General features: G+C 73.0%; 99 protein-coding genes and 1 pseudogene (2 of these 100 only partly in view). 40 read left to right on the forward strand and 60 right to left on the reverse strand.

What is annotated here, in order from left to right; translation table 11 throughout:
• A protein-coding gene (locus tag ACFVDM_RS06200; protein WP_383633931.1) for a germacradienol/geosmin synthase crosses the window boundary here: on the forward strand, nucleotides 1–1706 show its 3' portion. The gene continues 511 nt to the left of window position 1, outside the view; 1706 of the gene's 2217 nt are visible here — the last part of the coding sequence; the start codon falls outside the window, past its left edge; it ends in the stop codon at nucleotides 1704–1706.
• Nucleotides 1707–1764: 58 nt separating this feature from the next.
• Here the strand turns inward: ACFVDM_RS06200 and ACFVDM_RS06205 are convergent, their stop codons facing one another.
• From ACFVDM_RS06205 to ACFVDM_RS06230, 6 genes are all read right to left on the reverse strand, one after another.
• A complete protein-coding gene (locus ACFVDM_RS06205; protein ID WP_018550733.1) occupies nucleotides 1765–2265 on the reverse strand; it encodes a hypothetical protein in 501 nt (166 codons plus the stop codon).
• 51 nt (nucleotides 2266–2316) lie between these two features.
• On the reverse strand, nucleotides 2317–2724 hold the full coding sequence (locus ACFVDM_RS06210) for an ACT domain-containing protein (RefSeq protein WP_383633933.1): 408 nt from the start codon (nucleotides 2722–2724) through the stop codon (nucleotides 2317–2319).
• A gap of 83 nt (nucleotides 2725–2807) precedes the next feature.
• Nucleotides 2808–3974: a thiolase domain-containing protein gene (locus tag ACFVDM_RS06215; RefSeq protein ID WP_383633935.1), complete on the reverse strand. Its 1167-nt coding sequence runs from the start codon at nucleotides 3972–3974 to the stop codon at nucleotides 2808–2810.
• On the reverse strand, nucleotides 3967–5019 hold the full coding sequence (locus ACFVDM_RS06220; RefSeq protein ID WP_383633937.1) for a thiolase domain-containing protein: 1053 nt from the start codon (nucleotides 5017–5019) through the stop codon (nucleotides 3967–3969). The genes ACFVDM_RS06215 and ACFVDM_RS06220 overlap by 8 nt, the downstream gene beginning before the upstream one ends.
• Nucleotides 5020–5964 carry a Zn-ribbon domain-containing OB-fold protein gene (locus ACFVDM_RS06225; RefSeq protein ID WP_383633939.1) on the reverse strand — a complete coding sequence of 315 codons (945 nt, stop codon included), beginning with the start codon at nucleotides 5962–5964 and terminating at the stop codon, nucleotides 5020–5022.
• A 51-nt stretch (nucleotides 5965–6015) separates the two neighbouring features.
• On the reverse strand, nucleotides 6016–6816 hold the full coding sequence (locus tag ACFVDM_RS06230) for a crotonase/enoyl-CoA hydratase family protein (RefSeq protein WP_383633941.1): 801 nt from the start codon (nucleotides 6814–6816) through the stop codon (nucleotides 6016–6018).
• Between the two features lie 167 nt (nucleotides 6817–6983).
• Here ACFVDM_RS06230 and ACFVDM_RS06235 point away from each other — a divergent pair, with 167 nt between their 5' ends.
• The 3 genes from ACFVDM_RS06235 to ACFVDM_RS06245 all read left to right on the forward strand — a co-directional run bounded on the left by ACFVDM_RS06235 (nucleotide 6984) and on the right by ACFVDM_RS06245 (nucleotide 10939).
• Entirely contained in the window at nucleotides 6984–8603 is a 1620-nt protein-coding gene (locus ACFVDM_RS06235; protein ID WP_383633943.1) for an acyl-CoA synthetase, read from the forward strand.
• A 151-nt stretch (nucleotides 8604–8754) separates the two neighbouring features.
• A complete protein-coding gene (locus ACFVDM_RS06240; protein ID WP_383633945.1) occupies nucleotides 8755–9828 on the forward strand; it encodes a nitrous oxide reductase family maturation protein NosD in 1074 nt (357 codons plus the stop codon).
• 52 nt (nucleotides 9829–9880) lie between these two features.
• A complete protein-coding gene (locus ACFVDM_RS06245; protein ID WP_383633947.1) occupies nucleotides 9881–10939 on the forward strand; it encodes a methyltransferase in 1059 nt (352 codons plus the stop codon).
• A gap of 78 nt (nucleotides 10940–11017) precedes the next feature.
• Here ACFVDM_RS06245 and ACFVDM_RS06250 read toward each other — a convergent pair whose 3' ends face one another.
• The 7 genes from ACFVDM_RS06250 to ACFVDM_RS06280 all read right to left on the reverse strand — a co-directional run bounded on the left by ACFVDM_RS06250 (nucleotide 11018) and on the right by ACFVDM_RS06280 (nucleotide 16327).
• A complete protein-coding gene (locus ACFVDM_RS06250; RefSeq protein WP_383633949.1) occupies nucleotides 11018–11341 on the reverse strand; it encodes a TcmI family type II polyketide cyclase in 324 nt (107 codons plus the stop codon).
• Between the two features lie 73 nt (nucleotides 11342–11414).
• Nucleotides 11415–11894 carry an SRPBCC family protein gene (locus tag ACFVDM_RS06255; protein WP_383633951.1) on the reverse strand — a complete coding sequence of 160 codons (480 nt, stop codon included), beginning with the start codon at nucleotides 11892–11894 and terminating at the stop codon, nucleotides 11415–11417.
• A gap of 2 nt (nucleotides 11895–11896) precedes the next feature.
• Nucleotides 11897–12154 carry an acyl carrier protein gene (locus ACFVDM_RS06260; RefSeq protein ID WP_383633953.1) on the reverse strand — a complete coding sequence of 86 codons (258 nt, stop codon included), beginning with the start codon at nucleotides 12152–12154 and terminating at the stop codon, nucleotides 11897–11899.
• A gap of 39 nt (nucleotides 12155–12193) precedes the next feature.
• Entirely contained in the window at nucleotides 12194–13432 is a 1239-nt protein-coding gene (locus ACFVDM_RS06265) for a beta-ketoacyl synthase N-terminal-like domain-containing protein (RefSeq protein WP_383633955.1), read from the reverse strand.
• On the reverse strand, nucleotides 13429–14697 hold the full coding sequence (locus ACFVDM_RS06270) for a beta-ketoacyl-[acyl-carrier-protein] synthase family protein (RefSeq protein ID WP_383633957.1): 1269 nt from the start codon (nucleotides 14695–14697) through the stop codon (nucleotides 13429–13431). Before ACFVDM_RS06270 ends, ACFVDM_RS06265 begins: the two co-directional genes overlap by 4 nt.
• Nucleotides 14694–15128: a cupin domain-containing protein gene (locus ACFVDM_RS06275; RefSeq protein WP_383633959.1), complete on the reverse strand. Its 435-nt coding sequence runs from the start codon at nucleotides 15126–15128 to the stop codon at nucleotides 14694–14696. Before ACFVDM_RS06275 ends, ACFVDM_RS06270 begins: the two co-directional genes overlap by 4 nt.
• A 77-nt stretch (nucleotides 15129–15205) precedes the next feature.
• Nucleotides 15206–16327 carry a SchA/CurD-like domain-containing protein gene (locus tag ACFVDM_RS06280; protein WP_383633961.1) on the reverse strand — a complete coding sequence of 374 codons (1122 nt, stop codon included), beginning with the start codon at nucleotides 16325–16327 and terminating at the stop codon, nucleotides 15206–15208.
• A gap of 255 nt (nucleotides 16328–16582) precedes the next feature.
• Between ACFVDM_RS06280 and ACFVDM_RS06285 the strand changes: the two genes are divergently transcribed.
• Nucleotides 16583–18217 (forward strand): FAD-dependent oxidoreductase, encoded by a 1635-nt coding sequence (locus ACFVDM_RS06285; protein ID WP_383633963.1) that lies wholly within the window; start codon nucleotides 16583–16585, stop codon nucleotides 18215–18217.
• 18 nt (nucleotides 18218–18235) lie between these two features.
• Here ACFVDM_RS06285 and ACFVDM_RS06290 read toward each other — a convergent pair whose 3' ends face one another.
• On the reverse strand, nucleotides 18236–19759 hold the full coding sequence (locus ACFVDM_RS06290) for an alpha/beta fold hydrolase (protein WP_383633965.1): 1524 nt from the start codon (nucleotides 19757–19759) through the stop codon (nucleotides 18236–18238).
• Nucleotides 19760–19953: 194 nt separating this feature from the next.
• On the opposite strand from ACFVDM_RS06290, the gene paaK reads away from it, so the two are divergent.
• Nucleotides 19954–21249, forward strand: coding sequence for a phenylacetate--CoA ligase PaaK (gene paaK, locus ACFVDM_RS06295; RefSeq protein WP_383633966.1), 1296 nt, complete (start codon nucleotides 19954–19956; stop codon nucleotides 21247–21249).
• A 47-nt stretch (nucleotides 21250–21296) separates the two neighbouring features.
• Here the strand turns inward: paaK and ACFVDM_RS06300 are convergent, their stop codons facing one another.
• Nucleotides 21297–22796 (reverse strand): acyl-CoA synthetase, encoded by a 1500-nt coding sequence (locus ACFVDM_RS06300; protein WP_383633968.1) that lies wholly within the window; start codon nucleotides 22794–22796, stop codon nucleotides 21297–21299.
• A 150-nt stretch (nucleotides 22797–22946) separates the two neighbouring features.
• Between ACFVDM_RS06300 and ACFVDM_RS06305 the strand changes: the two genes are divergently transcribed.
• Nucleotides 22947–25367: a penicillin acylase family protein gene (locus ACFVDM_RS06305; protein ID WP_383633970.1), complete on the forward strand. Its 2421-nt coding sequence runs from the start codon at nucleotides 22947–22949 to the stop codon at nucleotides 25365–25367.
• 36 nt (nucleotides 25368–25403) lie between these two features.
• On the opposite strand, the gene ACFVDM_RS06310 is transcribed toward ACFVDM_RS06305, so the two are convergent.
• The 3 genes from ACFVDM_RS06310 to ACFVDM_RS06320 are packed head-to-tail and all read right to left on the reverse strand — an operon-like array spanning nucleotide 25404 to nucleotide 29209.
• Entirely contained in the window at nucleotides 25404–26510 is a 1107-nt protein-coding gene (locus tag ACFVDM_RS06310; protein ID WP_383633972.1) for a calcium:proton antiporter, read from the reverse strand.
• A gap of 51 nt (nucleotides 26511–26561) precedes the next feature.
• Nucleotides 26562–28103 carry an acyl-CoA synthetase gene (locus tag ACFVDM_RS06315; RefSeq protein ID WP_383633974.1) on the reverse strand — a complete coding sequence of 514 codons (1542 nt, stop codon included), beginning with the start codon at nucleotides 28101–28103 and terminating at the stop codon, nucleotides 26562–26564.
• Entirely contained in the window at nucleotides 28100–29209 is a 1110-nt protein-coding gene (locus ACFVDM_RS06320; protein ID WP_383633976.1) for an NAD(P)H-dependent flavin oxidoreductase, read from the reverse strand. The genes ACFVDM_RS06315 and ACFVDM_RS06320 overlap by 4 nt, the downstream gene beginning before the upstream one ends.
• A gap of 182 nt (nucleotides 29210–29391) precedes the next feature.
• Between ACFVDM_RS06320 and ACFVDM_RS06325 the strand changes: the two genes are divergently transcribed.
• A complete protein-coding gene (locus ACFVDM_RS06325; RefSeq protein ID WP_383633978.1) occupies nucleotides 29392–31215 on the forward strand; it encodes a serine hydrolase in 1824 nt (607 codons plus the stop codon).
• Nucleotides 31216–31273: 58 nt separating this feature from the next.
• On the opposite strand, the gene ACFVDM_RS06330 is transcribed toward ACFVDM_RS06325, so the two are convergent.
• Both ACFVDM_RS06330 and ACFVDM_RS06335 read right to left on the reverse strand, forming a co-directional pair.
• Nucleotides 31274–33625, reverse strand: a complete 2352-nt coding sequence (locus tag ACFVDM_RS06330; RefSeq protein WP_383633980.1) for an FtsX-like permease family protein — start codon at nucleotides 33623–33625, stop codon at nucleotides 31274–31276.
• On the reverse strand, nucleotides 33622–34350 hold the full coding sequence (locus ACFVDM_RS06335) for an ABC transporter ATP-binding protein (protein WP_383633982.1): 729 nt from the start codon (nucleotides 34348–34350) through the stop codon (nucleotides 33622–33624). The genes ACFVDM_RS06330 and ACFVDM_RS06335 overlap by 4 nt, the downstream gene beginning before the upstream one ends.
• A gap of 214 nt (nucleotides 34351–34564) precedes the next feature.
• On the opposite strand from ACFVDM_RS06335, the gene ACFVDM_RS06340 reads away from it, so the two are divergent.
• The 4 genes from ACFVDM_RS06340 to ACFVDM_RS06355 all read left to right on the forward strand — a co-directional run bounded on the left by ACFVDM_RS06340 (nucleotide 34565) and on the right by ACFVDM_RS06355 (nucleotide 39597).
• On the forward strand, nucleotides 34565–35878 hold the full coding sequence (locus ACFVDM_RS06340; protein WP_383633984.1) for a sensor histidine kinase: 1314 nt from the start codon (nucleotides 34565–34567) through the stop codon (nucleotides 35876–35878).
• Nucleotides 35875–36573, forward strand: coding sequence for a response regulator (locus ACFVDM_RS06345; protein ID WP_383633986.1), 699 nt, complete (start codon nucleotides 35875–35877; stop codon nucleotides 36571–36573). The genes ACFVDM_RS06340 and ACFVDM_RS06345 overlap by 4 nt, the downstream gene beginning before the upstream one ends.
• Before the next feature lie 414 nt (nucleotides 36574–36987).
• Nucleotides 36988–37713, forward strand: coding sequence for a hypothetical protein (locus tag ACFVDM_RS06350; RefSeq protein WP_383633988.1), 726 nt, complete (start codon nucleotides 36988–36990; stop codon nucleotides 37711–37713).
• A 561-nt stretch (nucleotides 37714–38274) separates the two neighbouring features.
• Nucleotides 38275–39597 carry an endo-1,4-beta-xylanase gene (locus ACFVDM_RS06355; RefSeq protein ID WP_383633991.1) on the forward strand — a complete coding sequence of 441 codons (1323 nt, stop codon included), beginning with the start codon at nucleotides 38275–38277 and terminating at the stop codon, nucleotides 39595–39597.
• Between the two features lie 88 nt (nucleotides 39598–39685).
• Here ACFVDM_RS06355 and ACFVDM_RS06360 read toward each other — a convergent pair whose 3' ends face one another.
• The gene (locus ACFVDM_RS06360; protein WP_383633992.1) at nucleotides 39686–40744 is read right to left on the reverse strand and encodes a LacI family DNA-binding transcriptional regulator; all 1059 of its coding nucleotides are present in this window, start codon (nucleotides 40742–40744) and stop codon (nucleotides 39686–39688) included.
• Between the two features lie 226 nt (nucleotides 40745–40970).
• On the opposite strand from ACFVDM_RS06360, the gene ACFVDM_RS06365 reads away from it, so the two are divergent.
• From ACFVDM_RS06365 to ACFVDM_RS06415, 11 genes are all read left to right on the forward strand, one after another.
• On the forward strand, nucleotides 40971–42242 hold the full coding sequence (locus ACFVDM_RS06365; protein WP_383633994.1) for an ABC transporter substrate-binding protein: 1272 nt from the start codon (nucleotides 40971–40973) through the stop codon (nucleotides 42240–42242).
• A 138-nt stretch (nucleotides 42243–42380) separates the two neighbouring features.
• Nucleotides 42381–43223, forward strand: a complete 843-nt coding sequence (locus ACFVDM_RS06370) for a carbohydrate ABC transporter permease (RefSeq protein ID WP_383633996.1) — start codon at nucleotides 42381–42383, stop codon at nucleotides 43221–43223.
• Nucleotides 43210–44133 (forward strand): carbohydrate ABC transporter permease, encoded by a 924-nt coding sequence (locus ACFVDM_RS06375; RefSeq protein ID WP_383633998.1) that lies wholly within the window; start codon nucleotides 43210–43212, stop codon nucleotides 44131–44133. Before ACFVDM_RS06370 ends, ACFVDM_RS06375 begins: the two co-directional genes overlap by 14 nt.
• A gap of 48 nt (nucleotides 44134–44181) precedes the next feature.
• On the forward strand, nucleotides 44182–44946 hold the full coding sequence (locus ACFVDM_RS06380; RefSeq protein WP_383634000.1) for an SDR family NAD(P)-dependent oxidoreductase: 765 nt from the start codon (nucleotides 44182–44184) through the stop codon (nucleotides 44944–44946).
• Nucleotides 44934–46721 carry a heparinase II/III family protein gene (locus ACFVDM_RS06385; protein ID WP_383634002.1) on the forward strand — a complete coding sequence of 596 codons (1788 nt, stop codon included), beginning with the start codon at nucleotides 44934–44936 and terminating at the stop codon, nucleotides 46719–46721. Before ACFVDM_RS06380 ends, ACFVDM_RS06385 begins: the two co-directional genes overlap by 13 nt.
• A gap of 3 nt (nucleotides 46722–46724) precedes the next feature.
• Nucleotides 46725–48701, forward strand: a complete 1977-nt coding sequence (locus ACFVDM_RS06390; RefSeq protein ID WP_383634004.1) for a hypothetical protein — start codon at nucleotides 46725–46727, stop codon at nucleotides 48699–48701.
• A gap of 3 nt (nucleotides 48702–48704) precedes the next feature.
• Nucleotides 48705–49310, forward strand: coding sequence for a DUF624 domain-containing protein (locus ACFVDM_RS06395; protein ID WP_383634006.1), 606 nt, complete (start codon nucleotides 48705–48707; stop codon nucleotides 49308–49310).
• Nucleotides 49307–50386: a DUF1565 domain-containing protein gene (locus tag ACFVDM_RS06400; RefSeq protein WP_383634008.1), complete on the forward strand. Its 1080-nt coding sequence runs from the start codon at nucleotides 49307–49309 to the stop codon at nucleotides 50384–50386. Before ACFVDM_RS06395 ends, ACFVDM_RS06400 begins: the two co-directional genes overlap by 4 nt.
• Entirely contained in the window at nucleotides 50383–51534 is a 1152-nt protein-coding gene (locus ACFVDM_RS06405; RefSeq protein ID WP_383634453.1) for an SGNH/GDSL hydrolase family protein, read from the forward strand. The genes ACFVDM_RS06400 and ACFVDM_RS06405 overlap by 4 nt, the downstream gene beginning before the upstream one ends.
• 11 nt (nucleotides 51535–51545) lie before the next feature.
• On the forward strand, nucleotides 51546–53960 hold the full coding sequence (locus ACFVDM_RS06410) for a polysaccharide lyase 8 family protein (RefSeq protein WP_383634009.1): 2415 nt from the start codon (nucleotides 51546–51548) through the stop codon (nucleotides 53958–53960).
• A 4-nt stretch (nucleotides 53961–53964) separates the two neighbouring features.
• Nucleotides 53965–54939 carry an acetylxylan esterase gene (locus ACFVDM_RS06415; RefSeq protein WP_383634011.1) on the forward strand — a complete coding sequence of 325 codons (975 nt, stop codon included), beginning with the start codon at nucleotides 53965–53967 and terminating at the stop codon, nucleotides 54937–54939.
• A gap of 481 nt (nucleotides 54940–55420) precedes the next feature.
• Here the strand turns inward: ACFVDM_RS06415 and ACFVDM_RS06420 are convergent, their stop codons facing one another.
• The 5 genes from ACFVDM_RS06420 to ACFVDM_RS06440 form a co-directional block, all read right to left on the reverse strand.
• Nucleotides 55421–56212 (reverse strand): hypothetical protein, encoded by a 792-nt coding sequence (locus ACFVDM_RS06420; RefSeq protein WP_383634013.1) that lies wholly within the window; start codon nucleotides 56210–56212, stop codon nucleotides 55421–55423.
• Between the two features lie 308 nt (nucleotides 56213–56520).
• On the reverse strand, nucleotides 56521–56880 hold the full coding sequence (locus tag ACFVDM_RS06425) for a hypothetical protein (protein WP_383634015.1): 360 nt from the start codon (nucleotides 56878–56880) through the stop codon (nucleotides 56521–56523).
• 196 nt (nucleotides 56881–57076) lie between these two features.
• Nucleotides 57077–58621: a phytoene desaturase family protein gene (locus ACFVDM_RS06430; protein ID WP_383634017.1), complete on the reverse strand. Its 1545-nt coding sequence runs from the start codon at nucleotides 58619–58621 to the stop codon at nucleotides 57077–57079.
• A gap of 58 nt (nucleotides 58622–58679) precedes the next feature.
• Nucleotides 58680–60905: a tetratricopeptide repeat protein gene (locus ACFVDM_RS06435; RefSeq protein ID WP_383634019.1), complete on the reverse strand. Its 2226-nt coding sequence runs from the start codon at nucleotides 60903–60905 to the stop codon at nucleotides 58680–58682.
• 17 nt (nucleotides 60906–60922) lie between these two features.
• Nucleotides 60923–61822 (reverse strand): oxygenase MpaB family protein, encoded by a 900-nt coding sequence (locus ACFVDM_RS06440; RefSeq protein ID WP_383634020.1) that lies wholly within the window; start codon nucleotides 61820–61822, stop codon nucleotides 60923–60925.
• Between the two features lie 294 nt (nucleotides 61823–62116).
• On the opposite strand from ACFVDM_RS06440, the gene ACFVDM_RS06445 reads away from it, so the two are divergent.
• Complete coding sequence (locus ACFVDM_RS06445) at nucleotides 62117–62446, forward strand: hypothetical protein (RefSeq protein WP_383634022.1); 330 nt, start codon at nucleotides 62117–62119, stop codon at nucleotides 62444–62446.
• A gap of 47 nt (nucleotides 62447–62493) precedes the next feature.
• Here the strand turns inward: ACFVDM_RS06445 and ACFVDM_RS06450 are convergent, their stop codons facing one another.
• The 3 genes from ACFVDM_RS06450 to ACFVDM_RS06460 all read right to left on the reverse strand — a co-directional run bounded on the left by ACFVDM_RS06450 (nucleotide 62494) and on the right by ACFVDM_RS06460 (nucleotide 65234).
• On the reverse strand, nucleotides 62494–63672 hold the full coding sequence (locus ACFVDM_RS06450; protein ID WP_383634024.1) for an acyl-CoA dehydrogenase family protein: 1179 nt from the start codon (nucleotides 63670–63672) through the stop codon (nucleotides 62494–62496).
• Between the two features lie 109 nt (nucleotides 63673–63781).
• Nucleotides 63782–64939: a methyltransferase gene (locus ACFVDM_RS06455; RefSeq protein ID WP_383634026.1), complete on the reverse strand. Its 1158-nt coding sequence runs from the start codon at nucleotides 64937–64939 to the stop codon at nucleotides 63782–63784.
• A gap of 112 nt (nucleotides 64940–65051) precedes the next feature.
• Nucleotides 65052–65234 carry a hypothetical protein gene (locus tag ACFVDM_RS06460; protein WP_383634028.1) on the reverse strand — a complete coding sequence of 61 codons (183 nt, stop codon included), beginning with the start codon at nucleotides 65232–65234 and terminating at the stop codon, nucleotides 65052–65054.
• Nucleotides 65235–65474: 240 nt separating this feature from the next.
• Between ACFVDM_RS06460 and ACFVDM_RS06465 the strand changes: the two genes are divergently transcribed.
• On the forward strand, nucleotides 65475–66299 hold the full coding sequence (locus tag ACFVDM_RS06465; RefSeq protein ID WP_383634030.1) for an endonuclease I family protein: 825 nt from the start codon (nucleotides 65475–65477) through the stop codon (nucleotides 66297–66299).
• Nucleotides 66300–66323: 24 nt separating this feature from the next.
• On the opposite strand, the gene glsA is transcribed toward ACFVDM_RS06465, so the two are convergent.
• Together glsA and ACFVDM_RS06475 are read right to left on the reverse strand one after the other, a co-directional pair.
• Nucleotides 66324–67658 carry a glutaminase A gene (glsA, locus tag ACFVDM_RS06470; protein WP_383634032.1) on the reverse strand — a complete coding sequence of 445 codons (1335 nt, stop codon included), beginning with the start codon at nucleotides 67656–67658 and terminating at the stop codon, nucleotides 66324–66326.
• 12 nt (nucleotides 67659–67670) lie between these two features.
• Nucleotides 67671–68237, reverse strand: coding sequence for a hypothetical protein (locus ACFVDM_RS06475; protein WP_383634034.1), 567 nt, complete (start codon nucleotides 68235–68237; stop codon nucleotides 67671–67673).
• A gap of 124 nt (nucleotides 68238–68361) precedes the next feature.
• On the opposite strand from ACFVDM_RS06475, the gene ACFVDM_RS06480 reads away from it, so the two are divergent.
• Entirely contained in the window at nucleotides 68362–69477 is a 1116-nt protein-coding gene (locus ACFVDM_RS06480; RefSeq protein WP_383634036.1) for a chemotaxis protein, read from the forward strand.
• Between the two features lie 60 nt (nucleotides 69478–69537).
• Here the strand turns inward: ACFVDM_RS06480 and ACFVDM_RS06485 are convergent, their stop codons facing one another.
• From ACFVDM_RS06485 to ACFVDM_RS06500, 4 genes are all read right to left on the reverse strand, one after another.
• Nucleotides 69538–71916 (reverse strand): phosphoketolase, encoded by a 2379-nt coding sequence (locus ACFVDM_RS06485; RefSeq protein WP_383634038.1) that lies wholly within the window; start codon nucleotides 71914–71916, stop codon nucleotides 69538–69540.
• A 32-nt stretch (nucleotides 71917–71948) separates the two neighbouring features.
• The gene (locus tag ACFVDM_RS06490; protein ID WP_383634040.1) at nucleotides 71949–73361 is read right to left on the reverse strand and encodes an NADP-dependent succinic semialdehyde dehydrogenase; all 1413 of its coding nucleotides are present in this window, start codon (nucleotides 73359–73361) and stop codon (nucleotides 71949–71951) included.
• A 185-nt stretch (nucleotides 73362–73546) separates the two neighbouring features.
• A complete protein-coding gene (locus ACFVDM_RS06495) occupies nucleotides 73547–74050 on the reverse strand; it encodes an ATP-binding protein (RefSeq protein WP_383634042.1) in 504 nt (167 codons plus the stop codon).
• Between the two features lie 218 nt (nucleotides 74051–74268).
• Nucleotides 74269–74655: a hypothetical protein gene (locus ACFVDM_RS06500; RefSeq protein ID WP_383634044.1), complete on the reverse strand. Its 387-nt coding sequence runs from the start codon at nucleotides 74653–74655 to the stop codon at nucleotides 74269–74271.
• Nucleotides 74656–74861: 206 nt separating this feature from the next.
• Here ACFVDM_RS06500 and ACFVDM_RS06505 point away from each other — a divergent pair, with 206 nt between their 5' ends.
• A complete protein-coding gene (locus tag ACFVDM_RS06505; RefSeq protein ID WP_383634046.1) occupies nucleotides 74862–75191 on the forward strand; it encodes a DUF6479 family protein in 330 nt (109 codons plus the stop codon).
• Nucleotides 75192–75225: 34 nt separating this feature from the next.
• Nucleotides 75226–76032: a VOC family protein gene (locus ACFVDM_RS06510; protein ID WP_383634048.1), complete on the forward strand. Its 807-nt coding sequence runs from the start codon at nucleotides 75226–75228 to the stop codon at nucleotides 76030–76032.
• Between the two features lie 11 nt (nucleotides 76033–76043).
• Here the strand turns inward: ACFVDM_RS06510 and ACFVDM_RS06515 are convergent, their stop codons facing one another.
• A complete protein-coding gene (locus tag ACFVDM_RS06515; RefSeq protein ID WP_383634050.1) occupies nucleotides 76044–76559 on the reverse strand; it encodes a DUF6328 family protein in 516 nt (171 codons plus the stop codon).
• 53 nt (nucleotides 76560–76612) lie between these two features.
• The gene (locus ACFVDM_RS06520; protein ID WP_383634052.1) at nucleotides 76613–77041 is read right to left on the reverse strand and encodes a MerR family transcriptional regulator; all 429 of its coding nucleotides are present in this window, start codon (nucleotides 77039–77041) and stop codon (nucleotides 76613–76615) included.
• 200 nt (nucleotides 77042–77241) lie between these two features.
• Here ACFVDM_RS06520 and ACFVDM_RS06525 point away from each other — a divergent pair, with 200 nt between their 5' ends.
• On the forward strand, nucleotides 77242–78675 hold the full coding sequence (locus tag ACFVDM_RS06525; RefSeq protein WP_383634054.1) for a SulP family inorganic anion transporter: 1434 nt from the start codon (nucleotides 77242–77244) through the stop codon (nucleotides 78673–78675).
• A 12-nt stretch (nucleotides 78676–78687) separates the two neighbouring features.
• Here the strand turns inward: ACFVDM_RS06525 and ACFVDM_RS06530 are convergent, their stop codons facing one another.
• From ACFVDM_RS06530 to ACFVDM_RS06545, 4 genes are all read right to left on the reverse strand, one after another.
• Nucleotides 78688–79185: a GNAT family N-acetyltransferase gene (locus ACFVDM_RS06530; RefSeq protein WP_383634056.1), complete on the reverse strand. Its 498-nt coding sequence runs from the start codon at nucleotides 79183–79185 to the stop codon at nucleotides 78688–78690.
• Between the two features lie 141 nt (nucleotides 79186–79326).
• Entirely contained in the window at nucleotides 79327–80178 is an 852-nt protein-coding gene (locus ACFVDM_RS06535; RefSeq protein WP_383634058.1) for a tyrosine-protein phosphatase, read from the reverse strand.
• 161 nt (nucleotides 80179–80339) lie between these two features.
• Nucleotides 80340–80660, reverse strand: coding sequence for an SHOCT domain-containing protein (locus ACFVDM_RS06540; RefSeq protein WP_383634060.1), 321 nt, complete (start codon nucleotides 80658–80660; stop codon nucleotides 80340–80342).
• Nucleotides 80661–80715: 55 nt separating this feature from the next.
• Complete coding sequence (locus ACFVDM_RS06545) at nucleotides 80716–81126, reverse strand: DUF6325 family protein (protein WP_383634455.1); 411 nt, start codon at nucleotides 81124–81126, stop codon at nucleotides 80716–80718.
• Nucleotides 81127–81353: 227 nt separating this feature from the next.
• Here ACFVDM_RS06545 and mutA point away from each other — a divergent pair, with 227 nt between their 5' ends.
• Genes mutA through meaB form a run of 3 tightly spaced genes read left to right on the forward strand, consistent with a single transcriptional unit; the run spans nucleotide 81354 to nucleotide 86431 of the window.
• The gene (mutA, locus tag ACFVDM_RS06550; protein WP_383634062.1) at nucleotides 81354–83210 is read left to right on the forward strand and encodes a methylmalonyl-CoA mutase small subunit; all 1857 of its coding nucleotides are present in this window, start codon (nucleotides 81354–81356) and stop codon (nucleotides 83208–83210) included.
• On the forward strand, nucleotides 83210–85411 hold the full coding sequence (gene scpA, locus ACFVDM_RS06555; RefSeq protein ID WP_383634064.1) for a methylmalonyl-CoA mutase: 2202 nt from the start codon (nucleotides 83210–83212) through the stop codon (nucleotides 85409–85411). Before mutA ends, scpA begins: the two co-directional genes overlap by 1 nt.
• A 12-nt stretch (nucleotides 85412–85423) precedes the next feature.
• The gene (meaB, locus tag ACFVDM_RS06560) at nucleotides 85424–86431 is read left to right on the forward strand and encodes a methylmalonyl Co-A mutase-associated GTPase MeaB (protein ID WP_383634066.1); all 1008 of its coding nucleotides are present in this window, start codon (nucleotides 85424–85426) and stop codon (nucleotides 86429–86431) included.
• Nucleotides 86432–86477: 46 nt separating this feature from the next.
• Here the strand turns inward: meaB and ACFVDM_RS06565 are convergent, their stop codons facing one another.
• The 4 genes from ACFVDM_RS06565 to ACFVDM_RS06580 form a co-directional block, all read right to left on the reverse strand.
• Nucleotides 86478–87839 (reverse strand): NAD(P)/FAD-dependent oxidoreductase, encoded by a 1362-nt coding sequence (locus tag ACFVDM_RS06565; protein ID WP_383634068.1) that lies wholly within the window; start codon nucleotides 87837–87839, stop codon nucleotides 86478–86480.
• A 133-nt stretch (nucleotides 87840–87972) separates the two neighbouring features.
• The gene (locus ACFVDM_RS06570; RefSeq protein ID WP_383634070.1) at nucleotides 87973–88320 is read right to left on the reverse strand and encodes a hypothetical protein; all 348 of its coding nucleotides are present in this window, start codon (nucleotides 88318–88320) and stop codon (nucleotides 87973–87975) included.
• 29 nt (nucleotides 88321–88349) lie between these two features.
• The gene (gene ctaD, locus ACFVDM_RS06575; protein WP_383634072.1) at nucleotides 88350–90080 is read right to left on the reverse strand and encodes a cytochrome c oxidase subunit I; all 1731 of its coding nucleotides are present in this window, start codon (nucleotides 90078–90080) and stop codon (nucleotides 88350–88352) included.
• 262 nt (nucleotides 90081–90342) lie between these two features.
• A complete protein-coding gene (locus tag ACFVDM_RS06580; RefSeq protein WP_383634074.1) occupies nucleotides 90343–92565 on the reverse strand; it encodes an NADP-dependent isocitrate dehydrogenase in 2223 nt (740 codons plus the stop codon).
• 160 nt (nucleotides 92566–92725) lie between these two features.
• Here ACFVDM_RS06580 and ACFVDM_RS06585 point away from each other — a divergent pair, with 160 nt between their 5' ends.
• Nucleotides 92726–93226: a tetratricopeptide repeat protein gene (locus ACFVDM_RS06585; RefSeq protein ID WP_383634076.1), complete on the forward strand. Its 501-nt coding sequence runs from the start codon at nucleotides 92726–92728 to the stop codon at nucleotides 93224–93226.
• Nucleotides 93227–93232: 6 nt separating this feature from the next.
• Here the strand turns inward: ACFVDM_RS06585 and ACFVDM_RS06590 are convergent, their stop codons facing one another.
• Both ACFVDM_RS06590 and ACFVDM_RS06595 read right to left on the reverse strand, forming a co-directional pair.
• Entirely contained in the window at nucleotides 93233–94264 is a 1032-nt protein-coding gene (locus ACFVDM_RS06590; RefSeq protein ID WP_383634078.1) for a glutathione S-transferase family protein, read from the reverse strand.
• Nucleotides 94261–95778 (reverse strand): MFS transporter, encoded by a 1518-nt coding sequence (locus ACFVDM_RS06595; protein ID WP_383634080.1) that lies wholly within the window; start codon nucleotides 95776–95778, stop codon nucleotides 94261–94263. The genes ACFVDM_RS06590 and ACFVDM_RS06595 overlap by 4 nt, the downstream gene beginning before the upstream one ends.
• Before the next feature lie 142 nt (nucleotides 95779–95920).
• Between ACFVDM_RS06595 and ACFVDM_RS06600 the strand changes: the two genes are divergently transcribed.
• Nucleotides 95921–96316 (forward strand): molybdopterin-binding protein, encoded by a 396-nt coding sequence (locus ACFVDM_RS06600; RefSeq protein ID WP_383634082.1) that lies wholly within the window; start codon nucleotides 95921–95923, stop codon nucleotides 96314–96316.
• A gap of 27 nt (nucleotides 96317–96343) precedes the next feature.
• Here ACFVDM_RS06600 and ACFVDM_RS06605 read toward each other — a convergent pair whose 3' ends face one another.
• Nucleotides 96344–96898, reverse strand: a complete 555-nt coding sequence (locus ACFVDM_RS06605; protein ID WP_383634084.1) for a DUF1697 domain-containing protein — start codon at nucleotides 96896–96898, stop codon at nucleotides 96344–96346.
• A gap of 231 nt (nucleotides 96899–97129) precedes the next feature.
• Here ACFVDM_RS06605 and dhaK point away from each other — a divergent pair, with 231 nt between their 5' ends.
• From dhaK to ACFVDM_RS06625, 4 genes are all read left to right on the forward strand, one after another.
• Nucleotides 97130–98122 carry a dihydroxyacetone kinase subunit DhaK gene (gene dhaK, locus ACFVDM_RS06610; RefSeq protein ID WP_383634086.1) on the forward strand — a complete coding sequence of 331 codons (993 nt, stop codon included), beginning with the start codon at nucleotides 97130–97132 and terminating at the stop codon, nucleotides 98120–98122.
• Between the two features lie 53 nt (nucleotides 98123–98175).
• Nucleotides 98176–98781, forward strand: a complete 606-nt coding sequence (gene dhaL, locus ACFVDM_RS06615; protein ID WP_383634088.1) for a dihydroxyacetone kinase subunit DhaL — start codon at nucleotides 98176–98178, stop codon at nucleotides 98779–98781.
• A complete protein-coding gene (locus ACFVDM_RS06620) occupies nucleotides 98778–99188 on the forward strand; it encodes a PTS-dependent dihydroxyacetone kinase phosphotransferase subunit DhaM (protein ID WP_383634090.1) in 411 nt (136 codons plus the stop codon). The genes dhaL and ACFVDM_RS06620 overlap by 4 nt, the downstream gene beginning before the upstream one ends.
• A gap of 86 nt (nucleotides 99189–99274) precedes the next feature.
• Entirely contained in the window at nucleotides 99275–99781 is a 507-nt protein-coding gene (locus ACFVDM_RS06625) for an NUDIX domain-containing protein (RefSeq protein WP_383634092.1), read from the forward strand.
• A 24-nt stretch (nucleotides 99782–99805) separates the two neighbouring features.
• Here the strand turns inward: ACFVDM_RS06625 and abc-f are convergent.
• Nucleotides 99806–101437, reverse strand: a pseudogene (abc-f, locus tag ACFVDM_RS06630) (ribosomal protection-like ABC-F family protein); the annotation flags it as partial.
• A 408-nt stretch (nucleotides 101438–101845) separates the two neighbouring features.
• Between abc-f and ACFVDM_RS06635 the strand changes: the two are divergent.
• Both ACFVDM_RS06635 and ACFVDM_RS06640 read left to right on the forward strand, forming a co-directional pair.
• On the forward strand, nucleotides 101846–102511 hold the full coding sequence (locus tag ACFVDM_RS06635; protein ID WP_383634094.1) for a DedA family protein: 666 nt from the start codon (nucleotides 101846–101848) through the stop codon (nucleotides 102509–102511).
• On the forward strand, nucleotides 102508–103116 hold the full coding sequence (locus tag ACFVDM_RS06640) for a phosphatase PAP2 family protein (protein ID WP_383634096.1): 609 nt from the start codon (nucleotides 102508–102510) through the stop codon (nucleotides 103114–103116). The genes ACFVDM_RS06635 and ACFVDM_RS06640 overlap by 4 nt, the downstream gene beginning before the upstream one ends.
• Before the next feature lie 18 nt (nucleotides 103117–103134).
• Here the strand turns inward: ACFVDM_RS06640 and ACFVDM_RS06645 are convergent, their stop codons facing one another.
• The 11 genes from ACFVDM_RS06645 to ACFVDM_RS06695 all read right to left on the reverse strand — a co-directional run.
• Nucleotides 103135–104388: an MFS transporter gene (locus ACFVDM_RS06645; protein WP_383634098.1), complete on the reverse strand. Its 1254-nt coding sequence runs from the start codon at nucleotides 104386–104388 to the stop codon at nucleotides 103135–103137.
• Nucleotides 104385–105518 (reverse strand): PLP-dependent cysteine synthase family protein, encoded by a 1134-nt coding sequence (locus tag ACFVDM_RS06650; protein WP_383634100.1) that lies wholly within the window; start codon nucleotides 105516–105518, stop codon nucleotides 104385–104387. Before ACFVDM_RS06650 ends, ACFVDM_RS06645 begins: the two co-directional genes overlap by 4 nt.
• A 162-nt stretch (nucleotides 105519–105680) precedes the next feature.
• Nucleotides 105681–106100: a hypothetical protein gene (locus tag ACFVDM_RS06655; RefSeq protein WP_383634102.1), complete on the reverse strand. Its 420-nt coding sequence runs from the start codon at nucleotides 106098–106100 to the stop codon at nucleotides 105681–105683.
• Nucleotides 106101–106290: 190 nt separating this feature from the next.
• Nucleotides 106291–106599 (reverse strand): DUF6191 domain-containing protein, encoded by a 309-nt coding sequence (locus ACFVDM_RS06660; RefSeq protein WP_383634104.1) that lies wholly within the window; start codon nucleotides 106597–106599, stop codon nucleotides 106291–106293.
• A 112-nt stretch (nucleotides 106600–106711) separates the two neighbouring features.
• Nucleotides 106712–107752: an NAD(P)-dependent alcohol dehydrogenase gene (locus ACFVDM_RS06665; protein ID WP_383634105.1), complete on the reverse strand. Its 1041-nt coding sequence runs from the start codon at nucleotides 107750–107752 to the stop codon at nucleotides 106712–106714.
• A 58-nt stretch (nucleotides 107753–107810) separates the two neighbouring features.
• Nucleotides 107811–108581, reverse strand: coding sequence for an SDR family NAD(P)-dependent oxidoreductase (locus ACFVDM_RS06670; protein ID WP_383634107.1), 771 nt, complete (start codon nucleotides 108579–108581; stop codon nucleotides 107811–107813).
• Entirely contained in the window at nucleotides 108578–109246 is a 669-nt protein-coding gene (locus ACFVDM_RS06675) for a TetR family transcriptional regulator (RefSeq protein WP_383634109.1), read from the reverse strand. The genes ACFVDM_RS06670 and ACFVDM_RS06675 overlap by 4 nt, the downstream gene beginning before the upstream one ends.
• A gap of 72 nt (nucleotides 109247–109318) precedes the next feature.
• Nucleotides 109319–110524 (reverse strand): PP2C family protein-serine/threonine phosphatase, encoded by a 1206-nt coding sequence (locus ACFVDM_RS06680; RefSeq protein ID WP_383634111.1) that lies wholly within the window; start codon nucleotides 110522–110524, stop codon nucleotides 109319–109321.
• A 174-nt stretch (nucleotides 110525–110698) separates the two neighbouring features.
• Nucleotides 110699–111457 carry a GNAT family N-acetyltransferase gene (locus ACFVDM_RS06685; protein ID WP_383634113.1) on the reverse strand — a complete coding sequence of 253 codons (759 nt, stop codon included), beginning with the start codon at nucleotides 111455–111457 and terminating at the stop codon, nucleotides 110699–110701.
• Nucleotides 111454–112377, reverse strand: a complete 924-nt coding sequence (locus ACFVDM_RS06690) for an NADP-dependent oxidoreductase (RefSeq protein ID WP_383634115.1) — start codon at nucleotides 112375–112377, stop codon at nucleotides 111454–111456. Before ACFVDM_RS06690 ends, ACFVDM_RS06685 begins: the two co-directional genes overlap by 4 nt.
• A gap of 144 nt (nucleotides 112378–112521) precedes the next feature.
• Nucleotides 112522–113235: the 3' portion of an SAM-dependent methyltransferase gene (locus ACFVDM_RS06695; protein WP_383634117.1), read on the reverse strand. The gene runs 24 nt beyond the window's last position; the window shows 714 of its 738 coding nt (coding positions 25–738); its start codon lies off the right edge, out of view; its stop codon occupies nucleotides 112522–112524.

The following is a 113235-nucleotide window of genomic DNA, read 5'->3' on the forward strand; positions in this document are numbered from 1 at the left end:
GGCGCATCGCGAACCCCGTCGAGTACATCGAGATGCGCCGCAAGGTGGGCGGTGCCCCGTGGTCCGCGGGGCTCGTCGAGTACGCCGCGGGGGCCGAGGTCCCGGAGGCCGTGGCCGACGAGCGGGCGCTGCGCGTGCTGCGGGACGCGTTCTCCGACGGCGTCCACCTCCGCAACGACCTCTTCTCGTACCAGCGCGAGGTGGAGGAGGAGGGGGAGAACAGCAACGGGGTGCTGGTCCTCGAAACGTTCCTGGGCTGTTCGACCCAGGAGGCGGCCGAGGCGGTCAACGATCTGCTGACCTCGCGGCTCCAGCAGTTCGAGAACACGGCGCTGACCGAGCTGGGCCCGCTGTGCGCGGGCAAGGGCCTGGACCCGGCGCAGACCGCGGCGGTCCTCGCGTATGTGAAGGGGCTCCAGGACTGGCAGTCGGGCGGCCACGAGTGGCACATGCGCTCCAGCCGCTACATGAACGACGGCGGCGCCCCGCAGGCCGAGCCGGGCTTCGGGATGGCCGCCGCCTCCCTGCGGTTCACCCCCCGCTCGGAGTCGGCGCGGCTGCGCAGCCACGCCCATGTGCCGCATCAGCACGTGGGCCCCTCCCTGCTGCCCGATTTCGACCTGCCCTTCGACACGACGCTGAGCCCGCATCTGGAGGGGGCCCGGGAGCGGATGGTGGTCTGGGCGCGGCGGATGGGCATCCTGGAGGCGCAGCCGGGGGTGCCGGGCTCGCACATCTGGGACGAGGAGCGGCTGCGGGCGATCGATCTGCCGCTCTGCGCGGCCGGGATCCATCCGGACGCCACACCGGACGGGCTGGACCTGTCGTCGGGGTGGCTGGCGTGGGGGACGTACGGGGACGACTGGTTCCCCGTCGTGCACGGGCGCACCCGCGATCTGGCCGGGGCGCGGCTGGCCAATGAACGGCTCTCGCTCTTCATGCCGCTGGACGACTCACCGCCGCCGGAACCCCGCAACGCGCTGGAGCGCGGTCTCGGCGATCTCTGGCAGCGCACGGCCGGGCCGATGGACGACGCGGGGCGGCGCGCGTTCCGGACCTCCGTCGAGGAGATGACGGCGAGCTGGCTGTGGGAGCTGGCCAACCAGGCGCAGAACCGGATCCCCGATCCGGTGGACTACGTCGAGATGCGGCGCATGACCTTCGGTTCGGACCTGACGATGAGCCTGTGCCGGCTGGGGCACGGCCGGAAGGTGCCGCCGGAGGTGTACGGGAGCGGCCCGCTGCGTTCCCTGGAGAACGCGGCGGCGGACTACGCGGCGCTGCTCAACGACCTGTTCTCGTACCAGAAGGAGATCGAGTACGAGGGGGAGGTGCACAACGGGGTGCTCGTCGTGCAGAACTTCTTCGGGGTCGACTATCCGACGGGGGTGCGGATCCTCTACGACCTGATGACGTCGCGGCTGCGGCAGTTCCTGCACGTCGCCGAGTACGAACTGCCCGTCCTGTACGACGACTTCGGTCTGGATGCCGAGGCGCGGGAGACCCTGGCCGGATACGTCCAGGAGCTGAAGCACTGGCTCGCGGGCATCCTGATCTGGCACCGGGGCTGCCGGCGCTACCGGGAGGAGGACCTGCGGCGCGGGACGGCCGCCCCGTGGCACCTGGGCGGTCTGCCCCTGGGCCGGGGCACCTCGGCGGCGCGGGTCACCACGCTGTTCGCGGGTCTTTCGGGGGCGGGGGTGTAGCGGGACGGAGCGCGGGCCCGGTGGATTCGCCGGGCCCGTGCGCTCCCCCGCGCCGGGCTCAGCCCTGCTGGAAGAGTTCGGCGGGGAGGGGCTTCAGCAGGGTGTAGAGGTCGTCCGTGATCGGACGGTCCCAGCTGGCGATGGTGACCAGGACGCCGTCGCTGCGGTCGAACTGGACGCACGAGATGCGGCTCTCGGAGAGCTTCACCCGGCGGACGATCAGGAGGTTGTCGCCCTGCATCACCGGCATGTCCTCGGTGCCGGTGACCTCGACGGGCTCGTCGTTCTCCAGGGCGAGGAGGAGCTGGGCCACCTCGAAGGGGACCTGGCCCTCCTCGGTCTCGCGCGCGGGCGAGCCCTCCGGGAGGTTTCCGATGATCATCGCGGGGCCGCGGCCGCCGAACAGGTCGTAGCGCAGGAAGACGCCCTGACAGCTGCCGTCGGGGGCGGGCAGCAGACCGGCGCCGAGATTTCCGGGCCAGTCACCCGGGTCCATGGCCAGGACGTCGAAGTCGGGGCCGGCGGGTGTGGCGGCGCTACGGCGGCGGAGGAAGGACATGAAGACATGTTACGTGTCCGGGCCCGCCCCGCCGAGCCGGGCCGGATCCGCTCATCCGGTGCGGGACTCGGCCGCCAGGCGCTCCAGGACCGCGAGGGCCTCCCCGGCCCGGTCGTGGGGGACGAAGAGGTGGTCGTGGTGGAACCCGGCGACGACGTTGCAGCTGATTCCGGCGTCGGTGAGGGCCAGCGCGACGGCGGCGGTCAGACCGACCGCCTCCAGGGCCGAGTGCACACGCAGCGTGATCCATCCGGCGGCGTAGGTGTACGCGAGACCGGCCGCGCGGGCCTGCTCCTCGGGCAGCACCAGGGTCAGCCCCTCGGCCTCACGGACCGTGACGACCGGTTCGGTTCCGGGCGGAACCGTTCCGTCGGGCACGGTCGCGTAGACGTGGCGGCCGGGGTGCAGTTCCGGGCGCAGTCCGCTCAGCAGGGTCCGCAGATCGCTCTCACCTGTCACGCCCCTCACGCTACCGATCGTGAGCGCTCCGCGCGTCCCCCGGACGGTGGGCGGGCGGCCGCTCCGTCCGGGGGCGGTGCGGGTCAGGCGGCGGGCGGTTCCGCGCCGACGAGCCACATGGAGAAGAACTGGGCCCCGCCCCCGTAGGCGTGGCCCAGGGCGCGGCGGGCGCCTTCGACCTGGTGCTCCCCCGCGCGGCCGCGGACCTGGAGGGCGGCCTCGGCGAAGCGGATCATGCCGGAGGCGCCGATGGGGTTGGTGGAGAGCACCCCGCCGGAGGGGTTCACCGGCAGGTCGCCGTCGAGTTCGGTGACCCCGGCCTCGGTGAGCTTCCAGCCCTCGCCCTCGGCGGCGAAGCCGAGGTTCTCCAGCCACATCGGCTCGTACCAGGAGAAGGGCACGTACATCTCGACGGCGTCGATCTCCCGGCGGGGGTCGGTGATCCCGGCCTGGCGGTAGACGTCGGCGGCGCAGTCCTTGCCGGCCCGCGGCGAGACGAAGTCCTTGCCGGCGAAGAGGGTCGGTTCGCTGCGCATGGCACCGCCGTGCACCCAGGCGGGCGGGTGCGGCGAGCGGTCCGCGCCGGCCCGGTCGGTGAGGATCATGGCGCAGGCGCCGTCGGAGGAGGGGCAGGTCTCGGAGTAGCGGATGGGGTCCCAGAGCATCGGTGCGGCCTGGACCTTCTCCAGGGTGATGCCGGGGTCGTGGATGTGGGCGTACGGATTCTTGAGGGCGTTGCGCCGGTCCTTGTAGGCGACGAGGGAGCCGACGGTGTCGGGGGCGCCGGTGCGGCGCATGTAGGCGCGGACGTGGGGGGCGAAGAAGCCGCCCGCGCCGGCCAGCAATGGCTGCTGGAAGGGGATGGGGAGCGAGAGGCCCCACATCGCGTTGGACTCCGACTGCTTCTCGAAGGCGAGCGTGAGGACCGTGCGGTGGACGCGTGCGGCGACCAGGTTGGCGGCGACGAGCGCGGTCGAGCCGCCGACGGATCCGGCGGTGTGGACCCGGAGCATGGGTTTGCCCACCGCGCCGAGGGCGTCGGCGAGGTACAGCTCCGGCATCATCACGCCCTCGAAGAAGTCGGGGGCCTTGCCGATGACCACGGCGTCGATGTCCGCCCAGGTCAGTCCGGCGTCCTCCAGGGCGGCGACGGCGGCCTCGCGGACGAGTCCGGCCAGCGAGACGTCGTGGCGGGCGGCGACGTGTTTGGTCTGGCCGACGCCGACGACGGCCACGGGCTCCTTAGGCATGAGCACTCTCCCCTTCGAGGACGGCGACCAGGTTCTGCTGGAGGCAGGGGCCGGAGGTGGCGTGGGCGAGCGCCCGGTCGGACTCGCCCCGGTGGATGCGGGCGGCGGCCTCGCCGAGGCGGATCAGTCCCGCGGCCATGAGCGGGTTGGCGGCCAGCGCGCCGCCGGACGGGTTGACGCGGACCTCGTCGCCGAGGCCGAGCGCCCGGCGGAGCACCACCTCCTGGGAGCTGAAGGGGGCGTGCAGTTCGGCGGTGTCCACGGGGCGTTCGAAAACCCCGGCGCGTTCGGCGGCGAGCCGGGTGGAGGGTGAATCGGTCAGGTCGCGGACGCCCAGACCGTGGGCCTCGATGCGGTGGTCGATGCCGCGGATCCAGGCGGGGCGGGCGCAGAGGGCGCGTGCGGTGTCGCCGGCGGCGAGGATCACGGCGGCGGCGCCGTCGCCGACGGGCGGGCAGTGGCCGGTCCGCAGCGGTGCGACGAGAGGGTCGCCCACGGGGACGTCCCCGGCGAGCTGGGCGTGCGGGTTGCCGGCGGCGTCCGCGCGGCTGCGGGCGGCGACGGCGGTGAGCGCGGCGTCGTCGGTGGCCCCGGCGTCGATCAGGGCCTGGGCCTGGAGGGCGGCGAGCGCGACGGAGTCGGGCCAGAGCGGGGCGGTGTAGTACGGGTCGAGTTGGCGGGTGAGGACGTCGCGGACCCGGCCGGGCGAGGACTTGCCGTAGGAGTAGACGAGGGCGGTGTCCGCCTCGCCCGTCTGGATCTTCACCCAGGCCTCGTAGAGGGCCCAGGCGCCGTCCGTCTCGACGTGGGACTCGGAGATCGGCGGGTGGGCGCCGACGCCGTCGAGCGCCATGGTGAAGGAGAAGGCCCGGCCGGCCAGGTAGTCGCTGGAACCGGAGCAGGTGAACCCGATGTCGCTGGTCCGCAGGCCGGTCGCGTCCAGGACCCGGTGCAGGACCGGCATGACCATCTCGACCTCGGAGAGTTCGTCGGTGCGCCGCAGATGATCGGTCTGCGCGAAGGCGACGATCGCTACGTCTCGCATCTACAGCAGCTCCTTGTACGCGTCGTAGTCGGCGTCCGGCTCTCCGGTCGGGCGGTAGTGGTCGGGATGGCGGGCGCCGTCGGTCCAGACGGGTTCGACGCGCAGCCCCATCCGGACCTGGTCGTAGGGGATGCCGCCGATCCGGGCATGCAGGGCGAGGTCGGCGCCGTCCAGCGCGATGTGGGCGTAGACGTAGGGGACCTCGATGTCGAGGTTCTTCGCCTTGATGTTGACGACGCAGAAGGTGGTGACCGTGCCGCGCGGTCCGACCTCGACCTGTTCGGCGGTGGCGACGCCGCAGGTCGGGCAGGCGCCGCGGGGTGGGACGTAGACCTTGGCGCAGGACGGGCAGCGTTCGCCGACGACGCGGCGGCCGGCCAGGGCCTGGAGGTAGTCGCTCTGGGCGCGGCCCGGTGAGTAGGTGTAGTCGAGGCGGGCCGGGGTGACGATGCCGGTGACGGGGTCGGCGAACGTGCCGTCGTGCGGGGCGGCGGCGGGGCCGGCCGGGCCGTCGTACGGTTCGAAGCAGGCGATGTCCGTGATGGCGCCGGTGCGCTCCCCGGCCCAGCGGATCCGGACGCGCATGCCGGTGGCGACGGCGTCGGGCCCGGGGGCGTCCAGCACGTGCAGGAGTGCGGTGTCGGCGCCGTCGAGCCGGACGAGCACCCAGGCGAAGGGGGTGTCCAGGGGCTGGTCGCGGCCGGGGTACGGGTTCCAGGCCCAGGTGGTGACGGTGCCGGTGGGCGCGACCTCGACCAGATCGCGCAGTTCGCCGGCGGTGACGGGGTCGTACTCGACGGGCGGGACGAGGACCTTGCCGTCGTCGGTGCGGACGCCGAGCACGGTGCGTTCGCGCAGTCCGGTGAGGAAGGCGCTCTGGACCGGGCCGAGGGAGCGGGTGAAGGGGAATTCGACCACCAGCGGTGCGCTGAGGACGTCGGGCACGGGTGCCTCCTTGGTTGGGGGTGCCTTCCGGCGGGTTCCGAGGGGCAACCGCTAGGCCCGGCGGTAGACCGGCGGACGTTTCTCGGCGAAGGCGCGGGCGCCCTCCTTGGCGTCGGCGGTGGAGAACACGGGCCAGCCGCGCTCCAGTTCGGCCGCGAGGCCGTCCGTCTCGGTCATCTCCGCGGTCTCGTAGACGGACGCCTTGACCTCCTCGACGGCGAGCGGGCCGCAGGCGTTGATCTGCTCGGCGACGGCGAGGGCCGCCTCCAGGGCGGTGCCGTCGGGGACGACGCGGCCGACGAGTCCGATGCGCGCGGCCTCCTCGGCCGTGTAGGGGCGGCCGGTGAGGAGCATTTCGAGGGCGTGGGTCCGGGCGATCTGGCGGGGCAGCCGTACGGTGGAGCCGCCGATCGGGAAGAGGCCGCGGCGGACCTCGAAGAGGCCGAAGACGGCGCTCTCGCCGGCGATGCGGATGTCGGTGCCCTGGAGGATCTCGGTGCCGCCGGCCACGCAGTGGCCCTCGACGGCGGCGATGACCGGTTTGCGGGGCCGGTGGTGGCGGAGCATCGCCTTCCAGTGCAGATCGGGGTCGGCCGTCATCCGGTCCCGGTACTGTTCGCCCTCCATGCCGCCGCCCGCGAGGGCCTTGAGGTCCATTCCGGCGCAGAAGCAGCCGCCTGCGCCGGTGAGGACGACCGAGCGGACCTCCTCGTCCTCGTCCGCGGCCAGCCAGCCGTCGTACAGGCCGACCAGCATCGGCAGCGAGAGCGCGTTCTTGCTCTCGGGCCGGTTCAGGGTGAGCACCAGTGTGGCGCCTTCGCGCTGCACGGTGAGGTGTTCCGTACCGCCCATGGTCTGTCTCCCGTCGTCAAGGCTAGAACAGGTTGCAGGAGTACGGGAGGCAGTTCAATAGTTTTCTGACAGTCAGTCAGATTTCTTCGTCCGGTCCCCTTCCCAGTTGTGCCGGTGGGCGCTCTAATGACCGCCGGGCCACTCAGCAACCGGGGTCAGGAGGAACGGTGGAGTACAACCTTGCCGACCTGTTCGAATCGGTCGTCGACGCTGTCCCCGAACGCGAGGCGCTCGTCTACGTGGACCATCCCGGAACGGGCGCCGAGCGCAGGCTCACGTACGCGGAGCTGGACGCGGCGGCCAACCGCGTCGCCCACCACCTCCAGGACGCGGGCATCCGGCCCGGCGAACACCTCGGTCTGCACCTGTACAACGGCGTCGAGTACCTCCAGACGGTCCTGGCCTGCCTGAAGGCGCGGATCGTCCCGGTCAACGTCAACTACCGGTACGTGGAGGAGGAACTGGTCTACCTCTACCGCGACGCCGATCTGGTGGCCCTGGTCTTCGACGCCGAGTTCGACGCGCGCGTGGCGACAGCCGCCCCGCAGGCCCCGGGGCTGCGCCATCTGATCCGCGTCGGCGCCCCGGCGGCCGACGGGACCGGGCCCGCGGCCACGGCCTTCGCCGAGGTCGACGCGGCCGGCGACTCCGGGCGGGGCTTCGCCCCCCGCTCGGCGGACGACCAGTTCATCATCTACACCGGCGGCACCACCGGCATGCCCAAGGGCGTGATGTGGCGCCAGGAGGACCTGTTCTTCTCCGGGCTCGGCGGCGGGGCACCCACAGGCGACCCGGTCAAGACCCCGCAGGAGCTGGCCGAACGGGTGGCCGCGGGCGGTGAGGGCATCACGTTCTTCCCCACTCCCCCGCTGATGCACGGCACCTCGACGCTCACCGCGTTCATCGGCTTCAACTTCGGCCAGCGGGTCGTGGTGCACCGCAAGTTCGTGCCGCACGAGGTGCTGCGCACCATCGAGAAGGAGAAGGTCACCAGCGTCTCGCTGGTGGGCGACGCGATGCTGCGCCCGCTCATCGACGCGTTGAAGGGACCGCTGAAGGGCACCGACTGCTCGGCACTCTTCTCCGTGTCGAGTTCCGGCGCGATCATGTCCGACTCGGTGCGGGCGGAGTTCCAGTCCCTGGTCCCCCATGTGATGCTGCTGAACAACTTCGGTTCCTCCGAGTCCGGTTTCAACGGCACCGCGACCGCCGACTCCGGCCCCCGCAACGGCTTCCGCCTCCAGGTCAACGCCCGTACGGCGGTCGTCGACCCGGCGACCTTCGAGCCCGCGGCCCCGGGCGAGCCCGGCCGGATCGCCCAGCGCGGCCATGTGCCCCTCGGTTACTACAACGACCCGGCCAAAACCGCCGAGACCTTCTTCCGCAAGGGCGAGGAGCGCTGGGTGCTGCTGGGCGACATGGCGACGGTCGACGCGGACGGCATCGTGACCGTGCTGGGCCGGGGCTCGCAGTGCATCAACACCGGGGGCGAGAAGGTGTATCCGGAGGAGGTCGAGCAGGCGCTCAAGTCCCATCCGGACGTGTACGACGCGCTGGTCGCCGGCGCCCCCGACGCCCGCTGGGGCAATCAGGTCGCCGCCGTGGTGCAGGTGCGGGAGGGCGCCCAGGCGCCCACACTCGACGAGATGCAGGCGCACTGCCGGACCCGGCTGGCCGGATACAAGATCCCGCGCCGGCTGGTGATCGCGCCCCGCATCCAGCGCTCCCCCAGCGGCAAGGCGGACTACCGCTGGGCCCGCTCCGTGATCACTCCGGCCGGGGACTGACGGGCGGCCCGCACGGCGTCACCCGAGTGCGCGGCCCCGCGTCCCGTCGCGGGCGCGCGGCCGCGCCGGGACGTAAGCCATTCGGGCACGCCCCGCGCACGAGCGGACACCCTGCGTGGCACCGGAGGGTGATCGCCCATAGCTTCGGCTCATGAGGAAACGACACATCAAGGCCCTCGTGGGCATCGCAGCCGCCTCGGCCGCCGGCCTCGGCGTCCTCGCGCCGACCGTCCCCGCCGCCGCCACGAGCGGCCATGTGGTGCGTCCGGGCCAGTCCATCCAGGCGGCGGTGGACGCCGCCCGTCCCGGCGAGACGATCGTCGTCGAGCCCGGTACGTACCGCGAGAGCGTCCTGATCACCACACCCGGGATCACGCTCCGCGGCGCCGGGGACCGTACCGTCATCGAACCGGGCGAGGGCGCCGCGCGTACGGGCAACGCCTGCGCGAAAGCGGGCAACGGCATCTGCGTCCTCGGCACCGCGGGGCACACCGTCGACGGGGTCACGCTGCGGTCCCTGAGCGTCGCCGGGTTCACCAGGAGCGGTGTCTGGGCGTCGTGGACCGACCGGCTGGAGGTCCGCTCGGTGACCTCCGCGGGCAACGGTGTCTGGGGCATCGCCCAGCAGCGCTCCACCCGCTCCGACGTGCGGGACAACCACGCCTACGGCAACGGCGACGCGGGCATCTTCGTCGCCAACAGCGTCGACGAGGAGGGCGGCGCGACCGACACCGGCGGCACCCGGGTCCGGGGCAACACCCTCAGCGACAACCGCATCGGCTTCACCGCCCGGCGCGTGCGCAACCTCTCGGCGCGCGACAACACTCTCACGGCCAACTGCACGGGCGTCTTCGTCGTGGGCGACGAGGGCACCCCGCACGCCGGGGACATGTCCATCCGGTCCAACCGGATCACCGGCAACAACAAGTTCTGCGCCGCCACCGAGCGGCTGCCCGCGCTCCAGGGTTCGGGGATCGTCCTGACCGGCACGGAGACGACCGAGGTGCGGTCCAACGTGATCCGCGACAACGTGGGCGCCACCCCGCTCTCCGGGGGCATCGTGCTGTTCAAGAGCTTCGTCGGTGCGAAGAACAACGACAACACGATCACCGGCAACGTGGTCCTGGGCAACGGCCCGGAGGACGTCGCCGACCGTGACACCGGCACGGGCAACCGCCTGACGGGCAATGTCTGCGGCACGTCCGCACCGGCCGGACTGTGCTGACCGGTCCACCCCGCACACCGGATTCCCCCCGCACGAGGAGAAGCGAGACGGCATGACCACCGTGAGCACCACACCCACCACCCCCGTCCAGCCCCTGCACACCCCCCAGCCGGCCATGCGGCTGCGCGAGATCGTGTTCGGCGCGGCCCGTGCGGCGGCCGTGCGCGCGGCGGCCCGGCTCGGCGTGGCCGACGCGCTGGGCGAGACCCCGGCCACCGCGGAGGACCTCGCCGGGGCGGTGGGGACCGAGGCCGCGCCGCTGCGCCGGCTGCTGCGCGCCCTGTCCTGCTACGGCGTCTTCACCGAGAACGCCGACGGCACCTTCGCCCACACCGACATGTCCCGGCTGCTCCGCGAGGACGACCCGCAGAGTCTGCGGGCCATCTCCCTGTGGTGCACGGAACCGTGGACCTGGGAGGTGTGGCCGCGGCTGGACGACGCGGTGCGCTCGGGCACCCAGGTCTTCGAGGACGTGTTCGGCAAGGAGTTCTTCGACTACCTCCACCAGGACGCCCACGAGTCGGCGCACATCTTCAACCGGGCGATGACCACGTCGAGCGTGCAGTCGGCGCTGGACGTGGCCGCGCTGCTCGACCTCACCGGGGTGTCCTCGGTCGCGGACATCGGCGGCGGCCAGGGGCACGTGCTGGCGAGCCTGCTGGAGAAGCACCCCTCGGTCAGCGGCACGCTGATGGACCTGCCGGGCGTCGCGGCCCGCGCCGACGAACGGCTGCGCGAGGGCGGGGCGCTCGCCGACCGGGCGACCATCGTCTCCGGCGACTGCCGCGAGGGCATCCCGGTCGCGGCCGACCTCTACATCATCAAGAACATCCTGGAGTGGGACGACGACAGCACCCGCCGGGCGCTGCGCGCCGTCGTCGCCGCGGCCCGTCCGGGCGCGCGGGTCGTCGTCATCGAGAACCTGGTGGACGACACCCCGTCGATGCGGTTCACCACGGCCATGGACCTGCTGCTGCTCCTGAACGTCGGCGGGGCCAAGCACACCCGGCAGAGCCTGGTCGACCGGCTGTCGGACGCCGGTCTGCTGATCGGCGAGATCCGGCCCGTCAATCCGTATCTGCACGCCTTCGAGTGCGTGGTGCCCGACTGACGGGCGGGCGATCGGCGCGTGGAAACGCCCCGGGTCCGGCCGTCCGGCCGGACCCGGGGCGTTCTCCGGTGGCGCGGGTCAGCCGCGCTGCCAGTGGTAGAACTCCTGCGCCATCGCGTCCTTGGGGCCCCGCCAGGTCTGCGGGTCGTAGGGGCTGACGAAGGCGGTCAGCCGGTCGCTGATGTCCTTGAACGCGGGGTGCTCGGTCACCTTGGCGATCTCCGGGCCGGGCGGGCGCTCGGACTCGATCAGATGCAGATAGACGTCGCCGAACTGGAAGAGCTTGCGCCGGGTGACACCGACCAGGTGCGGCAGTTCGCTGTCGTCGGACGCGGCGAACAGCTCGGCGATGTCCGGGGCCGACCCGGGCGCCATCCGGGCGACGATCAGGGCGTGGTGCATCGGGGATGCCTTTCTCGTACGCCGTCCGGGACCCGGCCGTGGGGCGGGGTCCCGGACGAGGGGTGGTGGGGCGTCAGTTGGCGGGGACCGCGGCGGAGCGGCGCCCCCGGTCGCGCTGTTCGATCCTGTCCCGGATGAGTTCCATCTGGACGCGCGAGTTGCGGTTGATGTTGTCGGTCATCCAGGCGTCGTCGACCGGGGCGTCCGGGCGCATCGCGAAGTCCTGCTTCCAGTGCATCCGGGTGCCGCCGGGGACCTCGGCGTACGTCCAGTGGATGTTCATGTGGTCGAACGGGCCGGTCTCGACGCGGCGGGCCCGGACCTCGCGTGCGGGGCGGTCCGTGGTGCGCTCGGAGACCCAGCTCCACACCTTGCCGTTGTCGTCGGGGTGCATGGTGAGGCGGAACACGGTGCGCTCGCCGTCCCGCTCCATGACCTCGACCGAGGCGTACTCGCTGAACAGCTGCGGCCAGTTCTCCAGGTCGTTCGTCATCTCCCAGACCAGGTCCAGGGGGGCGGCGATGACGATCTCGTTCTCGGTGTGTCCGGGCACGGTCAGGCTCCTGTCATGAGGCTGTTGTTGACGAGGTCGAGGAACTCGCGAGGCGTCCTGCACCGGTCGGCGTCGGCGGGCAGCGGCCGGCCGTGGCGGTTCTCCAGCACGCCGACGATGCCGAGGAGTCCCAACGAGTCCAGGCCGAACTCGTCGAAGGCGGTCGCGGGCCGGCTCTCCATCTCCCGGGGGTCGACATTCAGTCCGGCGCCCTTCTTCATGAGGGTGGCGAGTTCTTCGTACGTCAGTCGGTCGGTCATGGGACTTCTCCTTCGCTCACGAGGGGGTGTCGGTGGGGCTCACGCGGGGCGCCGCAGCACCATCGCCGCGTTCGAGCCCATGAGGCCGCGGCTGAGCACGAGGGCCGTGCGCAGTTCGGCGGGCCGGGCCCGGCCCATCACCAGATCGAGGTCGTGGCAGACCTCGAAGACGTGGGGGGTGGGCGGGACCAGGCCGTCCTCCAGGGCGAGGACGGCGGCCGCGGTGTCCAGTACGGGGGCGCCGCAGTAGGCCCGTCCGGTGCCGGTCTTCGGCGCCGTGACGGGGACGCGCCGGCCGTGCGCGCCGAGCGCGTCCGCCAGCGCCAGGGCCTCGGCCCGGTCCGCCTCGGGCACGCCGAGTGCGTCCGCGAAGACCACGTCGATCTCCTCGGGCGCGCACCGCGCCTCACGCAGCGCCCCCTCGACGGCGCGGGCGAGCCCCTCGCGGGACTCCTCCCAGCGCCTCGCGGTGGTGAACGTGGCGGCGTGGCCGGCGATCTCGGCGCGGATCCGGGCGCCGCGCCCGCGTGCGGCCTCCTCCGCCTCGACGACGAGCATCGCACCGCCCTCGGCGGGCACGAAGCCGCAGGCGTCGGCGGTGAAGGGGCGGTAGGCGCGGGTCGGGTCCTGTTCGGTGCTCAGGTCGCGGTAGCCGAGCTGGCAGACGACCGAGTAGGGCGCGAGGGGGGCCTCGGCGGCGCCGACGACCACGGCGTCGGTGCCGCGGCGGACCGAGCGGGCGGCGTGCGCGAGGGCGTCGAGCCCGCCGGCCTCGTCGCTGGCCACCACGCCGCAGGGCCCCTTGAAGCCGCCGCGGATCGAGATCTGGCCGGTGCTGGCCGCGTAGAACCAGGCGATCGACTGGTAGGGGCCCACATAGGTGGAGCCCTGGCCCCACAGCCGCTGGAGTTCGCGCTGGCCGAACTCGCCGCCGCCGGAACCGGCCGCGGTCACCACGCCGACGCCGAACGGGGCGTCCTCGTAGTCGGCGCGGCCGAGCCGGGCGTCGTCGAGCGCCATGTCCGCGGCGGCCATCGCGAAATGGGTGAAGCGGTCGGTCTGGACGAGGTAGCGCTCCTCGATGAGCGCGACCGGGTCGAAGCCCCGGACCTCGCCCGCCACATGGAGCGGCAGGTCCTCGCAGCCCTCGCGGGTGACCCGGTCGAGGACGCTCATGCCCTCCTGGGTCCGCTTCCAGAAGGCTTCGGTGGTGGTTCCGTTGGGGGCGACGACGCCGATGCCGGTGACGACGGCGTTCCGGTCGTTTCGGGTGCTCATGGAGTCCTCCCGCCGGTTCTGGTGAGGGCCACCGCGGACTGGAATCCGCCGAATCCGCTGCCGACCGACAGCACGTTGCGCAGCGTGAGCGGACGCGCGGTGCGGGGCACGTAGTCGAGGTCGCACTCGGGGTCCGGGGACTCGTAGTTCGCCGTCGGCGGCACCGTCTGGTGGACCAGGGCGAGGACGCAGGCGGCGATCTCTATCGCCCCGATCGCCCCGAGCGAGTGGCCGACCATCGATTTGATGGAGCTCATCGGGACCGTGCGGGCGTGCTCGCCCAGGGCCCTCTTGACGGCCGCGGTCTCGTGCCGGTCGTTCTGCTTGGTGCCGGAGCCGTGCGCGTTGACGTAGTCGATCTCGTGGGCGGCGATGCCGGCGTGGCCCAGGGCCCGGTCGATGGCCTCGGCCATCTCCAGCCCCTCCGGGGTGAGCCCGGTCATGTGGTAGGCGTTGCCGAAGGTCGCGTACCCCGCGATCTCGCAGTACACGGTGGCACCGCGGGCGCGCGCGTGCTCCAGTTCCTCCAGGACGAGGACGGCTCCGCCCTCGCCCATCACGAAGCCGTCGCGGCGCGCGTCGAAGGGGCGCGAGGCGTGCTCCGGGTCGTCGTTGTTGGGCGACGTCGCCTTGATCGCGTCGAAGCAGGCGACGGTGATCGGGGTGATCGGGGAGTCGGAGGCCCCGGCGACGCAGACGTCGACGCGGCCCTCCTCGATGGAGTGGAAGGCGTACCCGATCGCGTCGAGGCCGGAGGTGCAGCCGGTGGAGACGGTCTGCACGGGGCCGTGCGCCCCGACCTGTTCGGCGACGGCCGAGGCCAGCGTGGACGGGGAGAAGGCCCGCTCCAGATGGGCACCGGCCCGGCGGTGGTCGACGTCCCAGCGGGCGCCGCTCTCGCTGACCGCGACGTAGTCGTGCTCCAGCCGGGTGGTCCCGCCGACGGCCGTGCCGAGGGAGACGCCGACGCGCCACGGGTCGGTGCGCTCCATGTCGAGTCCGGCGTCGGCCAGGGCCTCGCGGGCGGCGACCATCGCGAACTGCACATAGCGGTCCGCGCGGGCGATCTCGTCCTCGTCCAGTCCGTGCGTCGCCGGGTCGAAGTCGCATTCGGCGGCGATCCGGGACCGGAAGCCGGCCGGGTCGAAGAGCGTGATGCCCCGGGTCGCGGTGCGGCCGTTGGCCAGCAGGTCCCAGAAGGCCGGGGTGCCGATGCCGCCCGGGGCGACGACACCGACTCCCGTAACGGCCACGCGCCGGGTCACGAGGCGGCCTCGCTTCGTTCTGGCGGCGCTCCGCGCTCGGCCGTCTCGGTGACCTCGGTGTCCACGTGGCCGAGTTCCGGGCGGGGGGCGAGCGGACCGAGGTGGAAGACCATCCGGGCCTCGATGTCGCCGACGTTGCGGAAACGGTGGCGCACGTGCGGGGGGATCAGCAGTCCCTGGTCGGGCCGCATCGCGTGGGTCTCGCCGTCCAGGTCGACCTCCAGGAGGCCGTTCACCACGTAGACGAACTCCTCGGAGTACGGGTGGTAGTGCTCGCCGATGCGGTCCCCCGGCTGCACGATGGCCAGGCCCATGAAACCGCTGGTGGCGCCGACGGCCGTCGGGGTGAGGAGGGCGCGCAGATCACCTCCGCGCCTGCGGTTGGGCTGGGTCTCGCTGAGGTCCACGATGCGTGGCCGGTGCGTGGTCATGACTGCTTCCTCCTGGCGTTGTGCGCGGGTACGACGACGGGTCGAGCGAGAACCCCCCGGGCGGTCCGGGGCGCGTCTCAGGAATCGGCGGCGCGGCGGTCGGTGATCAGCCGCATCTCGGAGCGGGCGAGGAAGCGCGCGGCGTCCTGGTCGGTGGCCGGGACGGCCGTGGCCTCGCCGTCGAGGAGTCGGGCGAGCCGGGCCCCCTTGCCGGGGCCGTCGACGCCGAGGGCCTGGGCGGGGTGCGCGTCCAGCGGGCCGCTGACCTCCAGGAGGCGGACGACGACGTCGTCGCGCTGGAAGATCGTGCTGCTCTCGATGGGGCTGCCCGGGTCGTCGGCGGCCTCCTCGTCGTGGCCGGCGAGCAGCCGGGCCAGCGCCATTCCGCAGCCTTCCTTGGCCCGGTAGTACAGCGCGTGACGGTCGATCAGGTCGGGGGCGTGCCGGCCGGTGGTGACGTGGTGGACGGTGGGCAGGGCCGCGCGGGTGAAGAACATCCGGGCCGAGTCGGGGTCGGAGAGGTCGCGCTCCTGCTCCAGGTACGGGTTGAGCGCCTCCTCCACGGCCCGGACCTCGGGCTGGCGGGAGACATGGCGCAGGGCGGCGAGCAGGTCGCCCTCGACCTCGACGGCGCGGACCACGCGGTTGCCGTGCATGAAGAGGGAGGTGCGGCGCAGCCGGGTGTGGTCGTCGACGCGGGCCTGCGGGGAGTCGTAGTCGGCCAGGATCTTGGCGACGATCTCCTCGGTGCCCGGCCTGACGGTGAACGTCAGCGCGTGGCGCACCACGCCGTCACCGACCCGGGGCGAGGGCTGGAGGCCCGTCCGCTCGGTGCCGGGCACGGTCTCGAAGCCCTTGCCGGTCTCGCGCAGCACGCTGAAGCGCAGCGAGCGGGTGTCGCGCACGCAGTTGTGCAGCGGCTGCACGGTGGCGACGTGCTCCTCGCTGTTGACCCAGGCGAGGAAGGGCGGGGCGCTCTCCCACTCGCTGGTGATCAGCCACTGCGAGGGGTTCTCGATGGACTGGCACAGCTGGTCGCTGAGGTGGCCGGGCACGGACGCCACCTGGTTGCGCAGATGCTCGTACGCCTCCAGGAACTGCTGCTGCGCGCCGTCGTACAGGTCCAGGAGCAGGACGACCCGCAGCCTGGATCCGTCGAAGGCGGACTGGGAGATCCGTTCCGAGAGGGTGGTGGTCATCGTGCGAACTCCTTCGAGACGGTGGGGGAACCGGCGGGCGCCGGGGGGAACCGTCGAGTGGGGGGCCGGAGCGGGGAGTCTCCCGGCGGACGTGTCCGGTGCGCCCGGGAGCGCGGGAGCCGTCTCCGTGACCGATCGTGAAACGCTGGTCCGGCTGACGCGAGATTTATGAACCGTTCAGGTGAGCGGGCGTCCGAAGGCCTCCGGCGAGGGCATCAACACTGCATCTGTACGGCGTCCGAGCAGGAGCGATTGATGAACGAGAACGTCGACGTGCGTGTGCCGGTCCTCATCGTGGGCGGCTCGCTGGTGGGTCTGTCCGCATCCCTTTTCCTCGGCCGGCTCGGCGTCGGGCACCTGCTGGTCGAGAAGCACGCGGCGACCTCCACGCACCCGCGCGGACGCGGCAACAACGTCCGCACGATGGAGATCTTCCGGGGTGCCGGGGTGGAGGAGCCGATCCGGGCCGCGGCCACGGTCCTGGCGGAGAACCACGGCATCCTCCAGGCCGGTTCGCTGACGGGTGACGACCAGGAGTGGCTGTTCAAGGAGATCGACCCGGGCGGGGCGCTCGCCCGGTTCAGTCCGAGCGGCTGGTGCCTGTGCAGCCAGAACGACCTGGAGCCGGTGCTGCTGGACCGGGCCCGGGAGCAGGGCGGTGATCTGCGGTTCTCGACCGAGCTGATGTCGTTCGACGCGGACGGGTCGGGGGTCACGGCCGCGGTGAAGAACCGGGAGACGGGTGAGCACACCACCGTTCGGGCGGACTATCTGATCGCCGCCGACGGTCCGCGCAGCCCGGTGCGGGAGCAGCTGCGCATCGGCCGTTCGGGTGCCGGTGACCTGTTCCACAACGTGAGCATCACCTTCCGCTCGCACCGGCTCGCCGAGGTGCTGGGCGACCGGCGCTTCATCGTCTGCTACCTGACGAATCCGGAGGCGGACGGCGCGCTCCTGCCGGTGGACAACGCGAGCGAGTGGGTGTTCCACGCGCCGTGGCAGCCGGACCGGGGCGAGACGCTGGAGGACTTCACGGACGAGCGGTGCGCCGACCACATCCGCCGGGCGGTCGGGGCTCCGGACCTCGATGTGGAGATCACCGGCCGGGCACCGTGGCACGCGGCCGAGCGGGTGGCGGACCGCTACTCCCGGGGCCGGGTCTTCCTGGCCGGGGACTCGGCGCACGAGATGTCGCCCACCGGGGCGTTCGGCTCCAACACCGGCATCCAGGACGCGCACAACCTGGCGTGGAAGCTGGCGGCGGTGCTGCGCGGCGACGCCGGGCCCCGGCTGCTGGACACCTACGAGGCGGAGCGGCTTCCGGTGGCGCGGGCGACGAGCGAACGGGCCTCGGCGCGTTCGGGTGAGCACAGCCACCCGGGGTACGCGGCCCCGCCGACCGTCGGCGGCGGCAGGCGCGGCGGAATGCTGAACGTGGCGCTGGGCTACCGCTATGTGGACGGTGCGGTCCTCGGCGTCGGGCCGGACCGCCCGGTGGTGCCCGAGGGCGTCCGGCTGACGGGCGAGCCGGGCAGCCGGGCCCCCCATCTGTGGCTGCGGCGCGGCGGGGAGCGGATCTCCACGCTGGATCTGTACGAGCGGGACTTCGTGCTGCTCGCGGATGTCTCGGACACGGTGTGGCGGGCGGCCGCCGCCCGGGTCGCGGAGCGGCTGGGGGTGCGGCTCGACGCGTACGGGATCGGCACCGGCCCCGGCGCCGATCTGGAGCCGGAGGCCGGTGCGGACTGGGCCGAGGCGCACGGGACGGACCGGGAGGGCGCCGTGGTGGTGCGCCCGGACGGCTTCGTGGCCTGGCGGGCGGAGTCGGCCGTGGGGAACACCGAGCAGGCGCTGTACGAGGTCATGGCGGCGCTGCTGCGCCGGGACTGACCGGGCGGGCCCCGGGGCTCAGCCCACGCCGAACGACCGGAGGACGGACAGGAACTCCTCCGGTCGTTCGGTGTGCACGAGATGGCCGGCGTCGATGGTGACGAACAGGCCGTCGGGGATCTGTCCGGCCATCCAGGCCAGCTCCTCCTGGGCTATGTGGCTGCCCGGTCCACCGCCGATGACGAGGGTGGGCGCGGTGATCTCGCCGAGGAGTTCCCGCCCGGCCGGGTCGGGGCCGTTCAGCTGGGCGTCGGTGGAGGGGACCAGGGGCCAGTCGAAGTCCAGTTCTCCCTCGGGGCGTTCGGGCACCGGACGGGGCGGGTTCAGCGGGAGGGGCGGGGGTACCTCCTCCAGGACCAGGCGGCCGATCAGTCCGGGCTGGCGTTCGGCGAGCAGCAGCGCGGCCGCGCCGCCCATGGAGTGGCCGACGACGGTCGCGCCCGCCAGATTGCGGGCTTCGAGGAAGGCGTGCAGATCGTCGCGGAACAGCTCGAAGGAGTAGCGGCCCGGCCAGTCGCTGAGTCCGTGGCCACGGAAGTCGAAGGCGTACACCCGGTGGGTGGCGGCGAGCCGTTCGGCCACGGTGGTCCAGGTGGCGCCGGAACCGCAGCGGCCGTGGGCGAGGACGACGGGCGGGGCGGCGGGGTCGCCCCAGACGCGGTAGGCGAGACGGATCCCGCCGGCCTGGACGCTGCGCACCTCGGGGTCGAGGAAGGCGGTGACGGTGCGGACGAAGGCACCGGGGTCGTCGATCCACGGGAAGTGCGCGGCACCGCGCTGGACGGCGAACTCCGACTCCGGGAAGAGCGCGGCGAGTTCGGCGGCCCGGTCGGGGGTGGGAATGGCGTCGTACTCACCGGCGAGGACGAGCACGGGGGCGGGGAACGCGCGGAGCGCGGGGAGCGTCGCGGCGGGGTCGAAGGCCCCCTCCGCGAGGTGGGCCCGTGCCGCCGCCGAGTTGATCTGCCCGGGCGCGGCGGCGGCGTGTTCCCGTGCCCGCGCGTCCCAGCGTCCGTAGAGGAAGGGCCGTGCCGCGGCCCGGAGTTCGTCGCTGTCGTGCCCGGCCCGGAGCTGTTCCAGCGCGGCGAGCGCCTCCTCGTACCAGGGTTCCGTGGCGCGCAGGGCGGCGGCCTCGCGGACCTCGCGCTCCCCGGGGACGAAGCCGACGGCCCGGGTGGCGGGGGCGACGAGGACGAGGCTGCGCAGGGCCTCCGGGTGGCGGGCGGCGTACAGCGCGGCGAGGTCGGCGCCCGCCGAGTGGGCCAGCAGGTCGACGCGTTCGAGGCCGAGGTGCCGGCGCAGCGCCTCGACGTCCGCGACGAGCCGGTCGCACCGGCAGGAGGACAGATCGTCGGGTACGGCGGATTCCCCGCTGCCGCGCGGGTCGAGCACGATCAGCCGCCGGACGGAGGAGAGCCCGCCGAGGTCGCCGAGGTAGGCGCCGGCCCGCATCGGGCCGCCCGGCAGGCAGATCAGCGGCGCTCCCTCTCCCCTGACGCGGTAGGCGAGTTCGGTCCCGTCGTACGTACGAAAAGTCGGCATGGACCCATCCAAACAGGGCCGCCGGGGTGATGCGGCCGTGTTCGGTACGGGCGTATCCGCGATGCCGGACGGGCGGCCCCACCGGATGCGTCACGCCTCTTGCCACGCGGTACAAGATCCTGACTTACTGCTTCCCAGGAGAGCGACCGAATGATCGGTCGACGGCACGGTGCGCACGGACGAGGGAGATCCGCATGACGGCTCTGCTGGACGCGGCGGAACGGATGGACCGCGAGGAGCTCGCGGCGCTGCAGCTGGAGCGGCTGCGGGCGACCCTGCACCACGTGTACGCGCATGTCGGGCACTACCGCAGGGCGTTCGACCGGGCGGGGGTGCATCCGGACGACTGCCGCTCCCTGGCCGACCTCGCCCGGTTCCCGTTCACCACCAAGGCCGATCTGCGGGACAACTACCCGTTCGGGATGTTCGCGGTGGACCGGGAGCGGGTGCGCCGGATCCACGCCTCCAGCGGGACGACGGGCCGGCCGACGGTCGTGGGCTACACGGAGAAGGACCTGGACGTCTGGGCGGACGTGGTGGCGCGCTCGCTCCGGGCGGCGGGCGCCCGCCCCGGGCAGCTGGTCCATGTCGCGTACGGGTACGGGCTGTTCACCGGGGGACTCGGCGCGCACTACGGGGCGGAGCGGCTGGGCTGCACGGTCGTGCCCGCCTCGGGCGGGATGACGGCCCGGCAGGTGCAGCTGATCCAGGACTTCCGGCCCGACGTCGTCATGGTGACGCCGTCGTACATGCTCACCCTGCTCGACGAGTTCGAGCGGCAGGGGGTGGATCCCCGGTCGACCTCGCTGAAGGTGGGGCTGTTCGGGGCCGAGCCGTGGACGCAGGAGATGCGGCGGGAGATCGAGGAGCGGTTCGCGATCGACGCGGTCGACATCTACGGGCTCTCGGAGGTGATGGGCCCGGGGGTGGCGCAGGAGTGCGTGGAGACGAAGGACGGGCTGCACATCTGGGAGGACCACTTCTACCCCGAGGTGGTCGATCCGTTCACCGGTGAGGTGCTGCCCGAGGGCGAGCGGGGCGAGCTGGTGTTCACCTCGCTGACCAAGGAGGCCATGCCGGTGATCCGCTACCGCACCCGGGACCTGACCCGGCTGCTGCCCGGCACGGCGCGGGTGTTCCGGCGGATGGAGAAGGTGACCGGGCGCAGCGACGATCTGGTGATCCTGCGCGGGGTGAACCTGTTCCCGACGCAGATCGAGGAGATCGTGCTGCGCACGCCCGGGGTCTCGCCGCATTTCCAGCTGCGGCTGACCCGGCGCGGGCGCCTCGACGTGCTCACGGTGCGGGCGGAGGCGCGGGCCGGGACGAGCGCGGAGCAGCGGGAGGCGGCGGCCGCCTCGGTCGCGGCGGCCGTCAAGGACGGGATCGGGGTGTCGGTCGGGGTCGAGATCCTGGACCCGGAGACCCTGGAGCGTTCGGTGGGCAAGTTCCGCCGGATCGTGGACGACCGGGACCGGCCGGGCGGCTGAGGGCGGGCCCTTCCGGCGGGCGGGTCCGCCGGAAGGGGTGGGGCCGGTCAGGCGAGCCGGTCGCGCAGTTCGCGCTTGAGGATCTTCCCGCTGGCGTTGCGCGGCAGCTCGTCCACGAAGACGACGCGCTTGGGGGCCTTGAAGTGGGCGAGCTTCTCCCGGGCGTGCGCGATCAGTTCGGCCTCGGTGGTCTCCTCGCGCCGCACCACGACGGCGGTGACGGCCTCGATCCAGCGCTCGTCGGGCAGTCCGACGACGGCGGCCTCGGCCACGGCCGGGTGGGTGTAGAGGGCGTCCTCGACCTGGCGGGAGGCGACGAGGACGCCTCCGGAGTTGATGACGTCCTTGACCCGGTCGACGACGGTGAAGTACCCCTCCGCGTCCCGCACGGCGAGGTCGCCGGAGTGGAACCAGCCGTCGCGGAAGGCCTCCTCGGTCTCCTGGGGCTTGTCCCAGTAGCCGCTGCACAGCTGGGGCGAGCGGTAGACGACCTCGCCGGCGGTGCCGTCGGGGACCTCCTTGCCGTCCTCGTCGACGACCCTCGCCTCCACGAAGAGGACGGGCCGGCCGCAGGAGTCCATCCTGCCCTCGTGCTCGTCCGGTCCCAGCACGGTGGCGAGGGGGCCGATCTCGCTCTGGCCGAAGCAGTTGTAGAAGGCGAGGCCGGGCAGGCGGGCGCGCAGCCGTTCCAGCACGGGGACGGGCATGATCGAGGCGCCGTAGTACGCCTTGCGCAGTCCGCCCAGGTCGCGGGTGGCGAAGTCCGGGTGGTTGGCGAGGCCGATCCAGACGGTGGGCGGGGCGAAGAGGCTGTCGGCCCGGCCCGACTCGACGAGGTCGAGGATCCGGGCGGCGTCGGGGGCGTCCAGCACCGTGTTCTCCGCGCCGACCGCGAGATAGGGCAGCAGGAAGACGTGCATCTGCGCGGAGTGGTAGAGCGGCAGGGCGTGCACGGGCCGGTCGCCGGGGCGCAGGTCGAGGGCGGCGATGGCGCTGACGTACTCGTGGACGAGGGCGCCGTGCGTCATCATCGCGCCCTTGGGCTGGGCTGTGGTGCCCGAGGTGTACAGGAGCTGGACGAGGTCGTCGGCGCCCGGTGCGCGCTCGGGGACGAAGGGGCGCGGGGTCTCCAGCGCGGCCAGCAGCGAACCGGGGTCGTCCCGCAGCGCCCGGACGGTGTACCCCTCGGGGACCCGGGCGGCCAGGTCCGGGTCGGTGAGGACCAGGGAGCTGCCGGACTGGCGCAGGATGTAGTCGAGGTCGTCGCCCGTGAGGTTCTGGTTGACCGGTACGTGCACCAGCCCGGCGCGGGCGCAGGCCAGGTAGGCGATCAGATAGGCGTCGGAGTTGTGGGCGTAGGAGGCGACCCGGTCGCCGGGGCGCAGCCCGTGGTCCTCCGCCAAAACGGCGGCTGCCGTGGAGACGGCCTCGTCGAGCCCCTGGTAGGTCCAGCTCCGTCCGGCGTACCGCAGGGCGGTGCGCCCGGGGGTGCGCCGGGCGCTGCGGGTCACGACTCCGTCGACTGTGCTGCTGCGTACTGCGGTCATGGCGTGATCCTGAGCGGCGCGGGCCCCGGGGTCAAGGGTCCGGATACCGACCGGGATGTTGACAGGCGCACGGCTGTACTGGCTGAGTTGCCCCCGACACCTCGAACCCGCGAGTAACCGTCGTCCGCACCCCCAGAGTTGGGAGGACCGTTGCCCCTCCGGAACCGTCTGAGACTGCTCGCCGTCTCGGGCCTCGCCCTTTTCACCGTGTCGGCGTCGCTGCCGCCGGCCTCGGCGCACGAGACCCGGACCCACCATCCGTCGGGCGGCGGACTGTCCGCCGTGATCCGCTACACCGAATACGGCATTCCGCACATCGTGGCCCGGGACTACGCGAATCTGGGCTTCGGCAACGGCTGGGCACAGGCGGCCGACCAGGTGTGCACGCTCGCCGACGGCTTCGTCACGCTGCGCGGGGAGCGATCGCGGTACTTCGGGGCGGACGCCGCGCCGGACGGTTCGCTCTCCTCGGCCACGAAGAACCTCTCCAGCGATCTCTACTTCCGCGGGGTACGCGACAGCCGGACCGTGGAGAAGCTGCTGGCGACACCCGCCCCGGCCGGTCCGGGCCGGGACGTGAAGGAGCTCCAGCGCGGCTGGGCGGCCGGGTACAACGCCTGGCTGGCACAGAACCGGATCACCGATCCGGCCTGCCGGGGCGCCCGCTGGGTGCGTCCGGTGACCGCGCTGGACGTCGCGGAGCGGGCGTTCGCGCTCTCGGTGCTCGGCGGTCAGGGACGCGGCATCGACGGGATCACGGCCGCGCTGCCGCCGGCCGCCGCCCCCTCGGCCTCCGTGCCCGCCACACCGTCGCCCGAGCGGGCGGCGGAGGCGGCGGCGGAGCTGCTCTCGACGCAGAACGCGGACATGGGGTCCAACGCGGTGGCGTTCCGGGGCAGCACGACGGCGGGCGGGCGCGGGCTGCTGCTCGGCAATCCGCACTACCCGTGGCAGGGCGGGCGGCGGTTCTGGCAGTCGCAGCAGACGATCCCCGGTGAGCTGAACGCGGCGGGCGGTTCGCTGCTCGGCTCGGCGACGCTCTCCATCGGGCACAACGCGGACGTCGCCTGGAGCCACACCGTGGCCACGGGCGTCACCCTCAACCTCCACCAGCTGACCCTGGCCCCGGACGATCCCACCGTCTACCTGGTGGACGGGAAGCGGCGGCGGATGACCGCACGGACCGTGTCGGTCGCGGTGGCGGGCGGTCCGGACGTCACGCGGACCCAGTGGTGGACCGCCTACGGCCCGGTCGTCACCTCGCTCGGCGCGGGCCTGCCGCTGCCGTGGACGCGGGCGTCGGCGTACGCGCTGAACGATCCGAACGCCGTCAATCTGCGCTCGGGCGACACCGCGCTGGGCTTCAGCAGGGCCCGGAGCACGGCGGGGATCAAGGAGGCGCTGCGCCGCACGCAGGGGCTGCCGTGGGTGAACACGATCGCGGCCGACTCCTCTGGGCACACCTTCTTCTCGCAGTCGCAGGTGCTGCCGAGGATCACCGACGATCTCGCCGCGCGCTGCTCGACGCCGCTGGGCAAGGTCACCTATCCGTCGTCGGGGCTCGCCGTGCTGGACGGCTCGCGGAGCGACTGCGCGCCGGGCTCGGACCCGGACGCGGTGCAGCCGGGGATCTTCGGGCCGGGCCGGATGCCGACGGTGGAGAACACCCCGTACGTCGAGAACTCCAACGACAGCGCCTGGCTGGCGAACGCGGACGCCCCGGTGACCGGCTACGAGCGGGTGTTCGGGACGGTCGGGACGCCGCGTTCGATGCGGACCCGGGGTGCCGTCGAGGACGTCGCCGCGATGGCGGGCCGGGGCCGGCTGACGGTCGCGGACCTGCAGAAACAGCAGTTCGCCGACCGGGCGCCGGCCGGTGATCTGGTCGCGGCCGATCTGGCGCGGGCGTGCGCGGCGCTGCCGGGCGGTACGGCGACGGCGAGTTCGGGCGCGGCGGTCGACGTCTCGGAGGCGTGCGCGGTGCTGCGCGACTGGGACCGCGCCGTCGACACGGGGAGCCGGGGCGCGCTGCTCTTCGACCGCTTCTGGCGCCGGGCGGCCGCCGTACCGGCGGCCGAGCTGTGGAAGGTCCCCTTCTCCCCCGCCGCCCCGGTCTCCACCCCCCGCACGCTGAACACCTCGGCGCCGGGTGTGCTGACGGCCCTGGCCGACGCGGTGGCCGAGCTGCGGGGCGCGGGCGTCGCGCTGGACGCGCCGCTGGGCGCGCACCAGTCGGTGCTGCGGGGCACGAAGCGGATCCCGGTCGGCGGCGGGACGGAGGCGCTGGGCGTCTGGAACAAGACGGAGGGCGTCTGGGATGCGGCCACGGCGTCGTACACGGACGTCTCGACCGGGTCCAGCTACATCCAGGCGGTCGGCTGGGACGGGAGCCGGTGCCCGGTGGCCCGGACGCTGCTCACGTACGCGCAGTCCTCGAACCCCGCGTCACCGCACTACAGCGACCAGACCGAGCTGTACTCGGCCGAGCGCTGGGTGACGTCCCGGTTCTGCGAGAAGGACATCGTCCGGTCACCGGAGCTGACGGTGGTGCGGGTGCGCGAGCGCCGCTGATCCCGGGAAACGCGATCAGCCCCTGGCCCCCGGCGGTCAGGGGCTGATCGCGAGGAAGACGAACGCGGCGAAGACCGACAGGTGGACGCCGCCCTGGAGCAGGGTCGCCCGTCCGGGCACGACGGTCAGCGCCCCCACCACGACGGTGAGCGCGAGCAGCACCATATGGGTGGCGCCCAGGCCGAGGTGGAGCGGTCCGTCGAGCCAGATCGAGGCGAGGGCGATGGCCGGGATGGTCAGGCCGATGCTGGCCATCGCCGAGCCGAGGGCCAGGTTGAGGCTGGTCTGGATGCGTTCGCGGCGGGCCGCGCGTACGGCGGCGAGGGTCTCGGGCAGCAGGACCAGCAGCGCGATGACGACGCCGACGACGGCCTGCGGCATACCGGCGGCCTCGACGCCCGACTCGATGGCCGGGGAGACGGCCTTGGCGTCGCCGACGACGGCGATCAGGGCGACGAGCAGCATGGCGAGGCTCAGCGCGGTGGCGCCGCGGCTCGGCAGGTGCGCCCGCTGCTCGTCCTGCCGGACGTGTCCGTCCTGGGTGAGCGGGAGGAAGTACTCGCGGTGCCGGACGGTCTGTACGGCGACGAACAGTCCGTAGAGGCAGAGCGAGGCGACGGCGGCGAAGCCCAGTTGGGCGGGCGAGAACTCGGGGCCCTTCTTGCCGGTGGTGAAGGTGGGGAGCACGAGGCTGAGCGTGGCCAGGGTGGCGACGGTGGCGAGCGCGCCGCCGGAGCCCTCCGCGTTGAAGACGACGACGCGGGTGCGGACGGCGCCCACCAGCAGGGAGAGCCCGACGATTCCGTTGCAGGTGATCATGACCGCCGCGAAGACGGTGTCGCGGGCCAGCGCGGTCGTCCTGGGCCCGCCGTCGGCCATCAGGGTGACGATGAGCGCGACCTCGATCACGGTCACGGCGACGGCGAGGACGAGCGAGCCGAAGGGTTCGCCGACGCGGTGGGCGATCACCTCGGCGTGGTGGACCGCGGCCAGGACCGCCCCGGCGAGGCAGAGCGCGACCACGGCGACGGCGGCGGAGGGCAGTTCGCGCCCCCAGCTGAACACCAGCGCGAGGGCGGCGACCAGCGGCACGACGACCGTCCACCGGGTCGCCAGTGAACGGATCGTCGCGCGCGTGTCCATGCCTCCCACGCTGCCAGAGCGGGCGGGGGCGCGCCCTCCGGGCGGACCGGCTCAGTCGCGGCCCTCCCAGTAGGGCTCCCGCAACCACCTTTTGTAGAGCTTGCCGTTGGGGTCGCGGGGCATCGCCTCGATGAAGCCGAGGGTCTTGGGCCGTTTGTACCCGGCGAGCAGCCCTGCGCAGTGGGCGAGGATCTGTTCGGCGAGCGCGTCCGTGGCCTCGTGCCCCTCGGCGGGTTCGACGACGGCCCGGACCTCCTCGCCCCAGTCGGGGTGCGGGATGCCGAAGACGGCGGCGTCGGCGACGGCGGGGTGGCGGAGCAGGGCGGACTCGATCTCGGCGGGGTAGATGTTCACCCCGCCGGAGATGATCATGTCGATCTTGCGGTCGCGGAGGAAGAGGTAGCCGTCCTCGTCCAGGACGCCGAGGTCGCCGACGGTGAAGAAGTCGCCGATGCGGTTCTTCCGGGTCTTGCCCTCGTCCTTGTGGTACTGGAAGCCGCCGGTGCTCATCTTCATGTAGACAGTGCCCAGTTCACCCGGGCCGAGCCGGTTGCCGTCGTCGTCGAAGACCGCGAGTTCGCTGATCGGCCAGGCCCGGCCGACGGTGCCCGGCTTCTTCAGCCAGTCGTCGGCGGTGGCGAAGGCGCCGCCGCCCTCGCTGGCCGCGTAGTACTCCTCGACGCAGTGCCCCCACCAGTCGATCATGGACCGTTTGACGTGGTCGGGGCAGGGGGCCGCGCCGTGGATGGCGTGCCGCATCGCCGAGACGTCGTAGCGCGAGCGGACCTCCTCGGGCAGGGCGAGGAGGCGGTGGAACTGGGTGGGGACCATGTGCGTGTGGGTGCAGCGGTGGGTGTCCATCGCCCGCAGCATCGCCTCGGGCGACCACTTGTCCATCAGGACCAGCGGGTGGCCGATGTGCAGGGCCGCTCCGGCGAACTGGAGCACGGCCGTGTGGTAGAGCGGCGAGCAGACCAGGTGGACATTGCCGTCGAAGGGCCTGATGCCGAAGATGCCGAGGAATCCGCCGAGGTAGCTCTCCTCGGGGAGCTTGCCGGGGAGCGGCCTGCGGATGCCCCGGGGGCGGCCGGTGGTGCCGGAGGTGTAGTTCATGACCCAGCCGAGGGTGCGCCCCTCGGGCGGTGACACCGGCCGGTTCTCCAGCAGTTCGGCGTACGGGCGGAAGCCGTCGGCCCCGCCGACCCCGTAGCGGTGGCTCGCCGGGAGCTTCGCCTCGTCGGCCGCCGCCGTCGCGGCGTCGGCGAAGCGTGCGTGGGCGATGAGGACCTTGGCGCCGGAGTCGGAGACGATCCAGGCGATCTCGGGTCCGACGAGGTGGTGGTTGACGGGGACGAGGTAGTAGCCGGCCTGGGAGGCGGCGAGGTAGGCGGTGAGGAACTCGACCCCGTTGGGCAGGACGACGGCGAAGGCGTCGCCCTCCTCCAGGCCTGCCGCGCGCAGTCCGTGCACCATGCGGTTGGCGTCGGCGTGCAGCCGTCCCGCCGTCCACTCCTCGCCCTCGGGCGTGACGAGGACGGTGCGGTCGGGGTCGGCGGTGGCCTGGGCCCAGAAGCCGTTGGGCGGCTGGTTCATGAGGCGCTCCGTCCGGCGATGCGGTTGATCCGGTCCACGGCGCGTTCGAAGCCGCGGGTCAGGTCGTCGAAGACGGCCTGGACGCTGCGTTCGCTGTTCATCCGGCCGACGATCTGGCCGACGGGGGTGCCGAGCAGCGCGCCCGTCTCGTACTTCTGGATACGGGAGACGGCCTCGGCCACCAGGAGCCCCTGGAGCGGCATGGGCAGGGTGCCGGGGCCCGCCGGGTCGTCCCAGGCGTCCGTCCATTCGGTGCGGAGCTGGCGCGCGGGCTTCCCGGTGAGGGCGCGGGAGCGGACGGTGTCGCCGGAGCCCGCGGCGAGGAGCTTGGCGGTCAGGGCCGGGGAGTGCAGATCTGCCTCCTCGGCGGTGAGCCAGAGCGAGCCGAGCCAGACGCCCTGGGCGCCGAGCGCCAGCCCGGCCGCGATCTGCTCGCCGCTGCCGATGCCGCCGGCGGCGAGGACCGGGAGGGGGCCCACCGCGTCCACCACGTCGGGGACGAGGACCATCGAGGCGATCTCGCCGGTGTGGCCGCCCGCCTCGTAGCCCTGGGCGACGACGACGTCGATGCCCGCGTCCGCGTGGTGGCGGGCGTGCCGGGCGCTGCCGGCGAGCGCGGCGACGAGGACACCGTTCTCGTGGGCGCGGGAGACGACGTCGGGGGGCGGTGAGCCGAGCGCGTTGGCGAGGAGCTTGATGGGGTAGTCGAAGGCCACGTCGAGCTGGGTGCGGGCGACCTCCTCCATCCAGCCGGTGATGCGCCAGCCGGACGCCTCGCCCTCGGCGAGTTCGGGAACGCCGTGCTTGGCCAGCGTCTCCTGGACGAACTGCCGGTGCCCGGCCGGGATCATCGCCTCCACATCGGCCTCGGTGACGCCCTCCACCTTCTTGGCGGGCATGACGACGTCGAGGCCGTAGGGCTTGCCGTCCGTGTGGGCCTGCATCCAGTCGAGATCGCGTGCGAGGTCGTCGGGGGCGGTGTAGCGGACCGCACCGAGTACGCCGAATCCCCCGGCCCGGGTGATGGCCGCGGCCACCGCCGGGAACGGCGTGAAGCCGAAAATGGCGTGCTCGATCCCCAGTTCTTGGCTCAGCTCCGTCTCCATGGGCGGCAGGATGCCGCAGTCCGACAACCGAGGGAAGACATTTTCTGATGCAGTGTCAGATTCTTTGTGGCGCACGGGACCTACGGGACCGAGGGGGGTGACAGTACCCTCTGCCCGGAAGGAAGTTTCACACTCGCAAGAGATTTCGAAAATTACTTTCAGGCAGTGGGAAGGGGTTCCGGATGGCCGAGGACACGAGGGGCGGGGGCATCACCCGGCGCGGGCTGGGCGGTGGGATGCTGGCCCTGGGCGGGGCACTCGCCCTGGCGCCCGTTCCGTTCGCGACGGCGGCGGCCGCCACGGAGCCGGGGACGGGGTCGTCGGACATGAGCACAGGGGCCGCGTCGCCCTCCCGGCCGACACTGCGCCGCGGATCCGCGGCCCGCGCGGGGCTGTTGCAGGGACCGCTCGACCAACTGGTCACGGAGGCGGAGCGCTATCTCGCCGACTCCCCCAAGCACCCCTGGTACGCGGGCGCTGTCCTGCTCGCCGGGCGCGGCGGAACGGTGGCGCTGCACCGGCCGATCGGCAAGGCCGTGCGCTACGCGGCGTACGACGAGAAGACGGACACCGGTGTCGAGTTCCCGGCGGACCAGCAGATCCCCATGGCCGAGGACACCGTCTTCGACCTGGCCTCCGTGTCCAAACTGTTCACCTCGATCCTGGCCGTCCAGCAGATCGAGCGGGGAACGCTGGAGCTGGAGGCGACCGTCGCCACCTACCTGCCGGACTTCGCACGGGCCGGCAAGCAGGACGTCACCATCCGTCAGCTGCTCACCCACACCAGCGGGTTCAAGGCCTGGATCCCCCTGTACGCCGCACCGACGCGGGAGGGGAAGCAGGAGCTGATCTGGAACGAGGCACCGGCCAATCCCCCGGGCACCGTCTATCTCTACTCGGACCTCAACCTGATCTCGCTCCAGCTGGTCCTGGAGAAGATCACCGGCCGCACCGAGGACGTCCTGCTCCGCGAGGAGATCACCGCTCCGCTCGGGATGCGCCGCACCCGGTACAACCCGCCGGCCTCCTGGAAGCCGAAGATCGCCGCGACCGAGGACGCCCGGCTCCCCTGGTCGGGCCTGGACCGCGGGCTGGTCTGGGGCGAGGTGCACGACGAGAACGCGTACAGCCTGGACGGGGTCGCGGGCCACGCCGGGGTCTTCTCCTGCGCCTGGGACCTGGCGATCCTGGCCCGCACGCTGCTCAACGGCGGGGTGTACGGCCGGGCGAGGATCCTGTCGGAGAAGTCGGTGGAGCTGCTGTTCACCGACTTCAACACCGCGTTCCCCGGGGACGCGCACGGCCTCGGCTTCGAGCTCTACCAGCACTGGTACATGGGGGCGATGGCCACCCCGCACACCGCGGGGCACACCGGATTCACCGGGACGAGCCTGGTGCTCGACCCGAGCACCGACTCGTTCCTGATCGTGCTGGGCAACTCGGTGCACCCGGTGCGCAGCTGGCGCTCCGGCAGCGCGCCGCGGGTCGCCACCGCCAACCAGATGGCCCGCGCGGTCGCGGTCCGGCCGGAGCGGGGCGGGACCGCGTGGTTCGCCGGGATGACCGGTTCCACGTCGGCGACCCTGACCCTGCCGCCGGTGAGGGCCGCCGCCCGTACCCGGCTGAGCTGCCGGGTGTGGTGGGACACCGAGCCGGATTCCGACTTCCTGTACCTGGAGGGCTCGTCGGACGGCGGCACCACCTGGCGCCCCGTCGCCTTCACCACCGCGACCGCACCCCCGCAGGAGCCGGTGGCCCATCCCTCGGGCGCCGTCTCGGGCTGGTCGGGCCGCGTCTGGCACCGGCTGGACGCCGACCTCTCCGCGTGGCGGGACACCGAGGTGCGGCTGCGCTGGCGCTGCACCACGGACCCGCTGTACGTCGGCCGGGGCGTGTACGTGGACGCCCTCCGGGTCGAGACGGGCGGGCGTCCGGTCTTCGACGAGGCGCGCCCGGCCGACGCCCGCCGCATCGAGGCGAACGGCTGGACGGTCTCGGCGGACTGACCCCGCCCCCGGGCCGGGGGCCGGGCCGTGTGCCCGTGCCCCCGGCCCGGCGCGCCGGCTACTCCGTGCGCAGGGCCGTCGCGGTGCGGGTCCTCGCCGCCCATCCGGCGGGCAGGAGCGCGCCCAGCAGGGCGATGGCCAGCCCGCCGAAGGCCGGCGGGACGAGTTGGGGCCCGTGGTAGACGGCGAGGACGGAGTCGGGGAGGCGCAGCCCCGCGCTGTCGCCCATGGCGGGCAGCACCAGGGAGTGGAGCAGCGTTCCGAGCGGTACGCCGAGCCCGCCCGCGACGAGTCCGGTGACGGCGACCGAGGTGAGGACCATGGCGACGGTCTGGCGGGGCGTCATGCCGAGGGCCTTGTGGACGCCGATCTCACGGGCCCGTTCGCGGGTGTCGAGCAGGACCCCGTTGAGCACCCCGAGCGCGGCGACGGCGACGAGCATCAGGGTCAGGACGGCCGCGAGCGCGTCGAGCGTGGCCACCATGTCGCCGCCCGCGCCGAGCGAACCGGTGCGGGCCCGCGCGCCCAGCGGCTTCAGCGCCTCGTTCAGCCCGTCGACGTAACGTGCGGCGTCCGTGCCGGGCACGAGGGCGATGTGGTGGCTGGTGTCGGTCGTCTCCGGGTGGGCGGCCGACAGCGTCGAGCCGTCCGTGAAGACCTGCATGCCGTCGTTCCGGGGGTCGAGCACCTCTCCGACGATCCGCACCGCGACGGGTGCGGCCAGACCGTCCAGGGTGACGGTGTCCCCGATCCGGGTGCCGGTGGCGGTGAGGAACCCGGTGGGGACCACGGCCTCGCCGGCGGTGCGGAGCCAGCGCCCGGCGACCATCGTGTAGCCGCCCCAGGAGGCGTCCCCGGTGAACGCGACCACGTCGACCGTCCCGGTCGTCCCGGAGACGCTCGCCCGTACGGTGGTGGCGCGGTAGTACTTCGCGGTCCCCGGACGGGCCTCGACGGCGGCGGCGACGGCGGCCGGATCGGGCACCTCGGAGCGCTTCTTCGGTACGGGGCCGTCCGGGCCGAAGTCCGGCATCGGCGGAGGCACCACGACGTCGGCGACATCGTGCGACTTGGCCTCCATCACCCGGCCGAGCGAGGCCCCCAGGCCCACGGTGAAGGTGACGGCGACCGTGCCGAAGAGGATCGCCGTGCCCATGGCCAGTGCTCTGGCGGGCCGTGCGAACGGCCGGACCAGGCCCATCGCGACGGGCCGGGGCAGCGGCAGCCGGGTGGCAGCCGCGGAGACGCGCCGGCCGCGTCCGGCCGCGCCGGAACGCCCGACCGCCAGCGCGTCGACCGTCCGCAGCCGGCCCGCCCGCCGGGCGGCCGCCCAGGCGGTGGCCGCCACCAGGCCGAGGACCCCGCCGATCACGGCGGCGTCGACCCAGGGGGCCACGGTCAGGGCCGAGGAACCGTAGAGGTCCTCCGCCTCGGCGAGCACCGGTACGGCCAGCAGGTGTCCGGCGAGGACCCCCAGCACCGTTCCGGCGGCGGCCGGGATCAGTGCCTGGCCCATGTGGGCGCGCACGACCTGGGCCGGCGTGAAGCCGATGGCCTTGAGGATGCCGATGCGGCGTGTGTGCGTCCCTACGGCGGAGGCGACCACGTTGCCGACGACCAGGACGGACATCACGAGTCCGAGCACGCCGAACGCCCCGATGAAGGGGATGTACAGGGAGGTCGCGCGGGCGGCCGAGTGCCTGACGGTGAGCCAGGACTGCTCGCCGGCGTCCGCCCCGCGCGGCAGGGCGCGGGTCACGGCGGCGGCCGCGGCGTCGACGGCCGCTTCGCTCTGCGCGTCGGTGAGGCGGTAGAGCATCTGGTAGCCACCGCTGCCCTCGGCGGTGAGCGCGCCCATCTGGGCGGGCACCACCCAGGCGTCGGCGGTACGGGTGACCGAACGGGCCCTGCCCACCACGGTCAGCGCCGGGGTGCCGGGCAGTCCGGCGAACGTGAGCCTGCGGCCCGTGGGGGCGAAGAGCGAGGAGTCCTCGGACACCGTGATCTCTCCGGGCCGGGCCGGCCACCGCCCGTCGAGCAGCGCCACCCTGTCCACGTCCCGGCCGGGGTCGGCCCGGCCCACCACGGTGATCGGCCAGCCGGGCCCCGTGGCGTCCGCCTCGGGCCGGACCGTCGCCGTGCGGAACGGTCCGGCGGCGTCGCTCACCCCGTCGGCGCGTGCCGTCCGCGCCAGCTCCGCGTCTCCGACCCGGCCGGCGTCGAACCGCAGGGAGAGATGGGCGCCGTGCTGCCGGGCGAAGGCGTCGTCGAACGGGGTGTCGGAGACGGCGAGCAGCGATCCGCCGAGAACGGAGGCGGCCACCGCCATCATCGTGGCCAGGCCGATCACCAGGGTCTGCACCCGTCGGCGGGCCACCCCGGAGCGCACGATCGTGCCCGGCGCGCTCATCGGGCGGCCTGCGACGCGGTGCCCGCCGGGTCCGCTACGAGGTCGGCCGACCGGACGTCCTCGGCGATCCGGCCGTCGGCGATCCGCACCGTGCGGTGCGTGCGGGACCGGGCGAGGGCCAGGTCGTGGGTGACGACGACGAGGGTCTGGCCGGCGGCGTTGAGATCGGCCAGCAGGGCGCCGACCTCCTGCCCCGACGCCGTGTCCAGCGCGCCGGTCGGTTCGTCGGCCAGGAGCAGCGCGGGACGGTTCATCAGGGCGCGGGCCACCGCGACGCGCTGGCGCTCGCCGCCGGACAGCCGTCCGGGGAGGGTGCCCGCGTGGCGCTCGATGCCGAGGGTCTCCAGGAGTTCGGCGGCCCGCCGCGCGGCCGCCCGGCGGGGCACGCCCGCGAGCCGTGCGGGCAGGACGACGTTGTCCGTCACCGTCAGGTCGTCGAGCAGGTGGAAGAACTGGAAGACCATGCCGATCCGGGTCCGGCGGTGGAGCGCCGCCCCGGTCTCGTTCAGCCGGTCCACGCGTACCCCGTCGACGGTGACGGTGCCGGTGTCGGGCCGGTCGAGGCCGGCGATCAGGTTGAGCAGGGTCGACTTTCCGCTGCCCGAGGGGCCGAGGATCGCGACGGCCTCACCCGCGCGCACGCTCAGCGAGACGTCGTGGAGCGCGGGCGGCCCGCCGTCGTATCTGCGGCCGACGCCGCTCAGTTCGATCAGCGGTGTGGTCATGAAGGGGCTCCTCGGCTCCGTGCGGTGGGTTCACCGGAACGCTAGGAGCGGGGCCCGGACCGCCGCGTCGGCCGCACGGCCCCCTTTCGGTACCGCGTCGGGACGAGTCCGCCGGGTGTCATCCTTTCGACGGAGGCGGGCGGTGTACGCCGTGCGCCGCGGATGGTCACCGGGGCGGAGCCGGCGGAGCGGGGGCCGCGGCGACAATGAACCGGTGAGGGATCTGACCACGACGTTCGAACGGCTGCGGGAGGCCGCCCGCCGGACCGTGCGGGAGGCCGTGCGCACGGGCGGCCCGCCGCCGCGGCCCAGCCGCCGCGCCCGGCTGTTCGACGCCCTGGTGGCGCTGGTGCTGGGGGCCGTCACCGTCTTCTACGGCATCGACAACTCCGGCCGGGTGGTGTGGCGGGAGATCGCCCCCGGTGTGGTGCTGGAGGTCGCCCGGCCGTCGGGGCGGGAAGGCATGGCCTTCATGGTGGGCCTCGCGGCCGTCGCCTCGGGGGCGCTGGTGCTGCGGCGCCGGTATCCGCTGGCGGTGCTCTGCGTGGTCACCGCCGCGACCCTGGCCACGCCGCAGAGTGTGCTGCGGCTGACGCTCTACGCGTTCGTGATCGCCGTGTACAGCGCCGCGGTGTACGGCTCGAACAGGGTGGCGACGCTGGTGGCGCTGCCGGTGGCGATCGTCCTGGTGGGCTCGGCGGGCAATTCGGTCACGCCGGTGGTGCCCAACGAGTACATCGTGCTGCTGATCCTGGTGCCGATGGCCCTGGCCGCCGTCGGACTGCGTACGTGGAAGCTCCGCACCGACGAGGGCCGGGCCCGGCTCGCCGCGCTGGAGCGCGAACGGGACGAGGCGCTGCGCCGGGCCGTCGAGCACGAACGGGCCAGGATCGCGCGCGAGTTGCACGATGTCGTGACCCACAACGTCAGTGTGATGCTCATTCAGGCGGGGGCGGCGCGCACCGTCATGAGGACGTCGCCGGAGCAGGCCGGTGAGGCGCTGCTCGCCGTGGAGGCGGGCGGGCGCGCCGCCATGACCGAACTGCGCAACGTGATGGGGCTGCTCACGATGCCCGACGGGGACGGCCGGCCCGGCGGCGGCGAGGACCTGGACGACGCCGACGCGGAGCTGGCCCCGCAGCCCGGACTGGACCGGCTGGAGGCGCTGGTCGGCCGGGTCAGGTCCACCGGAGTGCCGGTCGCCCTGACCGTGACCGGCACGCCGCGCGCCCTGCCGCCCGGTGTCGAACTCGCCGCCTACCGCGTGGTCCAGGAGGCCCTGACCAATACGGTGAAGCACGCGTCGGGGGCGGCGGCCTCGGTGACCGTCGCCCACGCCCCGGACCGGCTGCGGGTGGAGGTCACCGACACCGGCGGCCCGCCGGGCGCGGGCGCGGCCGGCGGCAACGGCCGGGGGCTGATCGGCCTGCGCGAACGCCTGGCCGTGTACGGCGGCACGCTGCACGCCGGACCGAGAACGACCGCCGGCTTCCGCGTGGAGGCCCTGATCCCCCTGGATGTGCCGTGACCGATCCCCTGCGCGTCGTGATCGCCGACGACCAGACCCTCGTACGCACCGGGTTCCGGCTGATCCTCGGGGCCGCCGGCATCGAGGTCGTCGCCGAGGCGGCCGACGGCGAGGAGGCCGTGGAGGCGGTCCGCCGCACCCGCCCCGACGTGGTGCTCATGGACGTCCGGATGCCGGGGACGGACGGTCTGGAGGCGACCCGTCGGATCCTCACGGGCGCGCCCGGCGAACCGCGCGTCCTCATCCTCACCACCTTCGACCTGGACCGGTACGTGTACGCGGCACTGTCCGCGGGGGCCAGCGGCTTCCTGCTCAAGGACGTCACGCCGGAGTACCTGACGGTGGCCGTGCGCACGGTGCGAGACGGCGACGCCCTGCTGGCCCCGGCCATCACGCGCCGGCTGGTGCAGCGGTTCGCCCGGCACGACGGGGAGACCGCCGGCCTGCACCGCGACCTCGCCGCGCTCACCCCGCGCGAACTGGAGGTGCTCGGCCTGCTCGCCCGGGGCCTGAGCAACGCCGAACTGGCCGCCCGGCTCCGGCTCGCCGAGGCGACGGTCAAGACGCACGTGGCCCGGATCCTCGCCAAACTGGGGCTCCGCGACCGGGTCCAGGCCGTCATCGCCGCGTACGAGACGGGCCTGGTCACCACGGGCGGGCGCGAGGCGGTCCCGCCGCCCGCCGACCGTACGTGAAGCGGGGGCGAACAACTGCGGCGGGTGCGGTGAGGACGGGCGCGCCGAGGCCCGGAACGCACGCGTCCGGGTGTTGGTGACGGATAGGCTCGCGCCCCACGCCGAGCGGGCGGCCCGAGCCGCGTCGCGACCACGGCACCGACCGCGACATCGAGGGCACAGGGCATGAGCACGCACGGCAACGGCCACTGGGGGCCGAACGGCCCCGGCCCCGGAGGGCATCCGGCCCCCGGCCCGGTCCCCCACCCCACGGGTCCCGGCCCCGGCCCGTATCCCCCGCAGCCGGCCCCCGTTCCCCCGCAGGGCTGGGGCCCGTACCCGCCACAGCCGTACCCGCCGCAGCCGTATCCTCCCCAGCCGCCGCCTCCGCGGCCCCGGCCGCCGCTGACGCGCGGTCAGCGGATCCGGAAGTGCGTGTACAACCCGTTCTACGCGGCCCAGCGGGCGTTCCGGCCCTCGCGGCCGGACGTCGTGGAGGATCCGACGGTCCGGAGGCTCCAGATGTGGCGGACGGGCCTCGGCATCGCGGCCTGGCTGGTGCTCGTCATGTCCTACAAGCCGGTGGACTCCGCGCGGGGTGCCGAGAGCGTCGCGAGCGACAAGTTCGACCAGAGCTGGATCAGCACCCTCGTCCTCGTGTGCGCCTTCCCGTTCGTGATCGCCCTGTTCGCGTGCGCCGCGCGCGGTGCGCTGCGGGGGCTCTATCTGCGCCGGTCGCTGAAGTCGTTCGGGGCGGTGGCGGCACTGATGGGCTCGATGGCGACGTTCCCGCTGGCCGTCGCGCCGGACGCGGCGACGCGCGGGTTCCGTGACGCCATCGGGGTACCCGGCATGGTCGTCCTGGTCGTCATGTGCGCCTGGTCGCTGGGGTTCGCCCTGTACGGCATCGGTCTCAGCCTGATGCACGTGTTCCGGACGGCCGACATCCACGAGGTCCTGCCGCCCGTCCTCGCGACCCTTCTGGTGTGGGTGATGGCCGTGCTCGACGTCGTCGGCAACGAGAACGTCGAGGTTCCCGTCGTCGCCCGGGTGGTCTTCCTGCTCGGGGCGCCGGTGTCGGTGACGGTGCTCTCCTGCTGGGAGCTGTACCGCCTGGGCCGGTACCACGGCCGCAGCGTGCGGCAGGCCCTCGGACGGTAGGGACCGCGAGCGGGGGGACGCGTCGGCGCGTCCCCCCGCTCAGTCATTTCAAGATTCTTTTTTACGCCGAAATATTTCGCTCCGGATGGGCTGCATTTTCGGTTCAACGGCCAAGCTTCTCCGGGCGATCGCGCGGAAACATCCAGGTCAATGAGATGCCCACGGCTGGGCTTGACGGGACGACCATCAAGGAAGCCGCAATGCATCGCCCTCACATTCGGAATGCTTTCGTAGCGGACAGAGCCGAATGTACCCATGCGTCCCCCAGCAGACCTCCTCCGCCCGATCAGTCGACCACATCTGTGCAGGTCACATGGCATTCAAGGAACGGGAAAGCCGTTTACCTTCTCGAAATATTTCGGAAATCCGGCGTTGACGAGCCGTCCGGCCGCGCGCATACTCTCCCTCGCTCCCTGCGTCACCGATCAGCCCCCATCCCCGCGGGCGGCCCTCCCATGCCGTCCGGCGACCGGAAGAAGGTGTTGGAAAGTGATCGTCACCCCCTCGCACGGCGGCACCGCCGCCCGTCCCCGGAGAAGTTCACCGATACGGAGAGCCGGTGTGCTCGCCACCGCCGGGCTGCTCACCGCGGCGGGAGTCCTCTCGCTCGCGGGCACCGCCCAGGCCGCGACGACCCTCGGGGGCTCCGCGGCCGCCAAGGGCCGCTACTTCGGGGCCGCCGTCGCGGCGAACCACCTCGGCGAGGCCGCGTACGCCTCCACCCTCGACACCGAGTTCACCATGGTGACCCCGGAGAACGAGATGAAGTGGGACGCCGTCGAGTCCTCCCGGGGCAGCTTCACCTTCGGCTCCGCCGACCAGATCGTCAGCCACGCCCAGGGCAAGGGCATGAAGCTCCGCGGCCACACCCTGGTCTGGCACTCCCAGCTGCCCGGCTGGGTCGGCGGACTGAACGCCACCGATCTGCGCTCGGCGATGAACAACCACATCAACCAGGTGATGGGCCACTACAAGGGCAAGATCTACGCCTGGGACGTCGTCAACGAGGCCTTCCAGGACGGCGGGAGCGGCGCCCGGCGCAGCTCCCCGTTCCAGGACAAGCTGGGCAACGGCTTCATCGAGGAGGCCTTCCGCACCGCCCGCGCGGCCGACCCCGCGGCCAAGCTCTGTTACAACGACTACAACACCGACGGCCAGAACGCGAAGAGCAACGCGGTCTACGCCATGGTCAAGGACTTCAAGCAGCGCGGGGTCCCGATCGACTGCGTCGGCTTCCAGTCGCACTTCAACGCCAACTCGCCCGTCCCCTCCGACTACCAGGCCAATCTGCAGCGCTTCGCCGACCTCGGCGTGGACGTGCAGATCACCGAACTGGACATCGAGGGCTCGGGTTCGGCACAGGCGGCCAGTTACACCAAGGTGGTGAACGCCTGTCTCGCCGTGTCGCGGTGCGCGGGCATCACCGTCTGGGGCATTCCCGACAAGTACTCGTGGCGCAGCAGCGGCACCCCGCTGCTCTTCGACGACAACTACGGGAAGAAGCCCGCGTACACCGCCGTGCTCACCGCGCTCGGCGGCACCAGCGGCGGCGGCGGTGACGGCGGCAGCGGCGGGAGCGCGACCTGCACCGCCACGTACACCAGGACGAACACCTGGGGCGACCGCTTCAACGGACAGGTGACGATCACGGCCGGCAGCAAGGCGATCAGCACCTGGACGGTCGCGGTCACGGTCTCCTCGCCGCAGAAGGTCTCCGCCACCTGGAACGGCTCGCCGTCCTGGGACGGCAGCGGCAATGTGATGACGATGCGCCCCAACGGCAACGGTGGTCTGGCGGCCGGGGCCTCGACCTCCTTCGGGTTCACCGTCATGACGAACGGCAACACCTCGGCGCCCGCGATCGGCGCCTGCACCGCGTCCTGACCCCGGCGGGCCCCGCACCGGGCCCGTCAGCGCGAGGGCACCGTCCTGTGGCGGTGTCCTCGCGTCGTGCGCGCGCCGTTCGGCGGGGTCACCCGGACGCGGCGGCGGGCGCGGGGGCCGTCGATTCCCGGACCACCAGACGCGGCCTGATCAGCAGCGAACGCCCGGCGGACGGGGCGGAGTCGATCCGGGCGCGCAACTGCTGGAAGGTCTCGGCGGCCATCTCCGGCAGCGGCTGGCGGACCGTGGTGAGCGGCGGTTCGAAGAGGTCGGCGAGCAGGATGTCGTCGAAGCCGACCACCGACACGTCCTGTCCGGCGCTGCGCCCCGCGTCCCGCGCGCCCCGGCAGATCCCGATGGCGCACATGTCGTTGATCGCGACGAACGCGGTGGGCGGGCGGGGGCCGCCCAGCAGTTCGACGGCCGCTCTGCGCCCCAGCTCGGCCGCGTCCTTGTCCCCGAACTCCGAGGTGTCCGCGCCGGGCCAGACGATGGCGTCGGCCGGGTCCAGCCCCGCCGACTCCAGGGCGGCGCGGAATCCGCGCAGCCGCTCGCGGCGGTTGACGCTGTTGACCGAACCGGAGACGAAGGCCAGCCGGCGGTGGCCCAGTTCCAGCAGATGGCGGGTGGCCAGTTCGGCACCCATCGCGTTGTCCACGCTGATGGAGGCCAGCGAGGCGGGATCGCCCGCCTGCGCGGTGCGGTCGAAGGCGACCATCTTCAGGCCCCGGCCGAGCAGCGGGGCGACATGGTCGAGCGAGGGCAGCGAGGAGCAGAGGACCACCCCGCTCACCCCGTCCGCCAGCAGCTCCTCGCCGTACTTCAGCTCCCTGGCCGGATCGCGCTCGCTGTTGCAGAGCAGCACGTGGTAGCCCTCGGCCAGCGCGATGGCCTCCAGCTCGCGGGCGAGCGCCCCCCAGAAGGGGTTGGCGACGGACGGCACGATGAGGCCGATCACCTTGATCCGGCCGGTGCGCAGCATCCGCGCGGCACGGTTGGGGCGGTAGCTCAGCTGCTCTATCACCTGTTCCACGCGTGCCAGGGTGGCCGCCTGCATGCGGTCGGTGCGTCCGTTGAGGACGTTGGACACGGTGCTCGCGGACACCCCCGCGGCCTCCGCGACCTGATGGATCGTAACCCCGCTCATGCCACCTCCGGTTCGGAACGTGTTCGGCCAGTCTAGTGTACCGATTTACTGGATCCTCTTCACCGGTACACCCGTTAACGTGCCCGAAAATTCTTGTGCATCAGCTGTTGACGCGCCTCTCGGGGCGTTCCTAGTCTCAGTGCATCGATTTACCAGCACTTCCTAGCCATGGCCGGGTTGCCATCGCTGGATCGATCCACTTCCTCCACCTCAAAAGGGGTGCCCCATGGAACTCACACGACGGTCGCTGCTCGCTGCCCTCGGTGCCGGTACCGCCGCGGCCGCGCTGGCCGGCTGCGGGACCGGCTCCTCCACGGCGGCCGGTTCCGCCGACGGTCCCGCCGAGGGCGAGATCACGCTCCTCACCCCGATCTACGAGGGGGCGAACGGCAAGACGCTGCTGGAGAAGCAGATCCTCGGCGGCTTCCGGAAGAAGTACCCGGACGTCAAGGTCAACGTGGACTACACCACGTACGCGCAGCTCAACGAGAAGATCACCACCGGTCTGGCCGGCGGGCTGCTGCCCGACGTGCTGATGATGGGCGTGGGCTGGATCCCCCCCTTCGCCGCCAAGAAGGCGATCGCCCCGCTGCCGGAGAAGTTCGCCACCGCGCACGACTACGAGGAGCGGGTGCTGGAGCCCTCGCGCTACGACGGCGAACTGTACGCCCTGCCGGTGGTGCTGGACACCCGGATCGTCGTCTACCGCAAGGACCACTTCGCCGAGGCCGGCATCAGGAAGACGCCCGCGAACTGGCCCGAACTGCGGGCCGTGGCCAAGCAGCTCACCACGGGCGGGCGGGTCGGCTTCGACCCGTTCTCCATCGATCTGCGCCAGTGCTGGGAGACCTTCCTCTTCGCCAACGGCGGTCAGCTGTTCAGCGAGGACGGCAAGAAGGTCCTGTTCACCGACGACCGGGGCGTCGAGGCGCTGCAGTTCTTCAAGGACCTGATCAAGGACGGCTCGGCCAGCTACGCCAAGAAGACGGACGCCGGGGCGCCCTCGAACGTCCAGACCGGCAAGGCGTCGATGATGATGACGACCAGCGCCCTGTGGGAGCAGGTCCGCACCCAGAACCCGGAGTTGCTGAAGGAGGACAGGCTCGGCGCGTTCGTCCTGGCCAACCGTCGGCCGGCGATGCTCCAGGGCGGCACGCTCGTCACCCAGTCCGCCCGGTCCAAGCACCCGGCCGCGGCCCGTGCGCTCGTCGAGTACCTGGCGACGCCGGACTCGATCCTCGGCGCGGCGAAGCAGCGCGGCTCGGTGCCCGGTCTCAAGGACCTCAACGACAGCGGCTACGTCAAGGAGAACAAGTTCGTCGACTTCTCCCTCCAGAACATGGCCCACGCCTGCTCGGAGGGCGGCACCGCGGCCTGGATGGAGATCCGCGAGAAGATCAAGCCGACCCTGGAGCCGGCGGTCGTGGGCGGCCAGTCCGCGAAGGACGCCATCGCGGAGCTCGGCCGTCTCGCCGAAGCCGCCATCGGGCGGATGTGAGGCACCGCCGTGGGAGCGACATCGGTACTGAAGGCGCGGCCCACGCGGCCGCCCTCCCCTCCTGAGCCCGTCGGGCCCGCCCGGCGGCGCACCGGCCGCGCCCCGGCCGGACCGGGCCGCCGCAGGCGGCGGGCCGGCATGCTGATGGTGGCGCCGGCGCTGCTGCACGCCGCCCTCTGGATCGGCCTGCCGGTCGTGGCCTCGGTGGTCCTGGCGTTCACGACGTACGACGTGCTGACGCCGCCGCGGTTCGTGGGGTTCGCCAACTTCACCGAGCTGATGCACGACACGGTGTTCCGCAAGTCCGTCGTGAACACCGTGATCTACACCTTCTTCACCGTGCCGTTCGGCATGCTGCTCGGCCTGCTGACGGCGCTCGCGCTGCACACCGGGCTGAAGGCGCGGGGCATCTTCCGCACCGCGGTCTTCCTGCCGCAGGTCACCGCCACGGTGGCGATCGCCCTGGTCTGGCTGTGGATCTACAACCCGGGCAACGGGCTCTTCAACACCCTGCTCTCGCTGGTCGGGGTCAACGGGCCGGCCTGGCTCTCCTCGACGACCTGGGCCATGCCCTCGGTGATCCTCGTCGGCATCTGGCAGGGCATCGGCATGAAGATGCTCATCTATCTGGCCGCCCTCCAGTCCCTGCCGAAGGAGCTGTACGAGGCGGCGTCGGTGGACGGGGCGTCCCGGGTGCGGCAGTTCTTCTCGATCACGCTGCCGCTGCTGAAGCCCGCGACGTTCTTCGTGCTCATCACCTCGATGATCAGCGCGTTCCAGTCCTTCGACCAGATCTACATCCTCACCGACGGCGGACCCGCCAACAGCACCACGATGATGACGTACGAGATCTACAAGTCCGCCTTCCGGGAGTTCCGCGTCGGCTACGCCTGCGCCCAGTCCCTGGTGCTGTTCGTCCTGCTGATGGGCTTCACCCTGGTCAACCGGCGGATGATGGGAGGCACCCGTGGCCACAACTGAGCTGCGCGGTTCCGCGCCCGTGCGCCCGCCGCGTCCGGCGGCCCGGCGCAGGCCGGTCCGGCCCGGCCGGATCGCGCTCTACGTGACGCTGGGCGTGGTCTCGCTGCTGATGGTGGTGCCGTTCGTCTGGATGGTGCTGACCTCGCTGAAGACGCCGGTGGAGATCGCCTCGCAGGACGCCGGTCTGCTGCCGGAGCACTGGGAGTTCGGCAACTACGCCGAGGCGCTGAAGGCCGCGCCCTTCGCCACGTACGCGCGCAACAGCCTGGTCATCGCGGTCAGCCACACCGTGCTGAACGTGGTGATCGCCTCGATGGCCGGGTACGCGCTGGCCCGGATCAGGTTCCGGGGCAGCGAGGTCATCTTCTACCTGTTCATCGCGGCGCTGATGATCCCGACGTACACCAAGGTGCTGCCGGAGTTCCTGATCGTCCGCTTCATGCCGCTGGCCGGCGGGAACGACCTGTTCGGCCAGGGCGGCAGCGGCTGGCTCGACTCCTGGTGGGCGCTGATCGTGCCCGGGGCGGTCACCCCGTTCGCCGTCTTCCTCTTCCGGCAGTTCTACCTGGACCTTCCGGTGGAGCTGGAGGAGGCCGCCCGGCTCGACGGGCTCGGCGAGTTCCGGATCTACGCCCGGATCATGACGCCGCAGGTCAAGCCCGCGCTCACCACCGTGGCCCTGCTGACCTTCGAATCGTCCTGGAACAACTTCCTGTGGCCGCTGCTGGTGACCCGTTCGGACCATCTCCGGGTCATCCAGGTCGGGCTCTCCGTCTTCAAGACGGAGAACGGCCCCCAGTGGCACTTCCTCATGGCGGGCACCACGCTCGCCACCCTGCCCATGGTCGTGCTCTTCCTCATCGGCCAGCGCTACTTCGTGCAGGGCTTCGCCACCGCCGGTCTCAAGTGACCGGGGCCGGCCGCCGCACGCGGCCGGATACCGAAAGGGTTACCCCCCATGTCCGCTGATCTGAACGGCTCCCGCGCCCTGGTGACGGGCGCCGGACACGGCATCGGCCGCGCCGTCGCCGTCGCCCTCGCCGAGGCCGGCGCCGATGTCGCCGTCCACTACCGCTCCTCCGCCGACGAGGCCGCGCACACGGTCTCCGCGATCGAGGCCCTGGGCCGCCGCGCCAAGGCCTTCCAGGCCGATGTGACCGTGACCGCCGAGGTCGACCGCATGGTCGAGGAGGCCGCCGGCTTCCTCGGCGGACTGGACGTCCTCGTCTGCAACGCCGGCCATCTGATCGCCCGGACGACGATCGCCGAGATGTCCGACGAGCACTTCGGCCGGGTCGTCGACACCAACCTCACCTCGACGTTCCGCACGGTACGGGCGGCGCTGCCGCACCTCGAGGAGTCCGCCGCCGGACGCGTCGTCACCATGTCGTCGCTGGCCGCGCACAACGGCGGCGGGCCCGGCTCGGTCGCGTACGCCGCCGCCAAGGCCGGGGTCCGCGGTTTCACCAAGGGCCTGGCCAAGGAGCTGGGCGGCACCGGCATCACGGTCAACACCGTGGCCCCCGGCTTCATCAAGGGCACCGCCTTCCACGACACCTTCACCGCCCCCGAGGCACAGCTCGCCATGGAGGCCGGTATCCCGGTGGGCCGGGCCGGGACGCCCGAGGACGTCGCCTCGGCCGTCGTCCACCTGGCGTCGCCCGCCTCCGGTTTCCTCACCGGGATCACCCTCGACATCGACGGTGGCGTATGGCCGCGCTGAGGCGGATCGCTCGGGAGCGCGGCGGCTGGTGGCACGCGTACGTCTGCCCCGCGCACGGGGTGGAGCTGGAGCACGGCGATCTGCTCGCCGGGGCGTTCCCCGAGGGCGGGGCGCGGTGCGCGTACGGCTGCCGGGTGGACGACGAGGCGGTGCGCGGCGCCTGGCTGGTGCTCTCGCACCAGGCGTGGGCGCGGCATCTGCGGGTGCTCGCCCACCGGGGCGAGCGGGCCGAGGCGGTCGCCCGGCTGGTGGAGTACACCGCGCTGTACGAGGAGCTGGCGGTGGAGCGGCACGGCGAGGCGCAGGGCTGGATGCTGCGCGGCCGGCTCTTCCACCAGGCGCTGACCGACGCGATCTGGGCGGTGAACATCGGGCACACCGTCCTGACGCTCGCCGAGGAGGGCACCGGGGACCTGCAGCCGGTGCTGCCGCTGCTCGACTCGCTGGAGCGGGCCGCGCTCGACGCCCGCGCGGTCCTGACCGGCCAGGGGCAGCTCGCCTCCAACTACACGGCCTGGCTGAACGCCGCGGGCGCCGCCACCGGGCGCGCCGCCGCCGCGGTGCGCGGCCGGGAGTGGGACGGGCGCAAGGAGTGGCTGGAGGGGGACAGCGGTCTGTACGCGCATCTGCGGGTCGCGGTCGCCGAGGACGGCTGGGAGTGGGAGGGCAGCACCTACTACCACGGGTTCGTCCTGCGGGCGGCGCTGCTGGCGCTGCGCGGTACGGATCCGGCGGAGCTGCCCACGGATGTGGCGGGGGTGCTGGCCGGGATGACGGACGCGCTGGCGGCGGTCGCCACGCCGGGCGGCATCCTGCCCGCCCTGCACGACGGCCCGTATCTGCGGGCGCCGCTCGCCCTGGAGTGGCTGGAACTCGTGGCTCTGGCCCAGCAGTTGGTGCCGTCCACGGCGCTGGACGCGGTGGCCGGGCGGGCACGGGCCGACCTGGGCGGCGCGGACGACGGTCTGGACCGGGAGCTGGGCGGCTGGTTCGCCGGCCCGCCGCTGCCGGAGCGCCCGGCGCCGGGTCCGCTCACCCTGTTCGCGGTCGCGGGCTACGCCGTACTGCGGGTCGCGGGCATCCACGCCCTGCTGGACTTCGGCCCGCACGGCGGATCGCACGGCCATCGCGACAAATTGTCGCTCTGTCTCTACGGCGACACGACTCCCTGGCAGCCCGACCCGGGTCAGGTGCCGTACGCGCACGCCGAGTTCCGTGATCTGTACGCCTCGACAGACGCCCATCCCGCGTTCCGGGTGGACGGTCTGGAGCAGGCCGAGTGCGCGGGCCGGCTGCTGGCCGCGGACGAACGGTCCGTCACCGCCGAGGTGACGGAGGCGTACGCGGGGGTGCGCGGGGTCCGCCGGATCGTGGCGGGCGAGGGCTATCTGGTGGACCTGCTGACCGTGACGGCCGACGCGCCGCGCCGGATCACCGCACAGCTGCGGCCGGGCACGGCCCTGGACGTGGCGGCGCAGTCGGGGGGTGCGGCCCGGACGACCTGGTACGGCGACGAGACCCTGCACGGCTGGCACACCGCCCTGGCCGGTGTGCCGATGCGTCCGGTGAGCCGTCCGGGTCCGGGCACCGCCGACGATCCGCAGCGCGCCCGGACCCGGGTGGACCTCACCGCCGACACGGACCGCGTCACCTTCGCCTCGGTGTACCAGGCCGCGTCGGCCGGGCCCGCCGTGACCGGGGTGACGGCCGACGGCGCCGGGCTGACGGTCCGGCTGGCCGACGGCTCGACCGCACACTTCGTCCCGGAGGACTGACTGTTGCTGCTCTCGGCGACCCCGCCGCCCGGCCCGCGTCCCGCGCGGGAGCGACGGCTGTACGAGGAGGCCGGCCGGCTGCGCGGACTGACCCCGCCCGCCACTCACCCCCTGGCGAGCATCACCTGGCTGGGCCCGGCCGCCTCCAATCCGGCGCTGGCCCACCGGATCTCCGGCGATCCGGCCCATCTGGCGGAGAGCGTCCGCTGGATCGAGGCGGCGGCGCGGCTGCCGCACTGGGGCCGGGCCCATATGCCGGACCACGACCTGGACGCCGGCTGGCTGCTGCACCACCTCTCCCTGGCGCTGCGCTGGCTGGGCGAGGACCTGCCGGAGGACGTGGCCGCGCTGCTGCGGTACAAACTGCTGCTCCAGGGGCGGCGGATGTACGAGTTCGCGGTGGCGAGCGAGGGCTCCTGGTGGTCCTCGTCGTACTGGCAGAACCACAACTGGATCTGCTACGCGGGCCTGGCGACGGCCGGCTACGTCCTGGGCAAGGAGGAGTGGACCGAGCGGGCCAAGGACAATCTGGGCACCGTACTGGACCTGATGCCCGAGGACGGCTCGCACGCCGAGGGCGTCGTCTACTGGCGGTACGGGGTGCCGTTCCTCGCCGCCCATCTGGACCTGCTCCAGGAGGCGGAGGGCGTCGACTGGTGGGACCGGGGCGGGTTCATGTCCCGTACCTTCCACTACCGGCTGCACCAGACCGCGCCCGGCTTCGCGTTCAACGTCGACCACGGCGACTGCCACGACCGGCGCAGCGGCCACAGCGCGGGGCTGTACTACCGGCTCGCCGCCCAGTACGGCATCCCGGAGGCCCAGTGGATGGGCGATCTGGCCTCGGGCGAGCTGCTGGAGCGGGAGGCGGCGGAGAGCGGGGTGCGGCCGGGCATCCTGCCGGAGGCGTACCTCGAATACCTCTGGTACGACCCGTCGGTTCCGGCCGCCCGGCCCACCGGGACCCGGGCGTTCTTCCCGGACCTGGGGCTGCTGGCCGCGCGCACGGGCTGGGACGACGACGCCACGCTGGTGTCGTTCAAGGCCGGTCCCGGCGGCGGTCACCGGGCGTGGGAGACGGCGGAGAAGCACCGGACGGAGAAGGGCTGGGACACCCTCAACCAGGGGCACCACCACCCCGATTCGGGTTCCTTCGTCTATGTCTCGCAGGGCGCCTTCCTGGCCGTGGACGAGGGGTACAGCAACCGCAAGCGGGCCGCGCACCACAATCTGCTGCTGGTGGACGGCCAGGGGTACGCGGACGAGGACCGGTACCACGTGTACCGGGACATCCCCTTCGAGCGGCAGGCCCGCCAGCGCGATGTGCTCCTGTCCGCCGACTGCGGCTGGGCGCACTCCACGGCCGAGATCGCCGCGATGTACGACCCGGGGCTGGGGGTGCGCAGACTGGACCGGACTCTGGTGTTCACCCCGTCGGGATGCCTGGTGCTGCTGGATCTGGCGGAGGCGGACGCACCCCGGGAGTGGACGTTCCTGCTCCAGACCGACCGGCCCACCGAGGCGGAGGCGGACGGCGCACGGCTGATCCGCGCGGGCGCGGCCACGGCCCGGCTGCGGCAGTTCCTCCCGGCCGGTGCGCGCATCACCGGCCGGGCCACCGAGGTGGAGGCCAACCCGACGTCCAGCACCCCCGGACTGCGGCTGACCCGCACCCTGCACACCCTGCGCGCGACCACGGAACGCGCACGGACGGGCCGGTTCCTCACGGCGCTGGTGCCGGGAACGGATCCGGACGCCGTGCGGGTGGTGTGCGCCGAGGGCGAGGGCGTGAGCATCGGTGCGGAGACCGTGCTGCTCTCCCCCGTCGCCCGGCGGATCCGGACCGGCCGGGTGAACGCCGACGCGGCCGCCGTCCTCCTCGACGGCGGCGCCCCGTACGTGGTGGCGGCGACCCGGCTGGAACGCGACGGCACGGTACTCCTCGACACGGCGGAACCGTACACAGGAAAGGTCGGCTGACCCATGGCGGCATCCCTCACCTCCGGACGGCCCGCGCTGCTGCTGCGGCGGCTGGAGTTCGTGGCCTACCCCGCGGCGGCCGGCGCCGCGTTCACGGTGCTGGCGCTGGGCGTGGTGACCTGGCTGCCCGCGCTCGCCGCGATGGCGTACGGGCTCCAGCGGTGGCGGGCCGAGGGGGACAGCCGCTGTTTCGTCCGCACCTTCGCGGCCTTCCCCCGCTACTGGCGCGCGCTGTGGCGGCACGGGCTCGCCTCGACGGCGGCCGGTGCCGTCCTGGCCGCCAACATCGTCCATCTGCTGGGCCGTGAGGAGCCGTGGACGTTTCCGCTGCTCGCCGCCCAGGCCGGCATCGCGGCCGTGCTGGTCATCCATCACGTGGCGCTGGCGGCCGAGGCCGGCCGGGCGCCGGAGGGCTCGGTGGGCGGCTGGACCCGGGGCGCGCTGGCGCTCGGCTTCGGCTCGGCCGCCCGGGGCACCGCGCTGCTCGGCGCGGTGGTCTCCGCCGTGCTCCTCTCCCTCGTCGTCCCGCTCGGGCCGCTGCTGCTGGGCCCGAGCGTTCCCGTACTGCTCGCTCTGTCCTTCGCCGATCCCAGGAGGTACACCCCATGAGCCACGCACTGCGCACCGTCCTCGTCGCCGCGCTCGCCGCCGGCGCCCCACTCGCCTTCCCCCCGCCGGCCTCGGCCACCGCGTCGGCGACCGCGTACTACGTGGCACCGGGCGGCAGCGACGCCAACTCCGGTACGTCGGCGGGCTCGCCGCTCGCCTCCATCCAGAAGGCGCTCGACCTGGCGCCGACGGGCGCGGTGGTGAACCTCGCGGCGGGTACGTACCGGCAGGACGTGGTGACCGTACGCGAAGGCGTCACGATCACCGGTCCGGCGAACGCGGTGGTGAAGGGGGCGGGCGACGCACGGATCATTCAGGTGCGGCACGACGCCACGACACTGAGCGGTTTCACCGTGGACGGGCTGCACGGCTCGTCCACCGAGGTGTCCGGGTACCGCCTCAAGCTCATATATGTCATGAGCACGACTCCCGGGAACGGGGTGAACGCCCTGCGGATCACCGGGATGACGCTCAAGAACGCCGCCGACGAATGCCTGCGGGTGCGCTATCTGGTGACCGGCGCCGAGATCTCGGACAACACCATCACCGACTGCGGGGTCGCCGACTTCCGGTTCGGCGGCGGCGGCAAGAACGGCGAGGGCATCTACCTCGGCACCGCCCCCGAGCAGCAGGGCGCGAACGGCGCCCCGGACGCCGCCCCCGACATCAGCAGGAACAACCGCATCCACCACAACACCATCGCCACCCGGGGCAACGAGTGCGTGGACATCAAGGAGAACGCGACGCACAACTACGTCGAGTACAACGATTGCAGCCGGCAGAAGGACCCCAGCTCCGGCGGGCTGGACGCGCGCGGCAGCGGCAACATCTTCCGGTACAACACGGTCCACGACAACGCCGGGGCGGGCATCCGGCTCGGCGGCGACACCGAGACCGACGGCATCGACACCAGCGTCTACGGCAACACCATCACCGGGAACGCCGGCGGCGGCATCAAGTTCATGCGCACCCCGCAGGGCCCGGTCTGCACCAACACGATGAGCGGCAACACCGGCGGCGACGCGGTGGGCACCTACGGCGGCTCCTACGACCCGACGGGTGCGTGCCCCCAGTGACCGGGCGCGGCCCCGCGCGACGCGGGGTACTGACAGGGGCCGCCGCACTGGCCGCGGCCGCGGCCTCGGCCCCGGCCGCCCGCGCCGCCGACGCGCCCGGCGGCGGGGCCGCGCGCTCGCGCTGGACGACGTCCTGGGCGACCGCGCAGACCGCGCCGACCCCCACCGACACCGTGGCGAGCACGGGACTGACCGACGGCGTGTTCACCGCCAGGGTCCGGCTCTCGGCCGGCGGCCGGGTCCGACTGCGCTACGGGCACGCCTTCGGGACCGTCCCCGTGCTGATCGGCCCGGTCACCGCGGCCGGACGGCCCGTCACCTTCGGCGGACGGCGCCAGGCCCTGATCGCCGCGGGCGCCTCGCTGACCAGCGACGCCGTGCCCGGCCTGGAGGTGGCCGAGGGCTCCCTGCTCACCGTGCGCACCGAACTGCCCGGCCCCACCGGACCCTTGTCGTTCCACCGCAACACCCATGCCTCGCACGACGTCGACGGGGTCCGTACCACCTCGGTGTTCCTGCTGACGGGCGTCGAGGTGACCGGGGCGCACGGCCCCGTGGTCGCGGTGCTCGGCGACTCCATCGCGGAGGGCGTCGGCACCCCGGACGACGCCGATCTGCGCTGGCCCGACCAGCTGGCCCGGCGGCTCCCCGGGGCGGCCGTCGCGAACCTCGGGATCAGCGGCAACCGGGTCCTGCTGGACGACGCCCGGTTCGGACCGGGCGGACAGGCCCGCTTCGACCGCGACGTCCTCGCCCGGCCCGGACTGCGGACCGTCCTGGTCCACCTCGGGGTCAACGACCTCCAGCAGCCGCCGAGCCAGACCGACCCGGCGCTCGTCCTGGCCGGCTACCGGCAGCTCGTCCTGCGCGCCCGGGGCGCCGGACTGCGCGCGGTCGGCGCGACCGTCGCCCCGTTCGGCGGCTGGACCCGCTGGACCCCCGAGCTGGAGACCGTACGGCAGCGGATCAACGCCGCCGTACGGACCGGCCGGGTCTTCGACGCGGTCGCCGACTTCGACGCCGCGCTGCGCGACCCGGACCGCCCCGAGCGGCTGCTGCCCGCGTACGACAGCGGGGACGGACTGCACCCCGATCCATCCGGCCACGCGGCGCTCGCCGCGGCCGTCGACCGACGACACCTTCTGTGAGGGGCAGCGCCATGAACCCAGGCACCACCAGGGGCACCACCCGCCGCACCGTACTCGCCGGAGCGGCGGCGCTCGGCGCGGTGGCGGCCCTGCCGCTCACCGGGGCGGCGGGCAGCACGCACGCCGCGGAACCGGCCGCCGACGCCGCAGCGCTGCGCACCCGCTGGCACACCCTGCTCACCGGAGGCCCCGGCCTCGACCTCGCGGACCCGCGGATCGCCTCGGCCGTGGCCCGGGTCGGCCGGGCGGCCACGACCGCCGCGAAGGGCCTCGACCCGTCCGCGACCGACGGGCTCTTCCCCGATCTGACCAGCACCGTGCTCTCCAACCACGTCACCACCTCGTTCAAGCGCCTGGCGACGACGGCGACGGCCTGGGCCGTGCCCGGCACCCCGCAGTACGGCGACGAGGCGCTGCGCGATCTGCTCCTGGCGGGGCTCGACTGGATGCTCGACCACCGCTACGGGCCCGCCCACACCCGGTTCGACAACGACTGGGACTGGGAGATCGGCTCCGCGCTCGCGCTCAACGACGCGGCCGTACTGCTCCACGAGGAGCTGGGCGACGAACGGCTCACCCGGATCAACGAGGCCGTGCGGAGCTACACCCCCGACCCGAATCTCTGGCGCGCCGACCGGCAGATCGCGACCGGCGCCAACCGGGTGTGGATCTCCACGGTCGTCGCGGTGAACGCGGTGCTGCGCGGCAGCGGCGAGGATCTCGCCCGGGTCCGCGACGCTCTTTCGGACGTCGAGGGTTCCGGCGCCAACAGCGTCCTCGCCTTCAACGACGCGAACGCAGCGGCCGGGGGCACGGGCGAGGGCTTCTCCTCCGACGGGTCCTTCCTCCAGCACTACAAGCACCCCTACAACGGCGGCTACGGCAAGGAACTGCTGAACACCCTGTCCCGGCTGCTGAACCTGCTCGCCGGTACGGCGTGGACGGTCACCGATCCCGATCTGGACAACGTCCGGCTCTGGGTCGACGAGGGCTTCGACCCGCTGCTGGTGCGGGGCGACGTGATGGCGTCGGTCTGCGGGCGCGAGATCGCCCGGCCGAGCAAACAGGGGCACGCCTCGGCGCAGACCGTGATCGAGGCCGTGATCCGGCTGATCCCCGGATTCCCCGGGGAGACCGCCGAACGGTTCACCGCCCTGGTCAAGCAGTGGATCGCCGAGGACACCTACCGCGACTTCCTCGGCGCCACCGATCTCGCCTCGCTCGTCGCGGCCCAGCGGCTCCTCGCCTCCCCGGTGCCCGCGCGCGGCCCGCTGGTCACGCACAAGCAGCACCCGGGGATGGACAAGGCGGCCCACCACCGGCCCTCGTTCGCGCTGGGGATCTCGGCGTACTCCTCGCGGATCTACGGCTACGAGTCCATCCAGAACGAGAACCTGCACGGCTGGCACCTCTCCGACGGCATGGTGCTCCTGTACACCGACGACCTCGGCCACTACAGCGAGGACTACTGGCCCACCGTCGACCCCACGCGGCTGCCCGGCACCACGGTCCTGGTCGGCCGCCCCGCCGACGCGGCCGGCCAGCGCACCACCAGCACCGCGGACTGGGCGGGCGGCACCGCGCTGCCGGGCACGACGCTCGGCGCGTACGGAATGGAGCTGCGGGCGTTCGGCAGCTCGCTGCACGGGTTCAAGAGCTGGTTCTGCCTGGACGACGTGATCGCCTGCGTGGGCTCAGGCATCGCCTCCGGCGAGGGCCGGGCGGAGACGGTGGTGGAGAACCGCAAGCTGCGCGATCCGGCGGCGGCGCTGACCGTCGACGGCCGCCAGGCCCCCGCGGACACCGGCTGGTCGCAGCGGCTGGACGGGGTCCGCTGGCTGCATCTGGAGGGGACCGGCGGTTATGTCTTCCCGGAGACCGCCACCGTGCACGGGCTGCGCGAGGAGCGGACCGCGACCTGGCGCGAGATCAACCTCAAGTACGGCACGGACACCCCCGTCACCCGCCCGTATTTGACGCTGTGGCAGGACCACGGAGCCGCGCCCGACGCGGGCCGCTACTTCTGGTTCCAGGCCCCGATGGCGTCCGCCGCGCTGACGAAGCGCTGGTCGGACGCGCCGCCGGTGGTGCTGGAGGCCGACTCCACGGCGGTGCACGCGGTGCGCCGCGACGCGGACGGGCTGCTCGCCGCGAACTTCTGGACGGCCGGCGCCGTCCGGGAGCTGGCCTCGGACGGACCGGCCTCGGTGCTGGTCCGGCCGGCCGGGAGGACGCTGCACCTGGCGCTGTCCGACCCCACCCAACTGCGGCCGGCGGTCGTGCTGGACCTGGCCCGGCGCGGGCTGCGCGTGGTCCGCGCCGATCCGGGCGTCACCGTGGCCCCGACCGCCACGGGCACCCGTATCACCGCCGACACGGCCGGCCGCCGCGGAGCGACCCTCACCCTCACCCTGAAGTGGAGCTAGAGCCTTGCTGTTCGACATGCCCCTGGACCGGCTGACCGCGTACCGGCCGGAACCCGAGGAGCCCGCCGACTTCGACGCGTTCTGGAGCAAGACGCTGGCCGAGACGGACCGGCACGCGATCGACGCCACGTTCGTGCCGTACGAGACGGGCCTCGCGACCGTCGACGTGCTCGACGTGACCTTCCGGGGCTGGGAAGGCCAGCCCGTCAAGGCATGGCTGATGCTCCCCCGGCAACGCGTGGAACCGCTGCCCGCGGTCGTGCAGTACATCGGCTACAACGGCGGGCGCGGCATCCCGTACTCCTGGCTCACCTGGAGCGCGCTCGGCTACGCCCATCTGGTGATGGACAACCGGGGCCAGGGCGGCGGCGGCAAGAACACCGCCGACACCCCGGACCTCGCCCCCGAGGGCAACGGCTCCTCCTCCCCCGGATTCCTCACCCGGGGCATCGAGGACCCCGGCCGGCACTACTACCGCCGGCTGATCACGGACGCGGTCCGCGCCGTGGACGCCGCGAAGGCGCACGGGGCGGTGGACGCCTCACGGGTCGCGGTGCTCGGCGGGAGCCAGGGCGGCGGGCTGGCCCTGGCCGTGGCGGGGCTCCGCGACGACGTCGCCGCCGCCGTGGCCGACGTGCCGTTCCTCTGCCACTACCGGCGCGCCTCGCAGATCACCGACGCCGGGCCGTACGCGGAGATCGCCCGCTGGCTGTCGGGCCACCGCTTCCGGATCGACGAGGCGATGGAGACGCTGTCGTACTTCGACGGGGTCAACTTCGCCGCGCGGGCGACCGCCCCGGCGTGGTTCTCGGTCGGGCTGATGGACCGGATCTGCCCCTCGTCCACGGTGTACGCCGCCTATCACCGGTACGCCGGACCGGCCCGGATCGAGGTCTTCCCGTACAACGGGCACGAGGGCGGCGCGGAGTACGACCTGCCGCGCAAGATCGCGGCGCTGCGTGGGGTGTTCGGCCGCTGAGGGCTGTCCCGCAAAGATCGTCCGGTGAGCCCGGAGAAGTGCCGCGCGGCGCGGACCACGGCGCGCCCGGCGACTTCCGGCGGCGGCTGTGGGTGCGGGCCGAGTGGCCGGCACCCACGGTTGCCCTCGCGGGCGTCCGGGCGGTGGCGGAGACCTCGGGACAGCCTGGTGGATCCGCTCGGCGCCGGTCGTCCCGGCCGAGTACGGCAGTCATCTGCCGCGCCGGCGAGCCGGGCCACGAACCCGTGGGTGCCGCGTACGGAATCGGTGCGGCTCGGTGCGGACCGGCCGCGCCGATGCCGCTGGGCAAGTCGGTCGTCCTTGTGCGACGCCTGGTTCCGGGCCGGCTCCCGTGCGTACGCGCGGGCATCGGCCCGGGTGGTGCGGATCGGTCAAGACCCTGCTGAACGTGACTCCTGCACGGCTGGATCCAATTCCCGCACAGCGCGACGGAATTGGGTGTGGCCGGTGAGAGGGGGTGTCACTCGCCGCGCTGGACTTTGACAACTCGCCAGGCCCCGGTGTCGTGCGTCATGTCCACCACCACGGATCGCCGCGGGCTGTCGTGCTTCAGACTGATGATCGCACGGTTGTCGCTGGGAAATCTGGAGTCCGAAACGGTCCAGTTCTTCGCGATTCCTGAGCGCTCGATATCGGCCTTGGCCTCGTCGGCTTCCGCCTGAGAGCTCTCCATTCCTTCCGCGCTCTCGCACCCCTCCATGTCCAATTCCTTGGCCCTGAGCCCGCACATGGTGACGAAATCGCCACCGAAAGAGGCTCTGGTGAAGTCCAACGCGGTCTTCTCCGCCTGCTCCTGAAGAGTCGGCTCGGATTCGTTCTGGACGACCAGCAGGGTCGATCCGGCACCGATGACCACCACCACCGCGGCCACGATGCCCCAGAAAGCCCCGCCGTGCTTGGTGGTCCGGTTGTTCACATCACCCACGTGGCTGCGGTTGCCCTTGCCCGTTTGCTGAGTGACAACCGTATGACCCGATCCGAAGCCGACTGCGGTGACATGCGACGGCTCCAGCTTCTCCAGTTCCGTCTGGAACATGCGGGCGAGGACCTGGTTCTCCTCCAGGATCCGTTCCAGAACACCGGAAGCGGCTTCCTGGGCGGCGGAGTCGTCGGGCCTGTCACGCAACGCCACCGCCGCCGGCTCACCCTCCGGTCGCGCCGACAGCGCGTTGAACACCAAGTCGCCGATAGCCGCACTTCCCTGCGCGACAACGATTTCGATGGATCGCTGTGCGATCTCCCCTATATCCATGAGGCTCCCCCGTCACGCGGAGCTGAATTATCCGAATCCATTGCATTCCCACGCAAGAGGAAAACCGGCCCCTCGCCACAGGCGGCTCCCGGCCACGCACGGTGCGTTCGTTGCGTTCGCTGTGGTCACGGCGGCAATGGCCTCAGCCGCGCCCGTCGCAGCCACCGCTACCGCCCGCGACATCGACCGGCGCAGGAAACGCTGCGGAGACGGCGCACCGATCCGATTCCCCGGATACGAAGAAAGGCAGCAAACTGGACGCGACTGCGAAGAACCGGCCATTTTGCCGCCCCAGCCGCCTCCCCGCCTCAGCGGAACTCGTGCACGACCTGGATCTCGCCGACGATGTGTGCATTGAAGTCGTCCAGCTCCTCGGCCGGAACCCAGAGCTCAAGGATCGTCTGCCCGCCGGCCTGCTGGACGGGATACCGGTTCAAGAACTCCGACTCGACCTCGAAACGAGTGACGAAGCCGGCACCGTCGTGCTTCACGTTCCAGTCCCGGGCGATCCTGACCGCGTAGTCCTCGTTCAGGACCGGGTAGAAGATCGGCTGCTCGGGCAGCCGGGGCGGCCACGCACGCCAGTCCAGCGCGCGAACGAGATCCAGTTCCTCGGGCCCGGTGGGGCGCCACAGGGTCGTCGTTGTCTGCCGGCTGGTCATGTGCATCGCTCTCTGAACCCAGGCCGCCGGTGCGGCGTGTCGAGAGACCGGACGATACCGGCACCGTGCACCCGGTGGCTACGCGGTTTGCGTACCCTGGCAGCTCCGTGACCAGCAGTTACGAGGCACGCCTCAGGCCGCGTTCCGGGGGGAGCGCCGGGCAGCCGTGACGTCTGGACAGGCCCCGGGCCGACCGGCCGGGTCACCGGCCCAGGACCGCCATCGCGGCGTTGTGGCCGGGGATCCCGCTGACCCCGCCGCCGCGCACCGCGCCCGCGCCGCAGAGCAGGACGTTGGGGTGCGCGGTCTCCACGCCCCAGCGGCCGGTGCCGGGCGCGGCGTACGGGAAGGCCAGGTCCCGGTGGAAGATGTGGCCGCCGGGCAGCCGCAGTTCGCGTTCCAGGTCCAGTGGGGTCTTCGCCTCGATGCAGGGGGCTCCGTCCGCGTCGAGCGCCAGGCAGTCGGCGATCGGCTCGTCGAGATGGGCGTCGAGTTCGGCGAGGGTGGCGGCGAGCAGGGTGGCACGGGTCCCCTCGTTGTCGGCGGCGAAGAGCCGGGCCGGGGTGTGCAGGCCGAAGAGGGTCAGTGTGTGGTGGCCGCGTGCGGCGAGGTCCGGGCCGAGGATCGAGGGGTCCGTCAGCGAGTGGCAGTAGATCTCGGAGGGCGGGGAGGCGGGCAGCCGGCCCTCCGTCGCCTCGCGGTGGGCGGTGGCCAGTTGTCCGTAGCCCTCCGCGATGTGGAAGGTCCCGGCGAACGCCTCGTGCGGGTCGACGTCGCGGTCCTTCAGCCGGGGCAGCCGGGTGAGCAGCATGTTCACCTTCAGCTGGGCGCCCTCGGGCCGGGCCGGCGGCTGCTCGCCGAGGAGGGCGGCGAGGGCCTGCGGCGAGGCGTTGACCAGGACCCGGCGCGCGCCGACGGTGAACTCCGTGTCGTCGGTGCGCACGGTCACCTCGGCATGCGTCCCGTCGGTGGCCAGACGGACGGCCTCGTGTCCGGTGCGCAGGTGCGCCCCGGCCGCCAGCGCGGTGTCGGCGAGCGCGTCCGTGAGCGCGCCCATGCCGCCGACGGGCACGTCCCAGTCACCGGTCCCGCCGCCGATCACGTGGTAGAGGAAGCAGCGGTTCTGGACGAGCGAGGGGTCGTGGGCGTCGGCGAAGGTGCCGATCAGCGCGTCGGTGAGGACGACCCCGCGCACCAGGTCGTCGGAGAAGTGCTCCTCGACGGCGACGCCGACGGGTTCCTCGAACAGCATGCGCCAGGCCTCCTCGTCACCGATCCGCTCGCGCAGCGCCTCGCGGGCGGGCAGCGGTTCGGTGAGCGTCGGGAAGACCCGTGCGGCCACGTGGGCGGTGCGCGCGTAGAACCGCCGCCATGCCTCGTACTCCCGGTCGGAGCCGGTGAGGGCGGCGAAGGAGTCCCGGGTGCGTCCGGCGCCGACGAGCAGCCCGGTGGCCCGTCCGCCGCGGACGGCGGGGGTGTACGAGGAGACGGTGCGCCGGCGGACGGCGAAGTCCAGGCCGAGGTCGCGGACGATCGTCGCGGGCAGCAGCGAGACCAGGTAGGAGTAGCGCGAGAGCCGGGCGTCGAGCCCGGCGAAGGGCCGGGTGGAGACGGCCGCGCCGCCGGTCGTGGCGAGCCGTTCGAGGACGAGGACGGACTGTCCGGCGCGGGCCAGATAGGCCGCGGCGACCAGGCCGTTGTGGCCGCCGCCGACGATCACCGCGTCATAGCTGTCGCGTACGGTCATGCCCCTTGGTAACACGGACGGGCGGCCCGGACCAGGGGGCGCCGGCGGGGTGTCGCGGTCAGCCGGAGGGGATGCCGTGGCGCTGTCGGAGGGCCGCGACCTGACGGTAGAGCTCGACGGCCTCGGGGCCCCGGCCCAGCCGTTCCAGGCAGTGGGCCTCGTCGTTGCGGCCGGCGAGGGTGTCGGGGTGGTCGGCGCCCAGGATCCGGGTGCGGGCCTCGGCGACCTGGCGGTAGGCGAGGAGGGCGTCCGCCCAGCGGCCCAGCCAGCCGAGGCCGACGGCGACCTCGCGGCGGCTGACCAGGGTGTCGGGGTGGTCGGCGCCCAGGACGCGTTCGCGGACCGCGCAGACCTCGCGCGCCTCCGCCAGGGCCTCCTCCCAGCGGGCCAGCCGGCCGAGGTTGACGCCCAGTCCGTGGCGGGCGCGCAGCGTCTCCGGATCGTCGGGCCCGCCGAGCCGGGTGCGGTCCTCGACGAGTCCCCGGTAGAGCTCCAGCGCCTCGGCGCTGCGGCCGAGCCGGCCGAGGCTGATGCCGACCTCGTAGCGGGCGGCGAGGGTGTCGGGGTGGTCGGCGCCCAGGGCCTGGGTACGGTCCCTGACCACCTCGCGGTAGATCTGCAGCGCCTCCGTCCAGCGCTCCAGCCGGCCCAGGGTGTAGCCGACCTCGTAGCGGGTGACGAGGGTGTCGGGGTGGGTGGCGCCGAGCAGCCGGGCGCGCGCGGCGGCGACCTCGGCGGCCATCCGGTACGACTCCTCCAGCCGGCCGAGCCTGCTGAGGTTGAACGCCAGATTGTGGCGGCAGCGCAGGGTGTCGGGGTGGTCCGGGCCCATGGAGCGCTCCCGGGAGGCCAGCACGGCGGCGTACAGCTGATGGGCCTCGAAGTGCCGGCCGAGCTGGCCCAGGACGTAGGCCATCTCCTGACGGGCCGCCAGGGTCTCGGGATGGTCGGGGCCGAAGCGGCGTTCGCGGCCCTGGGCGACCTGGCCGAACTCGCGCAGCGCCTCGGCGGCGCGGCCGGTGCGGCTGAGGGTGAACCCGACCTCGTAGCGGCTGGAGAGGGTGTCGGGATGGTCGGAGCCCAGGGCGCTCGCACGTTCGGCGGCGACCGCGCGGTGGACCTCGCCGGCCTCCTCCCAGTGCCCGAGCCGGCCGAGGTTGAGGCCGGCGCTGTGGCGGTTGGCGAGGGTGGACAGCAGATCGGGCCCCGGAGTGGGCCGTTCGGCGCCGGCCGGGCGTGCGGCTCCCGCGCCGAGGGTCCAGGCACCGGTCAGTCCGTTGGAGTGGTCGATCCGTTCCGGCGGGACGGCCGCGGTGCCGGTCGCCTTGTGACCGGTGGTCATGCCCTGGGTCCAGGCGGGCAGCCGGGGGTCGGCGACGGGGACCGGCGGGGCGAGCAGCACCCGTCCGGTGGTGTCCGGGCGGGGGTGGCCGCCGGTGCGGCCGACCGCGATGCGGCGGCGCAGGTCGCGGGCGTCGGCGGGGCGCTGCTCGGGGGTCTTGGCGAGCAGTTCCAGGACCACCCGGTCGAAGAAGCCGGGCAGTTCGGAGCGGTGGGAGCGCAGCGGCTCGGGCGCGGTGTCGCGGTGGCCGACGAGCACGCCCCAGGCGTCGTCGAGGTCGAAGGGGGGTGCCCCGGTGGCGATCTCGTAGAGCACGCAGCCCAGGGAGTACAGATCGCTTCGGTGGTCGACCTGGCCGCCGCTGATCTGCTCCGGCGACATGTAGTGCGGGGTGCCCATGGCGATGCCCGCGCCGGTGAGGCGGGAGGTGACGGAGATGTCGTGGCCGAGCCGGGCGATGCCGAAGTCGCAGATCTTCACGGTGCCGTCGGTGAGCCGCATGATGTTGGCGGGCTTGAGGTCGCGGTGGACGATGCCCTGCTGGTGGGTGTAGCCGAGGGCGTCGGCGACCTGCTCCGCGATGTCGACGACATCGTCCACGGGCAGCGGGTGCTGTTCGTTGTCCTCCAGCAGCTGGCTGAGGTTGCGGCCTTCGAGGAGTTCCATCACCAGGTAGAGCACGCCCTCGTACTCGCCGAAGTCGTGGACGACGGTGACGCCCCGGTGCTGGAGGGCGGCGGCGACGCGGGCCTCGCGGCGGAAGCGTTCGCGCAGGATCCGGGTGAAGTCCTGGTCGTGCTGCGGGCCCATGGGCTTCAGACATTTGACGGCGACCTGGCGGCCCAGCGACTCGTCGCGGGCACGCCACACCTCGCCCATGCCTCCGCGCCCGATCAGATCGAGCAGTCGGTACCGGCTCTGGATCAGCCTGGTTTCCGCCATCCCCGCTGTCGCCCCCGTCACTCCGCCTGCTGTCCCTGCGCCCTCCCCGGCCCGTCCAGTATGGCCGCCTGCCTTTTCCGTGTGTACGGGGTGGGGCGGCTGCCGGGTCCGAGCCGCGCCATGGCGTTCACGATATGTCCGGGCGGCAGTCTCCAGCGCAGCCGGGCGGGGATCGCCCGGAGCACGGCCCCGGTGGCGCGCAGCCTGCGGTCGACCACCGCGGGGCGTGGCGCCGGGCGGCCGTACAGCTCGTGCGCGAACGGCGGCAGCGACTGGTAGGCGAGGCCGGCGACCCACCGCCAGAGCACGGCGCGCGCGGGGACGAGCAGCGGCGGTACGGGCGGCCTGCTCAGGAAGGCGTCGACCTCCGCGGCCTCCGGCGATCCGGCCAGCCGCGGCCGTACGCGGGCGAAGTAGGCCTCCAGTTGCGCGACGCTCGCCGGGACGCCGGCCGGGTCGAGACCGACGAGGCGGGCGCTGTGGCGGTGCTCGTCGACGTACCGGTCGGCCTGGGCGTCGGTGAGCAGGAAGCCGGAGCGGCGTTCGACCCGGAGGTAGGAGTCGACCTCGGCGCAGTGCACCCACAGCAGCAGGTCCGGTTCGTCGACCCCGTAGGTCTCCCCGGTCGCCGGATCGGTGGCCTTCAGCAGGCGGTGGATCCTGCGGACCCGGGCGCCGGCCTTCTCGGCGGCCTCGGTGGTCCCGTAGGTGACGGTCCCGACGAACCCGGCCGTCCGCATCAGCCGCCCCCAGGCGTCCTTGCGGAAGTCGGAGTTCTGCATGACGCCGCGCACGGCGCGGGGGTGGAGCGCCTGGAGGTACAGGGCGCGCACGCCCGCGACCCACATCATCGGGTCACCGTGCATCTGCCAGGTGACCGATGAGGGGCCGAAGAGGCCGGGGTCGGCGTCGGTCATGTACTCGTCCCTCCCGCCGAGCAGCGTACCGGCGCACCCGCCTCGTCCCTAAAGGTTCGCTCGTCCGTGCGATCCGCGCGCCCCGGCAATTGGTCTGTACCAAATCCGTCGAAGCCCTTGCCGGAAACGCCGCCCCTGGGCAGGATTCGACTCGCGATCAAGCAGGACATCACTCGACTTCTCCTGTCTTGTCGCACTTCGGTGTGCGCACCGCCCCCGGCACCCCGGGGGCCGCGCACTCCTCGTACATGCGCCTCCCGCTCTTACGCATCGTCAATGGACGAAGGAGTTCCCATGTTCACGAAGCCCCCCACCCACCGGCGCCGCGTCACCGGCCTCGCCGCAGTCGCGGCGACCGCCGCGGGCATGACGCTCGCCCTGGCCCCCGCCGCCCACGCGGCCCCCGGCGACTGCACCGTCTCGTCCACGAGCGGCTCCGTCTCCAGCCTCTGCACCAGCGGCACCGGTCTGCACCGCATCCACGCCGTGCTCAACCCCCTCGACCCCAGACTCCCCCAGCGCATCGTCCTCGGTAACTGGGCCGCGGTCGGCCAGACCTCCACCGCCGCCAACCCGTGGGGCCCGTCCTACGTCGCCAACGTCTGGGTCGACCTCATCGACTAGAAGGGGCACGGCGCGCCGGCGGGCTCCCCTTCCGCCGGCGCGTCCGCTCAGCGCCGCACCCTCGGCATCCCCAGGCCGATCCAGGAGATGATCTCCCGCTGGATCTCGTTGTTGCCGCCGCCGAAGGTGAAGATGACGGCGGACCGGTAGCCGCGTTCGAGTTCGCCGTGCAGGACGGCGCCGGCGGAGCCCTCCTTGAGGGGGCCGGCCGCGGCGACGACCTCCATGAGCCAGGCGTAGGCGTCGCGGCGGGCCTCGGAGCCGTAGACCTTGACGGCGGAGGCGTCCTGGGGGGTGAGGGTGTGGTTCTGGACGGCGCCGACCATCTGCCAGTTGAGCAGTTTCATGGCGTCGAGCCGGGTGTGGGTGCGCGCCAGACGGGCGCGGACCCAGCCGAGGTCGATGACGCGGCGGCCGTCGGCGAGGCGGGTTTCGGCGGCCCAGCGGCGGACGTTGTGCAGGGCGCGGATGGCCATGGTGCCGTGCGCGGCCAGGGTGACGCGTTCGTGGTTGAGCTGGTTGGTGATCAGGCGCCAGCCCTGGTTCTCCTCGCCGACGCGGTGGGAGACGGGGACGCGGATGTTCTCGTAGTAGCTCGCCGTGGTGTCGTGCGAGGCGAGGGTGTTGATCAGGGTGCAGGAGTAGCCGGGGTCGGAGGTCGGGACGAGGAGCATGGTGATGCCCTTGTGCGGCGGGGCGTCCGGGTCGGTGCGGGCGGCGAGCCAGACCCAGTCCGCGGTGTCGCCGTTGGTCGTCCAGATCTTCTGCCCGTCGACGACGTACGTGTCCCCCTCGCGCACCGCGCGCGTCTTGAGGGCGGCGAGGTCGGTGCCGGCGTCGGGCTCGCTGTAGCCGATCGCGAAGTCGATCTCGCCGGAGAGGATTCCCGGCAGGAAGCGGGCCTTCTGCTCCTCGGTGCCGAACCGCATGAGCGTCGGACCCACGGTGTTGAGCGCCATCAGGGGCAGGGGGACGCCCGCCTGGGCCGCCTCGTCGAAGAAGATGAACTGTTCCATCGGGGACAGGCCCCGCCCGCCGAACTCGGTGGGCCAGCCGACGCCGAGCCAGCCGTCGGCGCCGAGCCGGCGGATCGTCTCGCGGTAGAAGCGCTTCTGCGCCGCCGGATCGGCGTAGCGGGCGTAGGCGTTGTCGGGGACCAGGGCGGCGAAGTACGTATGCAGTTCGGCGCGCAGCCGCTGCTGTTCCGGCGTGTATTCGAGGTGCACGGCCCCTCCAGGAGTCTCGCTTCGCGTCGACCGTCTGCGGCGGCGCACACAGTAGAACATGTTGCAAGAATCCGGAAGGGGCACGGGCCGGGGGGCGCCCCCGGCCCGGTCAGCGCTTGACGGCCCTGAGGACGACGAACTTCGGGTCGCCCGCCACCGTCGTGCAGTTGCCGAAGATCCGGCGCAGCCGGGTGTGGTAGCCGAGGTGGCGGTTGCCCACCACCCACAGCTCCCCGCCGGGGCGCAGCGCGGTGCGCGCCCCCTGGAACATCGCGCGGGCCGTCGCGTCGGTGGTGGCCTGGTGGGAGTGGAAGGGCGGGTTGTTCAGCACCAGGTCGGCGCTGCCGGGCTCGGCGTCGGTGAGCCCGTCGCCGACGACGTAGCGGGCCCGCGCGTCGGAGCCGGTGTTGGCCCGGAAGGTCGCCTCGGCGGAGGCGACGGCCCCGTAGGACTCGTCCACGAAGGTCACCGTGGCCTCGGGGTTGGACAGCGCGGCGGCCAGGCCGAGAACCCCGTTGCCGCAGCCGAGGTCGACGACCCGGTCGGGTCCGGTGCGGTCGGGGAGGTGCTTGAGGAAGAAGCGGGTGCCGATGTCGAGCCGGTCGGCGCAGAAGATCCCGGCGTGGTTGACGACGGTGCGTCCGGCGACGGCCCCGGCGTCCCCGGGCAGCGTGTAGCGGTACGGCCAGGGGCTGGGCCCGGGGTCGGTCGCGGGGTCCGGGGTGCAGTGGATCAGCCGGGCCTTGGAGACGGCGAGCGAGGTGCGGGTGGGGCCGAGGATCCGCTCGAACAGGGCGAGGGTGGAGGTGTGGATCTCCTTCACCATGCCGGTGCCGACGACGACGGTCCCGGCGTGGACGGCCGGGGCCAGCCGGTGCAGCTCGTCCTCCAGGAGCGCGAGGCTCTTGGGCACCCGCACCAGCAGCACGTCGATGCGGGCCGGCGGGATGTCGCGCACGGACAGGAGGCGCACGGTCGCGGGATCGGTCCCGTTGCGCTCCAGATTGGCCGTGGTGGCCCGCCGGGCCAGATAGGAGTCGCCGATCTGTACGGGGCGGTGCGCGGCCAGCGCCGTGGTGAGCGCGCCCCAGCGGTCGCCGACGATCACCACGCTGCCGGACAGGTCGACGGGACCGCCCTCGCCCTCCCCCTCCAGATGGCGCAGGAGATAGGCGTCGGCAGCGTCCCAGGCCCGGAACGGGTCGCGCGGGTGCTCGGGGAATCGGGCGAGGTCGTATCCGCCCGTTGACGTCGTCAAACGGTTCATAGCGCGTTCAGGCTAGCCGAGCGCGGAGCCCTGCCCGTACACGTACGGTCCGCGCGGACCGCGCCCCCGGCCGGCTGCGGCCGTCGGGACGCGGTCCGGTGCCGTACCCGGTCTACGGCAGCAGCTTGTCCATCGCCGCACGGCCCTCCTCGGCGAGCCGGCGTTCCGCCCAGGCCAGATTGCCGGGTGTCAGGTCGCGTCCGGACGCGAGCACCACGTCCTCCGCCGTCGGGTGGTCGCTGGCACCGGTGTGCAGCAGACCGTCCGGGGTCACGGATTCGGGATCGTCACTCATGCCGCCCTCCTCGTCCTTGCGCCAATTCTCGCTCCGCCCCGACGGGCTCGCATCCGAGGGCCGGAGGACCGGGACCACACCCTCACTTGACCTGCACATGATAGATACGGAGCGTTCACACCTGCGTCACGGTGCGTGTGGAAGGCTCCGGCTGACCACCCAGCTGCGCGACCACCGCGGAACCGTCCCCCACCCTGTGACGGCGCCGCGGTGGTCGTTTTTCCGGAGAGGACACCCCACATGTCCCGTCGTCACCTTTCGCCCCGGCGCCCGCTGCTGACCGCTCTCGCGGCCTTCGCGGTGCTCGCCGGGACCGCGGCCGCCGCACCGGCCGCGACACCGCCGTCCGCGCCGGCCGCGGCCACCCCGCTCTCCGCCCTGGACGACACCTACTACCAGGACGCGCTCGGCAAGACCGGCACCGCGCTCAAGAGCGCCCTGCACACGATCGTCCGCGACCAGTCCACGGTCAGCTACAGCCAGGTCTGGGACGCGCTCAAGAACACCGACGAGGACCCGGCCAACCCGTCGAACGTGATCCTGCTCTACACCGGGCGCTCCCAGTCCAAGAACGACAACGGCGGCAACGTCGGCCAGTGGAACCGCGAGCACGTCTGGGCCAAGTCCCACGGCGACTTCGGCACCGCCACCGGCCCCGGCACCGATCTGCACCATCTGCGCCCGGAGGACGTGGTCGTCAACTCCAAGCGCGGCAACAAGGACTTCGACAACGGCGGCACACAGCTGAGCGACGCGCCCGGCAACTACACGGACAGCGACTCCTTCGAACCGCGCGACGCGGTCAAGGGCGACGTCGCCCGGATGATCCTCTACATGGCCGTCCGCTACGACGGCGACGACGCCTTCGCCGACCTCGAACCGAACGAGCTCGTGAACAACGGCTCCGCGCCGCACATCGGCCGGCTCTCCGTACTGAAGGCCTGGAGCCAGGAGGACCCGCCGGACTCCTTCGAGAAGCACCGCAACGACGTCATATTCGAGGACTACCAGCACAACCGGAACCCGTTCATCGACCACCCGGAGTGGGTGGAAGCCATCTGGTGAGCCCGGCCGGGCGGGGCGCCGCGTTCAGCCGGCGCCCCGCCCCAGGCACCAGTCCACCGCCTCCTCGCGGGTGGCGAAGATGCGCGGGTCGCCGTCCTCGTGGCCGGGGCGGCGCAGCAGACCGTCCGGATCGGCCACCGCGGTCCGCAGGCCGTCGGCGGTCAGCCGCATCAGGCCGTCGCGGAGCATGGCGCGCGCCACCCCGCCGATGCCGGTCACCCGCACCAGGTCGAGCACGGCGCCGGTCCCCTCCGGTCCCGCCTCGTCCAGGGCATGGAGCACGCGCTCGGCGGCGGTGAAGTCGAGGGCTCCCTGGGCGGCCACGACGGCGACGTCCTCGTGGGCGGCGCGCTCGTGCCCGGCGGCCGGGGCAGTCGGCAGGTCGCCGGCGGTGGTCACCAGGGTGACGGTGGAGGCGGCGAGCGCGGGGTTGCGCATCAGGTGCAGACCGAGCCGCCGGGAGAGTTCCCCGATCGCGAGGCGACCGCGTACGGAGGTTCCGGTCGTGTCCAGGGGCGGACTGTACGCCGCGACACCGAACCGGGCGGGTCCGGCGGCGATCAGCCCGCCCGACACCCCGCTCTTGGCCGGCAGGCCGACACGCAGCAGCCAGGCGCCCGAGGAGTCGTACATCCCGCAGGTCGCCATGACGGCGAGGACCTGGGCGGCGACGGCCTCGCTCACCACCTGCTCGCCGGTGAGCGGATTGACCCCGCCGTGCGCGAGGGTGGCCGCCATCGCGGCGAGGTCCAGCGCGGTGACCCGGACCGCGCACTGGCGGAAGTACGTCTCCACGGCCGCGACCGGGTCCACGGGCAGCGGGCCGGTGCTGCGGATGAGGTAGGCGAGGGCGCGGTTGCGGTCGCCGGTGAAGGACTCGGACGCGTACACCTGCTCGTCGACGTCGAGGCTCCGGCCGGCGAAACGGCTGAGACAGTCCAGGATACGGGTGAACCGGGGCGTGCCGGGGGTGTGGGGGATCAGGGCGGTGGTGACGATCGCGCCCGCGTTGACCATGGCGTTGGCCGGGCGGCCGGTGGTGCGTTCGAGGCTGATCCCGTTGAACGCCTCGCCGCTGGGTTCGGCGTTGACCCACCGGGAGACCTCGTCGAGGCCGAGCAGGGACAGCGCCAGGGCGTAGACGAACGGCTTGGACACGGACTGGGCCGTGAACGGCACGTCGGCGTCGCCGGCGCTGTAGCGGTGGCCGTCCATGCTGACCAGGGCCAGGCCGAAGTCGTCCGGGTCGGCGAGGGCCAGTTGCGGGATGTAGTCCGCGAGTTCGCCGTCGCCGACGTCCGCGTACCGGGCGTGCAGTTCGCCGAGCGCTTCCGTGACCGCGCCGGTGGCGGGACTCACCGTCGCCGGCCGTCAGCCGCGCTCGGCCTGGGCGATCCGGGGGAACGACTTCACTCCGGCGGCCTTGCGGCTGTTGGCGTGCCGGCTCACGGTGGTGGCCGGGCGGACGTCGTCGAAGCCGAGGACCACGGAGTCGAGGACCGTGCCGGAGGCGTCCACGAACTCCACCCGCACGGCGTAGAAGGCGGCCTTGTCACTGGAGTTGGTGACCCGGACGAGCGCACTGCGGAACTGCTCCGACGCGGCGACGGGCAGCCCGTTGACCGATACGTCGTCGACGGCGTCGCCCTTGCCCTGGACCCCCTTGAGCAGGGCCACCGCCCGCTGGCGGTTGCGCTCCACGTCGGCGGAGACGGAGGCGGCGAAGTCCTGCTGGGTGCGTGGGCTCTCACTGGCCGAGGGCGATGCGGCGGGTGCCGCCGAGACCGTGCGGATGCTGCGGGCCGTGCCCTGCGAGGAGGTGTCGGAGTCGCCGCAGGCGGCGGCGGTGGCGCCGAGCGCGGCCGCGAGCACGGCGGCGGTCAGGGTGCGGGCCGCGCGGCGGCCGGGGGCGCGTCGGACGGGACTGGTCTGGTACACGGACGCTCCGTCTGCTCATGAGGGCGGAAGACCAACTCGCCCATATTAGGATCAAAAGGTATGAATTGACCCGTCGAATCACCCGTCCCGCACGGCAGTGCGCGCAAGTCCCGGGAGGGAACTGATGGATACGGACGCCCTGACCGCCGGTCTGCTGCGAGAACTCCGCGCGGCCAAGACCTATCCGGCGCTGTCCCTGACCATGCCGACCCACCGCAAGGCCCCGGACAACGCCCAGGACGCCGTACGGCTGCGCAACCTGGTCTCCGAGGCCGCCGCCCGGCTGGAGGCCGACCCCGCCGTCAGCCGCGAGGCGGGCGCCGCGGTCCGCGCCCAGCTGGACCGGGCCGTCGCCGAGATCGACCCCCGGCGGGCGCTGGACGCGCTCGTCCTGCTCGTCACGGCCGACGAGTACCAGATCTGGCAGTTGCCGCGCACCGCACCCGAACGGGTGGTGCTCAGCGACACCTATCTGACCCGCAACCTGGTCGCCGCGAAGGCCCAGGCCCGGCCCTTCTGGGCGCTCACCGTCGCCGCCGACCACGCCGCCCTCTACAGCGGAACCGCCGACACCGCACACGAGGAGCACCTGGGCGGCTTCCCGATGACGGCCCCGCGCGAGGAGCCCAACCCGCAGCGCGAGGAGCGCATCGGGGACACCCCGAGCACCTTCAGCGACGAGGAGACCCGGCAGTTCCTGCGCACCGTGGACGAGGCCCTGCGCGGCGTGCTGGCCGGCGATCCGCGCCCCCTCTACCTGGTGGGTCTCGCCCCGGCCCTCGCGCTCTTCGACGAGGTGGGCGAGACGGGCGGGGACGCGGCGGGCCGCGTCACCAAGGGCGCCCCGGCCGAGACCACGCCCAGCGGTCTGCTCACGGAACTGCGCCCAGCGCTGGAGGCCCGGCGGAAGCGGTTCGCCGCGGAGATCGACGGCAAGCTGGACGAGGCGCGCGGCCGGCGCGCCTTCGCCGGCGGCCTGGACGAGGTGTGGGCGGCCGTCCGCGAGGGCCGCGCCGGCCTGGTCGCGGTGGAGGAGAACTACCAGCAGACCGTCCGGGTGGACGAGGAGCACCTGGTGCCGGTCGACGCCGCCGCGGCCGACCCCGCCGACCACCGCTACCGCGAGGACATCGTCGACGAACTCGTGGAGGCGGCGCTGGACAGCGGTGCCGATGTGGTCTTCGTCGCCGACGACGCGCTCAAGGAGCACGGGCGCATCGCGGCGGCGCTGCGCTACTGACCGCGAGCCGAAGGCGAGGGCCCGGACGGATTCCTCCGTCCGGGCCCTCGCCGTACGCCCTCAGCCCCGCCAGGTCCAGTCGGCCACCTCGGGGAGATCGGTGCCGTGGACGCGGATCCAGTCGTGGTGGCGGGAGCGGGTGTCCGCCATCGCCTGACGCACCGCCACGGCCCGGACGCCGAGCCCGGGAACGCGGTCGATCACGTCCATGACGAGCCGGTAGCGGTCGAGGTCGTTGCGGACCACCATGTCGAAGGGCGTGGTGGTGGTGCCCTCCTCCTTGTAGCCGCGGACGTGGAGATGGGGGTGGCCGGCCCGGCGGTAGGCAAGCCGGTGGATCAGCCACGGATAGCCGTGGTAGGCGAAGATGACCGGCTTGTCCCGGGTGAACAGGGCGTCGTACTCGGAGTCCGGCATCCCGTGCGGATGCTCCCCGTGCGGCATCAGCCGGGCCATGTCGACGACGTTGACCACCCGTACCGCCAGTTCGGGCAGATGACGGCGGAGCAGATCGGCCGCGGCCAGGGTCTCCAGGGTGGGGACGTCGCCGGCGCAGGCGAGGACGACATCGGGTTCGCGGGCGCCGTCCTCGGTCCCCGCCCATTCCCAGACCCCGGCGCCGCGGGCGCAGTGCGCACGGGCCTGGTCCAGGGTGAGCCAGTCGAAGCTCGGCTGCTTGCCCGCCACGATGACGTTGACGTAGTCCCGGCTGCGCAGCGCGTGGTCGGCCGCGGAGAGCAGGGTGTTCGTGTCCGGGGGCAGATAGACGCGCACGACCTCGGGGCTCTTGTTGAGGATGTGGTCGACGAATCCGGGGTCCTGGTGCGAGAAGCCGTTGTGGTCCTGGCGCCATACGTGCGAGGTCAGCAGGTAGTTGAGGGAGGCGATCGGACGGCGCCAGGGCAGCCGGCGGGAGGTCCGCAGCCACTTGATGTGCTGGTTGACCATGGAGTCGACGATGTGCGCGAAGGCCTCGTAGCAGGAGAAGAGGCCGTGCCGGCCGGTCAGGAGATAGCCCTCCAGCCAGCCCTGGCACAGGTGCTCGGAGAGAACCTCCATGACCCGGCCGCCGGGGGCCAGATGCTCGTCGGTCGGCAGGACGGCGGCCTCCCAGGCCTTCCCGCTCGCCCCGTACACCGCGTCCAGCCGGTTGGACGCGGTCTCGTCGGGGCCGACGAGCCGGAAGTCGCGCCGGTCCGCCGTGGCCGCCATCACGGCCTCCAGCAGTCCGCCCAGGACCCGGGTCGGTTCGTGCAGGACCTTCCCGGGCGCGGTCACCTCGACGGCGTGGTCCTCCAGCGGGGGCACGGGCAGATCGCGCAGGAGCAGCCCGCCGTTGGCGTACGGGGTCGAGCCCAGCCGGGCCGCGCCCTCGGGGACGCAGGCGAGCACCTGGGCGGTGGGGCGTCCGCCGGCGTCGAAGAGTTCCTCCGGCCGGTAGGAGCGCATCCACTCCTCCAGCTGCCGCAGATGCTCCGGGTTGTCCCGGACCCCGGGCAGCGGGACCTGGTGGGCGCGCCAGGTGCCCTCGACCGGGACGCCGTCGACCTCGGAGGGGCCGGTCCAGCCCTTGGGGGTGCGCAGGACGATCACGGGCCACCGCGGGCGTTCGGTCGTCCCGCCCTCGCGGGCGGCCCGCTGGATCTCCCGGATGCGGTCGTACGCGGTGTCCATGGCCCCGGCCATGGCCCGGTGGACGGTGACCGGGTCGTCGCCCTCGACGTACAGCGGGTCGTGGCCGTAGCCGCGCAGCAGTGCGTCCAGTTCGGGTTCGGGGATGCGGGCGAGCACCGTCGGGTTGGCGATCTTGTAGCCGTTGAGGTGGAGGACCGGCAGGACCGCCCCGTCGTGGACGGGGTCGAGGAACTTGTTGGCGTGCCAGGAGGTGGCCAGCGGGCCGGTCTCCGCCTCGCCGTCGCCGATGACGCAGGTGACCAGCAGACCGGGGTGGTCGAGCGCGGCGCCGTAGGCGTGGGCGAGGGCGTAGCCGAGTTCGCCGCCCTCGTGGATGGAGCCCGGGGTCTCCGGGGCGACATGGCTCGGGACGCCGCCGGGGAAGGAGAACTGGGTGAAGAGCCGGCCCATCCCGGCCGCGTCCCTGCCGACGTCGGGGTACGTCTCCGAGTAGCTGCCCTCCAGCCAGGAGTTGGCGAGGACGGCGGGGCCGCCGTGGCCGGGGCCCCAGACGCACAGGGCGTCGGCGGAGCGCGCGCGGACGAGGCGGTTGAGGTGGGTGTACACCAGGTTGAGGCCGGGTGAGGTGCCCCAGTGGCCCAGCAGCCGCGGTTTGATGTCCGTGGGGACCAGCGGCCGGGTGAGCAGCGGATTGTCCATCAGGTAGATCTGTCCGACGGCGAGGTAGTTGGCCGCCCGCCAGTGTGCGTCGAGCGCGGCCGCCTCCTCGTCGGTCAGGGGGGCGGGCGGCGGGACGTCGCTCATGGTCACCTCTCGGGGCGGTCGGGGCGGGGCGCTCAGTGCGGTTCGGGGCCGTACCAGACGGTGGTGGCGTTGCAGAACTCCCGGATGCCGTGGCCGGCCAGCTCGCGTCCGTAGCCGGAGCGCTTCACCCCGCCGAAGGGCAGCGCGGGGTGGGAGGCGGTCATGCCGTTGAAGAACACCCCGCCGGCCTCCAGGTCGCGGACGCAGCGTCGCTGCTCCTCGGCGTCCCTGGTCCAGACGTTGGAACTGAGGCCGAACGGCGTGTCGTTGGCGATCTCCAGGGCCTCGTCCAGACTCTCGGCGCGGTAGAGCGTGGCGACGGGGCCGAAGGTCTCCTCGCGGTGGACGCGCATGGCGGGGGTGATGCCGGTCAGGACGGTGGGGGCGTAGAACCAGCCGTGCTCCAGTCCTCCGCCCAGCCCCTCGGGCACGCCTCCGCCGCAGAGGGTGCGGGCGCCCCGGTGCACCGCGTCGTCGACGAGTTCCGCGAGGTCGTCGCGGCCCTGCCGGCTGGCCAGCGGGCCGATGTCGGTGGACTCCTCCATCGGGTCTCCGACGACGAGGTCCCGCATGCCCACGGTGAACCGTTCGGCGAACTCCTCGTACACCTCGGAGTGGACGATGAAGCGCTTGGCGGCGATGCAGGACTGGCCGTTGTTCTGGACCCGGGCGGTGACGGCGGTCCGGGCCGCCCTGGCGACGTCGGCCGAGGGCAGGACCAGGAAGGGGTCGCTGCCGCCGAGTTCCAGGACGGTGTGCTTGACCTCGTCGCCCGCGACGGCGGCGACGGCGCGGCCGGCCGGTTCGCTGCCGGTGAGGGTGGCGGCGGCGATCCGCGGGTCGCGCAGGACGTCCTCGACGGCGCCGGAGCCGATCAGGAGGGTCTGGAAGCAGCCGGCGGGGAATCCGGCCCGGCGGAAGAGGTCGCCCAGGTAGAGCGCGGTCTGCGGCACGTTGGAGGCGTGCTTGAGGAGTCCGGTGTTCCCGGCCATCAGCGCGGGGGCCGCGAAGCGGACGACCTGCCAGAGCGGGAAGTTCCAGGGCATCACCGCCAGTACGGTGCCCAGCGGCCGGTAGCGGACGTAGGCGCGGGAGGCGCCGGAGTCCTCGACGTCGGCGGGGGCGGGGTGTTCGTCGGCGAGGAGTTCCTCGGCGTGGGCCGCGTACCAGCGCATCGCCTTGGAGCACTTCGCGGCCTCGGCGCGGGAGGCCTTGAGGGGTTTGCCCATCTCCAGGGTCATGGTGCGGGCGATGTCCTCGCGGTCCTCGTCGAGGAGGTCGGCGGCCCGGTTCAGCAGCCGGGACCGTTCGCCGAATCCGGTGGTGCGGTACTCCCGCCGGGCCGCGTCGGCCGCCGCGAGCCGCTGTTCGATGCCGTCCGCGTCCAGGGCGTCGAACGTCCTGAGGGTTTCGCCGTTCGCCGGGTTGACCGTCGCGATGGGCATGACGGTGTCCTCCTTGCCTCGGTACTTCGACCGTGCCGCGCCTCGCCCGGCGACGCAAACGCGGGGTGCGCCACCCGCACGCACGGCCGGCGCGGACCGTGCCCGCGCGGGGCGGGCGGTCCGCGCCGGCCGTGGCGCGGGTTCCGGGGGCCGGGAGCGGCGGGGCCGCCGGGCTCCGGCCCGGGTCAGACGAGGGCGGGGGTGCCGGTCCGGGCCGGGGCGGCCGGCGGGAGGTCCGTCACCGCGGCCGGGGTCCGGCGGAATTCGCGCACACCCGGCAGCGGGGGCAGCGGCACGCGCTCGATGTGCTGCGGCTCCTGCGCGTAGCGGGTGAACCAGACGACCTTGCCCTCGGCGGTCCGGCAGGTGCCCCAGCTGTCGCTGAGGGCCATGACCCGGCTGAGGCCGCCGCCCTCGTGCAGCAGACGCGGCATCTCGGAGCCGTTGTCGGCGACGGAGACCGTCAGGTGCCGTCCGGACCAGCGCAGTTCGACGACGCAGTCGTTGTCGTCGCCGACGTGCCGGTGGACGTTGGTCAGCAGCTCCTCCACCGCGCGGCACACGGGCCGTACATGCGGTTCGAGACGCCAGTGGCGGAGGTGTGCGGCGACGATCCGTCGCAGTTGGGGCACACGCTCTGCCGAAACCTGTAGTTCGACCAGATAGTGCCGGTCGAGTGGAACGGTCATCGTCGAGGCTCCTCACATCGAGGCCCACCGCTTCGCCCGTCTGAACCAACGACCCCCGAATACGAACAGTGAGCAGATGTCACTTCTGGGTCACTCCTCAGGGTGAACCTCCTGGGCCGGTCACGCAACACGAATGGGTGCCCACCCCCGGTGACCGGCGCATATGCCTCGGGTGCGAGTGCCCCGCCGCCCGATCCGGCCCGATGCGACGGGAGACCCTAGCGGTTCTCCAGCCGGAGGCGCACCTCTTCCTCCTGGTCGCCGGAGACGGTGCCGGTCACGGTCACGTCGAAGGCTCCGGCGAGCCCCTGGCGGAGCCGGTCGACGGCCCAGTAGCCGCCCTGCACGTCGAGGGTGACGGGTCCGCCGAGCCGTACCGTCCCGGACACCACCCGGGCCTCGTCGACGTCGACGGTCACGGCCCAGGCGGTGGGCCGTGGACCGGTGAGGTCCTTCGGTACGTCGACCGAGGCGCGGTCGGTGGTGAAGGCGGCCCGCAGCACGTCGAACACCGTGCCCGCGTCGCCCTTGTCGCAGCCGCTGACGACGACCGAGACCTCGCGGCCGTAGCGGCTCTCCTCGGTGCGCGGCTTCTCCTGTGTCATATTCACCGGGCATCCCTCCGTAGACGGTTCCCTTCCAGGCTCGCCCCGGGGCGGGGGCGCGGCGACACGGGCGACCGACCCGTCCTGCGGGTACGGGCGCGTCTTCGCCGGAGCGCTCGAAACGCAATGCTGGGCAATATCCACTTAAAACATGAAATTACCGCTGAATACCGAGTGACGGCCCACCCCCGGGGTATCCGGCAGATATGGACGTATCGGATGGAGCCCTGAATACCCTGGCCACCACGCTCGCGGACGGTCGGGGGGCGACCGGGGTGGTGATGGCCGTGATCGGCGTGATCCTGGTGGCCCTGCTGATCGGTGCCGTCTGGCTGGGCCGGAAGCGGCGCGCGCAGGAACTGCCCCCGCCCCGCCCCGACGAGCAGCCGGTCCCCCCGGACCACCGCACCCATGTGGAGGAACGCGACGTCCACGGCGACGACAGCTTCCCCGCCGACGGCCGCGGTCTGTCGCCGTACGAACTGGGTGACCACGGCAGCGAGACCCTCCGCCGCGACGACGAGCGGCGGGAATGAGCGGGCGCCGGCGGGCAGGCGAGGCGGTGGCGTCATGACGGGAGACACCACGGGCTCCGGCCTGCGCGCGCCGCTGACCGGGTCCACGGCTCCCTGCTGGGTCAATCTGATGACCCGGGACCTGGAGTCGGCCCAGAAGTTCTACGGGGCCGTGATGGGCTGGACCTTCCGGCAGGGCCGGCTCGGCCGGGAGTTCGCGGTGGCCCGCCGGGGCGACGTCCCGGTGGCCGGGCTCGGCGCCGTGGCCACCGCCTACCGGGTCGCGGTGGCCTGGACGCCGTACTTCGCGGTCCGGGACGCCGATGCGGCGGCCGGCCGGATCCGGGAGCGCAGCGGTACGGTCGCGGTCGGCCCGCTGACCCTCAGCAAGGGACGCGGCGCCCTGGCCGCCGACCGGGACGGGGCGTCCTTCGGCATCTGGGAGCGCACCGCGCCCACCACCCCGCCGCCGTCCCCCCACGGCCGTTCGCACGCCTGGCTGCGGCTGCGCACCCGCAACGCCTTCGACGCCGCGATCTTCTACGGCGAGGTGCTGGAGTGGGCCAGCGGACGGCCCGGTGCCTGCGAGGTGGGGTACGAGAAGGACGAGGTGATCGTCCGGTGCGGCGGGCGGCAGCTGGCCCGGATCGGCTCCGGTGCGGTCGAGGCGGCCCCCGACCCGCTGGTCAGGCCGCACTGGCAGGTCAACTTCCCGGTGGACGACCTCGCGGCGGCCGTCGCCACGGCCCGGGACCGCGGCGGCTCACTCGTCGAGGAGCTGTCCCGCCCCGAGGGACACGAGGCGACCCTGGTCGATCCGGAGGGCGGGCTCTTCACGCTCACGGACTCCGGCTCCTCCTGAGACGCCCGCCGTCACCCGTCCCTTCCCCCGTGCGCGCGGGCCAGTGCCCACGCCGGGAAGACGAGCCAGCAGACCAGGAACCACAGGGCCATCGCACCGACCAGCCAGAGGGCGAGCGCGTTGTGCAGGGCGACCCGCAGAATCAGCAGCAGCGCCGCGCACATCGTGCAGAACAGCAGCCCCAGACCGAGCACGGTGAGCCGGGAGGCCCAGGTGACGGTCTGGGGCTTGAGCCGGCGTCCGGTGAGCAGCCGGTGGTAGGTCACCGGGCCGATGAGCGCGCCCGCCGTCGCGGAGCCCAGCATCACCGTGATCACGTAGATGGTGCGGTCGGTGCCGGAGAGTTCGGTGAAGCGGGGCTGGAAGACGACGGCGAGCAGAAAGCCGAAGAGGATCTGGACGCCGGTCTGGGCGACGCGCAGTTCCTGGAGCAGGTCGGACCACCGGCGGTCGGCGCGCTCCTCCGGCGTCTCGTGGCGTCCCCACTCCGGATCCGGGCCGTGCCGCCCGGCGGGGGTCCGGCTCACCTGGGCCTCCGTTCCGATGTGCGATCGGCACACCTCATCGACTGCCGGACAACCTAGGGCATCGGGTCCCCGGTTCCCGGGAGGCGGGAGGAGCGGTCCAGCCGGGCGCGCAGGTCGGCGGCGAACTCCTCGGCCCTGGCCAGCTGGGTGCGGAGCGTCACGACGCGTTCCCCGGCGGCCCGTTCGAAACCGCGCACCCGCTCCAGCAGGAGCTCGCGCTCCTCCGGTCCGAGCGGAACCGCGGCGTCCAGCCGGTCGGTGGCGTCCAGCAGCTCCCCCATCTGCTCCAGGGTGAAGCCGAGCGGCTTCATGCGGCGGATGACCATGAGCCGGGCGACGTCCACCTCGGTGTAGAGCCGGAATCCGCCCTGGGACCGGGCCGACGGGATGACGAGCCCGGCCTCCTCGTAGTGGCGGATGGTGCGCAGCGACAGCTCGGTGCGTGCCGCGACCTCACCGATCTGCATGTGTCCGTCGCCCATGTCCGTCCGTTCCCCGCTCCCGCGCCCCGCCCGCGCGAGGTCCATCTCTACCCTAACGTGAGGGTAGAGTTGTTCCGCTCCGCACGCGTCCGGGTGCCCGCCGCCCGGCGGCCCGGACCTGACACGACGGGTCGTTTCCCTTGCTGTCCTCCCCCATACCGTCCCTGAAGGGCCTCACCGCCTCCGTCCGGTCCCCCCGAGTGCTGCATACCGAGGTCCTGGCGGGTCTGGTGGTCGCGCTGGCCCTGATCCCCGAGGCGATCTCCTTCTCGGTGATCGCGGGCGTCGACCCGCGCATCGGTCTCTTCGCCTCGTTCACCATGGCCGTGACGATCTCGGTCGTGGGCGGCCGGCCCGCCATGATCTCGGCGGCGACGGGGGCGGTCGCCCTGGTCATCGCCCCGCTCAACCGCGAGCACGGCTTCGGGTACCTGGTGGCGGCCGTGATCCTCGCCGGTGTCTTCCAGATCGTGCTCGGCGCGCTGGGGGTCGCCCGGCTGATGCGCTTCGTGCCGCGCAGCGTGATGGTCGGCTTCGTGAACGCGCTGGCGATCCTGATCTTCATGGCCCAGGTGCCCGAGATGCGCGACGTGCCGTGGGAGGTGTACCCGCTGATCGCGGGCGGGCTCGCGCTGCTGGTGTTCTTCCCCCGGATCACCCGGGTCGTCCCGGCGCCGCTCGTCTCCATCACGGTCCTCACCGTGATCACCGTGGGCGCCTCGATCGCGGTGCCCACCGTCGGCGACAAGGGCGCCCTGCCCTCCTCGCTCCCCGTCCCGGGGCTGCCGGACGTCCCGTTCACCCTGGACACCCTGACGACGGTCGCGCCCTACGCGCTGGCCATGGCCCTGGTCGGGCTGATGGAGTCGCTGATGACGGCGAAGCTCGTCGACGAGATCACCGACACGCCCTCCAGCAAGACCCGCGAATCGGTGGGCCAGGGCGTCGCCAACGTGGTGACCGGGTTCTTCGGCGGCATGGGCGGCTGCGCGATGATCGGCCAGACCATGATCAACGTACGGGTGTCGGGCGCCCGCACCCGGCTCTCCACCTTCCTGGCCGGGGCGTTCCTGATGGTGCTCTGCATCGTCTTCGGCCCGGTCGTCTCGGACATCCCGATGGCCGCGCTGGTGGCGGTGATGGTCATGGTGTCGGTGGGGACGTTCGACTGGCACTCCGTCGCACCGGCGACGCTGCGCCGGATGCCGCTCGGCGAGACGGGGGTCATGGTCGTCACGGTGGTCTGCGTGGTGGCGACGCACAATCTGGCGATCGGCGTGGTGGTCGGCACGCTCTGCGCCATGGCGGTCTTCGCCCGGCGGGTGTCCCGCGTCGTCTCGGTGACCTCGGTCGCCGACCCGGACGGCGGCAGCGTGCTGTACGCGGTCACCGGGGACCTGTTCTTCGCCTCCGCCAACGATCTGGTCACCCGGTTCGACGTGGCGAACGACCCGGACCGTGTCGTCGTCGACCTGTCGGCCGCCCGGGTCTGGGACGCCTCGTCGGTCGCGGCGCTGGACGCGGTCACCGCCAAGTACGCGCAACGCGGCAAGACCGTCGAGATCACCGGACTGGAGGGGCACAGCGCCCGGATCCACGGCACGCTCAGCGGGGAGCCGGCCGCGGGGCACTGACCGGCCCCGGGGTCACGGCACGTCGACGGGGAGCAGCAGTTCGGGGCGGTCCCACATCACGGCGGGCGGAGCGGCCCGCACCGTGCCGGTGCGCCGGGCGCCCATGCCGGCGTAGAAGCCCTCGGCGGGCGGATGCGAGACGACGCGCACGCCGTCCAGACCCGCTCCGCGTGCCTCCGCGCGCAGATGCCCGATCAGCAGGCGGCCGATCCCGGCGCCCTGGGCGGCGTCCGCGACGAACATGAGGTCGAGCTCCGGCGGGTCCAGCACGAGGGCGTAGAAGCCGAACAGCCGGCCGGTGGTCTCCCCCACGGCCGCGTGCACCCGGTGCGTCTCGATGTAGTCGGGTCCCACCCGGTATCCGGCGACCATGGGCGCGTACGGGCCCCGGTACGCCCCGGAGCCGCGGACCAGCCGGCTCAGCCGCCCGGCGTCCCGGGCCCCGGCCCGTCGGATGCGGATGTCCTCGCCCAGCGCGCGCCGGGCGCGGTCCCTCGTACGTGATCCCACGTCACGAGTATGACGCGCGTCCCCGGCGGCCCAGGACCGCCGGGGGCGGGATCGGTGCCCGGCACGACGGCCCGCCGCCTGCTTCGGGAGGGCTCGGGTGCTGCCGTCCCTCCACGACAGGGCCGGCCGGTGCCGTCCCGGTCAGTTGGGGTGGACGTCCGCGCTGCCGGGCGCCCGGAACGCCGGGCCGAAGCCGGGGGCCGCCACCACCAGTTCCTCGCGCAGCCGCCGCAGCGCCGCGTCGGGTACGCGCAGCCCGTTGCGGAGATAGCCGTCCAGCCCGCCCCAGCGCTCGTCCATGGCGTCGAGCGCGGTGTCGAGGTAGCGGGGGCGGACCTCGACGATCGCGGAGGCGATCTCCGGGTCGCCGCCCGCGTCGAGATAGCCCTGGACGTACGGCCTGAAGGCGACCCGGACCACCGGGTTCACCGCGAGGAACTCCGTGCGCACGGTGTCCCGGGAGGCGCCGAGCACCAGCAGCAGCACGGCGGCGGCCCAGCCGGTGCGGTCCTTGCCGGCCGTGCAGTGGAAGAGCACGGGGCGCGCGGCGTCGTCCGCCGCCGTCTCCAGGAAGGCCCGGTAGGCGGCCGCGGCCCGGGGCGAGAGCACCATCTGCCGGTAGGTCTGGGCGAACAGCTCCTGCGCCCGGCCGCCGCCCAGCAGCCGTTCGGCCTCGGCCGGATCGCCGAGCAGCGCGCGGAGCCGGGCCGGGGCCACGCCCGGGTCGTCGCCGAGGACATCGGCGACGAACAGGCGGGCGCCCTCCGGCAGGCGGTCGGGGGCCGATCCGCGTTCGTCCGCCGTGCGCAGGTCGACGACGGTGCGGATGCCGAGGGACGCGAGGGTCGCGTCGTGCGCCGCGTCCAGTCCGTTGAGCTGGCCGGAGCGCAGCACCACGCCGGCGCGTACCTGTCTGCCCGGTCCGAGGGCGATGCCGCCCAGATCCCGCAGATTGAGAACGGAGGCTGCCGGAAGGGCCCTGGCGGTGTGCACGATGAACGTCCCCTTTTCCCGGCCCGTATCCGTGTCCACGGCGGACCGGCCGGATAAAAATCGCATGATGTCGAGAAAACGACGGGACAAAACGCCGATGATCATCGATCGGGCCGTCGTCCGACGGGAAACGCGAGACGCCGGGCCGGAGCCGCGTGCGCTCAGCCGGCCAGCAGTTTCGCCTTCTGCGCCTCGAACTCGGCGTCGGTGAGGACGCCCTGCTTCTTGAGTTCGGCCAGGCGCTCCAGCCGGCTGATCAGATCGTCGGCCGGCGCGGCTGCGGGCTGCGGGGCGGCCTGCTGCTGAGCGGCCTGTGCCTGCATCTGCGCGCGCAGTTGCTCGTCGGCCATCTGCTGGGCCTCGTCCTCGGCGAACCGTGCCTGCTGGCGGCGCTGGACGCGGCCGCTGACGGCGGAGGCGGTGCCCGCCACCACGGCGGTACGCGCCACCGTGCCGAGCAGGCCGGGGCCTCGGCGGTTCATTCCAGGTCCTCGAAGGATCGGCATGTCGACACGCCTTTCGGTGCGGGGGCGGGGGTCAGTCTGCGGCCGCGGCGGCCAGGGCGGCCTCCGCCACCTCGGCGGGGATGCGCTCGTGGGCGACGAGCAGCCCGCCGGCCTCGCGCACCGCCTCGGTCAGCGGCACCGCCCACAGGTCCTCCCAGACGACGAGCGCCGCGGAACTGCCGGGCGGCACGCTCGCGCCGAGCGTCGCGATGTCCTCGTCGTTGAGCATGCCGCTGACACGACCGTCGACGGGTTCGAAGGAGACGAGGTCGTCGGGGTCGAGGTCCTCCAGCTCGATCGTCTCGACCGTGCCGTCCTCCGCGCGGTGCACGAAGGTCAGATCGATGATCCGCACGGCCTTCGACGCGACCGCCTCGGCGAGCGCGGGGGCGATGGCTCCGGTGAACCGGCTCCCGGGGAAGGCGACGACGAGGTACTCCACAGGTCCCACAGCCACGGGTGTGTCCTCTCCGGATGGATGGATTGCCAGCAGCATAACTTCGGACATTTACGGCTGCACTGCGAGAAATCATCTAGAAATGCTCGATTCTCACTGGAGCCGGATCCGGGGTTACGCGACGGTATGTAAGGGATCACGTGCGCGGAGGGAGGGAAAGGTCACAGGTCGAGCCTCTGCAGCCCCTCCGGGACCTGTCCTAGCATCTGGGCATGACGGTCCAACCTGCCGACGGGCTTTCGCTGGCCGCCGAATTCCCCGATCCCGCCCCTGAGCAGTGGCAGAGCCTCGTCGAAGGCGTGCTGCGCAAATCGGGCAAGGACCTGACGGGTTCGGCCGCCGAGGAAGCACTGTCCACCACGGTGGAGGACGGGCTCATCACGCGCCCCCTCTACACCGCGCGCGACGACGCGCCCGACGCCGGCCTCCCGGGCTTCGCCCCGTACACCCGCGGCAGCACGCCCCAGGGTGGCGCCGAAGGCGGGTGGGGCGTACGTCAGCGGCACGCCTCGACCGATCCCGGGAAGCTCAACGAGGCCCTGCTCACCGATCTGGAGAACGGCGCCACGTCGCTGTGGCTCGCCGTCGGCGGCACCGACGGCGTCCCGGTCTCCGGCCTCGCCCGCGCCCTGGCCGGCGTCCACCTCGACCTGGCCCCGCTCGTCCTGGACGCCGGCGGCGAACTCGACGCCGCCGCAGCGGAGTTGTTCCGCATCCAGGAGGAGCGCGGACTCGCGGCCGACGCCCTGCGCGGTGGTCTCGGCGCCGACCCGTTGGGCCTCGCCGCCCGCACCGGCGAGGACGCCGACCCGACGTCCGCCGTCCGCTGGGCGCGTCACTGCGCCACCGGATTCCCCGGGCTGCGCGCCCTGACCGTGGACGCCCTGCCGTACCACGAGGCCGGCGGTTCGGCCGCCGAAGAACTCGGCGCGTCCCTCGCCACGGGCGTCGCCTATCTGCGCGCGCTCACCGAGGCCGGGCTGAGTACCGAAGAGTCCCTCGGTCAGCTGGAGTTCCGGTACGCGGCCACCGCCGACCAGTTCCTGACCATCGCCAAGCTGCGCGCCGCGCGCCGGCTGTGGGCACGGGTCGCCGAGGTCTGCGGGGCGCCGGGGTCCGGGGCGCAGCACCAGCACGCGGTGACCTCGCCGGTCATGATGACGCGGCGCGATCCGTGGGTGAACATGCTGCGGACCACGCTGGCCTGTCTGGGCGCGGGGGTGGGCGGGGCCGAGGCGGTCACCGTGCTCCCCTTCGACCACGCCCTCGGTCTGCCGGACGCCTTCGCCCGGCGCATCGCGCGCAACACCTCCACGATCCTGCTGGAGGAGTCGCACCTGGCCCGGGTCATCGACCCGGCGGGCGGCTCCTGGTACGTGGAGCGGCTGACCGACGAACTCGCCGGATCCGCCTGGGCGTTCTTCCAGGAGATCGAGCGGGCCGGCGGCCAGGCCGCGGCGCTCGGCTCGGGCATGGTCGCCGAGCGGATCGCCGCCACCTGGGCGGCCCGCAGCAAGGACCTGGCCCGGCGCAAGGAACCGATCACCGGGGTCAGCGAGTTCCCGCTGCTCGACGAGCGCCCCGTGGAGCGCGCACCGCTGCCACGCCCCGCCGCGCGCGGCGGTCTGCCGGTGGTCCGCCGGGACGAGGCCTTCGAGGCCCTGCGCGCCCGCTCCGACGCCCGGCTGGCCGGGAGCGGCAGCCGGCCGACGGTCTTCCTGGCCGCGCTCGGCCCCGCCTCGGTGCACACCGCGCGCGCCTCGTTCGCCGCGAACCTCTTCCGGGCGGGCGGCATCGAGCCCGTCCACGAGCCGGTTCAGGTGGACGCGGCCACGGTCGCCGAGGCCTTCGCGGCCTCGGGGAGCGAGGTGGCGTGCCTGTGCTCCAGTGACGCGCTCTACGCCGAGCAGGCGGAGGAGGTCGCGCGGGCACTGGTCGGCGCGGGTGCGCGACGGGTGTACCTGGCGGGCAGGCCCGGCACGTACCGGGGCGTGGACGAGTACGTCCACGTCGGCTGCGACGTGGTGGCCGTGCTCTCTTCCCTTCTCGACCGGATGGGTGTGGCGTAATGCGGATCCCCGACTTCTCCGACATCGACCTCGGGCCGGGCGACGGCGCCGGGGTGACCGAGGACCAGTGGCGGTCCGCCGTCAAGGAGTCCTCCGGGACCTCCGACGACGATCTGCTCTGGCAGACCCCGGAAGGGATCGCGGTCAAGCCGCTGTACACCGGCCGGGACCTGGAGGGTGTCGACTTCCTCGGCACGTACCCGGGCATCGCCCCGTATCTGCGCGGGCCCTACCCGACCATGTACGTCAACCAGCCCTGGACGATCCGGCAGTACGCCGGGTTCTCCACGGCCGAGGAGTCCAACGCCTTCTACCGGCGCAACCTCGCGGCCGGGCAGAAGGGTCTCTCGGTCGCCTTCGACCTGCCGACCCACCGCGGTTACGACAGCGACCACCCCCGGGTGACCGGCGACGTCGGCATGGCCGGGGTCGCGATCGACTCGATCTACGACATGCGCCAGCTGTTCGACGGCATCCCGCTGGACCGCATGTCCGTGTCGATGACGATGAACGGCGCGGTGCTCCCCGTGCTCGCGCTGTACATCGTGGCCGCCGAGGAGCAGGGCGTACCGCCCGAGAAGCTGGCCGGGACCATTCAGAACGACATTCTGAAGGAGTTCATGGTCCGCAACACCTACATCTATCCGCCGAAGCCGTCGATGCGGATCATCTCCGACATCTTCTCGTACACCTCGCAGAAGATGCCGCGCTACAACTCGATCTCCATCTCCGGCTACCACATCCAGGAGGCCGGGGCGACGGCCGATCTGGAGCTGGCCTACACCCTGGCGGACGGGGTGGAGTACCTGCGGGCGGGCCGGGACGCCGGGCTGGACGTGGACGCGTTCGCGCCGCGGCTCTCCTTCTTCTGGGCGATCGGCATGAACTTCTTCATGGAGATCGCCAAGCTGCGGGCGGCCCGGCTGCTCTGGGCCAAGCTGGTCAAGGAGTTCGGCCCCGAGAACCCCAAGTCCCTGTCGCTGCGCACCCACTCGCAGACCTCGGGCTGGTCGCTGACCGCGCAGGACGTGTTCAACAACGTGACGCGCACCTGTGTCGAGGCGATGGCCGCCACGCAGGGCCACACCCAGTCCCTGCACACCAACGCGCTCGACGAGGCACTGGCGCTGCCGACCGACTTCTCGGCGCGCATCGCCCGCAACACCCAGCTGCTCCTCCAGCAGGAGTCCGGCACCGGCCGGGTCATCGACCCGTGGGGCGGCAGCGCGTACGTGGAGAAGCTGACGTACGACCTGGCGCGGCGGGCGTGGCAGCACATCGAGGAGGTCGAGGCGGCGGGCGGCATGGCCAAGGCCATCGACGCCGGCATCCCCAAGCTGCGCATCGAGGAGGCCGCGGCCCGCGCCCAGGCCCGGATCGACTCCGGCCGCCAGCCGGTGATCGGCGTCAACAAGTACCGGGTGGAGACCGACGAGCAGATCGATGTGCTCAAGGTCGACAACACCGCCGTGCGCGCCCAGCAGATCGAGAAACTGCGCCGGCTGCGCGAGGAGCGCGACGAGCAGGCCTGCCAGGACGCGCTGCGCGCGCTGACGGAGGCGGCCGGGCGCGAACCGGGTCCGGGGCTCGACGGCAATCTGCTGGCGCTGGCCGTCGACGCGGCGCGCGCGATGGCCACCGTCGGCGAGATCTCCGACGCCCTGGAGAAGGTGTTCGGCCGGCACGCGGGCCAGATCCGTACGATCTCCGGTGTGTACCGCAACGAGGCAGGGGAGTCGCCGTCCGTGGAGCGCACCCGCGCGCTGGTCGACGCGTTCGAGGAGGCGGAGGGGCGGCGTCCGCGCATCCTGGTCGCCAAGATGGGCCAGGACGGCCACGACCGGGGGCAGAAGGTGATCGCGACCGCCTTCGCCGACCTGGGCTTCGACGTGGACGTGGGCCCGCTGTTCCAGACGCCGGGCGAGGTCGCCCGGCAGGCGGTCGAGGCGGACGTGCACATCGTGGGCGTCTCGTCGCTGGCCGCCGGCCACCTCACGCTCGTTCCGGCGCTCCGCGAGGAGCTGGCCGCGGAGGGGCGCGAGGACATCATGATCGTGGTGGGCGGGGTCATTCCGCCGCAGGACGTGGAGGCGCTGCACGAGGCGGGCGCCGCGGCCGTGTTCCCGCCCGGGACGGTGATCCCCGACGCGGCCCATGATCTCGTGACGCGGCTGGGCGCCTCGCTCGGCCACGAGCTGTGAGCCGCTGATCCGATGGCGGCGAGGATCGATCTCGACGGATATGTGAAGGGGGTGCTCGACGGGAAGCGGGCGCACATCGCGCGCGCCATCACGCTCGTCGAGTCCACCCGGCCCGATCACCGGGACCTGGCGCAGCAGTTGCTCAAGGCGCTGCTGCCGTACTCGGGCCGGGCCCGGCGCATCGGGATCAGCGGGGTGCCCGGGGTCGGGAAGTCCACGTTCATCGACGCGCTCGGCACGATGCTCACCGGGCTCGGGCACCGGGTCGCGGTGCTGGCCGTGGACCCGTCGTCCAGCCGGACCGGCGGCTCCATCCTGGGCGACAAGACCCGGATGGAGCGCCTCGCGGTGGATCCGGCCGCGTTCGTCCGCCCCTCCCCCACCGCGGGAACGCTGGGCGGGGTGGCGAAGGCGACCCGTGAGTCCATCGTGGTGATGGAGGCGGCGGGCTACGACGTGGTGCTGGTGGAGACGGTCGGCGTCGGCCAGTCGGAGACGGCGGTCGCCCAGATGGTCGACACGTTTCTGCTGCTGACCCTGGCCCGTACGGGTGACCAGCTCCAGGGCATCAAGAAGGGGGTGCTGGAGCTCGCGGACGCCATCGCGGTGAACAAGGCCGACGGGCCGCACGAGCGGGACGCCCGTGCGGCGGCGCGCGAACTGGCGGGCGCGCTGCGGCTGATGCACCCGGCCGACGCGGCGTGGACGCCGCCGGTCCTCACCTGCAGTGCGCGTGAGTCCACCGGTCTGGACACCCTGTGGGAGCGGCTGGAGCAGCACCGGGCCCTGCTGGAGTCGACGGGCGCGCTCGCGGCCCGGCGCAGCGAGCAGCAGGTCGACTGGGCCTGGACGATGGTGCGCGACGAGCTGCTGGAGAGTCTGCGCGCCCATCCGGGAGTGCGCGCCCTGGCTCCGGAGGTCGAACGCCAGGTCCGGGAGGGCACGTTGCCCGCGACCTCGGCGGCCGAGCGGATCCTGGCGGTGTTCCGGGGCGGGGACGGGGCCGGCGCGGCCCGCTGATCCCCCCGCCCCCGGACGCCGGCGCCCTCCGGGGGCCGGCGTCCGGTCAGGTCCGGGCGTGGAGCGCCGCGGTGTGCTCGCGGACCTGTTCGGGCGTCAGATAGGCGTCGGTGTACTCGAAGTCCCGGAGCGTGGCGGGCTTGCGGGACTGGAATCCGGTACGGACGAAGTCGTCGCCGGCCGCCGCGTTGATCAGCCAGTTGGTCATCACCCGGGCCTTGGCCACATTGGTGCGCAGCGCCGACCAGTGGTAGCCGCGGGCCACGGCCTGGGCGGCGATGCCGTGCATCTCGATGCCGAGCGGCTTGGAGACGGCGTCCTTGCCGCCGAGGTCGACGACGAGCCCGAGGTCCTTGTGGACGTAGGGCTGGAGCGGCTGGTGGCGCAGGGTGGCCAGCAGGTTGTCGGCGAGTTTGCGGCCCTGGCGCATCGCGTGCTGGGCGGTGGGCGGGCAGACCGCGCCGTCGCCCTTGACCAGGTCCGGTACGGCGGCCGCGTCGCCGAGGGCGAAGACGCCGTCGAAGCCGGGCAGGGTCATCTCCGGGGTGACGGCGAGCCGGCCGCGCACGGTCTCCGCGCCGAAGGTGGCGACCAGTGGGCTGGCCGCGACTCCGGCCGTCCAGATCAGGGTGCGGCAGGGCAGCACCCGGCCGTCGGTGAAGGTCACCGACTCGGGACCGGCCTCGGCCACGGAGACCCCGAGCGACACCTCGATGCCCCGGTCCCTGAGCATCCGCAGTGCGCTCTCGCCCAGCTTGTCGCCCAGTTCGGGCATGAGCTTGGGGGCGATGTCGATCAGGTGCCACTTGATGAGCCGCGGGTCCAGCCGGGGGTAGTGGCGCAGGGCGCTGCTGGTGAGGCGCTGGAGGCAGGCGGCCGTCTCGGTGCCCGCGTAGCCGCCGCCGACGACGACGAACTGGAGCCGGGAGGCCCGTTCGTCCTCGTCGTCGCTGGCGTCGGCCAGATCCAGCTGGGCGATCACGTGGTCGCGCACGTACGCCGCTTCGGCGAGCGTCTTCATGCCGCGGGCGTGGTCGAGGAGTCCGGGGATGTCGAAGGTGCGGGTGACGCTCCCGGGACTGAGCACGAGGTAGTCGTAGGGTTCGTAGACGATCTCGTCGGTGATCTTGCGGACGACGCAGATCTTCGCCTCGGCGTCCACACCGATCGCCCCGCCGGGAACGATGCGGGTGCGGTGCCGGCTGCTGCGGCGCAGCGACACGGCGACGGACTGCGGGGTGAGAACGCCGGAGGCGACCTGGGGCAGCAGGGGCAGATAGAGCTGGTACGAGAACGGGGCGACGAGCACGATGTCCGCCTCGCCCGGCCGGAGCCGGCGCTCCAGACGGCGTACGCACTCGACCCCGGCGAAACCTGCTCCGACAACGAGAATCCTGGGTCGTGCCACAGTCTTCGTCCCTTCTCGGGTCTGCACGGTCGTCCGTGCGCCTGCCCCGTGACACGCGCCCGTCACCCCCTCATCTTCACGAGGCCGCGGCGAGTCCGCCTCCCGGGACGGCGGAACGGACGACGGGGCCGGGTCAGCGGGCGAGGCCGCAGACGACGGCGCCGGCCCCGACAGCGGTGGCGGCGCAGAGCAGTGCGGCGGCCACGCAGCGGGCCCTGAGGAGGCGGTAGCGCTCGGTGTACTCGCCGCGCAGCTCGGCGGACCGGTCGGCGACGCGGACGAGCATCGTCCGCGCGACGGCGGCGCGGTCGGCGGCGTAGACCCGCTCGACGTCCTCGCGCTGGGCCGTGGTCAGCCACGGCAGCGCGTCGGTGAAGCGGCGCGCCTCCCGGCGGGCCTGCTCCAGTTCGGCGCTCCAGAGCAGATAGCCCTCCATCCGGGCCAGGCCCCGGGCGCATTCCCCGTCGTGGTCCCCGCGCATCGGCCTCTCCTCTCCCCGTGCGCCCCGCCTCACGCCTGCCGGTCCCCCGGAGCCACGGTCATGGAGTGCTCGGTACGGTTCATGGCCTCGTCCAGTTCGCGTACGGCGGGGTGGTGGAGGTCGAAGGCCGGGGACTCGGAGCGGATCCGGGGCAGGGTGACGAAGTTGTGGCGCGGCGGAGGGCACGAGGTGGCCCATTCGAGGGAACGGCCGTAGCCCCAGGGATCGTCCACTCCGACCATCTCCCCCTGGGTGGCGGTCTTCCAGACGTTGTAGAGGAAGGGCAGCATCGACAGGCCGAGCAGGAACGAGGAGATCGTCGAGATCGTGTTCAGCGCGGTGAAGCCGTCGGCGGCCAGGTAGTCGGCGTAACGGCGGGGCATGCCCTCGGCACCGAGCCAGTGCTGCACCAGGAAGGTGCCGTGGAATCCCACGAAGAGCGTCCAGAAGGTCATCTTCCCGAGCCGTTCGTCGAGCATCTTGCCGGTGAACTTCGGCCACCAGAAGTGGAATCCGGCGAACATCGCGAAGACCACGGTGCCGAAGACGACGTAGTGGAAGTGCGCGACCACGAAGTAGGTGTCCGAGACGTGGAAGTCCATCGGCGGCGAGGCGAGGATGACGCCGGTCAGCCCGCCGAAGAGGAAGGTGACGAGGAAGCCGACGGACCAGAGCATCGGCGTCTCGAAGGAGAGCGAGCCGTGCCACATCGTGCCGATCCAGTTGAAGAACTTCACCCCGGTGGGCACGGCGATGAGGAAGGTCATGAACGAGAAGAAGGGCAGCAGCACCCCGCCGGTGACGTACATGTGGTGCGCCCACACGGTGATGGACAGGCCCGCGATGGCGATCGTGGCGCCGATCAGCCCGATGTAGCCGAAGATCGGTTTGCGGCTGAAGACCGGGATGATCTCGCTGACGATCCCGAAGAACGGCAGCGCGATGATGTAGACCTCGGGATGGCCGAAGAACCAGAAGAGGTGCTGCCAGAGCAGCGCGCCCCCGTTCGCCGGGTTGAAGACCTGGGCGCCGAACTTCCGGTCCGCCTCCAGGGCCAGCAGGGCGGCGGCGAGGACCGGGAAGGCCAGGAGCACCAGGACCGCGGTCAGCAGCACGTTCCAGACGAAGATCGGCATCCGGAACATCGTCATTCCGGGGGCGCGCATGCAGATGATCGTGGTGATGAAGTTGACCGAGCCGAGGATCGTACCGAAGCCGGAGAAGGCAAGGCCCATGATCCACATGTCTCCGCCGATGCCGGGCGAGCGGACGGCGTCGGTCAGCGGGGAGTAGGCGAACCAGCCGAAGTCGGCGGCGCCGTTGGGGGTGAGGAAGCCCGCGACCACCAGGAGCGAGCCGAAGAGGTACAGCCAGTACGCGAACATGTTCAGCCGCGGGAACGCCACATCGGGCGCGCCGATCTGGAGCGGCATGATCCAGTTGGTGAAGCCGGCGAAGAGCGGGGTGGCGAACATCAGCAGCATGATCGTGCCGTGGATGGTGAACGCCTGGTTGAACTGCTCGTTGGAGATCAGCTGGAGCCCGGGGCGGGCCAGTTCGGCGCGCATGACGAGCGCGAGGATGCCGCCGAGGAGGAAGAACGCGAACGAGGTGACCAGGTACAGCGTGCCGATGGTCTTGTGGTCGGTGGAGGTCAGCCAGGTGACGACCACCTTGCCGCGCTGCCTGCCGCGCACCGGGAGCTCGTTGGCGTAGTCCGCCTCCTCCTCCGCCGGCCCTGCCGTGCCCGTCGTCGTCACTGGGCGCTCCCTCGTTCGTCACCGTGCCTGGTTGCCGGTTGCAGCAAACCAGCCGGCGGCCCGCCGGGGGCGGCCCGCCGCCCGTCACGGGGCGGGTTTCACCCGTCAGGGGGTCCCCGTCGTCGCCGGGCGGCGGACAGCGGCCGGGACCGGGCCCGGACACGGCTCCGCCCCGGCGCGGCGCGGGGCCGGCCGGGGCGGAATGGCCGCGGGGCTCACGGACGGAGCGGGGGTCCGCCGTCGTCCGTGTGCTCCGGCCGGATCAGGCGAGGCTCGCGATCGCCTGGTTGAACGTGGCCGAGGGGCGCATGACGGCGGTGGCCTTGGCCGGGTCGGGCTGGTAGTAGCCGCCGATGTCGGCCGGCTTGCCCTGGACGGCGATCAGCTCGTCGACGATGGTCGACTCCTGCTCGGTCAGCGTCTTGGCGAGCGGGGCGAAGGCCTCGGCGAGCGCGGCGTCGTCGCTCTGGCCCGCCAGCTCCTGGGCCCAGTAGAGGGCCAGGTAGAAGTGGCTGCCGCGGTTGTCGATGCCCCCGAGGCGGCGGCTCGGCGACTTGTCCTCGTTGAGGAAGGTGGCGGTGGCCCGGTCCAGGGTGTCCGCGAGGATCTGGGCGCGGGCGTTGTCCGTGGTCGTGGCCAGGTGCTCGAAGCTGGCCGCGAGCGCGAAGAACTCGCCCAGGCTGTCCCAGCGGAGGTAGTCCTCCTTGACGAGCTGCTGGACGTGCTTGGGCGCGGAGCCGCCGGCGCCCGTCTCGAAGAGGCCGCCGCCGTTCATCAGCGGGACGACGGACAGCATCTTGGCGCTGGTGCCCAGCTCCAGGATCGGGAACAGGTCGGTGAGGTAGTCGCGCAGCACGTTGCCGGTCACCGAGATGGTGTCCTCGCCGCGGCGGATGCGCTCCAGGGAGAAGGCGGTGGCCTTCTCCGGCGACATGATCTCGATCTGCAGACCGTCGGTGTCGTGGTCGGCGAGGTACGTCTTCACCTTGGCGATGAGCTGCGCGTCGTGGGCGCGGTCCTCGTCGAGCCAGAACACGGCCGGGGCGCCGGTGGCGCGGGCGCGGGTCACGGCGAGCTTGACCCAGTCCTGGATCGGGAGGTCCTTGGCCTGGCACATGCGGAAGATGTCGCCGGCGCCGACGGCCTGCTCCAGCACGGCGTTGCCCTCGGCGTCGACGACGCGGACGGTGCCGGTGGCCGGGATCTCGAAGGTCTTGTCGTGGCTGCCGTACTCCTCGGCCTTCTGCGCCATCAGGCCGACGTTGGGCACGGAGCCCATCGTGGACGGGTCGAAGGCGCCGTGGGCGCGGCAGTCGTCGATGACGACCTGGTAGACACCGGCGTAGCTGCTGTCCGGGAGGACGGCGATGGTGTCGGCCTCCTGGCCGTCCGGGCCCCACATGTGGCCGGAGGTGCGGATCATGGCCGGCATGGAGGCGTCGACGATGACGTCGCTGGGGACGTGCAGGTTGGTGATGCCCTTGTCGGAGTCGACCATGGCGAGGGCGGGGCCCTCGGCCAGCTCGGCCTCGAAGGCGGCCTTGATCTCGGCGCCGATGTGCGGCACGGAGTCGAGGCCCGAGAGGATCGCGCCGAGGCCGTCGTTCGGGCTGAGGCCCGCGGCGGCGAGGACGTCGCCGTACTTGGCGAAGGTGTTCGGGAAGAAGGCGCGGACCACGTGGCCGAAGATGATCGGGTCGGAGACCTTCATCATCGTGGCCTTGAGGTGCACGGAGAAGAGCACGCCCTCGGCCTTGGCGCGGGCGATCTGCGCGGTGATGAACTCGCGCAGCGCGGCGACGCGCATGACGGCGGCGTCCACGACCTCGCCGGCCAGGACCGGGACGGACTCGCGGAGCACGGTGGTGGTGCCGTCGTCGGCGACCAGCTCGATGCGCAGCGCGCCGGCCTCGGCGATCACGGCGGACTTCTCCGTGGAGCGGAAGTCGTCGACGCCCATGGTGGCGACGTTCGTCTTCGAGTCGGCGGACCAGGCACCCATGCGGTGCGGGTGGGTCTTCGCGTAGTTCTTCACCGAGGCGGGGGCGCGGCGGTCGGAGTTGCCCTCGCGCAGAACGGGGTTGACCGCGCTGCCCTTGACCTTGTCGTAGCGGGCCCGGACGTCCTTGTCCTCGTCGGTCCGCGGGTCGTCCGGGTAGTCCGGGAGGGCGTAGCCCTGCGCCTGGAGCTCGGCGATCGCGGCCTTGAGCTGCGGGATCGACGCCGAGATGTTCGGCAGCTTGATGATGTTCGCGCCGGGCGTGGTGGCCAGGGCGCCCAGCTCGGCGAGCGCGTCGTCGATGCGCTGGCTCTCCTGGAGGCGCTCCGGGAAGCTGGCGATGATCCGGCCCGCCAGGGAGATGTCACGGCTCTCCACGGTGACACCGGCCTTCGAGGCGTAGGCCTCGATCACGGGCAGGAACGAATACGTCGCCAGGGCCGGGGCCTCGTCGGTGTGTGTATAGATGATGGTCGAGTCAGTCACCCTGTGCTCCGCTCCACGTCTGCAACATTGCTTGACATCAAGATATCTCGTGATCGCCACTGTCTCGACAGGGCCCCGCCCCGTCCAGTCCGGAACCGGCCGTACCGCCCCCGTGTCCGGGATTTGCGCATGCCGCGCGGGGCTGGCAGCGTGCGACCGCATGAATACGGAGAGCGGGCCCGACGAGGCCCTTGAGCAGGCGGTACGGCTGCGCGAGAGGCGGACGTCGCAGGCGTGCGAGGAACTGGTGGCCCTGGCGGCCCGCCACCCCGGTCATGCCGGGATCGCGTATCAGACCGCCTGGGCCCATGACGCGCTGGGCCTGGAGGCCGGGGCCGTGCCGTACTACGAGCGGGCGGTGGACGGGACGGGGCTCGCCCCCGAGGACCGCCACGGCGCGTTCCTGGGGCTCGGCAGCACCTTGCGGGTGCTGGGCAGGTACGCCGGGGCGCGCGCCGTGCTGGAGCGCGGGCTGGCGGAGTTCCCGGACGACGCCGCGCTGCGGACCTTCCTGGCCATGGTGCTGTACAACCTCGGCGAGGCCCGGGAGTCGGTGGGGCTGCTGCTGAAGGTGGTGGCCGCCACCGGCGCGGACCCCGGGCTGCGGGCGTACGCGCCGGCCGTCGTGCACTACGCGGACCGCCTGGACGAGGTGGAGTGACCCCGCTCACGGCCGGTGCGAGCGGGGGACCTCCTCGCCCGCCGGGACCGGGCCCGGCGGGGTGCCGTCGCCGAAGGGGCGGCCGCCGAGCCGTTCGCGGTGGTGCGGGGTGAGCCAGCCCGCGAGGTCGGGCCCGGCGGGCACGATGCCGGTGGGGTTGATGCCCGTGTGGACCCGGTAGTAGTGCTGCTTGATGTGGTGGAAGTCGACCGTGTCGCCGAATCCGGGGGTCTGGTAGAGGTCCCGGGTGTAGGCCCACAGGACGGGGTCCTCGCTCAGTTTCGCGCGGTTGCACTTGAAGTGGCCGTGGTACACGGCGTCGAAGCGGACCAGGGTGGTGAAGAGCCGGATGTCCGCCTCGGTGATCGTGTCCCCGACGAGGTAGCGCTGTCCGGCGAGCCGCTCGGACACCTGGTCCAGGCGGCGGAACAGTGCCTCGTAGGCGCTGTCGTAGGTGTTCTGGCCGTCCGCGAACCCGGCCCGGTAGACGCCGTTGTTGACGTCCCGGTAGATGCCCTCCATGACCTCGTCGATCTCCTCGCGCAGCGGCTCGGGGTAGAGGTCGGGCGCGCCGGGCCGGTGCAGCGCGGTCCATTCGGTGGCGAGGTCCAGGGTGATCCGCTGGAAGTCGTTGGTGACGAGCCGGCCGCTGGGGACGTCGACGATCGCGGGGACGCTGACGCCTCCGGGGTAGTCGCGCTCCCGGGCGTCGTACGCCTCGCTCAGGTACCGGATGCCGAGCACCGGGTCGCGTCCGCCCGGGTCCAGGGTGAAGCGCCAGCTGCGGTCGTCCTGGAGCGGGTCGGCGACGGCGAGCGAGAGGGCGTCCTCCAGGCCGAGCAGCCGGCGGGAGACCAGGGCGCGGCCGGCCCAGGGGCAGGCGCGGCTGACGACGAGACGGTAGCGCCCGGCCTCGACGGGCCAGCCGTCGCGGCCGTCGGCGGTGATGCGGTCGGCGAAGTGGCTCCGGGAGCGTTTGAAGGGCTTGTGCCCGTAGGAGCTGTTGCCGTCCTGGGCGGTGGGGCCGGGTGCGTTCATCTCGATTCCCTGCGGTCGGTGGCGGCGGACGGGGAGTGCGCCGTACGGTTCCTGCCCCGCTTGTCGCCGCCCACGTCGGCGAGGGCCACCAGAAGTGCGGCGACCACGAAGGCGACGGAGACCACGAGCCCGTGGTCGTAGGCGGTGGACCAGGCGGCGGAGCCCACCTGGGCGAAGAAGACCGAGCCGACGGCGGCGATGCCGATCGCGGAGCCGACACGCTGACCGGTCTGGAGGGTGCCGCCGGCGCTGCCCGCGCCCGCCACCGGCACCTGGGACAGGGTGAGGGTCTGGTTGGGGGCGATGACCAGGCCGCTGCCCAGTCCGGCGAAGAGCAGCGGGGCGGCCATGGCCCAGCCGACGCCCCGGCCCGTATCGAGGTGGACGGCGAGGGCCGTGGCGGCGAGGCCGACCGCGACGGCGGCCAGCCCGACGACGACCAGCGGGCGCCCGTACCGTCCGACGAGCCGCCCGCCCGGACTGGCGGCGACGGCGGAGCCGAGCGCGAACGGGGTGATGGACAGCCCGGCCTGGAGGGCGGTGTAGTGCAGTCCGCTCTGGAGGTAGAGCGTCGTGATGAAGAAGATCGAGGTGAAGCCGGCGAAGTACAGCAGGATCAGCAGACAGCCCAGCCAGTAGGAGCGGACGCGGAAGAGCGCGAGGCTGACCACGGGTGTGGTGCCGCGCCGCCCGCACCGGGACTCCCAGCCGACGAAGACGGCCAGCAGGGCCGCGGCGAGCAGCAGCAGGAGCCATTTGGCGTTGCCGGACCACTGGTGGGCCTGGACGAACGGGAGCAGCAGCGCAAGGACCCCGGCGCCCAGCAGCAGCACGCCGACCGGGTCGAGGTCGCGCAGCCGTACGGAGCCGGCCGAGGGGGTGTCCGGGAGCAGCCGCCGGGCGAGCAGCAGGCAGACGACGCCCAGCGGCAGATTGACGTAGAAGACCCAGCGCCAGCCCTCCTCGGCCCCGGCCGCCTGGATGAGGAGGCCGCCGAGCAGGGGGCCGACGGCGGTGGAGATGCCGACCACGGTGCCGAACATGCCGAAGGCGCGGCCCCGTTCCGGGCCCGCGAACATCTGCTGGATGAGCGCGGAGATCTGGGGCGAGACGAGGCCGCCGGCGAGTCCCTGGACGAGCCGGGCGACGACCAGCCAGGTGCTGGACTGGGCGGCTCCGCAGGCGGCGGACGACAGGGTGAAGAGCGCCAGTCCGGTCATGAAGACCTGGCGGCGGCCCCGGGCGTCGCCGAGCCGGCCGGCGGGGATGAGGAAGAGCCCGAAGGCAAGGGCGTAGCCGGAGAGCACCCATTGCAGATCCGACTCCGGGGTGTGCAGCCCCTCGCGGATGGAGGGCAGTGCGACATTGACGATGGAGACGTCCAGCAGGGTCATGAAGCCGGCGACCAGACAGACCGCGAGGGCCCGCCAGCGCCGTGGATCGGCGCCGTCGTCCTTCGCGGCAGCGCTCGCGCCCGGCCCCGCGGGGCCCCCGTGTGCCGCACTCTCCGCCATGGCTCGCACCCTAGGCGGCGGGACGCGGATCCTCATCCCGGCAGGGCCACCCGGCCCAGCACCGATCACCTTTCACGCATATGCAAGGCTTTTTCATGCATAGACTTGCATATGCAAGCGTGAATGGCTTATTTTCTATGATATGCAGTCCTACACCATCGGGCAGGCCGCCCGTCTGCTCGGCGTCAGTCCCGATACCGCGCGCCGCTGGGCCGACGCGGGCCGGGTCGCCACCCATCGCGACGAGGGCGGCCGGCGGCTGATCGACGGCCGCGCGCTGGCCGCCTTCTCGGTCGAGGTCGCCCAGGGCGCCACGGGCGAGGAGGAGGCCTCGTACACCTCCGCGCGCAACGCCTTCCCGGGCATCGTCACCGCCGTCAAACTCGGCGACGTGGCGGCGCAGGTGGAGATCCAGGCCGGTCCCCACCGGCTGGTGTCCCTGCTGACCAGGGAGGCCGTCGAGGAACTGGGGCTGGAGGTCGGCATGCAGGCGACCGCCCGGGTGAAGTCCACCAGCGTGCACATCGACCGCGCCTGAGCGGTCCTCCGGGCGCGGGCACGGGCCTCAGGCCGCGCCCTTCTTCGCCGCGTCGAGGATCTTGATCACGGTGTGGAAGAAGCGGGTGGTCGCGTCATGGCCGAGCACCCGCTCCTGGAAGCCCTTGGCGGCCGGTGCCCGTCCGTTGATCAGGTACCAGACGACGAAGGCGTCGTAGTCGGTGTGCCCGATGATCTCCATGTCCTCCTTCGCCGACCGCATCGGCAGCGACAGGTCCGGATCGATCCGCTCGGTCGTGAACACCACGCAGCAGCGCAGGTCGTCGGTGACGGTGACGTCCTTGAACGGGTCCAGCGCGATCAGCGCCTCCAGCTCGGGGACCGTGCGCAGACAGACGGCCACCTCGTAGCCCAGCTCGCGCTCCAGACCCTCCGCGATCCGCGCGGCGAGCGCGGCCCGGTCGCTCTCGTCGGACTCGAAGAAGACGTTGCCGCTCTGGATGTACGTGCGGACGCCGGCGAAGCCCATGTCCCGGAAGAGTCCGCGCAGCCGGTCCATCTTCACCGAGCGGCCCGGCACGTTCACCCCGCGCAGAAATGCGATGTACAGCAAAGCGTTCACCTGTCCGTCGGTGGAGGAGTCACGGCCGCGCCCGCCAGCGTAGCCCGACGCACATCGTGCCGCGCCGCGCAACCGCCTCCCGCGAATGCCCGGCCGTGCCCCGGAACTTCGCACCGGTGCGGGTCCGGTTCTTCGCAACGTGCCCTCCGGCGTCCTACGGTGGTGGGCGGCCCGCGCCCCACCGGACCCCGCACACCGCGTACGTCTCGACAACTCGCCTGGGAGAAACCGTTGCGCATGCTGATCAACGTCCCCGAAACCGTGGTCGCCGACGGATTGCGGGGGATGGCCGCCGCCCATCCGGAGCTGGTCGTGGACGTCGAGAACCGGGTCGTCGTGCGCCGCGACGCGCCCGTCGCGGGCCAGGTCGCCCTGGTCTCCGGCGGCGGTTCGGGGCACGAACCGCTGCACGCGGGGTTCGTGGGCCCCGGCATGCTGTCGGCGGCCTGCCCCGGTGAGGTGTTCACCTCGCCCGTCCCGGACCAGATGGTGCGGGCGGCCGCCGCCGTCGACAGCGGGGCCGGGGTGCTGTTCGTCGTGAAGAACTACACCGGCGACGTCCTCAACTTCGAGATGGCCGCCGAACTCGCCGAGGAGGAGGGGCTGCGGGTCGCCCAGGTCCTCGTGGACGACGACGTGGCGGTCACCGACAGCCTGTACACGGCGGGCCGGCGCGGCACGGGCGCGACGCTGTTCGTCGAGAAGATCGCCGGGGCGGCGGCGCAGGAGGGCGCGCCGCTGGACCGGGTGGCCGAACTGGCCCGCCGGGTCAACACCTCGTCTCGGAGCTTCGGGGTGGCTCTGACCTCGGTGACCACGCCCGCCAAGGGCTCCCCCACCTTCGACCTGCCGCCGGGCGAACTCGAACTGGGCATCGGCATCCACGGCGAGCCGGGCCGGGAGCGGCGTCCGATGATGACCTCGCGGGAGATCGCCGACTTCGCGGTCGACGCGGTGCTGGCGGACCTGAAGCCGAACGCACCCGTGATGGTCCTGGTCAACGGCATGGGCGCGACCCCGCTGCTGGAGCTGTACGGATTCAACGCCGAGGTGCAGCGGGTGCTCTCCGAGCGCCGGGTCGTGGTGGCCAGGACGCTGGTGGGCAACTATGTGACCTCGCTGGACATGGCGGGCTGTTCGGTGACGCTCTGCCAGGTGGACGAGGAGCTGGTCCGGCTCTGGGACGCCCCGGTGGAGACCCCCGCGCTGCGCTGGGGCCGGTGACCTTCCGCCTCCGCCCGCCCGCCGTTCCCTTCCGCCCCACTCTGGAGACGCCTGTGCTCGACGCCGCTTTCTTCCGCCGCTGGATGACCACGACGGCCGCCTCGGTCGACCGCGAGGCCGCGCGTCTGACCGAACTCGACTCCGCGATCGGCGACGCCGACCACGGCAGCAATCTGCAGCGGGGATTCACCGCGGTCGCCGCCGCCCTGGAGAAGGAGCCGCCCACCACTCCGGGGGCCGTACTGGCTCTGGCGGGACGGCAGTTGATCTCGACCGTCGGAGGCGCCTCCGGACCGCTGTACGGGACGCTGTTGCGGCGTACGGGCAAGGCCCTGGGCGACGCCCCGGAGGTCTCCGGCGAGGACCTGGCGCGGGCGCTCGGCGAGGGCGTGGCGGCGGTGGGCCGGCTGGGCGGGGCGCGGGCCGGTGACAAGACGATGCTGGACGCGCTGATCCCGGCGGCCGAGGCGCTGGGGACCTCCTTCGCGGCGGGACGGGAGGCGGCCGAGGCGGGGGCGCTGGCGACCGTACCGATGCGGGCCCGCAAGGGCCGGGCGAGCTACCTGGGCGAGCGGAGCGTCGGGCACCAGGATCCGGGGGCCACGTCCGCCGCGCTGCTGATCGACGCGCTGGCCCGGACCGCGCGGGAGGCGGCATGAGCGCGGGCGGGCAGGTAGGCATCGTGCTGGTCTCGCACAGCGCTCCGGTGGCCGAGGCGGTCGCGGAACTGGCCAGGGGGCTGGCTGCCGGGGGCGCGACGGCCCCGGTGGCCGCCGCCGGAGGCACCCCGGCGGGCGGTCTGGGCACCAGCGCCGAACGGATCGCCGAGGCGGCCCGCGCGGTGGACGGGGGCGCCGGCGTCGCGGTCCTGGTCGATCTGGGCAGCGCCGTGCTGACGGTGAAGGCGATGCTGGCCGACGGGGACGAACTCCCGGACGGGACCCGGCTGGTGGACGCGCCGTTCCTGGAGGGCGCGGTGGCGGCGCTCGTCACCGCGTCGGCCGGCGGGGACCTGGCGGCGGTGGCCGCCGCGGCCTCGGAGGCGTACGACTACCGCAAGGCCTGAACGGCCGGGGCGTCCCGCGCCCGTGCGGCCGGCGGTGGGGCGGGCAGGACGTGCGCCCCGCGCCCCGCGCGCGGAGACTTGAGGGCATGAACGCGCCCTCCTCGTCCCCGTCCACGCGGCGCAGCGCCGGGCTGCTGCTGTTCCGTACGGGCGCGCACGGGTTCGACGTGCTGATCGGGCACATGGGCGGGCCGTTCTGGGCGCGCCGGGACGCGGCCGCCTGGTCGGTCCCCAAGGGCGAGTACGGACCGGAGGAGGGGCCCCGGGCGGCGGCCCGGCGGGAGTTCGAGGAGGAGTTCGGCCGCCCGGTCCCGGACGGCGAGTGGCTGGAGCTGGGCGAGTCGCGGCAGGCCGGCGGCAAGACCGTGACGGTGTGGGCGGTGGCCGCCGACCTCGATCCGGCGACGGCCGTCCCGGGGACCTTCACCCTGGAGTGGCCCCGGGGGTCCGGGAAGCTGCGGGAGTTCCCGGAGATCGACCGGTTCGCCTGGTGCTCACCCGAGGTCGCGGCCGGCCGTCTCGTCGCGGGGCAGCGGGTCTTCCTGGACCGGCTGGCCGAGGTGCTCGCGGACCGGCCGGGTCCGGCTTCCTGAGGAGGTCGCCTCGCGCACCGGCCCGGCGGGGCGGCCGTCGCGCAGTTCCAGGCGGTCGCCGCCGAAGCGCTCGCGGAAGCGGCGGTCGTGCGAGACGACCACGACGGCTCCCTCGTACGCCGCCAGGGCCTCCTCCGTCTCCTCCACCAGGGAGAGCGCGAGGTGGTTGGTCGGCTCGTCCAGGACCAGCAGATCGGCGGGGCGGGTGACCAGCCGGGCGAGTGCGAGCCGCCGCTGCTGCCCGACGGAGAGCGAGGCGACCGGGACGGAGAGGTCGGCGGGGCGGAACAGGCCGAGTCCGAGGAGCAGTTCGGTGTACTCCTCGGCGTGTCCGGGGCGCCCGGCCGCGAACGTGGCGAGCAGGGTGCGGCGGGTGACGCGGGCCGGGAGTTCCTGCGGGAGGTAGCCGATCCGGGCCCGGCGGCGCACCGTGCCCGCGTCGGGGGCGAGATCTCCGGCGAGCACCCTCAGCAGGGTCGTCTTCCCGGCGCCGTTGGGACCGGTGACGAGCAGCCGCTGCCCGGCCTCCACCCGGAGTCCGGGCAGCTCCAGGCGGTCCCCCACGGCTACGGAGGAGAGCTCCACGAGCGGTCCGGAGGCGGGTGCGCCCCCGGTGGCGAGCGCGAGACCGGCGGTGAAGCGCAGGGGCACCGGCGGTGCGGGGACGGGGCGGGCGCGCAGTTCCTCCAGCCGGGACCTGGCCGCGGCCACGCGGCCGGAGAGCTTGGCCTCGTGCGAGCGGCGGTGCTTGCCGTAGCCCTCGTGCGGGTCCTTGCCGGTGGCGCGCAGCCGACGGCCGGCGGCGTCCACCAGTTCCTCGGTGCGCGCGACCTCGTCCAGCCACTCCTGGTGGTCCTGTGCCCAGCGGCGGCGTGCGGCGGCCCTGGCCGTGCGGTAGCCCTCCCAGCCGTCCCCGTAGCGGACCACGCCGTGCCGGTCGCGGTCGACCTCGACGATGACGGTGGTGGTCCGTTCCAGGAACGCTCGGTCGTGGGTGACCAGGACGACGGTGCCCCGGTGGGCGCGCAGCCGGTCCTCCAGCCAGGTGACGGCGTCCGCGTCGAGGTGGTTGGTCGGTTCGTCGAGCAGGAGCAGTTCGGGATCGGCCGCCAGCACACAGGCGAGGGCGAGCCGGGACCGTTCCCCGCCCGAGAGCCCGGCGAGGGCGCGGTCGCGGGTGAGGTGGGCGAGTCCGAGGCCGTGCAGGGTCCGGTCGACCCGGGCGTCGGCGAGGTAGCCGCCGCGTTCCTCGTACTCCGTCAGCAGCTCGCCGTAGGCGGCGAGTTCCGCGTCGGTCGCGCCACCGGGCGCGGCGAGGGCGCTCTCGGCGACGGCGATCCGGCGTTCGAGGGCGCGGAGCACGGCGAGGGCGGTGTCGACGGCGTCCTGGACGGTGTGCCCGGGGTCGTGCGCGAGGGTCTGGGAGAGGTGGCCGACGCCGCCGGGGAAGCGGACGGAGATCTCGCCGCCGTCTGGGATCTCGGCCCCGGCGATCAGCCGCAGGAGGGTGGATTTTCCCGAGCCGTTCTCGCCGATGACGCCGACGTGGTCACCGGGACGGACGGTGAGGGAGACCCGGTCGAGGACGGTGCGGTCGCCGTAGGCCTTGGAGACGTCCTGGAGGGCGAGCTGGGAGCGGTCGTGCGGGAGCGGCATGGGTACGGGTTTCCTCGGGGGTGCGTGCCGGACCGGCCCGGTACGGGGCGCGGCGCGACGGGGATTCCGGACGCGGGGCGGGGCGGCGCGGCGGCCCCGGCGGAATCAGCGGAAGAAGGAGGACGAACCCATGCGGTCAGTGTAGCCGCGGCCCTTCGCGCGGTCCGGTCCTTTTCCGGCGGGCTGCGGGGGCGGGTCTGCCGGGGTGTCACCGGTTCGGCCCGCATCCGGCTCCGCCGCCGCGCGTTGTACCGGCGGGGGCGGACGGCCTCTCCGCCCTCCGTCCGCCGGGTCGCGGAACCCTCCCCACCGCTTGAGCGTCTACAGTGACGTAGACCGACTACACCCATGTAGTCGGTCCGGGCGTTCCCCTGGGCCGCCCGTCACCCCGGTGGGAGGCCCTTCACCGTGTCCGTTCCGCTCTCGGCCCCGCTGCCGCTCGCGGTGAACCCGCTGGACGCCGGTTCGCTGCTGTCGGCCTTCGGCGCGCTGGGGATCGCCGTCGTGCTCTTCGCGGAGACGGGGCTGCTCGTCGGCTTCTTCCTCCCCGGCGACTCCCTGCTCTTCACCGCCGGACTGCTCTGCGTCTCCGGCACCCACGGCCCCGCGCTGTCCCTGCCGCAGGTGCTGGCGGCCGCGGTGGCCGGCGCGCTGGTGGGTGCCCAGACCGGCTACTGGATCGGCCGGCGCGGCGGACGGGCGCTGCTCGCCCGCAGAAGCTCCGGACGGCTCCACGAGGGTGCGGTCCGCGCCGAGGAACTGCTCGCGCGCTACGGGCACGGCCGCGCGATCGTCCTGGCCCGCTTCGTCCCCGTGGTGCGCACGGTGCTCAATCCGCTGGCCGGCGCGCTCAACGTACCGGCGCGGGTGTTCGCGCTGTGGCAGACCGTCGGCGGGGTCGTCTGGACCGTCGGGCTGGTGCTCGCCGGATACGCGCTCGGCTCCTCGGTCCCCGACGTGGACCGGTACCTCCTGCCGATCGTCGCCCTGGTCGTCGCGGTCTCACTGATCCCGCTCGCCGCCGAACTGCTGCGCGCCCGCGCCCGCCGGACCCCCGAAGGAGACAGCCAGTGACGGCTCTCGCGTTCACCGCCCCCTCGATCGACGGCGGGCTCTACACCCGGGTCACCGAACTGGCCCGGCACTCCCCCGGACCGCTGGACTCCGCCGTGCGGCTCTGGACCGACTACGGCCTCGTCGTGTTCGCGGTGCTGATGCTGGTCTCCTGGTGGCGCTCGCGCTCCGGGGATCCGGCCAGGACCGCGGCGGCCCTGTGCGCACCGCTGGTCGTGGTGGCCGCGTTCCTCGTCAACGACGTGGTGAAGTCCCTCGTCCAGGAGCAGCGGCCGTGCCGGACGCTGTCCGTCGTGACGGTGGAGGCCTGCCCGCCGCTCGGCGACTGGTCCTTCCCCAGCAACCACACGACGGTCGCGGCGGCCGCGGCGACGGCGATCTGGCTGGTGGACCGCCGGCTCGGCGCCCTGGCCTGGACCGCCGCCCTGCTGATGGGCGCCTCGCGCGTCTGGGTCGGGGCGCACTATCCGCACGATGTGGCGGTCGCCCTGCTGGTGGGCATCCTGACCGCCTGGCCGCTGACGGCGGCGGCCAGGCGCTGCGCCCCGGCCGTGGAGCGGCTGCGCTCCGGCCCGTTGCGCCCTCTGGTCGCCGTGGACCGGTGACCGGGGGCGCGGTCGGGGTCACGCCGTGGCGGGCAGCGGTTCGGGGGCGGTCAGCCGCCCCGTACGGGCCAGGGCCGCCACGGACCCGGCGCAGGCCGCTCCGGTGGCGGTGAGCACGGCCCAGGTGAGCCAGCCGGCGTGGTGGCGTGCGGCGTAGTCCCACAGCGCGCCGGTGCCGAGGTTGCCGAGGGTGATGCCGAGGCCGGAGACGGTGTGGTAGAGCCCGTAGTGGGTGGCGACCAGGCGGTTGCCGGAGAGCGCGACGACGGTGTCCATCTCGAAGGGGTAGACGACGGCGGAGCCCACCGCGAGCAGGACCACGGCCAGCACCAGGGCGACGAGCACCACCGGCGCGGAGTCGCGGGGTCCGGTCATCAGCGGGACGAAGGCGAGGCCCATCGTCGCCAGTCCCCCGACCAGGGCCTCCTCGGGCCGCCACCGGCGCTTGGCCCAGGCCGTCAGCCGCAGTTGACCGGCGACCGCGACGGCGGCCGAGACCACGAACAGCCCGCTGGTGACGGCGGTGGCCCGGGAGCCGAGGGAGTCGGCGGCGGCGAGCGGAAGCGCCAGATAGACCTGGAAGGCCAGGACGTACGAGCCGGTCATCGCGGCCGAGAACAGCAGGAACGGCCGGTTGGCGACAACGGTCCGCCACTGGGCGAGGACGCTCTCCCGCGGGGCCGCGGCGGGTCCGCCCGTGCGGCCCCGCGGCAGATGGCGCCACTGGAACACGGTCAGGACCGCGAACACGGCGGCGGCGACGGTGCACACCAGACGGAAGTCGGCGGTCAGCAGGGCCAGTCCGACGAGCGGGCCGAGGAGCATGCCCGCCTGGTAGTAGACGTTGAAGGTGGCGAAGGCGTCGACCCTGCGGTCACCGGCCTCCGCGGCCAGCAGGGCCCGTACGGCCGGATTGAACAGGGCGCCCGCGAAGCCGGTGGCGGCCGAGGCCGCGATCAGGGCGGGGAGGCTGTCCACCCACCCGAGCAGCGCGAAGCCGAGGGTGCGCAGCAGACAGCCCGCCATGATCGGCATCCGCGGGCCGAGGCGGTCGGCGAGCGTTCCGCCGATGAGGAACAGGCCCTGCTGGGAGAAGTTGCGCACGCCGAGGACGAGGCCGACGGCCCAGGCGGCGAGGCCGAGCCCGCCCGCGAGATGGGCGGCCAGGTAGGGCATCAGCATGTAGAAGGCCAGGTTGACGGCGAACTGGTTGAGCATCATCAGGCGGGCGCCCGGCGGGAACGAACGGGTCTGGGTCCACAGGCGTTTCATCGGCCGGCTCCGGTCGGTTCCTGGGTCCGCGCGGGGGCGGTGGTACGGGCGAGGGGGTCGGTGACCCGTGTGCAGCGGGTCCAGCGGGTGACGGCCCGCTCCCGGCTGTCGGCGATCTCGTCGGGGTCGTCGGCGGGCGGCGGGCCGAGCAGTGCGTGGGCTCGGCCGTAGGCGTCGTCGAAGACGGTGGTGACGTAACGCTGCGGACCGTCCGGGAAGACGGCCGCGATCCGGTTCTCCGGCGGCAGGGTGCGGGCCAGCCAGCGGGCGACCAGGGCGACGGCCCCGACGCTCCAGCCGCCGGTGGCGTAGTGGTGGCGGGCCAGCCTGCGCGCGGCCCAGACCGCCTCGGGGGCGGCGACCCAGTGCACCTCGTCGAAGAGCCCGTAGGCGACGTTGCCGGGGTGGATGCTGGAGCCGAGTCCGCGCATGAGCCGGGGCGCGGCGGGCTGGCCGAAGATCGTCGATCCGGTGGTGTCGACGCCGACGATCCGCAGCCGGGGGAAGTGCGCGCGCAGGACGGAGCCGACGCCTGCGGAGTGGCCGCCGGTGCCGACCGAGACGACGAGGGTGTCGATGCGGCCGAGCTGGGCGACCAGTTCCCGGGCGAGCGGGGCGTACGCGGCGGCGTTGTCCGGGTTGTTGTACTGGTCGGGGCACCAGGCGTCCGGCCGGGCGGCGAGCCGTTCGGCGACCCTGCGCCGCCGGGCCTCCTGCCAGCCGCCCTCGGGATGTGGGGCGGTGACGAGGTCGACCTCGGCGCCGTGGGCGGCCAGCAGGCCCGTCATCAGGGGTTCCATGCCCGGGTCGGAGACGACGGTGACGGGGTGTCCGTAGACCGCTCCGGCCAGCGCCAGGCCGAGGCCGAGGGTGCCGGAGCTGGACTCGACGATGCGGGCGCCCGGGGCGAGCCGGCCGCTCTCCCGGGCCGCGCGGACCATGTGGAGGGCGGTGCGGTCCTTGATGCCGCCGGGGTTGTGGCCTTCGAGCTTGGCCCAGAAGCCGCGGCCCCGGGCGGTGAACGGATCACCGATCCACAGGACCGGGGTGTCGCCGACGAGGCCGGCGGGGGTGTGCAGCGGGTGCTTGGCGTCGGCGAGGAGCCGGGCCGGTGGGACGGGGTGGTTCACGGCGTGCCTTTCCCCCGGCGGGCGGGCGTCGTCGGCCGCCCGCCGGTACGAGGAAGCGGGGAACGGGTCGGTGGACGGCCGGTGCGCGCGGCCCGGCGGTACGGGCGGCGCGGAGCGGCCGGTGGCGGACGGGGGCCCGGACCGGGGCGGCCCCCGGTCCGCTCAGGTCCGCCAGATGCCGAGGGCCGCCCGGCCGCGCCCTGCGGGCGGCTCCGGGCGGCCGGGGACGTCGCGGGGCCGTGCCGGGGCGGCGCGCACCGGAGCGGGAGCGGCGGGACCGGACCATGTCCCTCCGGGTCCGGCCGCGGCCGGACCCGGAACGGGGGGCGCCTGGAGCACCGGCTGGTCGAGCCCCGGACAGTGCGCGTCGGGGGCCGGGGTGTCCGGAACCGTCGGGGCGGCCGGTCCGCAGAGGACCTGGGCCGCCGCGGCCGACGGCAGGGTGTCCGCGCGCAGGGGGGACACGGCGGTCGGCCCGTGCGCACAGCCGAGCACATGCAGCAGGGCGGCCAGGAGCACGCAGACGACCGCTCCGGCCCCCGGCACGGAGCGGATGCCACGTGAGTCCGGCCGTGCCCGCATGACCGCGAAGCGTAATCACGCGGGTGCGTAAAGTTCTTGTCAGCGCCCGTCCCGGAGCACAGTCCGCCGATGGCGCGAAACGGCCCGTGACCTGGGACGTCCATCCGTTCGGGGCCGCCCCGCACGCGTCGCGCGCGGTCCTGATCGGCGGGCGACGATCACCGCATCGGGTGAGCGGGCCCGGTGGGCGTCACGGCAGCCGGATCACCGCGCGGCCGCCGTCCAGGTCGACGGTGGAGCGGTGCGGCGGGGCGCCGTCCTCCTCGTCGTCGCGCAGGAGCAGCGCGCTCTGCCGCTCCTTGAGCTCGCTCTGCTTGCCGGGCGAGAACGTGGCGTGCAGCTGCTCGAAGCCGGTCGCCGAGATCTGCCCCTGCCTGGCGCTGTTGCGCCACGGCAGCAGTCCGGCCCGGCCCGCGCGCAGCAGCAACTGGTCGAGGAATGCGGCCGCCGTCAGCCCGATGACCAGGCCGGGCAGCGTCATCAGCGCGAGGAATCCCATCCGGGCAGTCTCGCCGGGCCCGCGCGGAGGGCGCAAGCACGGGGACATGCCGACGGCCCGGCGGGCGGCGCGGGGACGCGCCGGCCCACCGGGCCGTCGGTGCGGGTGCGGTTCAGCCGTTGGGCAGGATGACCGCACGGCCGTTGATCTTGCCCGCGTGCAGCCGTTCGTAGGCGAGCGGGGCCTCGTCGATCCCGTACGTCTCGACGTGGACCTCGACGGCTCCGGCGTGAGCCAGCTCCAGGACCTCGGCGAGTTCGGAGCGCGACCCCCAGTAGGGAGCGGTCACCGTGGTGCTGAACGGCAGCACGCCGAAGCCGACGGGCAGGGTGCCGCCGCCGATGCCGACGATCGTGACGTCCGAGTCGATGGCGGCCGCCGCGCCGGCCGTGGCCACGGTGGGCGGCGCCCCGACGAAGTCGAGGACGACCTGGGCGCCGACGCCGCCGGTCAGCTCGCGGATCCGGTCGGCGGCGCGCGCGTCGGAGAGCACGGTCTCGTGCGCGCCGACCGTACGGGCCAGGGCCAGCTTCTCCTCGGTGACGTCCAGGGCGACGACGCGGACGGAGGTCAGGGCGCGCAGCAGCTGGATGGCGACGTGGCCGAGTCCGCCGGTGCCGATCACGACGGCGGTCGCACCGGGGACCAGCTTCGGCAGCGAGCGCTTGATCGCGTGGTACGGGGTGAGGCCGGCGTCGGTGAGCGGGACGGCCTGGACGGGGTCGAGCCCGCGGAGCGGCACCAGATGGCGGGGGTCGTCGACGATCATGTACTCGGCCATCGCGCCGGGCGAGCCGAGGCCGGGCGGGTTGATCCCCAGCTCCTGGGCGCGCAGGCAGTAGTTCTCCTTGCCCTCGGCGCACTTCACGCAGGTGCCGCAGCCCCAGGGGCCGTAGACGGCGACGGATTCGCCGGTGGTGAGTCCCTCGACGCCGTCGCCGAGCGCGGCTACGGTGCCGACGCCCTCGTGGCCGAGGGTGAGCGGCAGCGGGTAGGGGAACTGGTCCGCGGGCCAGCTCATCACCGCGATGTCCGAGTGGCAGACGCCCGCGGCACTGACCTTCAGCAGCACCTGCCCGGGTCCGGGCTCGGGGTCCGGAACGGTGACGACCTCGGGTGCGGCGCCGATCTCGCGGTACTGGACGGCTTTCATGGGGTCCTCCTCGACCTGTCCTCTTCTATTACTCGCCCCCGTTCCCCCGTCCCGCCACTCAGGGGGCGGAGTAGCCGCCGTCCACCAGGTGGTAGCTGCCGTGGATGAAGGAGGCGCGGTCCGAGAGCAGGAAGGCCGCGAGTTCGGCCACCTCCTCCGCCGTGCCGAGGCGGCCGGCCGGGTGGAGGGAGATGAGGTGGTCGCGGGCCGGTCCCTCCGTGTTGCGCAGCAGCGGGGTGTCGATGAAGCCGGGGCCGACGGCGTTGACGCGGACGTTCCGCGCGGCGTATTCGAGGGCGGCCGTCTTGGTGAGGCCGACGACGCCGTGCTTGGCGGCGACGTAGGCCGGCGATCCGGCGAAGCCGTTGGTGCCGAGGATCGAGGACATGTTGACGACGGCGCCGCCGCCGGCCGCGACGATCGCGGGGAGTTCGTAGCGCAGGGAGTAGAAGACGCCGCTCAGGTTGGTGGCGACGACCCGGTTCCAGTCCTCGATGGTGTACTCGCCGGTCGGGGCGCTCGGGCCGCCGATGCCGGCGTTGTTCACGGCGAGGTGCAGGGCGCCGAAGGTCTCGACGGCGAACCGTACGCCGGCCTCGACGGAGGCGGGGTCGGTGACGTCCATGGCCACGGCGGCGGCCTTGCCTCCGGCGTTCTCCAGGGCGGCGACCGCGGCGCGGGCGGCCTTCTCGTCGTAGTCGGCCACGACGACCGAGGCGCCGGAGCGGCCGAGGCGGTGGGCGAGGGCGAGGCCGATGCCGGAGGCCCCTCCGGTGACGAGCGCGGTGCGCCCGGCGAACTCCTGGTCGGTGGGGGTGTGGGTGCTCATGATGGTGCGCTTCCTTCCGTGGTGCTGGGTGACGCCGGACCGGGGGTCTGCGCGAACAGCTCCCCCGCGAGGGCGTCGAATGCCTGCTCGACGAGTCGGGGCAGGTCGTCGGGGCAGCCTCCGCGCACCCAGGCGGTCTGGGCGGCGAGCAGCGCTCCGGCTCCGGCGGCGACCGCGACGGCGGGCCGGATGTCCTGGGCCGGGTCGACCCCGAGCCGGTCGGCGAGCAGGGCCACCGAGTCCTCCTGGGCCTCCACCCGGATGTGGTGGAAGGCCGCGTAGAGGGTCGGCTCCCGCTGGGCGAGGACCAGCAGGTCGTAGATCCGGGGGCGGCGGTGCCAGGCCTCGGCCCCGGGGTCCTCCAGCCAGTCCCGGACGGCCGCGCGGTAGGCGGTGAGCGGGGGTTCGTCGGCCGGGCGGGCCCGCAGGGCGTCGTTGATCCGGTCGCCGTCGTCCCGTACGGAGTCCAGGACGGCCGCTTCCTTGCCGGCGAAGTACCGGCTGAAGGTACGGCGGTCGACGTCGGCGCGTTCCGCGATCTCCTCGACCGTCACCTCCCGCAGGCCGCGGTCGAGCACGAGCTCGAAGGCGGCACGGGCGAGGGCGTCCCGGGTCCGGCGGGCCTTGCGGCTCCGCCGTTCCGGAGTCTTCCGTTCCGGATTCATATCTGCACCGTACACCCAAAAATGTCCCGACGCGACAGAAGTCTCGTCGGGACATGCACAGGGCTCGTCGGGTCAGCCGAAGACCTCCGCGGCCTGGCGTGCCCCGTATCCGTCGGGCACCGGGCGGACCGGATGTCCGGCGGGGGTGCGGCGCAGGGCCAGTACGGCGATGTCGTCGCGGCGCACCCCGCCCGAGAAGTCCTCCAGGTCGGCCCGGAGCGCGTCCAGCACCTCGCACGGACCCCGGTCGGCCCAGCGGCCGAGGCGGGTCTCCAGCGGGTAGAAGGCGCCGCGGGCGTCACGGGCCTCGGTCACCCCGTCGGTGAAGAGCACCAGGGTCGCGTCGTCCGGGAAGTCCAGGCGCTCGGCGACGCGCGCCCGGCCGCCGAGTTCCGCCAGGCCGAGCGGGACCGACGCGTGGCGCAGCGGAACGGCGGAGGCCACGCCGTCGTGCAGCATCCAGGGCGGCAGATGGCCGCAGTTGACCGCCCGGACGCCGTGGTCGTCGAAGCCGATCACCAGGGCGGTCACGAAGCGTTCGATCTCGCCGGTCTGGGCGGAGAAGGCGTTGTGCCGGGCGACGGCGTCCTCCAGGGCGTCGACGACCCCGGTCAGCGTGGGTTCGCGGATGGCGGCCTCGCGGAAGGCACCGAGCACGGCGAAACCGGCCCCGATCGCCGCGAGCCCCTTGCCCTGGACGTCCCCGATGATCACCCGGGTCCCGTACGGCGACTGGACGATCTCGTAGATGTCGCCGCCGACCAGGCGGTCCTCCTCGATCGGCGCGTAGGTGCCGTGGGCGACGACCTGCTCGGTCAGGATCGGCAGGGGGCGCAGGATCTGCCGCTGGAGGGCGACGGCGGCGGTGCGCAGCCTGGCTATCTCGGTGGCGTGGCGGATGCGCAGCGCGCAGGCGCCGACGCCGAGGAAGCAGGCAAGCACGGTGAACGCGATGCTGCTGGCGACGTCCCAGAAGGTGCCGCCGTTGACCAGGCGCGACACGACGGCCACGACCATGATCCCGGAGGCGACGGCCACCGTCTGCGCGACGGTGCCGAAGACCGAGACGAGCGCGGGCACCACGACGAGCAGCGGCACGATCCGCAGATCGTTGCCGGAGATCACGTCCAGGACCACGACGAGGAGGGTCAGCAGGGAGACGGCGGCGAAGAGCGCCCCGTTCCCGATCCGCTGCGCTCCGGCGGCTTCCTCACCCGCGTCCGCGCCCGGGAGCGCGACGCCCCGTGTCCTCGGCCGGTGGTGGAGCCCGATCGTCACCCGTGACACCCCTCCTGGTCGGCCGGCCCGGTGCCGGCGGTCGTTTCCAGTGCACCCGAGGCGGTCCGTGCGGCACACGAGTCCTACGGCCTCACCCATGGCGCCGAAGGTCCCGGGCCGAGGCGGTCCGGGACCTTCGCCCCGCGCGCGGCGGGCCGAAGGTCCCGGGCCCGGTCAGCGGGCGGCCGGCTCCCGCACGTCCTCGTGGCCGGCGCCCGGCCGGACGGCGGGCGGCACCAGCGCCGAGAGGAACGGGATGGGGCGGCGCAGTACGAACCCGAGGGACTCGTAGAGCCGTACGGCGTGGGTGTTGGAGGCGGCGGCGTGCAGGAACGGGGTGTCGCCGCGCAGCCGTATCTCGTGCGCGACGGCGCGGACGAGACCACCGCCCAGACCCTGGCCCCGCACGGACTCGTCCGTGCAGACGGCGCTGATCTCGCTCCAGCCGGGCGGGCGGAGCCGCTCGCCGGCCATGGCGACGAGCCGCCCTTCCCGCCGCACCCCGAGGTAGGTGCCCAGTTCCACCGTGCGCGCCTCGAAGGGGCCGGGCCGGGTGCGGGCGACCAGATCGAGCATCTCGGGCACATCGGCCGGACCGAGCCGGACGGCCTGCGGGAGCGGGGCCGCGTCGACCCCGCCGTCGACGAGCTGGACGCCCTCGATGTGGAAGACGGTCTCCCAGTCCTGGGGCGGCGGCTCCCGGAAGGCGGTGACGGTGACGGCCCCGCCGGGTCCGGCGAGCGCTGCGGCGTCCGCCCAGTCGGCGGCGTCGGGCGCGTCCGGCAGGGCGACCCAGGGGGTGACGTCCGGCGGGTAGCGCAGGATGCGGCCGCGCCCCTCGGCGAAGTGGGCGTGCGGGCCGCGGAGCGCGGAGCCGACCGGGTCGTCCAGCGGGTGGGCACCGCGTGCGGCGGGGGCGGGGAGCAAAGTCATGACGACACCTCGATGACGGTCTTGCCGAGGGCGTGGCCGCTCTCCACCGCGCGCAGGGCCTCGCCCGCCCGGTCGAGCGGGAGGATGCGGACGATGGGGGCGCGGAGCACCCCGGCGGCGGCGAGACCGCCGATCGTGCGCAGGACCTCGGCGTTGCGGGCGCGCCGGACGGCCGCGCCGCCGAGTTCGGCGACCAAGGGCTTGTCGCCCGCGCCGATCAGGGCGGCCGCGGGGTCGGCGACCAGCGTGGCGGCCTCCCGCAGGGCATCGCCGCCGGCGAGGTCGAAGACCGCGTCCACGCCTTCGGGGGCGGCGGCCCGGACCCGGTCGGCGAGACCGGGTCCGGAGGCGATGTGGACGGCGCCGAGGGAGGTGACGAACTCCTTCTTGGCCGCGCTCGCGACACCGATGACGCGCAGGCCCGCGTGCCGGGCGAGCTGGGCCGCCGCGCTGCCGACACCGCCGCCTGCGCCCGTGATCACGAGGGTGGCACCCGGGGCGAGGCCGAGCTGGACCAGCCCGTCGTGGGCCGTGGCCGCGGCCACCGGGAGCACCGCCGCCTCGGCGAAGGAGAGTGCGGCCGGCTTGTGGGCGCTCACCGCGGCGGGGAAGAGCGTGTGCTCGGCATATCCGCCGGTCAGCGGGTTGCCGAAGATCTCGTCGCCGACGGCGAAGCCCTCGGTGTCCGGGCCGACCGCCTCGACGGTTCCGGCGGCCTCGCTGCCGAAGGCGGCCGGGAAGGGGGCGGCCTCGGCGCCCGGCCGGACGTATCCGTCGCGCAGTTTCCAGTCCACGGGGTTGACCCCGGCCGCACGGACGGCGACGAGGAGTTCTCCGGGGCCGGGGGCCGGGACGTCCCGGTCGACGAGGGCTTCCACCTCCGGCCCCCCGTTGCGGGTGAACACATACGCCTTCGACATCGGTTCCCTCTCTGGTCGTGGTGCGGGCCCGCGGGCCGGTGGCCGGTGTGCCCCCGCAGCAGGAAGTCCGCCCGGGGCGCGGGTATTCCCCGGGCCGGGCCTGTTCACCGGAGCGTCGTGAACCCGCCGCGCGGCGGGCGCGGGTCAGCCGGCCGTGCGGCGGAGCACGAGCGTGAGGAAGCCCCAGGTGTCGCGGTACACGCGCAGCCATTCGGTACGGCGCCGGGCGGCCAGTTCCAGGACCTCGGCGCTGTCGGGGTGGCCGGGGTGGTCAAGGGCCCAGGCGGACAGCGAACCCCAGCACGCCCACTCGTAGGCGTCGAGTTCGCCGCGGCCGCTGATGTGGCCGTACACGGGGGTCCAGCCGTCGGCGGCGACCAGGTCGAGGGTGGTGGCGAGGTCGGCACTGTCCCCGAGCATCTCGACGGCCTCGGGGGACGGTTCGCGTTCCCAGTAGCCGTCCCCGATCAGCACCCGGCCGCCGGGGGCGAGGTGCTCGCGGGCGGCGGCGAGCGTCGGCAGGAGCCCGCCGAAGACGTGCACGGCGCCGACGCTGAGGACGACGTCGAAGGGGTGCGGGGAGCGGAAGGCGGCGCCGTCGCCCCGGTGCAGGGTGAGACGGTCGCGCACACCGAGGCGGCCGGCCGCGTCGGCCGCGCGGCCGAGCGCGTCCTCGGCGAGGTCGACGCCCTCGGCGCGCAGGTCCGGGCGGCCGTTCAGCGCCCGCAGCAGCCACTCCCCTCCCCCGCAGCCCAGGTCGAGGGCGCGCGCCTCGCCCTCCGGAACGGCGTGGTCCAGGAGGGTGCGCACGGAGTCGTCGTCGAGGGGTGCCCTGACGGGGTGGCCGGCGTGGGCGAG

This window comes from Streptomyces sp. NPDC057682 (assembly GCF_042799575.1).
GTDB lineage: Bacteria > Actinomycetota > Actinomycetes > Streptomycetales > Streptomycetaceae > Streptomyces.

Excerpts from the sequence above, each read along its gene's own strand:
- ACFVDM_RS06285 (WP_383633963.1), top strand. The coding sequence starts at position 16,583 with ATGAACGAGAACGTCGACGTGCGTGTGCCGGTCCTCATCGTGGGCGGC.
- ACFVDM_RS06385 (WP_383634002.1), top strand. The coding sequence starts at position 44,934 with ATGGCCGCGCTGAGGCGGATCGCTCGGGAGCGCGGCGGCTGGTGGCAC.
- ACFVDM_RS06430 (WP_383634017.1), bottom strand. The coding sequence starts at position 58,621 with ATGACCGTACGCGACAGCTATGACGCGGTGATCGTCGGCGGCGGCCAC.
- ACFVDM_RS06425 (WP_383634015.1), bottom strand. The coding sequence starts at position 56,880 with ATGCACATGACCAGCCGGCAGACAACGACGACCCTGTGGCGCCCCACC.
- ACFVDM_RS06300 (WP_383633968.1), bottom strand. The coding sequence starts at position 22,796 with ATGACCGCAGTACGCAGCAGCACAGTCGACGGAGTCGTGACCCGCAGC.
- ACFVDM_RS06485 (WP_383634038.1), bottom strand. The coding sequence starts at position 71,916 with ATGAGCGACGTCCCGCCGCCCGCCCCCCTGACCGACGAGGAGGCGGCC.
- ACFVDM_RS06675 (WP_383634109.1), bottom strand. The coding sequence starts at position 109,246 with ATGAATCCGGAACGGAAGACTCCGGAACGGCGGAGCCGCAAGGCCCGC.
- meaB (WP_383634066.1), top strand. The coding sequence starts at position 85,424 with ATGGCGGCGAGGATCGATCTCGACGGATATGTGAAGGGGGTGCTCGAC.
- ACFVDM_RS06275 (WP_383633959.1), bottom strand. The coding sequence starts at position 15,128 with ATGACCACGCACCGGCCACGCATCGTGGACCTCAGCGAGACCCAGCCC.
- ACFVDM_RS06205 (WP_018550733.1), bottom strand. The coding sequence starts at position 2,265 with ATGTCCTTCCTCCGCCGCCGTAGCGCCGCCACACCCGCCGGCCCCGAC.
- ACFVDM_RS06435 (WP_383634019.1), bottom strand. The coding sequence starts at position 60,905 with ATGGCGGAAACCAGGCTGATCCAGAGCCGGTACCGACTGCTCGATCTG.
- ACFVDM_RS06655 (WP_383634102.1), bottom strand. The coding sequence starts at position 106,100 with ATGCGGGCACGGCCGGACTCACGTGGCATCCGCTCCGTGCCGGGGGCC.
- ACFVDM_RS06325 (WP_383633978.1), top strand. The coding sequence starts at position 29,392 with ATGGCCGAGGACACGAGGGGCGGGGGCATCACCCGGCGCGGGCTGGGC.
- ACFVDM_RS06335 (WP_383633982.1), bottom strand. The coding sequence starts at position 34,350 with ATGACCACACCGCTGATCGAACTGAGCGGCGTCGGCCGCAGATACGAC.
- ACFVDM_RS06250 (WP_383633949.1), bottom strand. The coding sequence starts at position 11,341 with ATGCACCACGCCCTGATCGTCGCCCGGATGGCGCCCGGGTCGGCCCCG.
- ACFVDM_RS06360 (WP_383633992.1), bottom strand. The coding sequence starts at position 40,744 with ATGAGCGGGGTTACGATCCATCAGGTCGCGGAGGCCGCGGGGGTGTCC.
- ACFVDM_RS06445 (WP_383634022.1), top strand. The coding sequence starts at position 62,117 with ATGTTCACGAAGCCCCCCACCCACCGGCGCCGCGTCACCGGCCTCGCC.
- ACFVDM_RS06540 (WP_383634060.1), bottom strand. The coding sequence starts at position 80,660 with ATGAACCGCCGAGGCCCCGGCCTGCTCGGCACGGTGGCGCGTACCGCC.
- ACFVDM_RS06570 (WP_383634070.1), bottom strand. The coding sequence starts at position 88,320 with ATGCGCGGGGACCACGACGGGGAATGCGCCCGGGGCCTGGCCCGGATG.
- ACFVDM_RS06420 (WP_383634013.1), bottom strand. The coding sequence starts at position 56,212 with ATGGATATAGGGGAGATCGCACAGCGATCCATCGAAATCGTTGTCGCG.
- ACFVDM_RS06585 (WP_383634076.1), top strand. The coding sequence starts at position 92,726 with ATGAATACGGAGAGCGGGCCCGACGAGGCCCTTGAGCAGGCGGTACGG.
- ACFVDM_RS06690 (WP_383634115.1), bottom strand. The coding sequence starts at position 112,377 with ATGTCGAAGGCGTATGTGTTCACCCGCAACGGGGGGCCGGAGGTGGAA.
- ACFVDM_RS06320 (WP_383633976.1), bottom strand. The coding sequence starts at position 29,209 with ATGGAGACGGAGCTGAGCCAAGAACTGGGGATCGAGCACGCCATTTTC.
- ACFVDM_RS06505 (WP_383634046.1), top strand. The coding sequence starts at position 74,862 with ATGGACGTATCGGATGGAGCCCTGAATACCCTGGCCACCACGCTCGCG.
- ACFVDM_RS06290 (WP_383633965.1), bottom strand. The coding sequence starts at position 19,759 with ATGCCGACTTTTCGTACGTACGACGGGACCGAACTCGCCTACCGCGTC.
- ACFVDM_RS06315 (WP_383633974.1), bottom strand. The coding sequence starts at position 28,103 with ATGAACCAGCCGCCCAACGGCTTCTGGGCCCAGGCCACCGCCGACCCC.
- ACFVDM_RS06465 (WP_383634030.1), top strand. The coding sequence starts at position 65,475 with ATGTCCCGTCGTCACCTTTCGCCCCGGCGCCCGCTGCTGACCGCTCTC.
- ACFVDM_RS06665 (WP_383634105.1), bottom strand. The coding sequence starts at position 107,752 with ATGAAAGCCGTCCAGTACCGCGAGATCGGCGCCGCACCCGAGGTCGTC.
- ACFVDM_RS06600 (WP_383634082.1), top strand. The coding sequence starts at position 95,921 with ATGCAGTCCTACACCATCGGGCAGGCCGCCCGTCTGCTCGGCGTCAGT.
- ACFVDM_RS06500 (WP_383634044.1), bottom strand. The coding sequence starts at position 74,655 with ATGACACAGGAGAAGCCGCGCACCGAGGAGAGCCGCTACGGCCGCGAG.
- ACFVDM_RS06460 (WP_383634028.1), bottom strand. The coding sequence starts at position 65,234 with ATGAGTGACGATCCCGAATCCGTGACCCCGGACGGTCTGCTGCACACC.
- ACFVDM_RS06245 (WP_383633947.1), top strand. The coding sequence starts at position 9,881 with ATGACCACCGTGAGCACCACACCCACCACCCCCGTCCAGCCCCTGCAC.
- ACFVDM_RS06645 (WP_383634098.1), bottom strand. The coding sequence starts at position 104,388 with ATGAAACGCCTGTGGACCCAGACCCGTTCGTTCCCGCCGGGCGCCCGC.
- ACFVDM_RS06480 (WP_383634036.1), top strand. The coding sequence starts at position 68,362 with ATGGATACGGACGCCCTGACCGCCGGTCTGCTGCGAGAACTCCGCGCG.
- ACFVDM_RS06410 (WP_383634009.1), top strand. The coding sequence starts at position 51,546 with ATGAACCCAGGCACCACCAGGGGCACCACCCGCCGCACCGTACTCGCC.
- ACFVDM_RS06215 (WP_383633935.1), bottom strand. The coding sequence starts at position 3,974 with ATGCCTAAGGAGCCCGTGGCCGTCGTCGGCGTCGGCCAGACCAAACAC.
- ACFVDM_RS06330 (WP_383633980.1), bottom strand. The coding sequence starts at position 33,625 with ATGAGCGCGCCGGGCACGATCGTGCGCTCCGGGGTGGCCCGCCGACGG.
- ACFVDM_RS06280 (WP_383633961.1), bottom strand. The coding sequence starts at position 16,327 with ATGACCACCACCCTCTCGGAACGGATCTCCCAGTCCGCCTTCGACGGA.
- ACFVDM_RS06220 (WP_383633937.1), bottom strand. The coding sequence starts at position 5,019 with ATGCGAGACGTAGCGATCGTCGCCTTCGCGCAGACCGATCATCTGCGG.
- ACFVDM_RS06380 (WP_383634000.1), top strand. The coding sequence starts at position 44,182 with ATGTCCGCTGATCTGAACGGCTCCCGCGCCCTGGTGACGGGCGCCGGA.
- ACFVDM_RS06510 (WP_383634048.1), top strand. The coding sequence starts at position 75,226 with ATGACGGGAGACACCACGGGCTCCGGCCTGCGCGCGCCGCTGACCGGG.
- ACFVDM_RS06455 (WP_383634026.1), bottom strand. The coding sequence starts at position 64,939 with ATGAACCGTTTGACGACGTCAACGGGCGGATACGACCTCGCCCGATTC.
- scpA (WP_383634064.1), top strand. The coding sequence starts at position 83,210 with ATGCGGATCCCCGACTTCTCCGACATCGACCTCGGGCCGGGCGACGGC.
- ACFVDM_RS06400 (WP_383634008.1), top strand. The coding sequence starts at position 49,307 with ATGAGCCACGCACTGCGCACCGTCCTCGTCGCCGCGCTCGCCGCCGGC.
- ACFVDM_RS06310 (WP_383633972.1), bottom strand. The coding sequence starts at position 26,510 with ATGGACACGCGCGCGACGATCCGTTCACTGGCGACCCGGTGGACGGTC.
- ACFVDM_RS06660 (WP_383634104.1), bottom strand. The coding sequence starts at position 106,599 with ATGGGATTCCTCGCGCTGATGACGCTGCCCGGCCTGGTCATCGGGCTG.
- ACFVDM_RS06685 (WP_383634113.1), bottom strand. The coding sequence starts at position 111,457 with ATGACTTTGCTCCCCGCCCCCGCCGCACGCGGTGCCCACCCGCTGGAC.
- ACFVDM_RS06240 (WP_383633945.1), top strand. The coding sequence starts at position 8,755 with ATGAGGAAACGACACATCAAGGCCCTCGTGGGCATCGCAGCCGCCTCG.
- mutA (WP_383634062.1), top strand. The coding sequence starts at position 81,354 with ATGACGGTCCAACCTGCCGACGGGCTTTCGCTGGCCGCCGAATTCCCC.
- ACFVDM_RS06260 (WP_383633953.1), bottom strand. The coding sequence starts at position 12,154 with ATGACCGACCGACTGACGTACGAAGAACTCGCCACCCTCATGAAGAAG.
- ACFVDM_RS06490 (WP_383634040.1), bottom strand. The coding sequence starts at position 73,361 with ATGCCCATCGCGACGGTCAACCCGGCGAACGGCGAAACCCTCAGGACG.
- ACFVDM_RS06590 (WP_383634078.1), bottom strand. The coding sequence starts at position 94,264 with ATGAACGCACCCGGCCCCACCGCCCAGGACGGCAACAGCTCCTACGGG.
- ACFVDM_RS06370 (WP_383633996.1), top strand. The coding sequence starts at position 42,381 with ATGCTGATGGTGGCGCCGGCGCTGCTGCACGCCGCCCTCTGGATCGGC.
- ACFVDM_RS06265 (WP_383633955.1), bottom strand. The coding sequence starts at position 13,432 with ATGAGCACCCGAAACGACCGGAACGCCGTCGTCACCGGCATCGGCGTC.
- ACFVDM_RS06395 (WP_383634006.1), top strand. The coding sequence starts at position 48,705 with ATGGCGGCATCCCTCACCTCCGGACGGCCCGCGCTGCTGCTGCGGCGG.
- ACFVDM_RS06595 (WP_383634080.1), bottom strand. The coding sequence starts at position 95,778 with ATGGCGGAGAGTGCGGCACACGGGGGCCCCGCGGGGCCGGGCGCGAGC.
- ACFVDM_RS06670 (WP_383634107.1), bottom strand. The coding sequence starts at position 108,581 with ATGAGCACCCACACCCCCACCGACCAGGAGTTCGCCGGGCGCACCGCG.
- ACFVDM_RS06625 (WP_383634092.1), top strand. The coding sequence starts at position 99,275 with ATGAACGCGCCCTCCTCGTCCCCGTCCACGCGGCGCAGCGCCGGGCTG.
- paaK (WP_383633966.1), top strand. The coding sequence starts at position 19,954 with ATGACGGCTCTGCTGGACGCGGCGGAACGGATGGACCGCGAGGAGCTC.
- ACFVDM_RS06440 (WP_383634020.1), bottom strand. The coding sequence starts at position 61,822 with ATGACCGACGCCGACCCCGGCCTCTTCGGCCCCTCATCGGTCACCTGG.
- ACFVDM_RS06230 (WP_383633941.1), bottom strand. The coding sequence starts at position 6,816 with ATGGGCGGTACGGAACACCTCACCGTGCAGCGCGAAGGCGCCACACTG.
- ACFVDM_RS06495 (WP_383634042.1), bottom strand. The coding sequence starts at position 74,050 with ATGACCGTTCCACTCGACCGGCACTATCTGGTCGAACTACAGGTTTCG.
- ACFVDM_RS06520 (WP_383634052.1), bottom strand. The coding sequence starts at position 77,041 with ATGGGCGACGGACACATGCAGATCGGTGAGGTCGCGGCACGCACCGAG.
- ACFVDM_RS06620 (WP_383634090.1), top strand. The coding sequence starts at position 98,778 with ATGAGCGCGGGCGGGCAGGTAGGCATCGTGCTGGTCTCGCACAGCGCT.
- ACFVDM_RS06365 (WP_383633994.1), top strand. The coding sequence starts at position 40,971 with ATGGAACTCACACGACGGTCGCTGCTCGCTGCCCTCGGTGCCGGTACC.